A 115,343-nucleotide genomic window follows, 5' to 3' on the forward strand; every position below is an offset into this window, starting at 1 on the left:
CGCCGTGGACCGGGCCCGCTCGGCGGACGACGCGACGCGGGTGCTGCCGGGCGCCGAGGACCGTACACAACTGCTGCACCAGGTGTCACCGTCCGCGGCGGACCCGGCGCCCTCCGGGGCGCACGCCGGTGCGTACACCGGCGCGCATGGCCGGGCGCACTTCGACGGCTACTCCCAGGAATTCTCCCGGGGCACGACCCACGGCACGCGGCTGCGGGGCTGGAAGCGCCCGGCGCTGGCCGCCGGTGTCGTCTTCGCCCTCGCCATGGGCACGGTGACCGCCTTCGAGCTGGTCTCCGGCTCCAGCGCGGACGGCGGCGACGGCGTCACGGTCACCCGGCTCTTCCAGCCGGAGAAGAAGGAACGGCGGCAGGACCCGGACCCCGCGCGGACGCCGGAGCCCGGCTCCTCGCGCGACGGCGGCGGGTCCACGGAAGAAGGCGGCGGCACGCCGTCCCCGGGCGTGTCGCGGCCGGGCACGGACACGGGCACGAAGACGCCGGACCCGAAGACCTCCCCGTCCCCGGACGGCGGCACCACGCCGTCCCCAGCGCCCACGCCCCGGCCGAGCGGGTCGCCGGACGCGGGCAAGGGCACCGACGACAAGGGCGGCGCGGCCGGCGGCACCGGCGGCCAGTCCACGCCGCCCGCGCCGGGCCAGAACGCCGCGGCCGGCACGGGCACGGGCCCCACGGCCCCCGGCACGACCTCCTAGGCCCCGCCGCCCGGCGGCTCACTCTCCCAGGACGCGCCGCAGGTAGTCGTTGCCGAACACGCGGTGCGGGTCCAGCCGGTCCCGCACCGCGGCGAACTCGCCGAAGCGCGGGTAGACGCCCGCCAGGTACGCCGCGTCACGGCTGTGCAGCTTCCCCCAGTGCGGCCGCCCGCCGTGCGCGGTCATGATCTGTTCCGCCGCCGTGAAGTACGCCCGGTGCGGCGTCCCCCGGTACATGTGCACGGCGATGTAGGCGGTGTCCCGCCCCGAGGCCGTGGACAGCGGGATGTCGTCGGCGGGCGCGGTCCGCACCTCCACCGGGAAGCTCACCCGCAGCCGCCGCCGCTCGATCGCCGCCCTCAGCTCCCGCAGGGCCGTCATCGCCGCCTCGCGCGGCAGGGCGTACTCCATCTCCAGGAAGCGCACCCTGCGCGGGCTGGTGAAGACCTTGTACGGGATGTCGGTGTACGTACGGGCCGACAGGGCCCGGCCCGAGAGCCGGGCGATCCCCGGCACGGCGGAGGGCACGGCACGGCCCAGCGCGCAGGCGGCCCCGAAGACGCCGTTGGACAACAGTTCGTCGGTCATCCATGCGCTCACCCGTCCGGTGGGCGCCGCGGGGCCCGCGCTGCGGTTGTTGCGCTTGGTGACACAGCTGTCGGTGTGGGGGAACCAGAAGAACTCGAAGTGCTCGTTCTCCGCGACCAGGGCGTCGAAGTCCTCGGTCACCCGGCCGAAGGCCATCGGCTCCTCGCGCGCCGCGAGCAGGAACTCCGGCTCCACCGCGAACGTGACCGCCGCGATCACCCCCAGCGCGCCCAGCCCCACCCGGGCCGCCGCGAAGACCTCCGGGTTCCGCCCGGCCGAGCAGGTCAGCACCGAGCCGTCGGCCGTCACCAGCTCCAGGCCCCGGATCTGGGCCGCGATCGCCCCCGAGTCCCGGCCCGTGCCGTGGGTGCCGGTGCTGACCGCGCCGGAGACGGTCTGCTCCATGATGTCGCCCATGTTCGCCAGCGACAGGCCGTGGGCGGACAGCGTCCGGTTCAGCTCCCGGATCGTGGTGCCCGCGCCGACCGTCACGGTGCCGGCGGCGCGGTCGACCGCGCGCAGTCCGGTGAGCCGGTCCGGGCGTATCAGCACGCCGTCCGTCGCGGCGACGGTGGTGAAGGAGTGGCCGGAGCCGGTGGCCTTCACCGTCAGTCCCTCGCCGGCCGCCCGCGCGATCGCGGCGGACAGCTCCTGCGCCGTGGCCGGGGCCACGGTCCGTACCGGGTGGGCGGTGACGTTCCCCGCCCAGTTACGCCAGGGCCTGCTCGCTCTCGTCGTCGCCGTCATCAGCGCCAACCCCCACCTGCTCAGGCGCCGGCCGCAGCCGGCGGTACCCGAGGAACGCGCCGGCGGCCGCGAGCATCCCCGCCGTGCCGGGCACCAGGTACCCCGCGGCGGCTCCGGCGGCGTCCACCACCCAGCCGGCGGCCGACGAGCCGAACGCCACGCCGACCGCGAGTCCGGTGCTCGTCCAGGTCATGCCCTCGGTCAGCTGCGCGCGCGGTACGTACTGCTCGACGAGGGCCATCGTGGTGACCATCGTCGGCGCGATGGACAGGCCCGCGACAAAGAGAGCCACGGCCAGGAACGGCAGGTTCCCGACCAGTTGGAGGGGGATCATACTCACGGCCATCGCACAGACGCCCAGAACCCAGCGCCGGGCCGGGTCGCCCTTGAGGTGCAGCAGCCCGAAGACCGCCCCCGCCAGGCAGGACCCCAGCGCGTACACGGCCAGCACCACGCTCGCCGCCGCCTTGTGGCCCTGCTCCTCGGCGAAGGCCACGGTCACCACCTCGATCGCCCCGAACAGCGCACCGGTGGCCACGAAGGTCGCCACCAGCACCTGCAGCCCCGGGGAGCGCAGGGCGGAGCCGGTCGCGTGCGCCTCACGGGGGTGCGGCCTGGGCTCGGTGGCCCGCTGCGCGGTCAGCCAGAAGACCCCCGCCGCCAGGAAGCAGCCGGCCAGCAGCGGGCCCGCCTCCGGGAACCACGCGGTGGACAGGCCGATCGACAGGATCGGCCCGACGATGAACACCACCTCGTCGATGACCGATTCGGCGGCGTAGGCCGTGTGCAGTTCGCGCGGCGAGCCGCCGTAGATCGCCGCCCACCGGGCCCGCACCATCGACCCCACGCTCGGCACGCAGCCCGCGCCCGCCGCGAAGACGTACAGCGTCCAGTCCGGCCACCGCTGGTGCGCGCTCAGCAGCAGCCCCGCCAGCGACACGAGCGAGAGGGCCGTCGCCGGGCGCAGGACCGTGCGCTGGCCGTGCCGGTCGACCATCCGCGAGACCATGGGGCCGAGCACGGCCGCCGCGATCGCGTGGGTCGCGGTCAGCGCGCCCGCCAGTCCGTACCGGCCGGTGATCTGGGAGATCATCGTGACGATGCCGATGCCCAGCATCGACAGCGGCAGCCGGCCGAGGAAGCCCGCCGCCGAGAAGCCCTTGGTGCCGGGGGCGGCGAATATGGCGCTGTAGGGACTGGACAAAGACGGCTCCCTAAGGGGTTCGGGGGAGGGGGACGCGGACGAGGGTGCCGTAAGGGACGTAGGTGGCCGATACAGCTTACGTGCGCACGTTTGTGCGGCGCATCGTCATTTCCCGGCCGCCGGGGGCGGGTGGCAGGATCGGACGCATGTCGGATCAGCCAGCTCACGCCCCCTACGACGCCCTGCTGTTGCTCTCCTTCGGCGGGCCCGAGGGCCCCGAGGACGTCGTCCCGTTCCTGGAGAACGTCACCCGCGGCCGGGGCATCCCCCGGGAGCGGCTGAGGGAGGTCGGGCAGCACTACTTCCTGTTCGGCGGCGTCAGCCCGATCAACGACCAGAACCGCGAGCTGCTCGCCGCCCTGCGCGAGGACTTCGCCGCCCACGGCATGGACCTGCCGGTCTACTGGGGCAACCGCAACTGGGCGCCCTACCTCACCGACACCCTGCGCGAGATGACCGCCGCCGGGCACCGCCGCGTGCTGACCCTGACCACCAGCGCGTACGCCTCGTACTCGGGCTGCCGGCAGTACCGCGAGAACCTCGCCGACGCCCTGGCCGCGCTGACGGCCGAGGGCCTCGAGCCCCCGCGCGTGGACAAGCTGCGGCACTACTTCAACCACCCGGGCTTCATCCGGCCCATGGTCGACGCGACGATCGCCGCCCTCGGCCGGCTGCCGGACGACGTGCGGGCCGGCGCCCGGCTCGCCTTCACCACGCACTCCATCCCCACCTCCGCCGCGGACACCTCCGGCCCGGCCGAGGGCCACGGCGACGGCGGCGCGTACGTCGCCGAGCACCTCGACGTCGCCCGGACCGTCGCGGCCGCCGTCCGCGAGGAGACCGGCACCGACAGGCCCTGGGACCTCGTCTACCAGTCGCGCAGCGGCGCCCCGCACATCCCCTGGCTCGAGCCCGACATCTGCGACCACCTCGAGACCGTGCACGGAGAGGGCGCGCCGGCCGTCGTCATGGTGCCGATCGGCTTCGTCTCGGACCACATGGAGGTCAAGTACGACCTCGACACCGAAGCCACCGCCAAGGCCGCCGAACTGGGCCTGCCGGTGACCCGCGCCGCGACCGTCGGAGCCGACCCGCGCTTCGTGGCCGCCGTGCGCGAGCTGGTGCTCGAGCGCGCCGCGAGCGAGCGCGGCGAGCGCCCCGAGCGCTGCGCCCTGGGCGCGCTCGGCCCCAGCCACGACCTCTGCCCCGTCGGCTGCTGCCCGGCGCGGGCCCCCCGCCCGGCCGCCGCCGGGGCCGACAGCCCGTACGCCCAAGGAGCGAGCTCACTGTGACCGACACCCTCAAGGCCGAACTCCTGGCCGTGGCCCTCGAGGCCGCGGACCGGGCCGGCGCCCTGCTCAGGGACGGCCGTCCCGCCGACCTGGGCGTGGCCGCGACGAAGACCAGCCCCATCGACGTCGTCACCGAGATGGACATCGCCGCCGAGAAGCTGATCACGGGCTTCCTCGCCGAGCGGCGCCCGACGGACGGGATCCTGGGCGAGGAGGGCGCCAGCGTCGAGGGCACCAGCGGGGTGCGCTGGATCATCGACCCCGTCGACGGCACCGTGAACTACCTCTACGGCCTGCCGTCCTGGGCCGTGTCCGTGGCCGCCGAGATCGACGGCGAGGCGGTCGTGGGGGTCGTCGCGGCGCCGGTGCGCGGCGAGACGTACCGCGCGGTGCGGGGCGAGGGGGCGTTCCTGGGGGAGCGGCGGCTGAGCGTGCGCCCGGCACCGGGCCTCGACCAGGCGCTGATCGGCACCGGCTTCGGCTACCTCCAGACCCGGCGGGCGGCCCAGGCCGAGGTGCTGCGCTCGATGCTGCCGCAGGTGCGCGACATCCGGCGCGGGGGCTCGGCCGCGATCGACCTGTGCGACGTGGCCTGCGGCCGGCTGGACGGCTACTACGAGCGGGGGCTCAACCCCTGGGACTTCGCCGCGGGCGCGCTGATCGCGCGCGAGGCGGGGGCCCTGACGGGCGGCCGCCCGGGGGAGCGCGAGTCGGGCGAGCTGACGGTGGCGGCCCCGCCGGGGCTCTTCGAGCCCCTGCAGGAGCGCCTGGAGGCGCTGGGCGCCTGGCACGACTAGGAGGCGGCCCGCGAAGGCGGGAAACATCCCCCGGACGGCGCAGCGCCCCGGAGCCGGAGCCGGCACCGGGGCGCTGCGGTACGGGAATCAGGCCGCGCTGACGTGAACGCCGTGTTCGGCGGCCAGGCGGTGGAGGTCGTCCAGCTCGGCCTGCTCCACCTCGGCGAGGAAGTCGTCACCGGTGCGGCGGGCGTGGTCGAGGTCGGACCGGGCGGCTTCTATGCGCTGCAGAATGCCGGCGGTGAATGCGTCCATGGTGGTGCGCCCCCTCGTCGTGGGTCGGCGGCACGGGGGTGTGCCACGGCGAAACGATCACACGCAGAGAGTTCCGCGTACGCGAAGGCGTACGGAGAAGCGTGATCGCGGGTGTGCAGACGTCTTCCCCACCCTCGTCCCGGCGGAAACCTTCCATCGCGGAGTAATCCGGAATCCCTTCCCTGTCCGGCCTCCGGATACCCCTTACGGCCGGTTTATCGACATCCGAGGCAGGATGGAGTGACCCACCGGGGTCATCGAGGCTGCCCGTCAGGGCTCAAAGGGAAGGACCAACGCCGTGCGCGTACTCGTCGTCGAGGACGAGCAGCTGCTCGCAGACGCCGTCGCCACCGGACTGCGCCGGGAGGCCATGGCCGTCGACGTCGTGTACGACGGGGCGGCCGCCCTGGAGCGCATCGCCGTCAACGACTACGACGTCATCGTGCTCGACCGGGACCTCCCGCTGGTCCACGGCGACGACGTCTGCCGCAGGGTCGTCGAACTGGGCATTCCCACCCGCGTCCTGATGCTGACCGCCTCCGGCGACGTCAGCGACCGCGTGGAGGGCCTGGAGATCGGCGCCGACGACTACCTCCCCAAGCCGTTCGCCTTCAGCGAGCTGACCGCCCGCGTGCGGGCCCTGGGCCGGCGCACGACCGTCGCCCTGCCGCCCGTCCTGGAGCGGGCCGGCATCAAGCTCGACCCCAACCGGCGCGAGGTCTTCCGCGACGGACGCGAGGTGCAGCTGGCACCCAAGGAGTTCGCGGTGCTCGAGGTGCTCATGCGCAGCGAGGGGGCCGTGGTGTCGGCCGAGCAGCTGCTGGAGAAGGCCTGGGACGAGAACACCGACCCGTTCACCAACGTCGTCCGGGTCACCGTCATGACGCTGCGACGCAAGCTGGGGGAGCCTCCCGTGATCGTCACCGTGCCGGGCTCCGGATACCGGATCTGACCCCGCGATGTCCTCTCCCGCCACCCCCGCGCCCCCCGCCCCGCCGGCTCCGCCCAAGCCCACCTGGGACCCCCGCCAGCCGGTCGTGCGCCCCTTCCCGTGGCTGCGCCCCACCATCCGCATACGGCTCACCCTGCTCTACGGCGGGATGTTCCTGATGGCCGGCGTGCTGTTGCTGACGATCATCTACCTGCTGGCCGCCAACGCGCTGAGCGTGGGCAGCGAGCCGCTGATCAGGCTGATCGACGGCAGCAAGGTCACCGTGACCGGCAGCACCTGCCCCCAGCTGAAGTCGCCCGGCCTGACCGCCGACGAGGCGAACCGCATCCTCGAGACCTGCATGCAGCGCCAGCGCGCCGTCGCGCTGGAGTCCCTGCTGCGCCGCTCCCTGCTGGCCCTCCTCGGCCTCGCCGTCATCGCCTTCGCCTTCGGCTACGCCATGGCCGGCCGGGTCCTCTCGCCGCTGGGCAAGATCACCCGCACCGCCCGCCGCGTGGCCGGCACGGACCTGACCCGGCGGATCGAACTGGGCGGCCCGGACGACGAGTTGAAGGAGCTGTCGGACACCTTCGACGAGATGCTGGACCGGCTCGAGCGGGCGTTCACCGCGCAGCAGCGGTTCGTGGCCAACGCCTCGCACGAGCTGCGCACGCCGCTGGCGATCAACCGCACGCTGCTGGAGGTCAGCCTTTCCGACCCCGCGGCCTCCCCGGAGCTGCAGCAGCTGGGCAAGACGCTGCTGGCGACCAACGAGCGCAGCGAGCAGCTCGTGGAGGGCCTGCTGCTGCTCGCCCGCAGCGACAACGAGATCGTGGACCGCAAGCCCGTGGACCTCGCAGAGGTGGCCTCCCAGGCCCTGGACCAGGCCCGTACGGAGGCCCAGGCCAAGGGCGTGGAGCTGCGGGGCACCCGGCAGCCCGCCGTCGTGCAGGGCAACGGCGTGCTGCTGGAGCGGATCGCGCTGAACCTGGTGCAGAACGCGGTGCGCTACAACACCCCGGACGGCTGGGTGGAGGTCACGACCCTGGCCCAGCCCGGGCAGGCGGTGCTGGTGGTGGAGAACACCGGCCCGGTCGTCCCGGCCTACGAGGTGGACAACATCTTCGAGCCCTTCCGCAGGCTGCGCACGGAGCGCACGGGCAGCGACAAGGGCGTCGGACTGGGCCTGTCGATCGTGCGCTCGGTGGCCCGCGCGCACGGCGGACGGATCACCGCGGAACCCCGTGAGGGGGGCGGCCTGGTCATGCGGGTGGTGCTGCCCACCTGACCGACCTCGCGGAGTCTGCGAGAATGGGGCGGCCAACGGTTCGCTTTGGGCGGAATTTTCCCGTTCCGACCGTCACCGTGGCTGTGTGTGTTCAGTCACATGCGCAGACTTCAAGCCATCTACTCTCCGTAATCGGAATCCGTCGAGGAGCGCCTGAAAAATGGGGGTTTCCGGGGGTCCTGATCACGGGAAGTACACGAGATGGCATGGCCGCACACGGTTTTCGGACCGTGTACGGTCCCCATCGCCACCCATCCCGATCACCTCTTCAGGTGTGCGGTTGGGTGTCGATTGAGTAACAGACCTTGATGTGAGGCAAAATCTCCGCCTCGGGTCGGGCACAAGTCCGGCCTCTCACGCGTTACGTGCGCTGGAGACACCGCAGACACCCAGAGGGGGAGAGCGACATGGCAACGGACTACGACACCCCACGCAAGACCGATGATGATGTCAACGAGGACAGCATCGAGGAACTCAAGGCCCGGCGGAACGACAAGTCGACCTCGACGGTCGACGTCGACGACTTCGAGGCCGCCGAAGGCCTGGAGCTGCCCGGCGCGGACCTCTCGAACGAGGAGCTGTCCGTCCGGGTCCTGCCCCGGCAGGCCGACGAGTTCACGTGCATGAGCTGCTTCCTCGTGCACCACCGCAGCCAGCTGGCCGGTGAGAAGAACGGCCAGCCGATCTGCCGCGACTGCGAGTGAGGCGAGGGTCTGCCATGGCAGGCTCGACCCCGTTCCGGAAGCGGCGCTCCCGGCAGCCCGAGCTGACCGCCGGGCCGGCCGCGGACGCACCCGGCGACATGGTCGACGCGAACGTCGAGCGAGGCCGTACGGCCTCGCTCGCCGCCGCGGTCGTCGGCCGTGGCGTCGAGACGGTGAAGCAGGGTGGCCGGGGAGCGAGGGCGGGACTGACCGCCGTCGCCGACCGGATCATCATCAACGCCCCGCGCATCCCCGTGCGGGACCTCGATACCCTCCGCGCCCAGTTCCCCGGCCTCGGCCCGGAACAGATCGCGGACAAGCTGGTGGCCGGTGCCGCGTACGGCACCTCCACCGTGGGCGCGGGCGTCGGCGCGGCGGCCATGCTGCCCGTGCCGCCCGCGATGCCCGCCGAGCTCGCGGCGGAGATCGTCGGCGTCGCCGCCGTGGAGTTCAAGCTCATCGCCGAGCTCCACGAGATCTACGGCATCCGGGCGCCCGGGAACACCCGCCAGCGGGCCATGGCCTACCTCGCCGCCTGGGCCGACGAGCGGGGCATCGACGTCACGTCCCCCCTGAGCGTCAACGCCGCGCTCGGCATCCAGCTCAAACGAGAGCTGCGCCAGCAGATCCTCAAGCGCACGGTCCGCAACCTGCCGACCCTCACGCCCTTCATGATCGGCGCCACCGTCGGCGCCGTGATGAACCGCCGGGACACCAAGCGCCTCGCCGACAAGGTCCGCAAGGACCTGCGGACCCGCCAGGTGCCCTGGCACGAGCTGCCCGCCGCGCCGTCCGGCCCCTCCGAGCAGGGCCTGGGCCTGGCCTAGGCCCTAGGGCGTGTCCGATGGGTCAGCACGAGCCCTGCGGCGCCTGGCACGGCACCTCGCCGCGTTGTCGCATCACCCGAGTACGCCCAGTACGCGGGAGATGCTCCGCCTTGCGATGCACCGCACCAGACGCCGCAGGGCCCGCACCGACCCATCGGACACGCCCTACGCCCGTACGGCGGCCAGAGCGGCCGCCAGGCGCTCGGGGGAGCGGGTGGAGAGGTAGAGGTAGGGGGTGGGGTCCGCCGGGTCCGTGACCTCGATCCGCAGCGCCGTCGGCACGTAGCCCCGCAGCAGCATGAACGCCCGGGTGTCGGCCTTGTGCGTGCGCCAGGCGCGGGCCTCCTCCGCGTCCAGGACCTCCGGCACCCCCAGCGCCTCCACCGGAATCCGCGCGTCCCCGGCGACGAGCGTGCCGCCCACCACCCGGATCCGCACCGAGCCGTACGAACTGACCGCGACCGCGGTGAGCGCCCCGCCGCCGATCAGGCCGCCGAGCATCGGCAGCGTGCCCAGCGGCAGCAGGATCAGGCCCATGGCGATCCCGGCGAGAACCGCGATGAACCACCAGGAACGGGGCGCGGTCAGGCGTTCTTCGTAAGGCTGCATACGCACAAGCTTGGCACGGGCGGGACCGGGTGCCGCCGTCGCGGGTAAGGTCAGCCCCTGTGAGTGGACGAACGACAGCGACACCCCCGCCCGGCGCCGCGCCTCCGGTGCGGCACCCCGAAGCCCCGGCACCCGGCGAGACCATCGGGTCGCACTACGAGTACTGCTTCGGCTGCGGCGGCGGAGTGGCCCATGGGCTGCACCTTCAGACGCGGGCCGGCGAGGGCGTCAGCGTCACCGCCGAGTTCCGGGTCAAGGAGGCCCACCAGGGGGCGCCCGGGCTCGCGCACGGCGGAGTGCTGGCCACGGCCCTGGACGAGACGCTGGGCGGCCTGGGCTGGCTGCTGAGGGTCATCGCCGTCACCGGCCGGCTGGAGACGGACTACGTCCGCCCGGTGCCGGTGGGCGCGGTGCTCCACCTCGAGGCCGAGGTCGTCGCGGTGGCGGGCCGCAAGATCTTCTGCACCGCCACGGGCCGCATCGGCGCCCCCGACGGGCCGGTCGCCGTGCGCGCGGACGCGGTGTTCATCGAGGTCAAGATCGACCACTTCATCGAGAACGGCCGCAAGCAGGAGATCCAGGCCGTCCTCGCCGACCCCGACCAGGTGAAGGTCGCCCGAGCATTTGAGGTGAACCCCTGATGCGTCCGCCCGTCGACGTCCTCATCCGCCGGGTCGACCCCGAGGTGCCCCTTCCCTCGTACGGTCACCCCGGTGACGCCGGGTGCGACCTGGTCACCACGGAGGCCGCCGAGCTCGCCCCCGGCGAGCGGATGGTGCTGCCCACCGGCGTCTCGATCGCGCTGCCCGACGGGTACGCCGCGTTCGTCCATCCCCGCTCGGGCCTCGCCGCCCGCTGCGGGGTGTCCATGGTCAATGCCCCGGGCACCATCGATGCCGGGTACCGTGGAGAGATCAAGGTGATTGTGGTCAATCTGGACCCGCGCGAGAGCGTCCGGTTCGAGAGGTTCGACCGCATCGCCCAGTTGGTAGTCCAGCAGGTCGAGAAGGTCCGCTTCCACGAGGTGGCGGAGCTTCCCGGCTCGGCACGGGCCGAAGGGGGCTTCGGGTCCACCGGTGGCCACGCTGCCGTGGGGAATGGATTCGCTTCGGTCGCCCGCGACCGGGAAGGACAGTGACGTGTTCGGTCGTCGCCGCAAGCGCAGCGAGGACGTTGTCGAGAGTGCCGACCGCCTCGACGACGTGACCTCCGATGAGTCGGCCGGGGACGCCCTCGCCGACGAGGACGCACATGCCACCGCGGCCGAGAGCCGGATCCGGCTGGAGCCGGAGCCGCGCCCCGACGGGCCGTGGGACATCTCCGAGGTCAGGGAGCCCGGCGACGGGCGCGTGGACCTCGGTGGACTGTTCGTGCCCGGTGTCGAGGGCATGGAGCTGAGGGTCGAGGTCGCCGGGGACGCGATCGTCGCCGCGACCGTGGTGCTGCGCGACAGCGCCGTACAGCTCCAGGCGTTCGCCGCCCCCAAGCGCGAGGGCATCTGGCACGAGGTCCGGGAAGAGATCGCCGGCGGCATCACCCAGCAGGGCGGTGTCGTGGACGAGGTCGAGGGGCCGCTCGGCTGGGAGCTGCGGGCCCAGGTGCCCGTGGCGCTGCCGGACGGCACCCAGGGCGTACAGCTGGTGCGCTTCGTCGGCTGCGACGGACCGCGCTGGTTCCTGCGCGGTGTGATCTCGGGCCAGGGCGCGGTGCAGCCGCAGACCGCCGGGCTGCTGGAGCAGATCTTCCGCGACACCGTCGTGGTGCGCGGCGAGTCGCCGATGGCGCCCCGCGACCCGATCGTGCTGAAGCTGCCCGACGACGCCCAGATGGTGGCCGAGGGCCTGCAGCAGGAGGAGCAGGGCTCGCGCTTCGCGGGCGGCGTCGACCGCCTCCAGCGCGGCCCGGAGACCACCGAGGTGCGCTGACCTCCGTCTGATCATCAGTCCGGTCACCGGGCGGCCAACCAGCCGGCCGGGCGGCCGGAATGTGCCGTTTCGCTGGGCCGGAACCCCGTGCAGGGGTTCCGGCCCAGCGGCGTTTTCGCAGGTCGAGGCGGCGTGCGTATGGATCTCGTCAAGGGGGCGCTAATGGCCGTAAGGGAGGCGTCAACGAACCTCCTACGCGCCGGTGGCGGCTGTTTCCTCTAGAGGTCCGTTCATCCGAACCTCTCTAGGAGCACACGATGGCCGATGTGGCCTTCGTCGTCACCACGATCGCGGTCTTCGCGCTGGTGGCTCTCGTCGCCAAGGGGGTGACGAAGCTGTGACCGCCGAGAACATCGTCGGCCTCGTCGTGGCCGTCGCCCTGCTGGGCTACCTGATCCTCGCCCTCGTCTTCCCGGAGAGGTTCTGAGTACTGACATGAGCCCCGTTCTCTCCGGAGTCCTCCAGCTCACCGCCCTGATCGCCGCGCTGGCCCTGGTGTACCGCCCGCTCGGCGACTACATGGCCCGCGTCTACGGCTCGGACAAGCACCTGCGCCCCGAGAAGTGGATATACCGGCTCATCGGCGCCGACCCGAGTGCCGAGATGCGCTGGCCCGCCTATCTGCGCGGCGTCCTCGCCTTCTCGGTGGCCGGCGTCCTCTTCCTCTACCTGCTCCAGCGCGTCCAGGGCATCCTGCCGGACTCCCTGTCGCTCGGCTTCACCGCGATCAGCCCCGACCAGGCGTTCAACACCGCCGCGTCGTTCGTCGCCAACACCAACTGGCAGTCGTACTCCGGCGAGCAGGCCATGGGCCACGCCGTGCAGACGCTGGGCCTCGCGGTGCAGAACTTCGTCTCCGCCGCCGTCGGCATGGCCGTCGCCATCGCGCTCGTACGGGGCTTCGCCCGCTCCCGCACCGGCGACCTGGGCAACTTCTGGGCCGACCTGGTGCGCGGCACGGTGCGCATCCTCATCCCGCTCTCCGTCGTCGGCGCGCTGATCCTCGTCGCCTGCGGCGCGATCCAGAACTTCGCCGGCATCCACGGGATCGGGCAGCTCACCGGCGGCACCCAGCAGGTCAACGGCGGCGCCGTGGCCTCGCAGGAGGTCATCAAGGAGCTGGGCACCAACGGCGGCGGCTACTTCAACGCCAACTCCGCCCACCCCTTCGAGAACCCCAACGCCTTCACCAACCTCTTCGAGGCGTTCCTCATCCTCGTCATCCCCTTCTCGCTGACGCGGACCTTCGGCAGGCTCGTGGGCAACGTCAAGCAGGGCTACGCGATCCTGGCCACCATGGGCCTGATCTGGCTCGGCTTCACCGCGCTGATGATGTGGACCGAGTACGCCGGCCACGGCGCGGCGCTCCAGGCCGCCGGCGGCGCGATGGAGGGCAAGGAACAGCGCTTCGGCGTCGGCGCCTCCGCCATCTTCGCGACCACCACGACGCTGACCTCCACCGGAGCGGTGGACTCCTTCCACTCCTCCTTCACCGGCCTCGGCGGCGGCATCACGCTGCTCGGCATGATGCTGGGCGAGATCGCGCCCGGCGGCGTCGGCTCCGGCCTCTACGGCATGCTCGTCATGGCGATCATCGCGGTCTTCATCGCGGGCCTGATGGTCGGCCGGACGCCCGAGTACCTCGGCAAGAAGATCGGCACCCGCGAGATCAAGCTCGCCGCCTGCTACATCCTCATCACCCCGACCCTGGTGCTGGGCTTCACCGCCCTGTCCATGGCGCTGTCCTCGCCGCCGGAGTCGATCCTCAACACCGCCGGCAACTCGGTGGACGGCAGCGGCGCCCACGGCTTCTCCGAGGTGCTCTACGCGTTCACCTCCGGCGCCAACAACAACGGCTCGGCCTTCGCGGGCCTGAACGCCAACACGCCCTGGTACAACACCACGATCGGCCTCGCCATGCTGCTCGGCCGCTTCCTGCCGATGGTCTTCGTCCTGGCGCTGGCCGGCTCGCTCGCCGAGCAGAAGCCCGTCCCCGAGACGGCGGGAACCCTGCGCACGGAGAAGCCGCTCTTCGCGGGTCTGCTCGTCGGCGCGATCCTCATCATCACCGGCTTGACCTACTTCCCGGCCCTGGCCCTTGGCCCGATGGCGGAGGGACTTTCATGAGCACCACCACCCCTGTCCGTACCGAGCCCGAGGACCCCAAGGACACCCGGGAGCACGGACACCAGGAGACCGGCCGCGTCTCCGGCGGCCTCTTCGACCCGGCCCAGCTGATGACGTCGCTGCCGGACGCCTTCCGCAAGCTCGACCCCCGGGTGATGGTCAAGTCCCCGGTCATGTTCGTCGTCCTGATCGGCTCGGTGGTCACCACCGTGCTGGCGCTGAAGCACCCGGGCGACTGGTTCGGCTGGGCGATCACCGTCTGGCTGTGGCTGACCGTCCTCTTCGCCAACCTCGCCGAGGCCGTGGCCGAGGGCCGCGGCAAGGCCCAGGCCGACACCCTGCGCAAGGCCAAGACCGACACGGTGGCGCGCCGCCTGAACGGTGACACCGAGGAGTCGGTGCCCGGCACCGAGCTGCGCGTGGGCGACCTCGTCGTCTGCGAGGCCGGCGACGTCATCCCGGGCGACGGCGACGTCGTCGAGGGCGTGGCCTCCGTCGACGAGTCCGCGATCACGGGCGAATCGGCCCCGGTCATCCGCGAGTCGGGCGGCGACCGCTCGGCGGTCACCGGCGGCACCAAGGTCCTCTCCGACCGCATCGTCATCAAGATCACGACGAAGCCCGGCGAGACCTTCATCGACCGCATGATCAACCTGGTCGAGGGCGCCGCCCGGCAGAAGACGCCGAACGAGATAGCCCTCAACATCCTGCTGGCCTCGCTCACCATCGTCTTCCTGCTGGCCGTCCTCACCCTCCAGCCGTTCGCCATCTACGCCGGCGCCGAGCAGACGATGATCGTGCTGGCCGCCCTGCTGGTCTGCCTCATCCCGACCACCATCGGCGCGCTGCTCTCCGCGATCGGCATCGCGGGCATGGACCGGCTCGTGCAGCGCAACGTCCTGGCGATGTCCGGGCGCGCGGTGGAGGCCGCGGGCGACGTCTCGACGCTGCTGCTCGACAAGACCGGCACCATCACCTACGGCAACCGCCAGGCCGCCGAGTTCGTCCCCGTCAAGGGCACCACGGCCGCCGAGGTGGCGGACGCCGCCCAGCTGTCCTCGCTCGCCGACGAGACGCCCGAGGGCCGCTCGATCGTCGTCCTGGCCAAGGAGAAGTACGGCCTGCGCGAGCGCCACGAGGGCGAGCTGGTGGGCGCCGAGTGGGTGCCCTTCACGGCCCAGACCCGCATGTCGGGCGTCGACGTGGACGGCAGGAAAGTCCGCAAGGGCGCGACCGGTTCGGTCATCGCCTGGGTGGAGGAGCGCGGCGGCCGCGTCGCGGAGGACGCCCGGACGCTGACCGACGAGATCTCCCAGGCGGGCGGCACGCCGCTGCTGGTGGCCCGGGAGGACGAGAAGGGCGCGCGCGTCCTGGGTGTCATCCACCTCAAGGACGTCGTCAAGGAGGGCATGCGGGAGCGCTTCGAGGAGCTGCGCCGCATGGGCATCAAGACCGTCATGATCACGGGTGACAACCCGCTGACGGCCGCCGCCATCGCCGAGGAGGCCGGCGTCGACGACTTCCTCGCCGAGGCCACCCCCGAGGACAAGATGGCCCTCATCAAGCGCGAGCAGGCCGGCGGCAAGCTGGTCGCGATGACGGGCGACGGCACGAACGACGCGCCCGCGCTGGCCCAGGCGGACGTGGGCGTGGCCATGAACACCGGCACCTCGGCCGCCAAGGAGGCCGGGAACATGGTGGACCTGGACTCCGACCCCACCAAGCTCATCGAGATCGTCGAGATCGGCAAGCAGCTGCTCATCACGCGCGGCGCCCTGACGACCTTCTCCATCGCCAACGACGTCGCCAAGTACTTCGCCATCATCCCGGCGATGTTCGCGGTGGCCTACCCCGGCCTGGACAAGCTCAACATCATGGGCCTGACCTCGCCCGAGTCCGCGATCCTGTCGGCCGTCATCTTCAACGCGCTGATCATCGTGGCGCTGGTGCCGCTCGCCCTCAAGGGCGTGCGCTACCGCCCGATGAGCGCGGACGCCATGCTCCGGCGCAACCTCCTGATCTACGGACTGGGCGGCCTGGTATCCCCGTTCATCGGCATCAAGATCATCGACCTGCTCATCTCCCTCATCCCTGGCATCGGGTGACGTCATGAACAACTCCGTACGCGGCACCGCCCGCCTGCTGGGCGCCGGGCTCCGCGCCCTCCTCGTCCTCACCGTGGTCTGCGGGGTGATCTACCCGCTGGTCGTCACCGGCATCGCGCAGGCGGCCTTCCACGACAAGGCCAACGGCTCGGAGATCAAGGCCGGCGGCCGGTCCGTCGGCTCCGAGCGGCTCGGCCAGACCTACGACCTCGAGGAGAAGGACAAGGACGGCAACCCGCTGCCCGACCCGAAGTTCTTCCAGCCCCGCCCCTCGGCGGCCGGCCCCAACACCGAGAACACCCGCTACAAGCTGCTGGTCTCCGGCGCCTCCAACCTCGCCGCGGACAGCAAGGTGCTGCTGGACGGCGTCGAGCGACGGCGCACGGACGTCGCGGCCTTCAACGGCGTCTCCCCGTCCTCGGTCCCGGTGGACGCCCTCACCGCCTCCGCCTCCGGCGTCGACCCCGACATCTCGCCGGCGTACGCCCGCCTGCAGGCCAAGCGGGTCGCCACGGCGAACCACCTGCCGGCGGCGAAGGTCGAGAAGCTGGTCGAGGACCATGTCGACGGCCGCGTGCTGGGCTTCATGGGTGAGGAGCGGGTGAACGTGCTCAGGCTCAACGTGGCGCTGAAGGAGCTGGCGGCGGCGAAGGGCTGACCGCCCGCCTTGGGGGGAAACGTCGGCAGGCGGGGCTCATCGCCCTGCCTGCCGACGTTCGGGTAGAGGTCCTTCCGCTTGTTCAGCCTTGAGCTGATTGTCCGTCTATTACCGTGTGCGGCACGGTTCGAGCTGGCTACGATCGCCGACATGAAGATCACCATGAAGCTCGCCACCATCGCGGCCTCCGGTGCCGCCGTCGTCATGATGACCCCCGCCGCCGGCCACGCCGCCGAGACGCCGGGCGCCCGTACGCTCTTCGTCAACAACCACAGCAACCAGTGCCTGCAGATCGCGGACCCGAGCGCCGGCAACGGCGCTCCCGCCACGCAGGGCTACTGCGAGAACGGACAGAAGTCGCAGTGGCGCGCCGAGCGGGTCGGCACGACGCGGGACTTCAGAATCGTCAACGTCGTCACCGGCAAGTGCCTGGAGATAGCCGACTCCCGCAAGGACAACGGTGCCCCCGCCCAGCAGTGGACCTGCGTCGACAAGCTCGACACCCAGCTCTGGGCCTTCGAGTTCGCCAACGACAACGGGCTGATCTTCAACAAGAACAGCGCCAAGGTCCTCGAGGTCGAGAACTCCGCCATCAAGCCCGGTGCGCGCGTCCAGCAGTGGTCGTACGCCGGCGCCCCCGGCCAGTGGTGGCGCTCGGTCCAGGTCCCCGGCACCGCCACCCCCACCCCGCAGCCCTCGGCGCCGTCGACCACGGCGCCCACCCCGCGGCCCACCGTCCAGCCCTCGCAGCCGCCCACCGCGGCCCCGCAGCCCTCGAAGGCCCCCTCCACCCCGCAGCCGGCCGCGACCGTCGTCGTCGGCTAGTCGCCCCCGCCCCCGTCCCGGTGTCCCGGGGCGGGGGCGTCCGCGTGCCCGGGGGAGCTCACCACACGTCGCCCGGGCGCCAGTCGCACGTCAGCTCGCCGTCCAGGTCGAGCTTCGCCCCCAGCGGGAGGACGTAGATGCAGCCGTCCTCGTCCGGGGTGCGCTCGAGGCCCGTCGGGGCGAGCACCGACGACGGGCCGCGCCACAGCCGCCAGCCGCGGCCGGTGTACAGCGGTACGGCCTCGTCGGCCGCGCCGAGCGCCCCCAGTTCGTACGCGCCCCGGCGCAGCACGTGCTCCAGGGCCTCCATCACGGCCGAGCCGTGACCGCGCCGGCGCCGGTCGGCCCGTACCGCCACACCCTCGACGTACCCCGCGCGCAGGGCGCGGCCGCCGTGCAGCAGGCGCCGCTGCACCAGCGAGCCGTGGGCGACCGGCTCGCCGTCCTCGTACACCACGGCGTGCATGCCGCCGACGGTGTGGTCCCAGTCCTCGTCGGTGAAGTCGCCCTCGAAGGCGTCGTGCAGGAGGGAGCGGATCGCGGTGAGTTCGGCGTCGGTGAAGTGGGAGGTGTGAGCGGTGCGAAGGTCCGTCATGCGGATCAACCTCGCAACGTGGCGGCAGGGGTGTCAAGGAGTGCTCCCCGGGGCTGACGGCGTGCGTTACGCCCCCGGGCGTCAGAGCTGCGTCAATACCTGCCGTCCGGCCGCCTCCGGCCCGAAATGTCCAAATCCTTGGCCGTAAGGTCGACGGTGCGCGACGGTGTGGCACCTCAGGACGGACAACCGCCCCGAACACCGTCGCGATTCCTGAAAGACAATGGGGCCATGGGACGCGGCAACCTTCGGATCTACCTCGGCGCGGCACCGGGCGTCGGCAAGACCTACGCCATGCTCTCGGAGGCCCACCGCCGGGTGGAGCGCGGAACGGACGTCGTGGTCGGCTTCGTGGAGCACCACGGCCGACCGCGCACCGAGGTGATGCTGCACGGTCTCGAGGAGGTGCCCCGCCGCGAGATCGCCTACCGCGACTCCGTCTTCACCGAGATGGACGTGGACGCCGTCCTCGCCCGCCGCCCCGCCGTCGTCTGCGTGGACGAGCTCGCCCACACCAACGTCCCCGGCTCCCGCAACACCAAGCGCTGGCAGGACGTCGAGGAACTGCTGCAGGCCGGCATCGACGTCGTCTCGACCGTCAACATCCAGCACCTGGAGTCCCTCGGCGACGTCGTCGAGTCGATAACGGGCGTCCGGCAGCGCGAGACCGTGCCCGACGAGGTCGTCCGCCGCGCGGACCAGATCGAGCTGGTCGACATGTCGCCGCAGGCCCTGCGCCGCCGCATGGCGCACGGCAACATCTACAAGCCCGACAAGGTCGACGCCGCCCTCTCCAACTACTTCCGCCCCGGCAACCTCACCGCCCTGCGCGAGCTGGCCCTGCTGTGGACCGCCGACCGCGTCGACGAGTACCTGCGGCAGTACCGCACCGAGCACAGCGTCTCCACCATCTGGCACGCGCGCGAGCGCATCGTCGTCGGCCTCACCGGCGGCCCCGAGGGTCGTACGCTCATCCGCCGCGCCGCCCGCATGGCCGCCAAGGGCTCGGGCAGCGAGATCCTCGCCGTCTACATCGCCCGCAGCGACGGCCTGACCTCCGCCTCGCCCAAGGAGCTGGCGGTCCAGCGCACGCTCGTGGAGGACCTCGGCGGCACGTTCCACCACGTCATAGGCGACGACGTGCCGGCCTCGCTGCTGGAGTTCGCGCGCGGCGTCAACGCCACCCAGATCGTGCTGGGCTCCAGCCGCCGCAAGAACTGGCAGTACATCTTCGGGCCCGGCGTCGGCCAGACCGTGGCCCGCGACTCGGGCCCCGACCTCGACGTCCACATCGTCACGCACGAGGAGGCCGCCAAGGGCCGCGGGCTGCCCGTGGCGCGCGGCGCCCGGCTCGGCCGGGGCCGGATCGTGGCCGGCTGGCTGGTCGGCCTCGTCGGCCCCGCGCTGCTGAGCCTGCTGCTGACGCAGGTCGTCCCGGACCTCGGGCTCGCCAACGACATGCTGCTGTTCCTGTGCACCACGGTCGGGGCGGCCCTGCTCGGCGGCGCGCTGCCGTCCCTGGCCTCGGCGGCGTTCGGCTCGCTCCTGCTGAACTACTACTTCGTCGAGCCGGTCCACCGGTGGACCATCACCGACACCAAGAACATCGTCGCCATCACGATATTCGTCCTCGTCGCCATCTCCGTGGCGTCCGTCGTCGACGTCGCGGCCCGCCGCACCCACCAGGCCGCCCGGCTGCGCGCGGAATCGGAGATCCTCTCCTTCCTCGCCGGCAGCGTCCTGCGCGGCGAGACGAGCCTGGACGCCCTCCTGGAGCGGGTCCGCGAGACCTTCGGCATGGAGTCCGTGGCCCTGCTCGAGCGGGTCAGCGACGTCGACCCGTGGACCTGCGCCAGCAGCGTCGTGACCAGCGACGGCAAGCCCCTGCTGCGGCCCGAGGACGCGGACGTGGACATGCCGGTCGGCGACAACATGGCCCTCGCCCTCTCCGGCCGGGTGCTGCCCGCCGAGGACCGCCGCGTGCTGGCCGCCTTCGCCGCGCAGGCCGCCGTCGTCCTGGACCGCCAGCGGCTGGTCGACAGGGCCGAGGAGGCCCGCCGGCTCGCCGAGGGCAACCGCATCCGCACCGCCCTGCTGGCCGCCGTCAGCCACGACCTGCGCACCCCGCTGGCCGGGATCAAGGCCTCCGTGACCTCCCTGCGCTCCGACGACGTGGCCTGGTCGGCGGAGGACGAGGCCGAGCTGCTGGCCGGCATCGAGGACGGCGCGGACCGGCTCGACCACCTGGTCGGCAACCTGCTCGACATGTCCCGGCTGCAGACCGGCACCGTCACCCCGCTGATCAGGGAGATCGACCTCGACGAGGTGGTCCCGATGGCGCTGGGCGGCGTCCCGGAGGGCAGCGTCACCCTCGACATCCCCGAGACGCTGCCGATGGTCGCCGTCGACCCGGGGCTGCTCGAGCGCAGTGTGGCGAACATCGTCGAGAACGGCGTCAAGTACAACCCGGCCGGCGCCGCCCCCGTCCTCGTGGCCGCCAGCGCGCTGGGCGACCGCGTCGAGGTGCGGGTGGCCGACCGGGGGCCCGGCGTGCCCGACAGCGCCAAGGACCGCATCTTCGAGCCCTTCCAGCGGTACGGCGACGCGCCCCGCGGCGCAGGGGTGGGCCTCGGCCTCGCGGTCGCGCGGGGCTTCGCCGAGGCCATGGGCGGCACGCTGGCCGCCGAGGACACCCCGGGCGGCGGCATGACCATGGTCCTCACCCTCCGCGCCGCGCCCGGGCGGCCACCCGTACGACCGGACCTGCCGGCCCAGGCCACGACGTGAGGCCGGCCGCGGCCGCACGGACCGCAGAACGAACCGGACCAGGATTCCGGGCCCCAGGGCGGGGCCCGCTCGACAGTAGAGGTGGTTCAGCATGAACCGGGTGCTCGTGGTGGATGACGAGCCGCAGATCGTCCGCGCTCTCGTGATCAACCTCAAGGCGCGGAAGTACGAGGTCGACGCCGCGCCCGACGGCGCCACGGCACTCCAGCTCGCCGCCGCCCGCCACCCCGACGTGGTCATCCTCGACCTCGGCCTGCCGGACATGGACGGCGTCGAGGTGATCAAGGGCCTGCGGGGCTGGACCCGGGTGCCGATCCTGGTCCTCTCCGCACGCCAGACCTCCGACGAGAAGGTCGAGGCGCTCGACGCGGGTGCCGACGACTACGTGACCAAGCCCTTCGGCATGGACGAGCTGCTGGCCAGACTGCGGGCCGCCGTGCGGCGGGCGGAGCCCACGGGCTCCTCGGCCGCGGGCGACGACGCGATCGTCGAGACGGAGGTCTTCACCGTCGACCTCGCGGCGAAGAAGGTCAACCGGGGCGGCAAGGACGTACGCCTGACGCCCACGGAGTGGCACCTGCTCGAGGTGCTCGTCCGCAACACGGGCCGTCTCGTCAGCCAGAAGCAGCTGCTGCAGGAGGTCTGGGGCCCGTCGTACGGCACCGAGACGAACTACCTGCGCGTCTACATGGCCCAGCTGCGGCGCAAGCTGGAGCTGGACCCCTCGCACCCGAAGCACTTCATCACGGAGCCGGGGATGGGGTACCGGTTCGAGGGGTGAGGGCGGCACGGGGCCGCGGCCGGGGGCCCGGGGGCCGGGGGTGCCCGGGTTCACGGCGTGAGGGCTGATCCCAGCCGTTCTCCGTCCCGCTACGCTGGTGACATGAGTGCCGTACCCCGTCCCGATAAGCCGACCGGCCGTTTCCGCCGGATGCTGGACCGGCTGTCCACCTCCCAGGAGGAGCTCCATCACGCGGAGCTGCAGCAGGACGCGGCGGCCGTCGGCTGCACGCGAATATGCGACTGTGACGACCGGGACATCGTCAAGGTCACCGGCACGCTGCGGACCGTGACGCTGCGGCCGCGCGCCGGTGTGCCCGCGCTGGAGGCCGAGCTCTTCGACGGCTCGGCCGCGCTCGACGTGGTCTGGCTCGGGCGCCGTTCCATCGCCGGCATAGAGCCCGGCCGTAAGCTGATCGCCTCCGGCCGGATCTCCATGAGCCGCGGCCGGAGAGTGCTGTTCAACCCCCGATACGAACTCCGACCGCTCGGACAGGAGTAGCCGTTGTCGTCCATCGACAAGCCGACGGATCAGCAAGCCGCCCACGGCGCGCGGGACGCGGACTCCCGAGCGGCCACCGAGGCCGCCCTCTTCGAGGCCTTCGGCGGCGTGCGGGGCATGGTGGAGACCACCGTCCCCGGCCTGGTCTTCGTCGCGATCTACACGGTCAAGCGGGACATCCACGTCGCGGCGATCGCCGCGCTGGGGCTCTCCCTGCTGCTCGGCCTCGCCCGGCTCGTCCGCAAGGACACCCTCAAGCACGCCTTCAGCGGCGTCTTCGGGGTCGCCTTCGGTGCCGTCTTCGCGATGATGTCCGGCGACGCCAAGAACTTCTACCTGCCGGGCATGCTCTACAGCCTCGGCCTCGCCGTCGCCTACATCGTCTCGGCCGTCGCGGGCTATCCGCTGATGGGCCTGATCCTCGGCCCGGTGTTCAAGGAGAACCTCTCCTGGCGCACCCGCAACCCCGGCCGCAAGACCGCCTACACCAAGGCCAGCTGGGCCTGGGGCCTGATCCTGCTCGCCAAGTCGGCCGTCCTCTTCCCGCTCTACTGGTGGGGCGACGTCACCCAGCTGGGCTGGGTGAAGGTGGCGCTCGGCATTCCGCCGATGCTGCTCTCCGTCTACCTGACCTGGATCTTCCTGTCGAAGGCGCCCCCGCCGATCGACGTCTTCGCGGAGATGGAGGAGGCGGAGCGCGCCGAGCGCGAGGCCAAGGCCGCGACGCGCTGACCGCGCCCACCACCGCGTGGGTACGTACGAGGAGGGCCCCCGGGACGATTCCCGGGGGCCCTCCTCGTACGTACGAAGCCGTGCGGGCGGCGGTCAGCCGGCCGTGCCCTCGCGGCGCACCGACAGCAGGTCCTCCAGCTGCTCCTCGCGCGCCGGGGCCGCGACGAACAGCAGCTCGTCACCGGCCTCCAGCGAGTCCTCCCGGTTGGGGGTGAGCACGCGGTTGCCGCGGATGATGGTGACCAGCGAGGTGTCCTCGGGCCAGTCCACGTCGCCGACACGGGTGCCGGCCAGGGCGGACTCCGGCGGCAGGGTGAGCTCGACGAGGTTGGCGTCGCCCTGGCTGAAGCGCAGCAGGCGCACCAGGTCGCCGACGCTCACGGCCTCCTCGACCAGCGCCGACATCAGGCGCGGGGTGGAGACGGCCACGTCCACGCCCCAGGCCTCGTTGAACAGCCACTCGTTCTTGGGGTTGTTCACGCGGGCCACGACCCGCGGCACGCCGTACTCCGTCTTGGCGAGCAGCGAGACGACGAGGTTGACCTTGTCGTCACCGGTCGCCGCGATGACCACGTTGCAGCGCTGCAGCGCGGCCTCGTCGAGCGAGGTGATCTCGCACGCGTCGGCCAGCAGCCACTCCGCCAGCGGCACCCGCTCCACCGAGATGGCCGAGGGGGCCTTGTCGATGAGGAGCACCTCGTGCCCGTTCTCCAGCAGCTCGCCCGCGATGGACCGTCCGACGGCACCCGCTCCGGCAATAGCGACCCTCATCAGTGCGCCTCCTCCGGGCCGGCGGCGAACGCCGCTTCCACCTTCTCGACCTCGTCCGTGCGCATCATCACGTGCACCAGGTCGCCCTCCTGCAGCACCGTCGCGGACGTCGGCAGCATCGCCTCACCCAGTCGGGTGAGGAACGCCACGCGCACTCCGGTCTCGTCCTGCAGCAGGCTCACCTTCTGGCCCACCCAGCCCTCCGAGACGGGCACCTCGGCGAGCTGGACGCCGCCGCTGGGGTCGCGCCACAGCGGCTCCGCGCCCGACGGCAGCAGCCGTCGCAGCATCTGGTCGGCGGTCCACCGCACGGTGGCGACGGTCGGGATGCCCAGGCGCTGGTAGACCTCGGCACGGCGGGGGTCGTAGATGCGGGCCGCCACGTTCTCCACGCCGAACATCTCGCGCGCCACCCGGGCGGCGATGATGTTGGAGTTGTCGCCGCTGCTGACGGCGGCGAAGGCGCCCGCCTCCTCGATGCCGGCCTCGCGCAGGGTGTCCTGGTCGAAGCCGACGCCGGTCACCCGGCGGCCGCCGAACCCGGAGCCCAGGCGGCGGAAGGCCGTCGGGTCCTGGTCGATCACGGCGACCGTGTGGCCCTGCTGCTCAAGGGTTTGCGCGAGGGCGGAGCCCACTCGCCCGCACCCCATGATCACAATGTGCACAACGCCTACCCCATGCTCCGGATTACCGCGCTGACCTGCACCAACACCCTGCTCACATCTTCCTTCTCAAGCTCACGGCCCCACGAGGGATGGCTCGTGGGTCCGACGCGAGGCGCCCTCGACGGGCGCTGCCCGCGTCAGGCGCATGGCACCACCGTATCCGCAACCCCCCGGGGACCGGGCCCCCGGACCGCCGAGTGGCCGCCCGGGCCCGGACGGCCCTTTCTTGTTGCGAACGATTCGCAATAAGCTCGGCCGATGATCAAGACTTGCGAACCGTCTTCCATGCCGACGTCCGCCGGGACTCCGACGCCCGCCGGGATGCTGACGCCCGCCGAAGCCGTGCGGGCCTGGGTGGCCGGCTGGTCGGTCTCCCGGGACGCCCCGGCCCCCGTCGAGGTGCCCGGCGGCTTCCGCATCGACGTGGGGCTGCCGGGGCACGTACGCCGCTACGTCCTTCCGGAGGCCGACCCGGCCGTCCTGCGCGACCTGATGGCGGCCGTCACCGAGCCGGGCACCTGGATCAAGGTCTGCGCCCCCGCCGGGCGCGTCACGCCGTCGCTCACGCCCCGGTGGGAGGTGCGCGACCCCGAATTCATGATGTCCACCACGCTGCGCCCGGCGGACGTGACCGCTCCCGACGGGTATGCGGTCCGCACCGTGACCGAGGGCGGCGTCACCGGGGCCGAGGTGATCGCCCCGGACGGCTCGGTCGCCGCGAGCGGCCGCACCGGCCGCACCGGGGCCGTGGCCGTCTTCGACCGGATCGCCACCGACGCCGCCCACCGTCGCCGGGGCCTGGGCAGCCTCGTGATGCGCGCCCTCTCCGCGGCCGCGCTGGAGCGGGGCGCGGAGCACGGCGTGCTCGTCGCCACGCGCGACGGCCTCGCGCTGTACGGCGCGCTGGGCTGGGACCTGCGGGCGACGGTCACGCCCTGTGTCCTCGACCCCGAGGACGGCGCATCCACGGGCGTCTGACGCCCCGCCACATGGCCGGGAATCGATCGCGCATGTCTGTTCGAGTTTCGTAACGAAGATCGGACACACGGTCACAGGCGCGGTTAGGATGATCGGTGTATTCCGCTTCCGGACGGGACGTCAGGACGCCGACCTGTCCCTCGCTCAGCTGTCGCTGGGTGGTTCCGCACCACATGTCCCCGTCGTCCAAGAGGAATTGATGTCACATCACATACCGGAGGTGGTGATCTGGTGTCTGGCCATCGCGTTGACCGCCGTATCGGTCCTGCTCGCGCGCCAGCGGACGATCACCACCGGAGTGCGCAGACGCGTCGACCAGCTGGAGGACAGCCTCAAGGCGCGTGACGAGGAGCTGGCCCACCTGGTCGGCGTCCGGCTGCCGGCCGTATCCGACGCCGTCAGCCAGGACGTCCCGCTGCCCGGCCCGCTCGACGACCGGCTCGCCGGCACCGCCTTCGCGCAGAACCTCCAGTCGGTGATGGACCTGTTCACCCAGGCCGTGGACAAGGCGCAGAGCCGGGCCGACCAGTCCGCCAAGGCCGCGCTCAAGGCGTCCATGCGCGCCCTGCAGGGCCTGGCCCACGAACAGCAGCTGGCCATCTCCGAGATGCAGGACCGGCACGACAACCCCGATGTGCTGCGGGACCTGCTGGAGATCGACCACGCCAACTCCCAGTTCGGGCGCCGGGCCCAGGCCATCGCCGTGCTCTGCGGCTCCTGGCCCGGCCGGCAGCGCGTGGCGTCCCAGCTCACCGACGTCGTCCGGGGCGCCACCTCGCGCATCCGCGACTACCGCCGCGTCCGGGTGCACAGCCACGCGGACATCGCCGTCGTCAGCCGGGCCGTGGAGCCCGTGGTGCTCGCCGTCGCCGAGCTCCTGGACAACGCCGCCCGCCACTCCCAGCCCAACACCACCGTCGAGGTCAGCATCCAGCCCGTGCACAACGGTGCCTGCGTCGTCATCGACGACGCGGGCGTGGGCATGGACGAGCAGGAGATCCAGCAGGCCACGGCCATGCTGACGGGCCGGCGGGTGGTGGACGTCTCCCGGCTCGGCGACCCGCCGCAGTTCGGCCACCCCGTCATCGGGGTGCTCGCCGCGCGCTACGGCTTCAGCGTCTCGGTCGACACCCGCTCCCCGTTCGGGGGCGTGCGGGCCGTGCTGTTCCTGCCCAGCGCGCTGCTGACCCAGCTCGACATCGACGGCCCGGGCACCACGCCGCTCGCGGCGCGGGGCGGCCGCGGCCGCGACGCCTCCGACCGGCCGCGCAGGCCCTCGCGCCCGCGCGCCGCCGGCCGCCATGCCGAGCGTACGCACGCGCCCCAGGCTCCCCAAGCACCCCAGGCGCCCCACGTCCCCGAGCCGCCCGCCAGGCCGGCGGGCGCCCCCGCCCCCGCGGCGGCGGGGGACACGGGCCCGCGCTTCCCCGGCACCGGTGAAGCGCCCGGCACCCCTGGAGCACCCGGCTTCCCGGACGCTCCCGTGGTCCCCGACTTCCCGCGCGTCCCCGAAGTCCCTGACTTCCCGCGCGTCCCCGAGGTCCTCGGCTTCCCGGACACCCCCGCGGCCTCCAGTCCCCCCGAGGCCCCCGGCGGCACCGACGCCCCGGGTGGCCCGCACGTCATCGGCTCCACCGCCGGTGGCCTGCCCAAGCGCCGCCGCCGGCAGCCCGGCGGCGGGCAGCGCAGCAGGCCCCCGGCGCCCGCGCCCACCGAGATGCCCAAGGAACGCACGGCGGAGGAGACCGCCCGGCGCATGGGCGCGTTCGCGCGCGGCACCCGTACCGGCCGCACCGGCAGTCACCAACTGCCGCCGCTGCCCCCGCCCGGAGACGGCCCGCAGGGCCCGCCGCCGCCCGTGCCGCCCTCCGGCCACGGCCCCGGTCACGGCCCCGGCCCGCGGCAGGGTCCGCCCCCGCCGCCCGGCTCCGTCCCCCCGCCCGGCCGGCGCCCCGGCCATGCCCCCGTAGAAGACGAAGGGAACCCGTACGCGTGAACGACCACATGACCAAAGAGCTGGGCTGGATGCTCGACGAGGTCGTCAAGATGCCGGAGGCCCGGCACGCCATCCTGCTCTCGGCCGACGGCATGCTGCGGGCCCACTCGCAGGGCATCCACCGCGACGAGGCCGAGCGCCAGGCGGCCGCCCTGTCCGGACTGCAGTCCATCAGCCGCTCCACCTCCGACTTCTGCACCCACCCCCAGCACCAGGACACCCCCTGGCGGCAGACGCTCGTGGAGTTCGCGCACGGCTACGTCTTCCTCATCGCGGCCGGCCCCGGCGCCTACCTCGCCGTCTCCGCGGGCGAGAACGTCGACATGGAGGCCGTCACCTACCGCATGCAGAAGACGGTCGACCGGCTCGGCAAGGAACTGACCAGCCCGCCGAGGCAGGACGGCTGGCAGGGCACGGGCCCGGCATGACCCCGCCGGCGCCCGGACGCGACAGAGGGCTGGTGCGCCCGTACGTCGTCACCGACGGCCGCTCCCACCCCACGCGCAACACCTTCGACCTGGTCACCCTGGTCATGGCGCACGACGACCGGCCGCTGGGCGGCCTCAGCCCGGAAAAGCGCGCCCTCATGGAACTCTGCCTGGGCGGCGCCCTGTCCGTGGCCGAGATCGCCGGCCACCTGATGCTGCCCGTCAGCGTCACCAAGGTGCTGCTCGGCGACCTCGTCGACAGCGGCCACCTCTCCACCCGGGCCCCCATCCCCTCGGCACAGCTGCCCGAGGCCCAGATCCTGCAGGAGGTGCTGGATGGACTCCGCGCTCGCCTCTGACCACGGCGCGTACGGTGCCCACCCCGACGGCGGCGTCTACCTGCGGCGGACCGTACGGACCGCCGCCAAGATCCTCATCGTCGGGCACTTCGCCGTCGGCAAGACCACCTTCGTCGGCTCGCTCTCGGAGATCCGGCCGCTGCGCACGGAGGAGACGATGACGCAGGCCGGCGCGCTCGTCGACGACCTCGCCGGCATCGAGGGCAAGACCACCACCACGGTCGCCATGGACTTCGGCCGGCTCACCCTCAGCGACAGCCTCGTCCTCTACCTGTTCGGCGCCCCCGGCCAGCAGCGCTTCACCCGGCTGTGGCAGGACATGACCCAGGGGGCGCTCGGCGCGCTCGTCCTCGCCGACACCCGGCGCCTCGAGCAGTCCTTCGACGTCATGGGCCTGCTGGAGGAGCACGGCCTGCCGTACGCGGTGGCCGTCAACCACTTCGACGGCGCCCCCTCGCACCCCGAGGAGGAGATCCGCGAGGCCCTCGACCTGCTCCCCGAGACCCCGCTGGTCACCTGCGACGCCCGCGACCGGATCTCCTCCACCCGCGCGCTGATCAGCCTCGTGGAGTACCTGCAGACCCGCACCGCCGCACAGGAGCACGTGTGACCCACCGCCCCGACGCCGGCCCCCCGCCGTCCGCCATGCCCTCGGCGGTCTGCCCGGCCCACCAGGGCCCCGGCACCCCGCTGTACGGGCCGGACTTCGCCGCCGACCCGCACGCCGTCTACGAGCGGCTGCGGGAGTACGGGCCGGCCGCCCCCGTCGAACTGGCCCCCCGCGTGCGCGCCACGCTGGTCACCGACTACCGGGCCGCCCTCCACGTGCTCCGCACCCCGGAGGCGTTCGTCAAGGACGCCCGCCACTGGCGGGCCTTCACCGAGGGCCGCGTCGAGGCCGACAACCCCGTCGTACCGATGATGGCCTACCGGCCCAACTGCCTGTTCTCCGACGGCGACGACCACCGCCGCTACCGGCAGGCCGTCGACGACAGCCTCGCCCGCATCGACCCCAACGCCCTGCGCGGCTACGTCGAGCGCAGCGCCGACAGCCTCATCGACCGCTTCACCGCGCTCGGCGAGGCCGACCTGCTCGGCTCGTACGCCAAGACCCTCCCGCTGCTGGTCTTCCAGCAGCTCTTCGGCTGCCCCACCGAGCTCGGCGACCGCCTCGTCGAGGGCTTCTCCGGCATCTTCGACGGCGTCGACGCCGAGCGCGCCGACGCGCTCATCACCAGCAGCCTCCAGGAACTCATCGCCCTCAAGCGCGAACGCCCCGGCGCGGACATGACCTCCTGGCTGATGGCCCACCCGGTCCAGCTCAGCGACGAGGAGATGCTCCACCAGCTCGTCGTCCTCATCGGCGCCGGCACCGAGCCCCAGCAGAACCTCATCGCCAACGCGCTGCGGCTGCTGCTGTCCGACGACCGCTTCGCCGGCGACCTGGCCGGCGGCAGCATGCCCGTCGAGGACGCCCTCGACGAGGTCCTCTGGCTCGACCCGCCGATGGCCAACTACGCCGTCCACTACCCCACCGCCGACCTCGACCTCGGCGGGGTGCCGCTGCGCGCCGGCGAGCCCGTCGTGGTGAGCTTCGCCGCCGCCAACACCGACCCCGCCCTGCACTCCGACCGCCGCACCGGCAACCGCGCCCACCTCGCCTGGAGCGCGGGCCCCCACCACTGCCCCGCCAAGGACCCGGCCCGGCTCATCGCGGCCGTCGCCGTCGAGAAGCTCCTCGACCGGCTCCCCGACCTGGAGCTGGCGGTGCCCGCCGAGCGCCTGGTGTGGCGGCCGGGCCCCTTCCACCGCGCCCTGACCGCGCTTCCCGTGCGCTTCCCGCCCGTCCCCGTGCCCGTACCGGCGCCCCAGCCCCCGCACACCGGCGGGCCCCACCCCCGGCCGGCCGCACAGCCGCCGGCCACGACCCCTGGAGCCAGACGATGGAACGCCCCACCTGCCCCGTCGCCATCGACCCCGCCGGCGCCGACATCCACGGCGAGGCCGCCCGCATCAGCGCCCGCGGCCCGGCGGTCCCCGTGGAGCTCCCTGGTGGCGTGGTGGCATGGGCGGTGACCAGTCAGCCGCTGCTCAAGCGGCTGCTCACCGACCCCCGCGTCTCCAAGGACCCGCGCCGGCACTGGCCCGCCTGGATCAACGGCGAGATCTCCCCCGAGTGGCCGCTGTACACCTGGGTGTCGGTGACGAACATGTTCACCGCCTACGGAAGCGAGCACAAGCGGCTGCGCACCCTCGTCGCCAAGGCCTTCACCGCCCGCCGCACCGCCGCGCTGCGCCCCCGGATCGAGGAGATGGCCACCGCCCTCCTCGACGGGCTCGCCGCCACCGCGCCCGGTGAGGTCGTCGACCTGCGCGAGGGCTACGCCTACCCCATCCCGATCCAGGTGATCTGCGAGCTGTTCGGCGTGGAGGACGAGGCCACCCGGGAGGGGCTGCGCCGCTGCGTCGACTCGATCTTCCACACCTCCGCCGACCCGGAGGAGGTCACCGCCACCTACACCGAGCTCTACGGCCTCCTCGGCGGCATCGTCGCCGCCAAGCGCGAGAAGCCCGGCGACGACATGACCAGCGTCCTGATCTCCGCCCGCGACGACGACGCCGAGACGCCGCTGAGCGAGCAGGAGCTCGTCGACACCCTGCTGCTGATGATCGGCGCCGGCCACGAGACCACCGTCAACCTCCTCGACAACGCCATCCACGCCCTGCTCACCCACCCCGAGCAGCTCGCCCTCGTCCGCGCGGGCAAGGCCGGCTGGCACGATGTGATCGAGGAGACACTGCGCCACCAGGCGCCCGTCGCCAGCCTCCCGCTGCGCTACGCCGCCGAGGACATCGAGCTCGACGGCGGCGTGACCCTGCGCCGGGGCGACGCGATCCTCGCCGCCTACGCCGCGGCCGGCCGCGACCGGGAGCTGTACGGCGACGACGGGGCCCGCTTCGATGTGACACGTACCACCAAGGACCACCTCTCCTTCGGGCACGGCGTCCACTTCTGCCTGGGCGCCCCGCTGGCCCGGCTGGAGGCGGAGGTCGCCCTGCCCGCCCTCTTCGAGCGCTTCCCGGACATGGCCCTGGCCGTGGAACAGGAGGAGCTCGTCCAGGTGGACTCCTTCATCTCCAACGGCCACCGGGCGCTGCCGGTCCTGCTGCGGCCCTGACGCCGTCGGTCCTGCCGCGGTCCTGCCGCGGACCTGCCGTGGTCCTGACGCCGCCGCTGCCGGGGCTGCTGTCGCGGCCCTGATGCTGCCCCTGCCGGTCCTTCCACGGCGCTGACCTGCCGCTGTCGTCCGGCCCCTTTACCCCGTCCCGGCACCGGCCGGGGCGGGTAAGGGTTCGTCTTAACGCCCCTTTAACGGATTCCGGCGCCGTCGGGTAGCCGGGTGGGCGTCATCGATACGGAACCCTTACGATCCTCTGCGTGTCCAAATTGACCGACCTGCCGAAACGGATCCTCATCGGCCGGGCGTTGCACAGCAACAAGCTGGGGGAGACCCTTCTCTCCAAGCGCATCGCCCTTCCCGTCTTCGCGTCCGACCCCCTCTCCTCCGTCGCGTACGCGCCGGGCGAGGTGCTGCTCGTCCTGTCCGTGGCAGGCGTGTCCGCCTACAACTTCAGCCCGTGGATCGCGCTCGCGGTCGTCGTGCTGATGTTCACGGTCGTCGCCTCCTACCGCCAGAACGTCCACGCCTACCCCTCCGGCGGCGGTGACTACGAGGTCGCCAACGTCAATCTGGGCCCGAAGGCCGGCCTCACCGTCGCCAGCGCCCTGCTCGTCGACTACGTCCTGACCGTCGCCGTCTCGATCTCCTCCGGCATCGAGAACCTCGGCTCCGCCGTCCCCTTCGTCATCGAGCACAAGACAATCTCGGCCGTCGCCGTGATCGTGCTGCTGACGCTGATGAACCTGCGCGGCGTCAAGGAGTCCGGCAAGCTCTTCGCGATCCCGACGTACGTCTTCGTCGGCGGCGTGTTCGTGATGATCGCCTGGGGCGCCTACCGCTCCTTCACGGGCGACACCATGAAGGCCCCCACCGCCGACTTCACCATCCACGCCGAGCACCAGGGCCTGGCCGGCTTCGCGCTGGTCTTCCTGCTGCTGCGGGCCTTCTCCTCCGGCTGTGCCGCCCTGACGGGCGTCGAGGCGATCAGCAACGGCGTCCCCGCCTTCCGCAAGCCGAAGTCGAAGAACGCCGCCACGACCCTGGCCCTGATGGGCGGCCTGGCCGTCACCATGTTCTGCGGCATCATCGCGCTGGCCATGGCCACCGACGTGCGGATGGCCGAGAACCCCGCCACCGACCTGCTCAAGAACGGCACGCCGGTCGGCGAGGACTACACCCAGAACCCGGTCATCTCGCAGGTGGCCGAGGCGGTCTTCGGCAACGGCTCGTTCCTCTTCATCGTGCTCGCCGCCGCCACCGCCCTCGTGCTGTTCCTGGCGGCCAACACCGCCTACAACGGCTTCCCGCTGCTCGGCTCGATCCTGGCCCAGGACCGCTACCTGCCGCGCCAGCTGCACACCCGCGGCGACCGGCTCGCGTTCTCCAACGGCATCGTCCTGCTCGCCGCGGCCGCCGCGATACTGGTCTACATCTACGGCGCGGACTCCACGAAGCTGATCCAGCTCTACATCGTCGGCGTCTTCGTCTCCTTCACCCTCAGCCAGACCGGCATGGTGCGGCACTGGAACCGCCTGCTGGCCGGCGAGACCGACCCGGCCAAGCGCCGCCACATGATCCGCTCCCGGGCGATCAACGCCTTCGGCGCCTTCTTCACCGGGCTGGTGCTCGTGGTCGTGCTGATCACGAAGTTCACCCACGGCGCCTGGGTGGCCCTGCTCGGCATGGTGATCTTCTACGCCACCATGACCGCCATCCGGAAGCACTACGACCGGGTCGCCGAGGAGATCGCCGCCGGCGACGAGCCCAGCGACGAGACCGTCCGCCCCTCCCGGGTGCACGCCATCGTCCTGGTCTCCAAGATCCACAAGCCCACGCTGCGGGCCCTGGCCTACTCCAAGCTGATGCGCTCCGACACCCTCGAGGCCCTGACCATCAGCGTCGACGCGGACGAGACCAAGGCCCTGCGCGAGGAGTGGACGCGGCGCGGCATCGACGTACCGCTGAAGGTCCTCGACTCGCCCTACCGCGAGATCACCCGGCCGGTCATCGACTACGTCAAGCGCCTCCGCAAGGAGAGCCCGCGCGACGTGATCAGCGTCTACATCCCCGAGTACGTCGTCGGCCACTGGTACGAGCACCTGCTGCACAACCAGAGCGCGCTGCGGCTCAAGGGCCGCCTGCTCTTCACGCCCGGCGTGATGGTCACCTCAGTGCCCTGGCAGCTGGACTCCTCCGAGGCCGCCAAGCAGCGCGCCCGCAAGCGCGCCGAGTGGAACGCCCCGGGTTCGGTGCGGCGCGGCCCGGTGACCGAGCCGAAGAAGGAGAAGGCGGCGACGAAGAAGTAGCGCCGTCGCCGGTGGGTCATCGACGGGGTGAGGTGGGACGTAGACTGGACGGCTGTCCCGCCTCACCCCGTTTGACGTATCTGGAGCCGACCCGCATGCACAAGGAATCGCAGGACTCGCTGGTCGGTCACGAGTACGAGGTCGAGGTCGGCCCGGTCGCCCACGGCGGTCACTGCGTCGCCCGCACCGAGTCCGGCCGGGTCCTCTTCGTCCGCCACGCCCTCCCCGGCGAGCGGGTGATCGCCCGGATCACCGAGGGCGAGTCGACCTCCCGCTTCCTGCGAGCGGACGCCGTGGAGATCCTCTCGGCCTCCAAGGACCGCGTCGAGGCGCCCTGCCCCTTCTCCGGCCCCGGCAAGTGCGGCGGCTGCGACTGGCAGCACGCCAAGCCCGGCGCCCAGCGCCGCTTCAAGGGCGAGGTCATCGCCGAACAGCTCCAGCGCCTCGCGGGCCTCACGCCCGAGGACGCGGGCTGGGACGGCACCGTGATGCCGGCCGAGGGCGACAAGCTCCCGGCGGGCGAGGTCCCCGCATGGCGCACCCGCGTGCAGTACGCCGTGGACGCCGAGGGCCACGCGGGCCTGCGCAAGCACCGCTCGCACGACGTCCAGGTCATCGACCACTGCATGATCGCCGCGCCGGGCGTGAGCGAGCTCGGCATCGAGAAGCGCGAGTGGCCGCAGATCGCCACGGTCGAGGCCATCGCGGCGAGCGGCTCCGCCGACCGCCAGGTGATCCTCACCCCGAAGCCGGGCGGCCGCCTGCCGATCGTGGAGCTGGACAAGCCGGTGTCGGTCATGCGCATCGGCGAGAAGGACAACCGCGTCCACCGCGTCCACGGCCGCCCCTTCGTCCGCGAGCGCGCCGACGAGCGCACCTACCGCGTCGGCGAGGGCGGCTTCTGGCAGGTCCACCCCCAGGCCGCCGACACCCTCGTCAAGGCCGTCATGCAGGGCCTGATGCCGCGCAAGGGCGACATGGCCCTCGACCTCTACTGCGGCGTGGGCCTCTTCGCCGGCTCCCTCGGCGAGCGCATCGGCGAGAAGGGCGCGGTCCTGGGCATCGAGTCCGGCAAGCGCGCGGTCGAGGACGCCCGCCACAACCTCCAGGACCTCGACCGCGTGCGCATCGAGCACGGCAAGGTCGAGGACGTCCTCCCCCGCACCGGCATCAACAGCGCCGACATCATCGTCCTCGACCCCCCGCGCGCCGGCGCCGGCAAGAAGACCGTCCGCCACCTCGCCTCCCTCGGCGCCCGCCGCATCGCCTACGTCGCCTGCGACCCGGCAGCCCTGGCCCGCGACCTGGCCTACTTCGCCGAAGAGGGCTACAAGCCGGTGAAGCTCCGGGCGTTCGACTTGTTCCCGATGACGCACCATGTGGAGTGCGTGGCGATTCTTAAGCCGGTGGGCAAGGACGCCTGAATGGCGCTCATTTGACGCTGGTCCTGATGGGACGTCAGCGTCTTCGCCGGCGCCTCCACGGCGTCGACGAGGCACCGGCAGACGGTGGTGAACCTGGTCGCCAGGGGGTGCCCCCGCTCCCGGTGCCGGGCGGCCAGCCGTTCGGTGAGGATGCGAAGGATGGGGGCGGGACAGAATGCTGGATGAGTCCGTGGCCTGAGACCCTCCGCTCTCGGCCTCATTGGCTCAATCGGCGTTCTATCCAAGCCGACGGGTGCCGGGCCACCCTGTGAGAAGTGACTGCGAAGTCAACTGGCTGAGTGCGGCGGGCGCTTGGGGGAGCCGGTGGCCTACGTTCCGATTCTCAAGGGCAAGGCGGGAGAGTTCCTGGCGCTTGAGCACACGACTCCTGAGGTCCGGTCCGGCATCCGTCCGGTTATGGAGATCGTGCCGGACCTCAGCCTTCGGGATTTGCTGGAGACTTTCTGCAAGCATGCCATGGAACGTGTGCCGAAAGGCATGGTGCTTACGGTCGATTGCGGTGCTCTTCCAGTGGAACGGGTCCTCGAAGGCGATTCGGGCGGGCCCATGATGCGGCTGGGCGAGTCGTTGGGCCAGAGGGGCGTACTCATGTGCCCTGTCGTCCGGGCGACCGATTCTGATGATGTCCTGTCCGAAGTGGCGTACGTGGCCGAACAACATCGGCAGGGGGTATGCCTGCGCGTCTCTGTGGCATCCGGCTCGGACAAGCCTGACCCGGACGAAAGGCTGATACGGCGCCTGCTCTGCGCCCTTCAGGCGGAGCCGGAGGAAGTCGATCTCCTGATAGACGCCGGATCGGTGCAGTCCGACGCTGACACGGATGTTCTGGCTGGGAGGGTCATAGAGAGGTCGCACGATCTTTTGCGCTGGCCGTGGCGGCATCAGTGTGTGGCTTCCGGCGCGTTCCCATTCAACCTCACTGGATTCCCCCGAGGGCAGACGACGGCCGTAGCCAGGAAGGATGCCCAGCTGTGGAAACGGGTTGTCGGACGCTGGGACGGGGAGCGGCCTGACTTCGGGGACTTCGGTGTCACCCACCCACGTATGCCGGTTCAGAGCCGCGGGACGCCAGACCCCAATATGCGCTACACGACGACTGACAACTGGCAGGTCTTCGTCTATCCACGGATCCGCTCCGGGAATGATGATTTCTTCACCCTTAGCCACGATCTGGTCTCTTCGCCTTACTGGCCGCCAACTGGTCCGCACACATCATGGGGTGATGCGCGGATTCATGAATGTGCACACCGGCAGCGGCCGAAGGCAGGCGGCGGTAGGGAGTGGCGGGCATGGGCAACGTCGCATCATCTGGCCGTGGTGACATCCAACCTGAGCTCGCACGGTCATCCTTGAATCCCTTACGCTTGCGAGGGCTCGCGTGCAGCCTTTCCCGCGGCTCCGCCGTCCCTGTTCTGTCACGGCGAGGTCAGCGTTCGGCAGTGCATGCCGCGCTGGGGGTTCCACCACGTGACCGTGCGGTCGGTCAGGCGCTGCCGGACGTGCTCGGCCACCTCGGGGATGCCTTCTGCGAGGGGGATGATCTGGATGGCTCCCTCCATGTGGAGTGCGTGGCGATCCTGAAGCCGGTGGGCAAGGAGGGCTGAGTGGCGCTCGATTCGCTCACAGCCATCAGCTCTTCACTCCTCGCACAGGTATTCTTGGGGGCACCTCACCATTGCGGCCCGACGGGCTTCCGCTCCGTCCGAGAGTGACGTACGGACATGCCCCCAGCCGCACGAGTCTCTTTCGTGCTGCCTGGGGGGCATTTCCTTGTTGTTCCGCGCGTCCGCAGAGACCGTCGCCGTCATGGCGCTGGACGGCTCTCTCTTCCTCCACCTGAACGAGCAGTTCTACCACCTGCACGGTCACCGTGCGGGGGCCTCCGAGGCACGCTCCTGGGAGCGGAGCATCCCCGTACTGGTCGCCGCACTCAACGAGGCGGGCCTGGGAGGAGTCGAGGTCATCCTCGAGTACGCGCTGCCGCTGAACAGCAAGCGTGCCGACGCGGTCCTCGCCGGCACGGACCCGGTCACCGGTGAACCGTCCTATGTCGTGGTGGAGCTCAAGCAGTGGAGCCAGTGCACGCCGGACGAGGATGATCCGACGCTCTGCCAGGTCGGCGGGTACGGCCGTCCCGTGCTCAACCCCATCGAACAGGTACGCCGGTACTGCCAGTACATCGCCAACTTCAACGGAGCCGTCGCCGGGCACCCGGACCGGGTCAGCGGTGTGGCCTACCTCCACAACGCGACCGAGTTCGGTGTCGGCGGGCTGCGCGCCATCGAGCTCGACGACCAGGGCCAGCTGTTCACCGCAGAGCGGCGTGGCGCGTTTCTCGACTATCTGCGTGCCAAGCTCAGCGGAAATTCCGGAGCTCACGCTGCCGACGAGTTCCTCAGCGGTACTCCGGTGCCCTCCAGGCAGCTGATGTCCGTCGCGGCGGAGGAAGTACGGGACCGCGAGCGGTTCGTGCTCCTGGACGAGCAGCAGGTCGCCTACCGCATGGTGCTCAACGCCGTACGCGAGGCCAAGAGGTCCGATCACAAGGAGGTCGTGGTCGTCACGGGCGGCCCGGGAACCGGTAAGAGCGTCATCGCGCTCTCCATGCTCGGTGAGCTGTACCGCCAGGGCGTGCCCGCGCTCCATGCCACGGGTTCTCAGTCCTTCACCACGACCATGCGCAAGGTCGCAGGCTCCCGTAAGCGCGAAGTGCAGGACCTCTTCAAGTACTTCAACAGCTTCATGACCGCTGAGAAGAACACTCTCGACGTCCTGATCTGCGACGAGGCTCACCGAATCCGCCAGACATCCGCCAACCGCTACACCCCGGCCGCTCGCCGCACCGGCAAACGGCAGATCGACGAGCTCATCGACGTGGCCCGGGTTCCCGTCTTCCTTCTCGACGAACATCAAGTGGTGCGTCCCGGTGAGATGGGCACGGTCGCCGAGATCAGGGCGGCCGCGGCGGCGAAGGGGCTCGCCTGCAAGGTCGTCCCGCTGGACAGCCAGTTCCGGTGCGGCGGCAGCGACGCGTACCTGCGATGGGTCGTACGACTTCTCGGCCTTGAGCCGGGAGGACCGCTGGCATGGTCTCCGGACGGGCGCATGCGGCTTCAAGTGGCCGACAGCCCGGAGGAAATGGAGCGCTTCCTCGAGGAACGCCGGGCTCAGGGCTACGGAGCCCGGATCGCGGCCGGCTACTGCTGGCCCTGGTCGAAGGAACCGAAGCCCGGCGAGCCGCTCGCCGCGGACGTGGCTATCGGCGACTGGGCCCGGCCCTGGAACGTGCGGGGTGAGCGAGGCGTCGCCGGCGCCCCGCCCGCGGCACTCTGGGCCACTGATCCCGCCGGCTTCGGCCAGGTGGGGTGCGTCTACACCGCGCAAGGCTTCGAGTACGACTGGTCGGGCGTCATCATCGGCCCGGATCTCGTCTGGCGTGGCGACCGGTGGGTCACGGATCGTACGGCGTCCAAGGATCCCGTCTTCAGGAAGTCCACCCCGGACGAAGACGTCGACCGGCTCATTCGCAACACCTACAAGGTTCTGCTTACCCGGGGAATGGTGGGTACCGTGGTGCATTCCACCGATCCGGAGACGCGCGACAAGCTTCGGGAACTGGTGGGGTCGCGGGAGGCCGTCGCAGCGCTCTGAGACATGCCGGAGCCCACAGTTCCTCGATCCGCGACGACTCTCTAAGGTCGTCGGCATCGGTTGCGGCCCGACGGGCTTCCGGCTCAGGACACGCCCCCACCCGCACGAGTCACTCGTGCCCTGGGGGAAACCACCTCGTGTCCATGCTCCTGCTGAAACTGTCGGCGAACGACCTTCTGACGCTCAACTCCAGGCGTCGCATGGTTCCCCACCTGGCCGCACGGTGGCAGTACTTCCGCGGCAGCGAGGCGTCCCTCACGGAGCGGTCCGCGTGGGCCGAGAGCCTCGTCGCACTGGCCGAGGACATGGTGGCGGCGGGCAGGGGCAACGTCGAGGTGATCGTCGAATGCTCGGCGACCGTCGAGGAGCCGGACGATTCCAAGGACAGGCGCACCATCGATGTCGTCCTGGTCGGGCGACACCCGGAGAGTGGGAATCTCTCCGTGCAACTCGTCGAGTTGAAACGCTGGTCGAGTGTCACGAGGGTGGAGGCGGCAGCATCCAACATGATCCATGTCCCGGGCATGGGAGTCACGAAGCACCCTGCCTCGCAGCTGGCCGCGAGTTTCGCGGCGTTCGGCACGAGGCGGGCCCGCTCCACGGTGGCCGCTCATCGGTCCGGGTGCGCCCACCGGCGCCCACTCCCGCGTCTACACACAGGACAGGCGCGCCTGGCTGATGCGGGACCTGCGGGAGCACTTCACCGAGGACGAGGGGCATTCGCTCGCGGAGATACTGCTCGCCCGCATGAACCGGGTCGCCACCCCTGGGTCACTCGACCGCGAAGTGCGGAAGAGGAATCTGGACGACGACGACTTCGCACGCTGTGTGCGCCACGCCTATCACGTGCTACTGACGCGCGCGAGTCGTGCCACGGTTCTCTACTCCACGGACCCGGAGACACGGGATTACCTCAAGGAACTGGTCGGTGACGTGCAGATCCACGGTCTGCGCCCCACCTGGGAGAGTCTCCCGCCGGAGCTCCGCGTTCCTCATCAGGGGCGCCCAGGGCGCAGCAAGGGCCGGCGTACCCGGCGCAAGTCGGGGAGCAGGAAGGGGCAGCAGCAGACGCTGTTCTGAAGACGCGGGGCGAGGTGGTGTGGCGGGCTCTCCGGACCCGCCACTCGCCTGGCTCAGAAGAGCAGGCGCGCTGCCGACGCCAGCGCCGTCGCCAGAAGATTGGAGACAGTGCTGGTCGCGATGTCGATCAGGATCCTACGGATCCGGGTGCGACGCGCGGACTCGTACTCGACCGGGTTCATGTTTGGCCACTCCATGAGGTGAGTTCGGAATGGCAGGGACAGCCCTACCGGGCATCCGCACTCACGTCGTATGCGAACACACGACGGATGACCAAACTTCACTCACAGCAGAGTGAACCCACGTGCATGAACGTGGCTTTCGTACCCTCCGGGAAGGTGGGCAGCACAAGTGATCCTACCCGGTGGGGGGTTGGGCTGACAGCGAGATCGACATGTGCTCGCGGGCCCCATGAGCCGTCGGCGGGCCGTGGTGGTCCGGCATGCGGCGTGCTCCGTTGCGCCACGGGGGGGGCGTTCGTCCTCGGAAAAGTGTCGACACGCGGCGACGGCCGGGCAGCTGCCCATCGGGCGGTAGTCCGGCGGACGTTCGATCTTCCGGGCCGCCGGGGGCGCGACGGCCAGTGAAGGTGAGACCTGTCTGCTGGGCCGGTGCGCTGGCGCCCCGTGCCCCCGCCCCCACCCCCGATCGGAATTTGGGTTTCCGGATAAATCGATCAAGGTGGCCGGAAAACAGACCGGGAATTGATCTTTATTCGCGGCCCATTGGGGAATGTGGCTATCCATTTCTGAAACTTGACGCGACGTCACGCTACTCCCATGATGGTCAGGCGCAGAGGCGCCAGGAGTCCCAAGCGGATGCTTGAGTCCCTCGCGACACGGAGTTGCGAGGTGTATGGCGGGGAACGTCCTCTTTTGCATTCGCATGCGCGATGATGTGTGGCGCGCTGGGCGGCTCAAGAAGATCAATTTCCCTCCATATCTCTTGACCTCTGGAGGAAATGGAGGGTCAATGCCGGTGCAACCGACCTATCCCGGCGTCTACATCGAAGAACTTCCCAGCACCGTCCGTACCATCACGGCGGTCAGTACGTCCGTGGCCGCCTTTCTCGGGCACACCCGCCGGGGCCCGGTGAACCGGCCGGTGACCATCACCAGCTTCGCGGACTACGAGCGACGGTTCGGGGGGCTGGCCTCGGACAGTGCGGTGGGCTATGCCGTCCAGCAGTTCTTCCTCAATGGGGGATCGATCGCGGTCGTCGTCCGGGTGGGCGCGGCGGGGACGGGTACGTCTGCCGGCGTGGCGCTGGTGTCGAGCGAGAACGAGGCGGCCGCCGAGGCGCTGGGGCTGGCCGCCAAGGAGCCGGGGGAGTGGGGTTCGAAGCTGCGCGTCGTCGTCGACTACGACACGCCGAAGCCGAAAGAGACGTTCAACCTGCACGTCTTCGACAGTGCCAGTGGGGCGCGGGAATCCTTCACCGGTCTGTCCATGAATCCGGCCCACTCGCGTTACGTCAAAGCCCTGGTGGATTCGGCGTCCTCTCTCGTCCAGGTGACGTCGGTCGGGCGCGGCCGGCCTGATCCCGTGGGTACGGTTTCCAAGCCGTTCGGGGATCGGCTTCCGGATCTGAGTCCGGAGATCGAGGTCAGAATCGGCTCGGTCAAGCACAAATTCAAGATCTACGATTCGGCCGCCGGGGACGAGTCCCCGACGACCGTGCCGCAGCTCGCCCTGCTGCTGGAGCGGAAACTGCGGGCGCTTCCCGACGCCCCGGGCAAGCGGGCGTTCGCCGGAGTGCGGGTCACCGCGTTCGGGCAGCGGCTGCAGGTCGTGGCGGGGTCCACCGAAAAGGACGACGTCGTGCGCTTCAGTGGCGACGCGGCGGGGCCGCTCGGGCTGGAGGACTTCGCCCGGCCGCCGGCCTTCGGGTTCGGCGGTGGCGTCGACGCCGGTCCGCCCGGGCCGATGGATCTGATCGGCAGCGAGGCCGCGAAGACGGGCATCAACGCGCTGCGCGACGTGCAGGACGTCAACCTCCTGATCCTTCCGGAGGTCGCCGCCTACAACAACGCCGACGACATCGCCACCGTCCTGTCCGCCGCCGCGGCACTGTGCCAGGAGAAGCGGATGTTCCTGGTGGCCGACGCCCCCGCCGCGTGGCGGAGCGTCGATGCCGCGCGGGCCGGACTGTCGGCCTTCGAATCCGTGCCGGGCACCCACACCGCCCTGTACTTCCCGCATTTGGAGATGGTCGACCCGCTCACCGGGCGGCTGCGGGCCTTCCCGCCGTCGGGCGCCGTCGCGGGCGTGATGGCCCGCACCGACAGCGAGCGCGGGGTGTGGAAGGCGCCGGCCGGCACGGAGACCAAGCTCGCCGGGGTGCGGGGGCTCACCGTGCCCATGACCGACCGCGAGAACGGGCTGCTCAACCCCCTGGCGCTCAACTGCCTCCGGTCCTTCCCCGTCATCGGCCCCGTGAGCTGGGGCGCGCGGACGCTGGCCGGGGCCGACGTCCTGGCCTCGCAGTGGAAGTACGTACCGGTCAGGCGCCTGGCGCTGATGCTCGAGGAGAGCCTGTACCGCGGCACCAAGTGGGTCGTCTTCGAGCCCAACGACGAGCGTCTGTGGTCGCAGATCCGGCTCAACGTCGGCGCGTTCCTGCACACCCTCTTCCAACAGGGGGCGTTCCAGGGCACGTCCGCGCGCGAGGCGTACTTCGTCAAGTGCGACCGGGACACCACCACGCAGGACGACATCAACCGGGGCGTGGTCAACGTCGTGGTCGGATTCGCGCCGCTCAAGCCCGCCGAGTTCGTGATCGTCAAGATCGAGCAGATGGCCGGACAGATCGAGGTATAGGAGCTCCATGGCCGAGTTCACGGTCAACGCGCAGCGGTTCGACCCGTACAAGAACTTCAAGTTCCTGGTCGTCTGGGACGGGCGCGTCGTCGCAGGCGTCAGCAAGATCAGTCCACTCAAGCGCACCACCGAGGTGGTCAAGCACCGCAACGGCGGCGACGCCAGCTCCCCGCGCAAGTCCCCGGGCCGCACCGAGTTCGAGGCCGTCACGCTGGAGCGCGGCGTCACCCACGACGCCGAGTTCGACCGCTGGGCGAACAAGGTGTGGATGGTCGGCGCGGGCCGCGGGTCCGAGGTCTCGCTGGCCGACTTCCGCAAGGACATCGTCATCCAGGTGCTCAACGAGGCGGGGCAGGTGGCCGTCTCCCACAAGCTCTACCGCACCTGGATCAGCGAGTACCAGATCGTCGGCGAACTGGACGCCAACGCCAACGCGGTGGCGATCCAGAGCCTCAAGCTCGAATGCGAGGGCTGGGAACGGGACTACGAGGTCCCCGAGCCGGAAGAGCCCTCGTACCAGCAGCCGGCCTAGGCCGGCCGGGGATGGATCACCTGGGGGCCGGGGCGCTGCTCGCCGCGTGGGAGGCGGGCCTCGCGTCCGACGACGGTGGGCGCGCCCTCCTCCTGCACTCCCTCGCCCGCCCCGGAGCCGACGCCGGGGAACTGCTCTCGGTCCCGCTGGGACAGCGGGACGCCGAGCTGTTCGCCGTGCGGCGGGCACTGTTCGGGGCGCGGCTGGAGGTGCGCGCCGAGTGCGCCGCGTGCGGGGAGGAGATGGAGTTCGAGTTCGACGCCGACGGGCTGAGCACGACACCGACGGCGCCGGGCGAACCGCTGCGGGTCGAAGTGGACGAGTGGACGGTCGAGTTCAGGCTGCCCACCCCGGCCGACATCGCCGCCGTGGCCGCCGCCGGGGAGGATGCGGGCGGTGGGGATGGCGGGGCCGGTGCGGCGCTGCTCGCCCGCTGCACCCTGCGGGCCGAGCGCGGCGGCCGGCCCGTGGCGGACCGTCCGCTGCCCGGTCACGTGCAGCGGCGGATCGCCGCCGTCTCCGCGGAGTCCGACCCGCTGGCCGACGTGACGCTCAACGTCGCCTGCCCGGCGTGCGGGAAGGCGACCCGGGCCGAACTCGACATCACCTCCTACCTGTGGGCCGAGCTGGACGCCTGGGCCCGCGACACCCTCCTGGACGTCCACCTGCTCGCCACCGCGTACGGCTGGAGCGAACCGGAGATCCTGGCGCTCAGCCCGCTGCGGCGCCGTTACTACCTGGAGCTGTGTGCGGATGCCTGACTTCTTCGACCGCCTGCTGGCGCGCCACGCGCCGGGCCGCCGGGGCACGTCGCCCCTGGTGCGGCTGCGCCCGCGCCTGCCGGGGCCGTTCGAACGCGTCGATGCGGCCGGGGCCGAGGCGCCCGGCCCCCTCGACGGGCCGCCGTCCGCGCCCGGCCCCGTCCGCGGCACCACGCCGCCTCCGGCGCCGGCTCCGCTCCGGCCGGCGCAACCCGCCGCCCCCTTCGCACCCCGCGCGGCGACGGCACCGGGACCGGACCGGCCGGCCGTGCCGGCGGTACGGCTCGTTCCCGCGCGGCCCCTGCTCGTCGCCCCGCCGCTGCCGCCGGCCGCCGCCTCCTCCCCGGACGGGGAACGGGCGCGGCGACGGGCGACGGGCGGCACCGTACGACCGGACGCACCCGGCCGCTCCGTGGCCGACGCCCCCCGGCGTGCCGCCGCTGCGGGCCCCCGGAACACGCCGGCGAAACCTTTCGCCCCGACCGTTCCCGCCGCGCCGCCCGGGCCGGCCCGACGGCCCGCCGAGAACGCGAACGGCGGCGACCGGCGCAACCGGCGCCGACAGCCGCCCGAGCGGGTGGTCCACGTCAGCATCGGCCGCCTCGAGGTCACCGCCGGCCGGCGGCAGGGCCCGGCGCAACCGGCCGCACGCCCCGCGGCCGGGACCGGGGCCGGGGACGGCGGACGGCCGAAGCCCGCCATGTCGCTCGACCAGTACCTGGCGCGGGAGAAGGGACAGCAGGCATGAGCAACTCGCTCGCCATCGCCACCGTCACCGAGGCGCTGCGCCTGCTCGTCGCGAACTCCGTCGCCCTCGACGTCCCGTTCGCCGTCGACGTCGCGGCCATCAAGCCGCCCGCCCAGCCGCCGGCCCAGCCCACGATCACCGTCTTCCTCTACCAGGTCACGCCCAACGCGTCCCTGCGCAACAGCGACACCCCCACCCGCGCGAGCGACGGCACCCTCCGCACCAAGGCCACCGCCGCCCTCGACCTGCACTACCTCATCAGCTTCTACGGCGACGAACGCGAGCTCGTCGCCCAGCGGCTCCTCGGCTCGGTCGTGCGCACCCTGCACGAACTGCCCACCCTGCCCAAGGAGCTCATCGACGACGCCGCGGCCGCGCCGTTCCTGGTGGGCAGCGACCTGGCGGCCGCGCCCCAGAAGGTGCGGTTCACGCCCTCGCAGATGGACGTGGACGACGCCTCGAAGCTCTGGTCGATGCTCTTCCAGACCCCCTACGCGCTGTCCCTCACCTACCAGGGCACCGCCGTCCTCATCGAGGGCCGGGAGGAACCCGTCGCCGGCAAGCCGGTCCTGCGCCGCACCGTGCGCGCCATCCCGTCCCGGCAGCCCCTCATCCACCGCGTGCTCTCCCGCCCCGCCGGCTCGCCGCCCGGCACCGACCCGGTCGAGGGCCCGGTGCCGGCGGACCACGAGCTCGTACTGCAGGGCGCCGGGCTGCGCGCCGACCGGGTGACGGCCCGGCTGGGCGGCCGCGACCTGCCGCTCGACGCCGGCCGGGTGCGCGACGACCAGGCCGTCGTCCGCGTGCCGCAGGACCTGCCGCCCGGCGTCCACGGGGTGCAGCTGCTGCACGGCGTCGACCTGGGCATCCCCGCGACGCCGCACTGGGGACTGGAGTCCAACGCCGTGGCCTTCGCCCGCCGCCCCGGCATCACCGGCCCCATCCGCGTGGAGGACCGGACCGGGGACGGGAGGGTCTCGGCCGTGATCGTCCTCGACCTCGACATGCCGCTGCGCGACGACCAGCGGGTGCTGCTCCTGCTCGACGAGAAGCGGCCGCCGGCGGGCAGACCCGCGTACGGATACCAGTTCCGCGCCCCGTTCCCGCTGGGCCCGCGGCCCGACCCGAAGCGGGTGCGGATCGCGGTCAAGGGCGTGCGGCCGGCCGTCTACCTGGCGCGCGTCCAGGCCGACGGAGTGCAGAGCGCCCTGACCTTCTCGAACGAGGGGGCGTTCGAGGGCCCGGTGGTCGACCTGGGCGCGCCGCGCTGAGCGGGGGCGGGGGCGGGGGTGGGGCCGGGGCCGGGACTGAGGTCGGGGTCGGGGTCGGGGTCGGGGCCGGGGCCGGGATCGAGGTCGGGGTCGAGGTCGGAGCCGGGTTCGAGGTCGAGGTCGGGGTCAAGGTCGGGGACGAGGTCGAGGGCGCGGTCATGACGAAGCGGGGGACTGCCGGATGTCGGGGGAGGGCATGAGCGAGCGGTACGGAGCACACCAGCAGGCCCTCGCCGCCGCCGTCGAGGCGGTACTGGGGCGCCTCGACGCCCACGCGCACGCGTCGGCACGGCCGCACCCCGGGGCGGACGGCCTCGCGCGGACCGGCGACGCCCATGGACCCGGCGAGCACCCGGACCCCCGTGTCGCCCCCGACGGCGACGCGCCCCTGGACGCGCTGGCGGTCGTCGTCTCCTGCTTCGGCCTCACCCCCTTCGAACGCGACGTCCTCGTCCTCGCCGCCGCCGAGCAGACCGACCCGACAACCGGCCCCCGGTGCGCCGCCGCCTGCGGCGACCCCGCCCGCCCCCACCCGACGTTCGCCCTCGCCCTCGCGGCCCTCGACGACCCGCACTGGAGCGCCCTGACGCCCGTCGGCCCGCTGCGCCGCTGGCGGCTGATCGAGCTCGACGACGAGACGTCGCCGACGACGTCGCGGCTGCGCGTGGACGAGCGCATCCTGCACTTCCTGGTCGGCGTGCCCTACCTGGACGTACGCCTGCACGGACTGCTGCGGCGCCGGACGCCCCGGCAGGAGACGCCGCCCCCCGGCCACCGGCACGCCGCCGAGAGCATCGCCCGCGTGTGGACCGGCGCCGGGTTCGACGGGCCGCCGCACGCCGAACTCGTCGGCGCGGACCGTGCCACCCGCTGGGACATCGCCGCCGGCGCCGCCGAGCGCGCGGGCCTGGCGCTGTACACCGCCTCCGCGGACGACCTGCCCACCGAGCCCGCCGAACGGGACCGGCTCGGCCGGCTCTGGCAGCGCGAGGCCATCCTCATCCCCGCCGCCCTGCTGATCGAGGCCGGCGACCGGACGGGCGAACGCCGCGACGGCGCGGAGCCGTTCCTCGCCGAGCTGCCCGTACCCGTGATCGTCTCCAGCGACGAGCCCCGGCCGGGCGGCACGGCCCAGCGCGAACGCGTCACCGTCCCGCCGCTGACCTCCGAAGAGCAACTCCGGCTGTGGACGGGGGCGCTCGACGGCATCGACGGCATCCGCGAACAGGACGTACGCGACCTCGTCGCGCAGTTCTCGCTGCCCGCGCACGTCATCCGCTCGGCAGGAGAGGCGGTGCGCCGGGCCCCCGGGGGAGACGCCAGGCGGCTGGCGTGGCGGGCGGGCCTGGCCGAGGCCCGGATGTCCCTCGACGAGCTCGGCCGCCGGATCGAACCCCGCGCCGGCTGGGAGGACCTCGTCCTCGCCGACCGCCAGCACGAGATCCTGCGGGAAGCGGTCGCCCACGTGCGGCGGCGCGCCACCGTCTACCAGGAATGGGGCTTCGAGTCGGTGCTGCGGCGCGGCCTCGGGGTGACCGCCCTGTTCGCCGGCGGCTCGGGAACGGGCAAGACGCTCGCCGCCGAGGTCGTCGCGGGCGAGCTGGGCGTCGACCTGTTCGTCATCGACCTCTCCCAGATCGTCAGCAAGTACATCGGCGAGACCGAGAAGAACCTGCGGAGGGTCTTCGACGCCGCCGAACGCGGCGGAGCGCTGCTGCTGTTCGACGAGGCCGACGCGCTGTTCGGCAAGCGCAGCGAGGTCAAGGACAGCCACGACCGCTACGCCAACCTCGAGGTCAGCTACCTGCTGATGCGGATGGAGGCGTACCGGGGGCTCGCCATCCTGACCACGAACATGAAACAGGCCCTCGACCAGGCGTTCATGCGCCGGATCCGCTTCATCGTCGACTTCCCCTTCCCCGGCGTGCCGGAGCGGGCCGAGATCTGGCGCCGCGTCATCCCCCGCCGGACCCCGAGCGAGGGCCTGGACCCCGACCGGCTGGCCCAGCTCACGGTGGCCGGCGGCTCCATCAGGAACATCGCGCTGGCGGCGGCGTTCCTCGCCGCCGACGAGGGCGGCCCGCTGCGGATGCGGCACATGCTGGCCGCCGCCCGTACCGAGTACGTGAAGCTCGAGCGTTCGCTGACCCCGTCGGAGGTGCGCGGATGGGTGTGACGGATCCCCGGCGCGTCGACATCGAGATCGGCGAGCTGGTATTGCGCGGCTTCGAGCACGTCGACCACGACCTCGTCGTCGACGCCTTCCGGCGGGAACTCCACCGGCTCGTCCGGGACCGCGGCGTCCCCCTCGCCGCGAACACCGACGTGTCCGTCGACCTCCTCCGCGGCCTCCCGCCGCTGCCCGCCACCACCACCCCGCACCGGCTCGGCGCGGCGCTGGCCCGGGCGGTGCACGCGGGCCTGGCGGGGGGCGGTCGTACGGACGGTGGACCCAGAGACGGTGGGCGTACGGACGGTGGGCTTGTGGGGGCCGTCGGTACGGGTGACGGGCCTACGGGCTACGGGCGTACGGGCGTCTGGGGGCGGGGCGCATGAGCCGGGTCCAGGTGTCCGCCGACCGGCAACAGGCGGCCGAGACCGAGCAGCGCCGACGCAAGGCCCGGGCGCCCAAGGCCCGTACCCCGGAGCCCAAGGAGATCATTACAGCGGCCGGTCAGCCGCTCGACCTCGGCCTGCGGCGCGAGCTGGAGGAACGATTAGGCCATGACTTCAGCCGGGTCCGCGTACACACGGACCGCGACGCGGCGCTCCTGACCGACCTGCTGGGCGCGGACGCGGTCACCGTCGGCGAGGACATCTTCTTCGCCGAGGGCAGGTTCAGCCCGGGCACGGAGGACGGGCGGCGGCTGGTCGCCCACGAACTGCTGCACACCGTCCAGGCGCCGCACCCGCTGGGGGCGTTGACGGCCGGACGGGATCTGGGCGCGGTGAGCCTGCCGCAGGACGCGGTGGAGCGGCAGGCCGAGGCCGGCGCCCGCTCGGACCAGCCGCGTCCCGAGGTGACGCGGAGCGCCACACCGGGCTGGCTGCGGTACGCGCGCGTGCGCGCCGACCAGTTCCGCACCGAGCTGCTGGACCCGGCGACGCTCGTGGACCGGCTCACGGCGGGCATCCTCCGCTCCCTGCGCGGCGACCCCGCCGACGCTGCCGGACGCGTACGGCAGCAGCTGACGCGCTTCGCCCCGGAGCTGAAGGCGTCGGTGCTGGAGCGGCTCTCCCTCCGCCTGCCGTCGCCGGACCACGAGCGGCTGCTGGAACTGGTCGAGCTCAGCGAACACGGCCCGGCGGAGACGGACGCCGGCCTGACGCCCGGCCCCGTGACGGAACCGGCGCGCGAGGTGCCGGCCGAACGGGCCGAGGAGCCGGAAGCCCCGCCCAAGGGCCCAGCGGGTGAAAGGGACGAGAAGGAGCCGGAGGCGGGGGAGAAGGAAGAGCCGCCGGCCAAGGACAAGCCGCAAGACGGGCAACAGGACGACGAGCAGCAGGACAAGGACAAGGACAAGGAGAAGGACGAAGGGAAGGACAAAGGCGAAGACAAGGGCAAGGAGAAGAGCAAGGGCAAGGACAAGGAGCGGGACGGGCAGCGCGGCGACGAGGCCGGGCAGCAGGCCCCGGACGGGGCCGGGCGCCCGCAGGCGGGCGGTGGGGCGGCGGCCGGAGCCGCCGACGCTGCCGCCGGACCCGGAGCCGGTGGCGAACCGCCCCTGATGGCCGCCGCCACGCAGGCTCCCGGCGCGCCCGAGCAGCAGCAGAAGGCCATGCGTCGCGGGCCCGCCGAAGGTTCGCGACCCGTCGCAGTCGACCGGCGGGCGGAGCGGCAGCCCGGCCCCGTACGGCCCGAGCGGGTGGACAGACTCGCCGAGGCCGAGGACAGCCCCCTGACCCGGCACGGACTCCTCGACGACGACAAGGGCGCAGCCGAGGACGAGCCGCTGGGCGTGGCCGCGGGAGCCGACAAGGAGCCCGAGACCCCGAAGGACGCGGAACCCGAGGCCGCCAAGCCGGCCGGGCCCGAGCTGCATCCGGAGGACTTCGTCCCCGCTACGGACCTCGACGTCTCGTCCGTGCCGACCGCCGACCGGCTCAACCCCTCGGACGGGGGCGCGGCGGCGCAGGAGGCACCGTCGTTCCCCGAGCCGCCGAAGACCAAGGCGGACGAGATCCAGGAGGACCGGCAGAACGAGGCCGGGGAGGACGCGGAGGAGGCACCCGAACCGGCCACCCCCCAGCAGCCCGCCGACGCCGCCCAGCCCGCGCCGGCGCCCGAGGCCGAGGCGTCGGCCCGGCGTGAGGCCGACCGGGAGTCGGAGGACCGTACGGCCCGGGATCTCACGCCGGACAAGCCGGTCGAGCAGGAGGTCGGCCCCGAACCGGACGCGGCGGGTCCAGGCACCGGGCAGGCGGAGGCGCGGCCCGAGGATTCGTACGGGGAAGGGGCCGCCCGACAGCACGAGGAGCCGTCAGCCGCCGGTGGCCGGTCCGCCGGTCCTGACGCGGCGCCGCTCGCCGGGGCGGGCCCCGTCTCCGACGGCCCCGGCGCCATGGCGGATGCCGGGGAGCGCGGGCCGGCGCTCGGTGCCATGGGGCCCGCCGCCGAACAGGCCGACGCGCCCGGCGGGCTGGGCGCCCCCGGCGCCGGACCCGGGCCGGACGCGTCGATGGAGGAGGGCGGCGGCGCCTGCGCCGGGGCCCCGCAGCCCACCACGGAGGAGGCGGGGGGCGGCGAGGGCGGTTGCGAGGGCGGCGGCGCGGCCGCGGGCGGCAAGGAGAAGGAAGCCGAGAAGCCCGCGCCGCCCGACGTCTCCGGCCAGGACCCGCAGAGCGCCCTCGCCACGGCCGGCGCCCTGCCGCCCGACCAGATGGCGGCCACGCTCGACGGCGTGGACGGTGCGGTGGACCGCTCGGTCGGTGAGCAGCACGCCGCCCTGGAGGCCAACGCGCCCACCGCGCAACGCCCTTCGGGCGCGCCGCGTACGCTCTCCGGCGCTCCGGAGGAGGCCGCCCCCGCCCAGCAGGTCACCGAGCACGTCGAGCGGGAGGGTGCCGAGGGCGGCAAGGAGCAGAAGAAGGCGGAGGGCGAGAAGGTCGAGGGGCGGGCCCCGGGGTCCGACGTCGCCCGGCCCCACGTCGCGGACGACGGGGCGAACCAGGTGAGCGCCCAGGACGTCCAGAACGTACAGACCGCGGTCGGTGAAGTGCCCACCACCGACCCGTCCCTGAACACCACCGTGGGCACGGCCCCCAAGGTGCAGCTCACCGGGGAGAGCGACCCCAAGCGCACCGACAAGCAGGCCGAGAACCTCAAGAAGTCCTCGGAGAAGATCCTCGGCGTCGGCCGCGAGGACGCGGCCAAGCCGATGGGCGAGGACCAGATCTACCCGGACGTGCCCGGCGAGACCCTCCGGGGCGAGGTGCCCGGGAGCGGTGGCGGGGGCGGTGGCGGTACGGGCAGGCGTCGCCGGGGCGGCGCGGCCGCGGGCGCGGCGAAGCCCGGCGTGGCCGTCGTCGCCCAGCAGGAGCGCGGGCCGCAGATCCAGACGTCGGTGGGCCAGGCGCAGGGCCGCATGGGCGAGGAGCGGTCCCGGCAGCAGCAGGCCGAGGCCGAGGAGCGGCGCAAGAGCCAGGAGGCCCAGGATCAGGCCGTCGCCTCGAACGCCGAGGCGCAGGCGGGCGAGCGCGGCCAGGCCGCCGAGCAGGTGCGGGCCGAACGCACGCAGTGGCAGGCCGAGCAGGACGAGAAGATCGGCAAGGCCGACGCGGATGCCCTGAAGGAACACGGCGAGAAGAACAAGGAGATCGACACCAAGCGCACCGACACCGACAAGGAGGTCGGCAAGCGCCAGGAGGACGACAACAAGAAGATCCAGGACAACCGGAAGGAGGCGGAGGAGAAGGCCCGTAAGGAGAAGGAGCGCAAGAAGGAGGAGTCCTCCGGCTGGTGGGGCTGGGTCAAGTCGAAGGTGAAGGCGGCGTTCGACGCGCTGCTGAGCGCGATCACCGGGATCTTCGAATTCTTCCGCAAGGTCGTCAACGGGATCATCGAGAAGTTCCGGGAGTTCGCCAACTGGGCGATCGAGCAGGCCCGGAAGCTCGCCGTCGAGCTCATCAAGAAGCTCGCGGACGCGCTGATCGCCATCGGCGACGTGCTGCTGGCGGCGTTCCCGGAGCTGCGGGAGAAGTTCCGGAACAAGATCCGGGCATGGCGTGACAAGGCGATCGCCAAGGTCAACGAGTGGGCGGACAAGCTCAAGGCCGCCGTCAACAAGCTCCTCGACCTGCTGGCCGCCGGCCTGAACAAGCTCCTCAACCTGCTCGAGAAGGGCCTCAAGGCCGCGGTCGAGATGGCGCGCGGCGCGGTGCTCGCCGCGATCGACTTCGCGCAGAAGGCGATCGCGATGCTAGGCCAGTTCGCGGCTCTGGTCGCGGACATCGCCCCCGACCCCGGCGGCTGGCTGGCGAAGCTGGGCGGCGCGGCCAAGGAGGGCATCCAGAACCACCTGTGGGGCGCCGTGAAGACGGCGGTGAAGTCGTGGTTCAACGAGAAGGTCGAGTCGGTGCTCGGCCTCGGCAAGACCATCATCAACATCCTGGTCAAGGGCTGCGTCTCCACGGCCCAGATCGGCCGGATGGCCTGGCAGGCGCTCGTCCAGTCGCTGCCCGCCATCATCATCTCGATCGTCATCGAGAAGCTTGTCTCGCTGATCGTCCCGGCCGCCGGCGCGATCATGACGATCATTCAGGGCCTGATGGCGGCCTGGGGCACGATCAGCAAGATCATCGCTGCGTTCGGCAAGTTCATGACCTTCCTCAAGGCGGTCAAGTCGGGCGTCGGAGCGGCATGCCTGTTCGCCCAGGCGGTGGCGTCGGGTGTCGTGGCGCTCCTCGACTTCATCACCAACTTCCTGCTCAGCCGCCTGAAGATGGCGGCGAAGGGGGTCGGCGGCCGGCTCAAGGCCATGGCCCAGAAGATCATGCAGGGCTTGGCGAAGGCGACGAAGGGCCCGCGGAAGGCCGCGGGAGCGGCCGTGAACCGGGCGAAGACCGCGTTGGCCCGTGCGGGCCAGGCCCTCAGGGGCCCGCGGCGGCCGGGGCAGCGGCCAGGGCTTCTGCATCGGCCGCCCGCCCTCAAACCGGCGAGCCGCAGCGCTCCCGATCGATTGGGTGTGGAACGGACACCGGCCCAGTCTGCGTCGCGCGCGCGTCGCACCGTCTCTGAGCAGCGAGTTTCCGAACGCGTGCCATCCCGGCCCCGTCGAGAGGTGGAACGGCCGAAGCCCTCCGGTCCAGGCTTGTCCGGGCTGTCGCCCGCAGGGCGTGTCATGAACCAGGCCAGGACCGCCGTCAGGGGAGCCATCAGCCAGGCCAGAGCCGCTGTGCGTCTGCTGGGCGGCAAATTGACGAAGAGCAAGCTGGGACGGGCATTGAGCGGCAACGCTCGCAAGGTCCGGGAAGCCTTCGCGCGCCGCCGCGATCAGCTGAGAGAGCGTTCGAGGCGACTTCGGCAAGAGCAGCGTGTGCAGCGCAGACAGCAGCGTGAGCGACGTGACAGTCGAGAGAATTCCCCAGAGTCAAAGGTCAGTCGACTGCATACGATCGCTGGCCGCATTCGTCCCCGAGTGACGCCGCTGCTGCGCAGGGGGATCCGTGGTTTGGTTCTCAGGTCGGTGCTTGCCGCGATGCGTGCCTGGTACAGGCTGACGAGTCTTGATGTTCGCGGTTCAAGTCCTTCGAGGATGATGGCGAGACTCAACCCCGATGAGGAAATCACTCCTGTTGTCTGGACTGGTGACGCAGGTGACCCGGTTGCTCGGCTGACGCCGGGCTCTGCCGCAGATAAGGGCCCGGGCAAGGATGAACAGAAGCCTCAACAGGAAGACAAGGCCGACAAGGGTGACGACAGGACGGCTCCGAGTTCTCGTAAACAGAACAAGAAGGAAAAGGGGTCCGAGCGGGACGGTCGGATCCCCGGGTTGTCTGAGAAGGAACTCAATACCTACTCGGCGGATGACCTACGAGGTGTGCTCGAACACGGTCGAAAGCTGGGTTTGACCCCGGAGCAGATTGCCGACTTCGTGAAGGCGGGAGCCATTGAGAAACTGCATAAGATCCCGCCCAAGAAACACCTGACTCCGCAGCAGCTGACCGAACAGATGAATAATTGGGTAAATGAAGTCAGGCCTCGCCGGTACCCGTACCACTTTGAGAGCCGTGAGAAGTTCGAAGCGTTCACGGGGCAAGTGGAGCAATTGCGGTCCAAGCATAATCTGCCTCAGGGGCGGGTGCTGGTCCAAGGATCGTCTCTGCGTAACCCGCAAGCCAAGGACATCGATATCGCTATCATCGTTTCCGACAAGGAGTTCGACGCTTACCTGGCCCGGTGCAAGGCGGGTCTTGACCAGCGCATAGGAAGGCCTCAGACGAGGTCCAAGATGACCAAACAGTTGGAGGGCAACGCGGCCAAGGGGTTCGTGCCGCAGTTCATGTTCGACCGGCCGGCGGCATCGTCTGCGGGTGCCCCCACGTTCTCTCAGGAATCGAGAACGCTGGCCGAGAAGTTTTCCATACCAGGTATTGACATTTCGGTAATGAGGGAGTCGAGCGTCATGGCCATGTATCCGCACCTTGAGCTGGGTCGGTGACGTGATGAGCGAGTATCGGACGCGCTATTACCGGGGCTGGGGAGTTGACGCCTCCGGTGAGGTCTCACCGGAGGAGTTCGTCGAACTGGCGGAGTCATCGCTTGCCTATTTCGACAGTGCGGGACGTCTCGAGCGTCTCGAATTTTTCCGGGATGGTGCTGTCGAAGAAGTGGAGTACTGCGAGGGGGATCCCGGCGAGATTGCGGAATCTCATCGCCGCAAGCATGTCGGCGTACCGTTTTCGGTAAAGCGGACGCTGGCTGCAGATCCATTCCGCTGGGAAGTCCGTCGGCGCTCCTCCGCAGAGGGCGGGTTTTCCGATTATCGAGTGAGTCTCGTTGATGTGAGGGGCTGCGAGCTCATGGAGTGCGCTTTCGGCGTGCAGGGTCAAATCCTGTCGGTAACAAAGTATGAATACGATCGGGCGGGCGAGATGCGTTTCACTTTTGAATACGATGGAATGGGGCAAATGGTCGATGCGTTCGATGTCATCTCGGGGGAGAATGCGGCGTTCGATGTGGTAAAAAACTTGACCGACCCAGAGTTCTTTGAGAGGGGGGGAGCTCTCCCTCGGGAGTGTGTGGCCACGTCGATTCCCTCCCCCGTAGAGGTATTTCGAGAGGGAGCGTGATTTCTCTGATGCTGAGCAAAGATGCTGGGGAGGGCTAGCGGATGGCTTATCAGGACATCCCCAAGCCCATCCGTTCCGGCATCGTCATCATCGACCCCCGGCGCGGCACGCCCCGCGGCATCATCGTGCTGCAGTTCAACCCCGATTCCCTGGAGCGCTCCCTCGCTCCCCAGGCCGCCGGGGCGGAGGGGGCCGGGGATCGGACCGAGGCGTTGCGGTTGAAGGGGCCGGCGGCCGAGACGTGGAAGTTCACGGCGGAGATCGATGCGACCGATCAGCTGGAGGCGCCGGCTCCGGACGGGATACAGCCGCAGTTGGCCGCGCTGGAGATGTTGTTGCATCCGCCGAGTGCGGCGTTGCGGCGCAATCAGGCGCTCGCCGGGCTGGGGACGTTGGAGATCACGCCGGTCGAGGCGCCGTTGACGTTGTTCACGTGGGGGCGCAAGCGGGTGCTTCCGGTGCGGCTGACCGAACTGACCGTCACCGAGGAGGCGTTCGATGTGGAGCTCAATCCGATACGGGCCGCGGTGGGGATCGGGTTACGGGTGCTGACGGTCAACGATCTGCCGACCGGGCACCGGGGGGCCGAGTTGTATCTCGCGCACCTGTCGCAGAAGGAGCAGTCGATCGGGCGGGCGGCGGCCGGTAGTCGCGGCGCGCTCGGACTCGGGAACGCGGGGGGTTTCTGATGACCAGCGGGATCAACGGGACGGGCGACAACGCCGGTGCTCTGGACGCCATTCCCGCGCCCTCGGCCTATCCCCGGTCCAGCCGTTACTACGGCATTCCCGTCGCTGTGCACACCGAGGCCGACGGGCGGCAGACGCCGTATCTCCGGAGGCGCCTGCTGCCGGATCCGGCGCGGCTGAGCGTTCTGGCCGAGCACACCGTCAGTGCCGGCGACCGGGCCGATCTGCTGGCGCACCGCTACCTCGGCAGTGCCGAGCAGTGGTGGCAGATCGCTGATGCCAATCCGGTGCTCGATCCCAGGGAGCTGACCCGGACGCCGGGTCGCAAGGTCAGGATCGCGCTCCCGGCGGGGATACCCGGAGCCGCGAATGGCTGACGCCCCGGTCACCACCGGACCGATCCACCTGACGCTGATGATGGGTCCCCGGATCCCCGTGCCCGTGCCGCAGCCCGTGGCCGACGCGTTGCTGTCCGCGCAGGTCACCGTGGCCAGCGGCCAGCGCAGCGGGTTTCAGCTGGCGTTCGACCTGTCGAAGAACGGGCTGATCAACACGGCGCTGCTGCCCGGCGGGTTCTTCGACCCCCAGGTCCGGGTCGTGCTGGTGGTCACCGTCCAGGGCACCCCGACCGTCCTGATGGACGGCGTGCTCATCCGCCAGGAGGTCGGGATCAGCAACCAGCCCGGCCAGTCCACCCTCACCGTCACCGGCGAGGACCTGACGGTGCTGATGGACCTGGAGGACAGGACCGGTACGGGCTTCCCGTCGATGTCGCCCTCCGCGCGGGTCAACGTGCTGCTCGCCCGGTACGCCCAGTACGGCATCACCCCGCTCGTGGTCCCCGAGCTGATTCCCCAGATGTCGTTGCCGACGCAGCGGGTCGAGGCCCAGAACGGGACCGACCTCGCCTACATCAGTGAGCTGGCGAAGGCCAACGGCTATGTGTTCTACCTCGATCCGGGGCCCTTGCCCGGCATGAGCCGGGCCTACTGGGGGCCGGAGGTGCGGCTCGGCCTGCCGCAGCACGCGCTCAACGTGAACATGGACGCCCTGTCCAACGTCGACCAGCTCACCTTCGCCTTCGACGGCACCGCCCGTGAGGAGCCGAGGGCGCGGGTGCAGATCCCGGCCACGAAGATCGCGACGCTGCTGCCGATTCCCGAGGTGAGCATCCTGCGGCCGCCGCTGGCCCTCAAGCCGGCGCCCGCGCTGAAGAAGACCTCGGTCAACGACGCGGCGAAGAAGGAGACGGGCAAGGCCCTGGCCGAGACGCTCGCCAAGGCCATGGAGTCCGCCGACGCGGTCTCCGGCTCCGGCCAGCTCGACGTCGCCCGCTACGGGCACGTGCTGCGGCCCCGTGAGCTGGTGGGCGTACGCGGGGCGGGGATCACCTACGACGGCCTGTACTTCGTCAAGAGCGTCACCCACAACCTCCAACGAGGCGCCTACAGCCAGAACTTCACCCTCGCCCGCGAGGGCCTGATCTCCCGCACGCCCGTCGTACGCCCGTAGCCACGGGCGCGCACGGCGGCCGGCGCCGCACGAGCCGCAAGAGCCCGACAGAGCAAGGAGCACAGGAGCAGACGCATGGCCACTGAACCGACCCGCTACCTCGGCAAGTACCGGGGCACCGTGGTGAACAACATCGATCCGGAGCGGAAGGGCCGCATCACGGCGACGGTGACCGACGTGCTCGGCGACCAGCCGTCCAACTGGGCCATGCCCTGCTTCCCGGTGGCCGGCCCGAGGATGGGGCACTACGCGGTGCCGCCGGTCGGGGCCGGGGTGTGGATGGAGTTCGAGCAGGGCAACCCCAGCGACCCCATCTGGTCCGGCTGCTGGTACGGGCACGAGCGGGAACTGCCGCCGCAGGCGCTCGCCGGCCTGCCCGGGGTGCCCAACCAGGTCCTGCAGACGCAGCTGGGCCGGCAGACGGTGGTGCTCTCCGACGACCCGGTCACCGGGCTCACCCTCAAGGCGGCGTCCGGCGCCTCCATCGTCATCAACGACGCCGGGATCCACATCGACAACGGCCAGGGAGCGAAGATCACGCTCATCGGCCCGACCGTGACCATCAACCAGGACGCCCTGAGCGTGACCTGAGAGGGGAGGGTTTCCGTGTCCGGGAATCTCCTGCACGTCAACGCGACGGTGACCTGCCCGCACGGAGCACGGGCCACGGTCCTGCCCGCGCAGGCCAGGGTCGTCGTGAGCGGCAACTACGCCGCGTCGGTGGCCGACCAGTACACCATCAGCGGCTGCCCGTTCACGGTGGCCAACAAGCCGCAGCCGTGCGTGACGATCCGCTGGGTGGCGCCGTCCACCCGGATCAGGATCAACGGCTCGCCGGCCGTCCTGCGCTCCTCGACGGGCCTGTGCCAGAGCCCCGAGCAGGTGCCGCAGGGGCCGCCGAACGTCTCCGTGGTCCAGCCGCGGGCGGTGGGCCGATGACGGGGCGAGGCGGCATCACGGGACCGAGGGCGCCCGGCGCCGGCCCGCGCCGGACCGACATCGCCTTCCCGTTCCGGATCGGCAGCCGGGGCCGCACCGCGGAGGCCGGCTACGACGACCATGTGCGGGACATGATCGAGCAGTTGCTGTTCACCAGCCCCGGCGAGCGCGTGATGCGCCCCGACTTCGGCTGCGGACTGCTCGACCTGGTCTTCGCGCCCAACAGTCCCGAGCTGGCCTCCGCCCTCCAGCTGACGGTGCAGGCGGCGCTGCAGCGCTGGCTCGGCGACGTCATCGAGGTGGAGTCCCTCGACGTGGAGAGCGAGGAGAACGTGGTGCGGGTGCACCTGGTCTATGTGGTGCGCCGGACCGGATCGCGCCGCGTCGAGGAGTTCGAAGGGCGGGGAGCGGCGTGAGCGGCGGGGCAACGACCGGGAACTGCGCCACCGAGCGCAGACGCGCCGACGTCCGGCGCGCGCATCTCAACGGCGTCGACGGGATCGAGGTCTCGGACGACGGACGCACGCTCACCGTCACCTTCCTCGGCAAGGCGCCCTCGCCGTGCCACATCGGCCCGCACAACATCCGCATCGACGGCGGCCGCCGCATCACCGGCATCCGCGCCGTCGAGGTCACCGTCGAGGCGGAGGAGGACCCCGAGCTCGACGACCGCATGCTCGTCACCCTCGACCGGGCCGGGGACACCTCCCGCTACCGGCTGGGCGTGGTCGAGGCCGACCCGTACGGGCGGCCGGGCGAGGAGCCGTACCGGGGCTTCGACCCGCGCTACCACCAGGCCGAGTTCGGCTTCGACAGCTCGTGCCCCACGACGTTCGACTGCCGCGCCGCCGAGCCGTGCCCGCCGGAGCCCGCGTCCCGCCCGGTCATCGACTACACCGCGCGCGACTACGAGAGCCTGCGCCGCCTGGCCCTGGACCGGATGACGCTCACCGCCCCCGACTGGGCCGAGCGGCACGTCCCGGACCTGGGGGTGACCCTGGTCGAACTGCTCGCCCACACCGCCGACAACATCGCCTACCAGCAGGACGCGGTCGCCACGGAGGCCTACCTCGACACCGCCCGGCGCAGGGTCTCCGTACGACGGCACGTCCGGCTGATCGACTACCCGATGCACGACGGGTGCAACGCCCGCGCGTTCGTGGCCCTGGAGGTGGACAGCGCCCTGACGCTGGAGGCCGGCACCTTCCGGTTCGCCGCCGTGGACGTCAGCGGACTCGGGTCGCAGGAACGGCCGGACCTGGGCGCGGTGATACCCGACGGGGAACTCGACGCGCTCACCGAGAACGCCCTGGTGGAGGTGTTCGAACCGCTCGGCGGGTGCGACCTCGAGCTGCGCCCGGAGCACAACGCCGTGCGCCTGTGGACCTGGGGCGACGAGGAGTGCTCCCTGCCCAGGGGCGCGACCTCGGCCACCCTGCGCGACGAGTGGTGCGACGGGGACGGCAAGAGCGGAGAGGAGGGCGAGGAGCGGGAGCGCGCCCTCGCGCTGCGCCCCGGCGACGTGCTGATCGTCGAGGAGGTGCTCGGCCCGCGCACCGGCGCCCCCGCCGACGCCGACCCGGCCCACCGGCAGGCCGTCCGGCTCACCTCGGTCACCCCGCTCGTGGACGAGCTGTACGACCAGCCCGTCGTCGAGGTGACCTGGTCGGAGGCCGACGCGCTCACGTTCCCGGTGTGCCTCTCCAGCCGCGGCGGCACCGACTGCGCGCCGCTGGGCGACGTCAGCCTCGCCCGCGCCAACGTCGTCCTGGTCGACCACGGCCGCTCGCTCACCCACTGCGACGGCGCTCCCGAGGTCGTCCCCGTGCCGCCGGGGCCCGTCGTCGTGCCCGGGTGCGAGCCGCCGTCCGGCTGCGGCGACCGCGCGGAGCCCACCGGGCCCGCCGCGGCCGTTCACCACCTGCTGGACCGCACCCGGGCGGGGCACCAGCTGGAGCCCGACGACGTCCGCGAGCTGCAGCACGTCGTGGGCGAGCCGGCCGTGGCCCGGGCCGGCCTCGGCCTCCACCTGGCCCCCGGCCTCGACGGCGACGAGCGGGTCGCGCCGCCCGGCGCCGACGCGCAGGCCGCCGCCCTGGAGACCCTGCTCGCCCAGACCGGCTACCCGCTCGTGCCGGGCAGGTTCCGCCCCGTCCTGCACTACGCGCCGGTCACCCAGGCCACCCCGTACCCCGCCCCCGGGCACGTCGCCGAGGGCCAGGCCGATCTGCTCGCCGGCGTGCCCGAGCGGCTGCGGCTGCGCCTGGAGGAGCTGTGGCGGCAGGTGTGCGACGGCGAGGAGCTGACCCGGGAGCAGACCGACGAGCTGACGGTCGTCTTCGGCGCCCGTACCCTCGACCGGCTGCACCTGGGCCAACGGCCCGCCCACGCCCTGCGCGAGCTGTCGGCCCGCCGCGAGCGGCTGCTGGCGGGCAAGCTGCGCCGCCTGTCCGTGCTCGTCGCCCGGGCCCGCGCCGGAGGCGTCCTCGACCGCCGCGTCGCCTGGGAGGTGCGGCACAGCTGGGGCGAGGCGTACGCCGACGGGATCGACCCCGCCGACCCCCGCCTCGCCGGGCCCGCCACGGCGATCGTCCAGGACCCCCGCTCCGCCCTGCCCGCCGTCACCGCCCGGACCGGGCGGAAGACCTGGCGGCCCCGCCGCGACCTGCTCTCCAGCGGGCGCCGGGACCGGCACTTCGTCGGCGAACTGGAAGACGACGGGACGCTCGCGCTGCGGTTCGGCGACGGCACCCACGGCGCCGCGCCGCCGTCCGGCTCCCGCATGGAGATCGCGTACCGGATCGGCGACGGCACGGCGGGCAACGTCGGCGCCGAGGCCATCAACCACCTCCTGCTGTGCCGCTCCGGCTCGCCGGACGTCATCCGGGTGCGCAACCCGCTGCCCGCCGCCGGCGGCACCGGCCCCGAGTCGCTGGAGGACGTACGCCAGTTGGCGCCCCTGGCGCCGAGGCGGACCCGGCTGCGGGCCGTGACCGCCGAGGACTACGCCGAGCTGGCCGCCGGCGTCCCCGGGGTCCAGCGCGCCGCCGCCGACATCCGCTGGACCGGCGCCGCCCAGGAGGTCCACGTGGCCGTCGACCCGCTCGGCGCCGCCAGGCCCGGCCCCCTCCTGCTGGAGAGGGTCGGCCACGTCCTCGACGCCTACCGGCGCATCGGCCACGACGTGGTGGTCCTGCCCGCCCTCCTGGTCCCGCTCGACATCGCCCTCACCGTGTGCGCCGCCCCCGGGTACCAGCGCGGGCACGTCCTCGCCGAGCTGCGCAGGGTGCTGGGCACCGGCACCCTCCCCGACGGCCGGGCCGGCTTCTTCCACCCGGACGCCCTCACCTTCGGCGAGCCCGTACGCGTCAGCCGGCTGGTCGCCGCGGCCGCCGGCGTCCCCGGAGTGGTGAGCGTCCAGGCGACCCGGCTGCGCCGCCTGCACCACCAGGAGGACGGCGAACTCGACGCCGGAATCCTGCGACTGGGCCCGCTGGAGATCGCCCAGTGCGACAACGACCCGGACCGGCCCGAGAACGGCCGGCTCGCCATCGAGATCGGAGGCGGCCGATGAGCGGCCGATGCGACTGCGGCTGCCGGGGCACCGGGACGGCCACCCCCGCCGAGGTCACCAATCCTCCCGGGCTCGGCGCCATCCGCTACCGGGTCGGCACCCACGGGGAGTTCCTGTCCTCCATGCTGGCCCGGCTGTCCGGGCCCGCCTACCCGGCGCTGCGCGACCTGACCGTACGCACCCCCGACGACCCGGCCGTCGCCCTGCTCGACACCTGGGCCGTCCTGGGCGACCTGCTCACCTTCTACTCCGAGCGGATCGCCAACGAGGGCTACCTGCGCACCGCCACCGAGGACGCCTCCCTCACCCTGCTCGGCAGGCTCGTCGGACACCGGCCCCGCCCCGGCGTGGCCGCCGGCACCTTCCTCGCCTACACCCTCGACCAGGACCCGCGTCCCGGCCAGGAGACGCCCGTGGTGATCCCCCGGGGCGCCCGCAGCCAGAGCGTGCCAGGGCCGGGGGAGGACCCGCAGTCCTTCGAGACCTCGGAGGAGCTGACGGCCCGCTGGTCGTGGAACGAGCTCGCCGTGCGGCGCCGCCGCCCCTACCAGGTGACGCCGCGGCTGCTGGCGGAGCGCACCGAGCTGTTCGTCGCGGGCACCGCGAACAACGTCAAGCCCGGCGACCAGCTGCTGTTCGTGTTCAGCGCCGAGGAGTCCGCCCGCGACAAAAGGTTCCTGCGCACCGTTCCCCACGTCCGGCTCGACCGCGAGAACGACGTGACCGTGATCGGCCTGCCGGTCTCCGGCCAGCCGTCGCTCAAGGGCCTGCGCGAGGAACTGGCGAAGTGGATCACGCCGTCCGAGAAGGAACCGCCCAACCCACGGCCCAAGGCGAGCCGCCTCGTCGACCGGTTCGACGAGGACGTCCTCGCCCCCCTGCGCCGGGACCTCGAGACGCTCAAGACCGCGAGCGCGTTCGCCGACCGGCTGACCGCCGACGTGCAGCGGGCGCACGAGGCCGCCGAACTCGCCCGCCCCTACCGGGAGATCGCCCGCTGGTTCGAGACCCTGGCCGCGACGTTCACCGCGCTGACCGGACGGGCCCGCGCGCTGGAGCCGCCCCAGCCGGCGGACGCCACGCCCGAACCGCCGCGGCCGCCCGGCGGGATCCGGACGCCGCTGTACGACGGGCTGCGCCTGGGGAACGACCCGGCACGCGAGGACGGCGCGCGGGAGGACGGCGGGCAGGAGAGCACGCCGGCTGCCGGTCCGCTCCACGCGGCGGTCAAGGGCCTGGGCGCCCTGCTGCCCGCGCTGCGCACCACGCCCGTACGCCCCCCGGTCAACGCCCGCCACCTCGCCCGCGATCCCGAGCGCCTCTACGCCCCCGGCTCGGACATCGGCGCCCAGCTGCTGGCCGCGCTCGACCCCAGGCTCCGCGAGGGCCTGAACGACGCCTGGCGGCGGGTGGACCTCACCGCCCCGTCGGCGCTGTCCACGGTGCAGGTCATGAGGGTCACCGCGACCCCCTTCGGGGCGACGGCCCCGCTGATCCCCCGCTACAAGGACAACCAGATCGCCTACTACGAGGACTGGCCCCTCAAGGGGAACATGTCGCTCGACACGACGGTCACCTACGACAAGGACGGCAGCGTCCCGGCGGCCATCAGGTTCACCTACTCGGTGGCCGAGGGCGCGTCGCCGCCCAGGGACCTCACGCTGCGCACCGACCGGGAGATGAACGAGAAGGTCCCCGACGTCGGGCCGGGTGACGTGCGGGTGCGCACCAAGCTGCCGCCCCGCCAGCCGGTGCCCGACGAGCCGGACCCCGGCGCCGCCCCGCCCCCGGACCCGCACGAGCTCGGCGTCTCCGCGGAGATGCTGCCCCGGCTGCCCCGGGCCACGGTGTTCGTCTCCCGGCCCGACGACCACAACAAGGTGCTGGTGACGGTCACCGACGGCGCCGGCACCGTGCGGATCCTCCTCGGCCCCGAGGAGCTCGGCGCCGTGCAGACGCTCGGCACGCTCAAGATCACCGCCGAACGCCGCAAGCCCGCCGATCTGCCCGCCGCCGTCAGCGTGACCATCGCCACCCAGCTGGAGGTCACCGACCGCAACAAGCTCGCCCTCGACGCCGTGTACGAGGGCATCGCCCCGGGCAGCTGGATCGCCATCGAGCGGCCGCGCAAGGGCAGCCCGGGACAGATCCCCGGCGGCAAGGAGTTCGCCCAGGTCGTCACCCGGGTCACCGATGTGCGGGTGCTCTCCCGCGCCGCCTTCGGCATCTCCGGCAAGGTCACCGAACTCACGCTCAAGGACGACTGGCTCGACGCCTTCGACGTCAATCTGTCGCACATCAGGGACGCCACGGTGCACGCCCGCGGCGACGTCCTGCGCCTCGCCGAGGAGACGGTGACCGAGGACGTCCACGGCAATGAGATCGAGCTGGCCGGGCTGTACGACGGGCTGGCACCCGGCCGCTGGGTGGTGTTCAGCGGCGAGCGCACCGACATCCCCGGCACCGCCGGCGTGCGCGGCACGGAGCTCGCCATGATCGCCGGCGTCGAGCAGCGCGTCGACCCCGCACGTCCTGGCGACGCCGTGCACACCCTGCTCGTCCTCACCGCGGACCTCGCCCACCGCTACCGGCGCGAGAGCCTGCGCGTCTTCGGCAACGTGGTCGCGGCCACCCACGGCGCCACCCGCGACGAGCCGATCGGCAGCGGCGACGCGGGCAGGGCCAACCAGTCGTTCGTGCTGTGGCAGTCCCCGCTGACCTGGCTCGCCGACGAGAACCCGCTGGGCGCCCGGAGCACCCTGGAGATCAGGGTGGACGGCGTGCTCTGGCACGAGGTGGACAGCCTCGCGGGCCGCGGCCCGCGGGAACGCGTCTACGTCACCGGCACCACCGACACCACCGGCACCGCGGACCCCGCCACCGCCGGCCGCGTCACCGTCACCTTCGGCGACGGCACCCACGGCGCGCGCCTGCCCACCGGTCACGAGAACGTCCGCGCCCGCTACCGCATCGGCGTCGGCAGGTCCGCCAACGTCAAGGCGGGGCGCGTCACCCAGCCCACCACCCGGCCGCTGGGGGTCAGCGCGGTGGTCAACCCGCTGCCCGCCACCGGCGGCGCCGACCCGGACGGTCCCGGGCTCGCCCGCCGCAACATCCCGCTGGCCGTCACCGCGCTCGACCGCCTCGTCTCCGTCAGGGACTACGAGGACTTCGCCCGCTCCCGGGCGGGGATCGGCCGGGCGAGCGCCCGGGAGGTCTTCGACGGCACCCGGCGCCGCGTGCACGTCACCGTCGCGGGCGTCGACGACATCGCCCTCGGCGACGACTCCGACATCGTGCGCACCCTGCGGGCCTCCCTCGCCGCCCACGGCGACCCCCGGGTGCCGGTCACCGTGGCCGTACGGGAGCTGGTGCTGCTCGTCGTCGCGGCCAACGTCAAGGTGCGTCCCGACCACACGTGGGACCTGGTGGAACCGGCGGTGCGCCGGGCGCTGACCGTCCGGCTCGGCTACCCGGCGCGCGAACTCGGGCGGCCCGCCTACCTGTCGGAGGTCCTGGCCACGGCCCAGTCCGTGCCGGGCGTGGAGTACGTGGACGTGGACGCGTTCACCGGCATCCCCGGCAGCCTCACCCCCCAGGGGCTCGAGAAACTGCCGGAGCGGCTCGGGCGCCCCCAGCCGGTGGTGGACGCCCGGCTCGCCGCGTACCACGAGGACCGCTACACGGTCTCGCCGCCGGCCCCGCAGACCACCGAGACCCTCACCGAGGTGGCCGCGAAGAACGGCATCACCGTCGCCGAACTGCTGCGGCTCAACCCCGGCATCACCGACACCCGGCCGCTGCCGAAGGGCCGCACGGTGTTCGTCTTCCGCGGCATCCGCCCGGCGCAGTTCGCGCTGCTCTCCCCGGACGTGCCGGACACACTGATCCTTAAGGAGGCACGGGCGTGAACCGTGAGCCCGACGGCCTGCTGGAGCTGCTGCCGCAGTGGCACCAGCTGCGTGATGCCGAGGCGGGGGAGCCGCTGCGCGCCCTGCTCGCCGTGATCGCCGAGCAGGTCGACCTGGTGCGCTCGGGCGTGGAACAGGGCTACGAGGACTGGTTCATCGAGACCTGCGCCGACTGGGTTGTGCCCTACCTCGGCGACCTCGTCGGCTACCGGATCCTGCCCGGGTACGAGGAGGTGCTGACCACCGGCCTGTCCCCGGGCGGCCCCGGCGGCACCGCGGCCGCCTCCCGCCGGCGCCTGGCGGCCCGGCTCGCCCCCCGCCGCGACGTCGCGGAAACCGTCGCCAACCGGCGGCGCAAGGGCACCCTGGCGCTGCTGGAGCAGCTGTCGGCGTCGGTGGCGGAATGGCCGGCCCGGGCGGTGGAGTTCTCCCGGCTGCTGTCCGCCCACCAGCCGGTGCGCCTGTTCGGCGCGGACCAGGAGGCGGCGGGCGCGGCCCGCCTGGCCCGGGGGCGGCTGCTCGACGTCCGCGACGGCGCGGCCCTGGACCTGCTCGGCGGGGCCTTCGACCCGGCCGCCCACAGCGCCGACGTGCGGCGGGCCGGCTCCGCGCGCCGCAGGGGCGGCTACACCCCGGCCGGCGTCGGCCTGTTCGTCTGGCGGCTGGGGGCCTACCCGGTCACCCGTGCCCCCGCCTACTGCATCGACCGGGCCCGCAACCTCTACACCTTCTCCATCCTCGGCAACGACAGCCCGCTGGTGGTGAAGCCGGAGCCGGAGCCCTCGGCGTCGCACCTGGCGACCATGGACAACGTCCCCGCCTTCATCCGCCGCCGGCAGCTCGCCGACCGGCTCACCGACCACTACGGCCCCGGCCGGTCGTTCACCATCTGGCGGGACGGCGGCGACGAGCCGGTGCCGCCCGCCGACATCGTCGTGGCCGACCTGTCCGGCTGGCACTACCGGCCCCGGCGCGGCCAGGTCGTCGTCGACCCGGAGCTCGGCCGGATCGCCTTCGGCGCCCGCACCGCCCCCCGGCACGGGGCGTGGGTCAGCTACCACTACGCGTTCAGCGACGACACCGGCGGCGGGGAGTACCCCCGCGACCGCGACACCCCGCCGCGGGCGACGGTCTACCGGGTCGGGCCCGACGGCCCCCACGAGCGCATCATGGACGCCTACGAGCAGTGGCGCTCCGACGGCGGCGCCGAGGCCGTCATCGAGATCACCCACAGCGGCGCCCACCAGGAGCAGCTGGACTTCGACCTGTCCCCCGGGGAACGGCTGGAGGTGCGGGCGGCCGAGGGCGCCCGGCCGGTGATCCGCCTGCTCGACTGGTACAGCAACCGGCCCGACGCGCTCAACATCCACGGCAACCCCGGCGACGGGCCGGGGCCGCGCGTCGTCCTGGACGGGCTGCTCGTCACCGGACGCGGCATCAACGTCACCGGCCCCGTCGGGTCCGTCGTCCTGCGGCACTGCACGCTGGTGCCGGGCTGGTCGCTGGAGCCGCGCTGCGAGCCGCACTCGCCGCAGGAGCCCAGCCTGGTCCTGGAGTGCACCACGGCCTGCGTGGAGATCGAGCGCAGCGTGCTGGGCACCATCGAGGTCGTCGGCGACGAGGCCGGCACCGATCCGCTGCGGATCCACATCTCCGACAGCGTCCTGGACGCCACCGGGGACGACATCGAGGCCCTGTCCGGGCCCGAGTGCCGGCACGCCCACGCCGTGCTGCACGCCCACCGCACCACCGTGATCGGCGAGGTCCACGTCCACGCCGTCGACATCGCCGAGGACAGCGTCTTCACCGGACGCGTCAGCGCCGCCCGGCGCGGCATCGGCTGCGTGCGCTTCAGCTACGTACCGCCGGGCTCGCGCACGCCCCGCCGCTACCACTGCCAGCCGGACGGCGTGCGCGCCGCCGTGCGGGAGAGGGCCGGGAAGGGCGAGGTGGACCCGAAGGACGTCCCCGAGCTGCAGGACGCCGAGGCGGCCCGGGTGCGGCCGGTGTTCACCAGCGTCCGCTACGGCACCCCGGCCTACGCCCAGCTGGCCGACGGCTGCGCGCCGGAGATCGGCCGGGGCGCCGAGGACGGGTCCGAACTCGGCGCGTTCCACGAGCTCTTCCAGCCGCAGCGCGAGGACAGCCTGCGCGCCCGGCTGGAGGAGTTCGCCCCGGCCGGCACCGACGCCGGGATCATCCACGTCACCTGACCCTGCCCGACGGGCACCTTCCCAGAGGAACCCACACATGCACGCAGACCTCTCCCGTCTCACCTTCCGGCCCGCCAAGCACTACTCCGGCGTGCTCGCCCAGCAGGGCCGGGTCCAGCTCGACGCCGACGCCAACGAGCAGGCCGCGATCCAGCAGCACCAGGCGCGCACCCTGGCCGCCGACCTGATCGGGCAGCACGGCGGCCCCCACGGCGCGGCCGGCTTCCGCATCGCCTACTGCCGGGGCGACAACAAGCTCGACGACCTCGCCGTCCACGGCGGGCGCTACTACGTGGACGGCATCCTGTGCGACGCCGGCCGGCCGCCGGCGGGGACGCCCGCCGGAACACCCGCAGGGCAGGGCTCCGAGCCGAAGTCCGCCGACCGTCCCGCGCCCGAGGGCGAGGCGGGCGGCGAGGCGGAGGGCGGCCAGGGCCCCTGCGACGACCCCGCCGTCTGGACGTACTGGAACCAGCCCGACGCCTACCGCGACCCCGAGAAGCCCGCCGACCGGCTGCCGGCGCAGTTCCCGTACCTGGTCTACCTCAAGGTGTGGGAGCGGACGGTCACCGCGGCCGAGGACCCCGAGATCCGGGAGGTGGCCCTCGGCGCCGCCCTCCCGGACACGGCGGCCAGGATCAAGACGGTCTGGCAGGTGCTGCCGCTGGCCGCCGCCGACCTGACCGTGCCCCAGAACCCGACGGCCGCGCAGGTCCGCGAGGCGTTCCGCAGCTGGGCCGGCGCACGCCGCGCCCCGGCCGCGTCCGCCGCGTTCCGCGCCGAGCGCCCGGAGCGCTCCGACGAGGAGCCGTGCCTGACCCGGCCCGAGTACCGCTACCGGGGCCCGGAGAACCAGCTGTACCGCGTGGAGATCCACACCGGGGGGACGGCCGAGACCGCCACCTTCAAGTGGTCCCGGGAGAACGGCTCCGTCGTCTTCCCCATCGCCGCGCTCGACGGCACCTGGGTGGAGCTCGACACGCTCGGTCCGGACGACAAGCTGGACCTGAACGCCGGCGACCGGGTGGAGCTCGCCGACTCCGCCTACACCAGCCGCGGCGAGCCCGCCGACCTGCTGCGGGTGGAGGAAGTGGACGTCCCCGGGCGCCGGGTGAGGCTGAACGCCGAACCGGGGCCGGGCACCGGCAGGCTGCCGGGCCTGCACCCCTTCCTGCGCCGCTGGGACCACCGCGCCCCCGGCGCGCGCGGCACCGCCCGGCAGCACCGCGACGGCACCCTCAAGGTCGTCGAGGGCACGTGGCTGGACCTGGAGGACGGTCTGCAGGTCTGGTTCGAGCCCGGCGGCCGCTACCGCTCCGGCGACCACTGGAGCGCGCCCGCCCGCACCGCCACCGGCACGGTGGAGTGGCCGGCGGCGGCCGACCGCCGGCCGCTGCTGCAGCCCCCGGCGGGCATCGACGTCCACTACGCCCCGCTGGCCTGGGTGGGGGCCGAGGGAGCGGTGACCGACCTGCGGCACACGTTCCGCCCGCTGGCCGTGCCCGTCGAGGCCGCCTCGGCGGAGTGAGGGCCCGGACGGGCCCTCACTCGTTCAGCCCGCTTCATCAAGGAGGAAAGCAATGGCACAGCCCTTATCAGCCGACCGACTCGTCGCGGCGCTCCGCGAGGAGGGCCTGAGGGTCGTGGAGCACCGCAGCTGGCGCACCCACAACCGCAACGGCAAGGGCCCGTGGGGCCCCATGCACGGCGTGGTCGTCCACCACACCGTCTCCTCGGGCACCATGAGCTCGGTCGACCTCTGCTACGACGGCTACGACGAGCTGCCCGGCCCGCTCTGTCACGGCGTCATCGTCAAGGACGGCACCGTCTACCTCGTGGGCAACGGCAGATCCAACCACGCCGGGCTCGGGGACGGCGACGTCCTCGACGCGGTCATCGCCGAGCGGCCGCTGCCCGAGCCCAACGAGAACGACACCGACGGCAACGCCCGCTTCTACGGCTTCGAGTGCGTCAACCTCGGCGACGGCAAGGACCCCTGGCCCGCCGCCCAGCTCGAGGCCATCGAGAAGGCGTCGGCCGCCCTCTGCCGGGCCCACGGCTGGACCGAGCGCTCGGTGATCGGCCACAAGGAGTGGACCAACACCAAGAACGACCCGCTGGGCTTCACGATGGCCTCGATGCGCTCCCGGATCGGCGCCCGCCTCAAGAGGAAGCCGGACGGTCCCCTGCCGAACCCGCCGCAGGGCCAGTACGAGCCCTTCCCCGGCAGCGACTTCTTCCGCGCGGGCCGGCGCAGCGCCCTGATCACCGCCATGGGCAAGCGGCTCGTGGAGGAGGGATGCGGCCGCTACGAGGAGGGCCCCGGCCCGGAGTGGACGGAGGCCGACCGCACGTCGTACGCGGCCTGGCAGCGCAAGCTCGGCTACTCCGGCTCGGACGCCGACGGCATACCGGGCGAGACGAGCTGGACGAAGCTGAAGGTGCCCAGGTCCTGAAGGCCGCCCCCTGCGCGGAACGGTGAGACGGCACCGTCTGAGCGGCACCTGAACACCGCCCCGGGCACCCGGGCCGACCCCGGCCCGGGCCGCCTGGTGTTCTAAGGTCGCCGTAGCGGCTTGTCGATCACTTCCATGGGAGCGCACGGATCATGAGCACACACTTCGACGTCGTCGTCCTGGGCGCGGGCCCGGGGGGTTACACCGCGGCGGTCCGCTCCGCCCAACTCGGCCTGCGGGTCGCGGTGATCGAGGAGAAGTACTGGGGCGGGGTGTGCCTCAACGTCGGATGCATCCCCTCCAAGGCGCTGCTGCGCAACGCGGAACTCGCGCACACCGTCACCCGCGAGGCCAAGACCTACGGGATCAAGGTCGAGGGCAGCATCAGCTTCGACTACGGCGAGGCGTTCAAGCGCAGCCGCAAGGTGGCGGACGGCCGCGTGAGCGGCGTGCACTACCTGATGAAGAAGAACGGCATCACCGAGTACGACGGCCGGGGCACCTTCACCGACGACCGCACCCTCCAGGTGGCGCTGTCGGCCGGCGGCACCGAGACCGTGACGTTCGACCACTGCGTCATCGCCGCCGGTGCGACGACGCGCCTGCTGCCCGGCACCTCGCTCAGCGACCGCGTGGTCACCTACGAGGAGCAGATCCTCACGGACCGGCTGCCGGAGAGCATCATCATCGCGGGCGCCGGCGCGATCGGCGTCGAGTTCGCGTACGTCCTGCACAACTACGGCGTCCAGGTCACCATCGTCGAGTTCCTCGACCGGCTCGTGCCGCTGGAGGACGCCGACGTCTCGGCGGAACTCGCCAAGCAGTACCGCAAGCTGGGCATCAAGGTCCTCACGTCGACCCGGGTGGAGTCGATCGACGACACCGACCCGGCGGCCAAGGTCCGCGTCACCGTCACCCGCGACGGCGCTCAGGAGGTCCTCGAGGCCGACAAGGTCCTCCAGGCCATCGGCTTCGCCCCGCGCGTGACCGGCTACGGCCTCGAGAGCACCGGCGTGCGGCTGACCGAGCGCGGCGCGATCGACGTGGACGCGCGCGGCCGCACCAGCGTGCCGCACATCTTCGCCATCGGCGACGTCACCGCCAAGCTGATGCTGGCCCACGCCGCCGAGGCGATGGCCATGGTGGCCGCCGAGACGATCGCGGACGCGGAGACCATGGAGCTCGACTTCACCATGATCCCGCGCGCCACCTACTGCCAGCCGCAGATCGCCAGCTTCGGCTGGACCGAGGCCCAGGCGCGGGAACAGGGCTTCGACGTACAGGTGGCCAAGTTCCCCTTCTCGGCGAACGGCAAGGCCCACGGCCTCGGTCACCCCACCGGCTTCGTGAAGGTCATCAGCGACGGCCGCCACGGCGAGCTGCTCGGCGCCCACCTGATCGGCCCCGAGGTCACCGAACTGCTCCCCGAGCTGACCCTGGCCCAGCAGTGGGACCTGACGGTCCACGAGGTCGCCCGCAACATCCACGCACACCCCACGCTGGGCGAAGCGGTGAAGGAGGCCGTGCACGGCCTCGCCGGCCACATGATCAACATGTAGCGCGCCGTGCCCGCCGGGCCTCGCGCGCGAGAGCCCGGCCCGGCGCGCGAGCGAAGTGCGCACTCTGCGATATGTCGTCCCGGCCGCCCCGGCCGGGACGATCGGGCCCCGCGCGGTCGAGCGGTCGACGTTTTCGGAGTGGTTGTGGTCAAGACGATCGTCAGTGAGGCCCTGCCGGGTCTCCGTGGTGTCCTCAGTACCCGGGAAGCCGATCTCGACGCCGCCGCGCGGGACTTCGGCAACCGGGTGCGGCGGCGGCCGCTCGCCGTGCTGCGTCCCGCCGACGCGGGCGACGTGGCGGCGGTCGTACGGTTCGGCCGCGAGCACGGGATCACGGTGGTGCCCCGGGGCGCCGGGCACGCGGTCGACGGGCAGGCCCAGGCGCGGGACGGGATCGTCGTCGACCTCGGCTCGCTGGACCGGGTGCGCCCGGCGGGGCCGGACGCGGTCGCGGTGGGCGCCGGGGCCCGGTGGGACGCGGTCGCCGACGCCGTCCTGCCCGGCGGGCGCACGCCCCCCGTGGTGCCGGACCACCTCGGGCTGACCGTCGGCGGGACGCTGTCCGCCGGCGGGTTCGGCGGCACCAGCCACCGCCACGGCAGCGTGGCCGACACCGTCCACGACCTCGAGGTCGTCACTCCGGACGGGGAACGGGTCACCTGCTCGCCGACGAAGGACCCCGCGCTCTTCGACGCGGTGCGGGGCACCCAGGGCGAGCACGGGATCATCACCCGCGCCACCCTCGCGCTGACGCGGGCCCGCGGCGCCGCCCGCCGCTACCTGCTCCCGTACCACGACCTCGGCACGTTCCTCGCCGACCAGCGGCGGCTGATCGAGGACGGGCGCTTCGACCACGTCGAGGGCCAGGCCCGTCCCGCCGGGGACGGGGAAGGGGCGGGCTGGGTCTACGTCCTGGAGGCCATGGCCGCCTTCGACCCGCCGCACGAGCCCGACGACCGGGCGCTGCTCGCCGGCCTCGCGCACCGCCGCGGCGCCGAGGAGACCGGGACCAGCGGCTACGGCGACTTCCTGCGACGGGCAGCCCCGCTGGAGGCACGGATGCGCGAGGCCGGGTCGTGGCAGGACGACCCGCATCCCCGCTGCAACGTCCTGCTGCCGGGCCGGCACGCCGAGGACGTCATCGCCGCCACGCTCGCCGGCCTCACCGCCGCCGACATCGGACCCGGCGGCGGCGTCCTGATCTATCCGGTGCCCACCGAACGGATCCTCGCCCCCAACGTGCCGAAGGCGAGCGGCGACGCCGTCACCGTCCTCTTCGGGCTGCAGCGCACCGCGCCGCGCGGGGAACCCGGCACCCTCGAGCGGATGGAACGCGGCAACGCGGCCCTGCGCGAGACGGCCGCGGGAGTCGGCGGCGTCGGCTACACCGCAACCACCGCCTTCCACGAGGAGCGGGCGAGGCGGGCGTAGGCCTTTCGGCCACGACGTAAGCCTGTCGGCCCGACGTGCGTCCTCCCGCTACGACGTGAGTCCGCCCGTTACGACTTGAGCTCGTCGACGATGGTGTCGACGACGTGCACGGCCAGCCGGTCGACCATGGCGCGGTCCTGCCCCTTGAGCGGGCCGCGGGTCGCCAGGTCGGCGAAGCCGTGGACCATCGACCAGCACACCCATTCGGCGTTGACCCGCCGCTCGGGGGTGAGCGCGCCGGCGGCGACCATCTCGTCGAGGGCGTCGAGCAGCAGCTGGTAGGGCGGCGCGACGCGGTCGTCGACGGTGACGGGCGGACCGTCGCCCTCGCCGTCGGCCTCGTCCCGGGTCAGGATGGCGACCTCGAACCAGCCGGGTTCGCGGAGCGCGAAGTGGATGTAGCCCAGGCCGACTCCGCGCAGGTTCCGCACGGCGCGGGCGGCGCGGTCGGCGCCCGGGGCGTCGTCCCCGGCGACGTCCATCCGGTCGCGCATGGCGTGGGCGAGCCGGTCCTGGGCCTCGGCGGCGACGGCGAGGACGAGGGCCCGCCGGTCGGCGAAGTGGCGGTAGGCGGCGTTCGGGGTGACCCCCACCGAGCGGGTGACCACCCTCAGCCCCAGCGCGCCGGCCCCGCCCTCGCGTGCGAGTCTCACCCCGGCCTCCACCAGCGCGGCGCGCAGGTCGCCGTGGTGGTACGAGCGCGAGCGCGTGTCTTGGCTCATGGTCCGCAATTCCTCCCCGGCTCAGTGTACAGGGTGAACATCGCTGGTCAGCGGCCCGACAACGGCCACGGGCGGTGTCCGGGGAGCCGTCCTGGCGCGATGCGGAGGGCGTTTGAGCACGTCAGGAGAAGACGGCGCCGATGTCGGCATGGAAGCGTTTGAGGGGAGCGGAATCACCGCTTTTCGAATGTTCGAACACCGATGGAGGGAGCCGGGTTTGGAGTCGCGCGAGCCGTTCGAGCCGCTCGAGTCAGCGAAGCGGCGGGACCCGCCGGGGTCGCCGACATGAGCGGCGGCGCGTCGCCCAGGGCGCTGACGCTGCGCGTGACGGCCAAGGACGCCGTCGCCGACGGCGTGGTCGTCCTCGAGCTCGCCCACCCCGACGGCGACCGGCTGCCGGACTGGACGCCCGGCGCGCACATCGACCTCGTCCTGCCGTGCGGGGTCACCCGCCAGTACTCCCTGTGCGGGGACCGGTGGGACGCGTACCGCTACCGGATCGCCGTGCTGCGCGAGCCGGACGGCCGGGGTGGCTCGGCGTACGTGCACGACCGGCTCCGGACCGGTGACCGCGTCGGCGTGGGTGGCCCGCGCAACAACTTCCCGCTGGTGCCGGCGAAGCGCTACCTGTTCGTCGCGGGAGGCATCGGCATCACCCCGCTGCTGCCGATGCTCCACCAGGCACGGCTGGTCGGGGCCGAATGGGACCTCCTCTACGGCGGTCCGCGCCGCCGGTCGATGGCGTTCCTCGACGAACTGGCCGGCTACGGCGACCGCGTCCACGTCCTGCCCGAGGAGGAGCGGGGCAGGCCCGACCTCGGGGCCTGGCTGGGGGAGGTGTGCGAGGGCCTGCGGGTGTACTGCTGCGGCCCGGCCGGGCTGCTCGCCGCGGCCGAGGCCGCGTGCGCCCACTGGCCCGCCGCGACGCTGCGGACCGAGCGGTTCACCGCCCGCGAGCAGCAGGCGCCGGTGCGGGACGCGCCGTTCGAGGTCGTCCTGGCCCGCACCGGGGCGCGGGTGACCGTCGCCCCCGGCACGACCGTGCTGGACGCCGTGCGTTCGGCCGGCGCGGACGTGCTGTCCTCATGCCGGGAGGGCACCTGCGGCACCTGCGAGGCCGCCGTGGTCGCCGGTGTGGTGGACCACCGGGACGCCCTGCTCACCGACGACGAACGCGCCGCGGGGGACCGCATGTACCCCTGCGTCTCCCGCTCCTGCGGCGACCGGCTCGTACTGGACCTGTGACGCGTACCGGACCCGAGACGACGGAGGTCGCGAACCATGACCGAGACCCTCGACACCGGGGCGACCGCCACCGGATCGTCCCTGCCCGTCATCGACACCGACCCCTTCGGCCCCGAGGTGCTGACGGACCCGCTGCCGCTGGACGCCGCGCTGCGCGAGGCCGGGCCGCTGGTGTACCTGAGCGCGCGCGACATCTACGCGGTGGCCCGCCACGAGCACGTGTACGCGGCGCTGCGCGACTGGCAGGGCTTCCAGTCGGGTGCCGGAGTGGGCCTGTACAACTTCCGTACGCAGAAGCCCTGGCGGCCGCTGAGCGCGCTGGTGGAGGCCGACCCGCCGCACCACGACGCCCCGCGCCGGGTGCTGTCCGCCCTGCTCGGGCCCCGCACGCAACGCCGGCTGCGCGAGGAGTGGACGGTGGCCGCCCATGAGCTCGTCGACAGACTGCTGGGCACGGGCGGCGGGGACGGACGGGCCGGCTCCGTCGTCGAGTTCGACGCCGTGACCTCGCTCGCGGAGGCGTACCCGCTGCGGGTGTTCCCGGACGCGCTCGGCATTCCCGACGAAGGCCGCGAGAAGCTGCTGCCCTTCAGTGACTTCCTGCTCAACGCCTTCGGCCCGCGCAACGAGCTCGTCGCCAGGGACGCGCCGCGGGCGAGGGAGCTCTCGGACTGGGTCGTCGCCCACTGCGAGCGCGAAGCGCTCGCCGAGGGCGGGTTCGGGGCGGCGATCTGGGCCGCGGCCGACCGGGGCGAGATCACTCCCGAACAGGCGCCCCAGGTGGTGCGCTCGCTGTTCGCGGCCGGCGTCAACACCACCGTGCACGCGCTCGCCGCCGTGCTGTACGCGCTCACCACCCATCCCGCGCAGTGGCGGCGGCTGCGCGCCGAACCGGCCCTGGTGCGGGTGGCGTTCGACGAGGCGGTGCGCTGGGGGTCGCCGGTGCAGACGTTCTTCCGCACGGCGACCGCGACCGCCCGGGTCGACGGCCTGGTGGTGCCGGACGGTGCGAAGGTCCTGCTGTTCCTCGGCGCCGCCAACCGCGATCCCCGGCGCTGGGCCGACCCCGACGCGTACGACCTGTCCCGCGACCCGTCCGGGCACGTGGGCTTCGGCTTCGGCATCCATCAGTGCGTGGGCCAGAACCTCGCGCGCCTGGAAGCCGAATGCCTGCTCACCGCCCTCGTCGAACGGGTGGCCGAGCTGGAGCCCGCCGCGCCCGCCCGACGTCGCCTCAACAACACGCTGAGGGCCTGGGATTCGATTCCGGTTCGGGCCCGCATCGCACCGTAGTGCGGGGGCCACGACGTTCCCGTCTGTGTGTTTGCCTCGCTCATCGATGCGATATACGGTGTGAACACAGCTGATGTGGACAGTGTGAACTCCCGTCCTCATCGCGCGGCCGGCCGAGCGTCATCTCGCAGGCGCACAACGCTGATCAAGGGAGAAATCGCGTGACCACGGTCAATTCGAGTGCGGCGGCGGATGATGCCGAGGTCCCCCGGTCGGAGGCGGACCCTCGACGGTGGCTGGTGCTGGCCCTCTTATCGGGCCTGCAGTTCATGATCCTTCTTGATATGACCGCGGTGAACGTGGCGTTACCGCAGATCCAGACCGGACTCGGCTTCTCCGCGGCCGGCCTGGCCTGGGTCGTCAACGGCTATGTGCTGGCGGCGGGCGGCCTGTTGATGCTCGGCGGCCGGCTGGCCGACGTCTTCGGCCGGCGGCGGCTGCTGGTGACCGGCGTGGTCGTCTTCGCGGTCTCCTCGGCGGTGTCCGGAGCGGCCGTCGACCCCTGGATGATGATCGTGGGCCGGGTCGGCCAGGGCACCGCCGAGGCGCTCGCCGCCCCCGCCTCCCTCGGCCTGATCGCCCTGCTCTTCAGCGACCCGAAGGAGCGCACCAAGGCGCTCGGCATCTGGGGCGGCATCATCGGACTGGGCAGCACCGTGGGCTCCGTCGTCTCCGGCCTCCTGACCGACCTGGCGTCCTGGCGCTGGATCTTCTTCATCAACCTGCCCGTCGCCGTGCTCGTCCTCGTGCTGGTTCCCCGGCTCGTGACCGAGAGCCGCATGGTGCGGGAGAAGGACCAGGCGCCCGACATCCTCGGCGGTCTCACGCTCACCCTGGGCCTGACCGGCGTCGTCTACGGCCTGCTGCACGCGGCCGACCACTCCTGGGGCTCCACGACGGTGGTGGTCCCGCTCGTCGCCGGCGTCGCGCTGCTCGTGGCGATGCTCCTCATCGAGCGCCGCGCCAGGAACCCCCTCATCCCGCTGGGCTTCTTCGCCAACCGCACCAGGTCGGTCGTCAACGTCGCCACGCTCTTCTTCATGGCCGCGTTCATCTCCTACAGCTTCATGCTGACCCTCTTCGAACAGCAGGTGCTGGACTACTCCCCGCTGGTCAGCGGGCTGGCCTGGCTGCCGCTGAGCGTCGCCATCGGAGCCGGCATGGGCCTGGGCACGGCGCTGATCCCGCGCCTGGGCATCCGCACGGTGGCCGCGATCGGATACATCGGCGCCGGCGTCGGCCTCTTCATCACCAGCATGATCGACGTGGACAGCACCTACCTCGGCGGGATCCTGCCGGGCATGGCGGTGTTCGGGCTGTTCGCGGGCGCCAGCATGCCGGCCGCGACCAACGCCGCGCTGCACGGGGTCACCGTCCAGGACTCCAGCCTGGCCTCGGGCGTACAGAGCACCATGCAGCAGATCGGCAGCGCGCTCGGCGTGGCCATCCTGGTGGCCCTCGCGATCCGGCACGCCGGCGACGCCATCGGGAGCGGCACGCGCCCCGACGTCGCGACGACGGACGGCTACGGACTGGCCATCCGCATCGGCGGGGCGCTGATCGTGGTCGGCGGAATCCTCCTCGCGGCGCTGCTGGAGAAGGTCGACACCAAGCTGCGGGACCCGATGGCCGAGCGCCTCGCGGACGCCCGCTGATGAGGGCCGCCGGGAGGTCCGCGACCGCTCGGCGGCCTGCCCAGCCGAGCCGGAAGGGGCGAGCGGCATGAATGCCGTACCGGCCGACCCGGCCGCCGACAGCCGGGCCGCGCTGCTCGCCGTCGACGCCGACCACCTGTGGCACCCCTGGTCGCCGAGCCGCGTCAGCCCGGACACCGTCGTCGCGGTGTCCGGGCAGGGCTGCGAAGTGCGCGACGCGGACGGCCGCCGCTACCTCGACGCCAAGTCCTCGGGCCTCAACGCGACGCTCGGCTACGGCTGCCGCCCCGTCATCGACGCGGTCGGCGCCCAGCTGTCCCGCCTGATGACCTACGACATGGGCGAGGGCGCCAACGTGCCGGCCATCAGGCTGGCGCGGCGCATCGCGGAGCTGACGGGGCCGCCCCTGACCCGTACCTTCTTCTGCAACAGCGGCTCCGAGGCGATGGAGACGTGCATCCGGATCGCCCGCTTCTACCACGCGGTCCTCGGAGCGCCGGAACGCCACCTCGTCGTCTCGTTCGAGAACGCCTACCACGGCGCGACCATGGCCGCCGCCGCGTGCTCGGCGGGCTCGTCGCCCGTGGCGAAGGAACTGACGCCCGCCGGCTTCGTCACCCTGCCTCGGCCCGGCCGGGACGCCGACGGGGCCGGGGCCCTGGAGGACTTCCTCGCCCGGCACGGCGACCGCACCGCGGCGGTGCTCGTCGAGCCGGTCCAGTCACGCGGCGGCCACGTCCTGTCCGACGCGTCCCTGCGCGCCGTACGGGAGCTCTGCGACCGGCACGGAGCGCTGCTGGTCCTCGACGAGGTGACGACCGGATTCGGCAGGACGGGCCGGATGTTCGGCTACCAGCACGCCGGGATCTGCCCCGACCTGCTGGCCACCAGCAAGGGACTGGCGGCCGGGTACGTGTCGCTCGCCGCGGTCACCACGACGGAGCAGGTCTTCGACGTCTTCGACGCGAACAGGACGAAGGCCGGCTTCGTCCACGGCCACACCCACTCCGGCCACGCCGCCGCCTGCGCGGCGGGACTCGCGGTGCTCGACGTCCTCGAGTCCGAGGGCCTGCTCGCCAACGCCGAGGCACGCGGCGCCCAGTTGCTGGCCGCCCTGGAGGAGACGCGCCCGCTGCCGTACGTCCGGGACGTACGCGGCCGCGGGCTGCTGGTCTCCCTGGAGCTGGACGGCTCGCGGCGCGCCGCGCGGGTGCGCGCGCACATGAAGGACGGCGGCGTCCTCGTCCGGCGCACCGGACCGAACGTCCTCGTCGCCCCGCCGCTGATCGTCACCCGTGACGAGACCGACCGGATAGCGGCCGCCCTGCTGGCCGCCGTGCGGGCGGCGGCGACCCCCGCACCCTGAACCACCGACCCGCCACCAAGACCGCCGGAACGCCACCAAGACCGCCGGAACGTCCCGGAGAACGACGGAACAAGGAGAACGCACCATGCCCGAGGCACCGAAGAACGCCCAGACCATCGACACGAAGTTCACGGCGACCGTCACCCAGGACAACAACAGCGGCTGGACCTGTGTGCTCATGCCCGGATCCAGCGAGTTCTTCGGCACGGGCAGGGCCGTCAAGGTCGCCGGAACCGTCGACGGGCACGCCTTCCAGGCCACCATGCTGCCGGTCGGCAACGGAGTCCACATGCTCCCGCTCAAGGCGGCGCTGCGGAAGGTCCTCGCCAAGGACCAGGGCGACGAGGTCACGGTGCACCTCGAGCAGCGCTTCAGCTGACCGGGCCCGGGCACCCTCCGCCCCCGACGGCGTGGCCCCGCCTTCGCGCGGGGCCGCACCGTCGGGGGCGGTGCTACGCCACCGGGCTGCCCAGCACCTTCCGCAGCACGTCGGCGAACTCCTCGGGCCGCTCGAGGAAGCCGACGTGCTCGCCGGGGAACTCCACCGGCAGCGAACCGAGCAGCTCGCACAGCGCCATGGACGTCCGGTACGTCTCCAGGCCCCCGGAGTCGGCGCCGATGCCGACGACGACGCGCGCCGGACCGGCCGTGAGCGCACCGGTCGTGGGCACGTAGCGCGTGGTGTGCCGCAGTTCGTGGGCGAAGAAGCGGGCGCCGTCCACGAGATCCGCGGGCGAGGGCTCGTCCGGCACGGCCGCCGGGGCGTCGCCGCCGTCACCGGCGTCGAGTCCGGATCCGGCCATGAACTTCCGCCAGGCCGCCTCCGGCCCGTCCCGGTGGAACGTCTCCACGATGTCGTCGACCATGGCGCGCCGGGCGGCGGCGTCGGGCAGCAGCTCCAGCAGCGGAGGCTCGTGCGCGACGAGGGTGCGCACCCGCCCGGGGTGCCGCTCCACCAGCGCGAGCCCGGTCACCGCGCCGCCGCTGCTGCCGAACACGTCGGCCGTGTCGGCGCCCACCACGTCCAGGAGGGCGGCGACGTCGTCCGCCCGCAGCTCGGGGGTGGAGTCCTGCTCGGGGTCGTCGAGGGCGCTGCCCGCGATGCCGCGCGGGTCGTGGGTGACGACGGTGTAGTCGGCCGCGAGCGCGCCGGCCAGCGGCGCGAAGGCGGCGAGGCCCATCGGGGAGCCCAGGAGCAGCAGCACCGGCCCCGCCCCGCGCACCTCGTAGCGCAGGCGCGCTCCCGGGACGCCGAGGGTCCGCGTCATCGTCATGGCCGGTGGTCCTTCCGTGAGCGGTCGTGGGCGACGACGCGGAGCGGGCCGCCGGCGGGGATCCGCCGCGCGCCCGTCCACCTTCCGTTCGTCACACCAGCTCAACGTTTCTGCAGCCCCTCAGGTCACTGCCGAGGAGCCGCGAAGGACACACCGGCCCGGGCGCCTAGCGGAAGACGCGCTCCATCACCCTGCGGCCGACGGGCCGCGGAGCGAGGTCGAGCGCCGCCGTCATCAGGCGCGTGATCCTGCCCGGGACGGTCACCGCGCGGCCGGCGTCCCACGCCCGCAGCGCCCCGGCCACCACCTCCCCGGCCGTGGTGTGCCCCGGGGTCTTCTCCACCCGGTCGCCCAGCCCGGCGACGTCGCCGAACTCCGTGACCGTCGGCCCCGGGCACAGCGCCATGGCCCGTACGCCGGTGCCCCGCAGCTCGCACGACAGCGCCTCGGCGAACGACAGCAGGAACGCCTTGCTGGCTCCGTACGCGGCCAGGTGGGGCGTGGCGACGAAGCCGAGCGTCGACGCCACGACGATGACGCCGCCCGAGCCGCGCGCGACCATCCGCGGCACCACCCGGGAGGTCAGGTCCACGCTCGCCATCACGTTCAGCCGCAGCATGCCGAGCGTGTCCGAGGGGTCCGTCTCGACGAACCTCCCGCGGATGCCCCGGCCGGCGTTGCAGACGAGCAGTTCGGCACCGCCGAGCTCCTCGGCGCGGGCGGCCACCGCCTCGGTGGCGCCGTCCGCGGTCAGGTCGCGGACCTCGGCGAACGCCCGCCCGTCCGAGCCGGCCTCGAGGGCCGCGAGGCGGTCGGCCCGCCGGGCCACGGCCAGGACCCGGTGGCCGCGCGCGAGCAGGACGCGGGTGAACTCCGCGCCGATACCGGAGGACGCCCCGGTGACGACGGCCAGTGGTGCATCAGACATGGTTGCTCCCAGGGGAGAGACGCCGGCGCACGATCGGTGTCTCGAAACTACGTCCCCCGGCCTACCGGCCGCTTCTCGCTGTGTGCCGTATGTGCAAGGGTGGCCGCGTGACCGGCGCCACGTCCCGGCGGCCGTGCGCCGATGTGGAAAGCCGATGCAGAAAACCGATGTAGAAATCCGCCCCGCCGCTCCGACTCCTTGGTGAGGCGCCGCGACCGGCGCCCGCCGCCCGAGGGAGAGTGACATGAAGTACCTGATCCTGCTGCACAACAACCCCAAGAGCTGGAAGCACCCGATGTTCCTCCACCAGGGCAAGGAGCTGTCCCCGGCGGAGCAGGACGCGCGCATGGCCGAGTTCGGGAAGTTGATGGAGGAGATCTCCACGTCCGGCGAACTGGTCGACGCCCAGCCGCTGGCCGACCCGGTCCTCGGCCGGACCGTGCGCATGCGCGACGGGGAACTGGCGGTCACGGACGGGCCCTTCGCCGACTCCAAGGAGCAGATGGCGGGCTACTTCGTCGTCGACTGCGACAGCATGGACCGCGCGGTCGAGATCGCCTCCCGCTTCCCCGACACCCGGGACGGCGTCGCCGAAGTCCGGCCGATCATGGACCAGTCCGGTTCGGAGATGTGACGGCCTCCCACGCCGTCGAGGACCTGCTGCGCGAGCTGGCGCAGCAGGTCCTCGGCCTGCTCGTGCGGCGCCACAGGGAGTTCGACGCCTGCGAGGACGCCGTTCAGGAGGCGCTGCTCGCCGCCTTCGTGCAGTGGCCCGAGAGCGGCGTCCCGGACAACCCCAAGGGCTGGCTGGTGACCGTCGCCACCCGGCGGCTCACCGACGCCCGGCGCAGCGACTCGGCGCGCCAGAACCGGGAGAGCACGGTCTTCGCGCTGACGCCCGCCGACGCGCTGCACGCGCCCGCCCCCGGCGAGGAGGCCACGGCCCGGGGCGACGACACGCTGACCCTGCTGTCGCTGTGCTGCCACCCGGCGCTGTCGCCCGCGTCCCGGATGGCGCTCACCCTGCGCGCCGTCGGCGGGCTCACCACCTCGCAGGTGGCGCGCGCGTTCTTCGTGCCCGACGCCACGATGGGCCAGCGCATCAGCCGGGCCAAACAGCGGATCAGGGAGGCCGGCCTCGACTTCCCGCTGCCGGCGGAGGAGGAGCGCGAGCGCCTCCCGGTCGTCATGCACGTGCTGTACCTGATCTTCAACGAGGGCTACACCGCCTCCTCGGGCGCCGACATCGCCCGGCCCGACCTCACCCGCGAGGCCATCCGGCTCACCCGCGAACTGCACGGCCGGCTGCCCGACGACGCCGAAGTGGCCGGGCTGCTGGCCCTGATGCTGCTGACCGAGGCCCGCCGCCCCGCCCGCACGGGCCCCGGCGGCATCCTGGTGCCCCTCGCGGAGCAGGACCGCGGCCGGTGGCAGCAGAAGCTGATCGACGAGGGCACCGCCCTGCTGGACCGGACGTTCGCCCGCGGCCCGGTCGGCCCGTACCAGCTGCAGGCCGCGATCGCGGCGCTGCACGACGAGGCGAAGTCGTCCGACGACACCGACTGGAAGCAGATCCTGGCGCTCTACCACCTGCTGGAGACGGTCTGGCCCAGCCCCGTCGTCAAGCTCAACCGGGCCGTGGCGCTGGCCATGGTGCGCGGGCCGCACGCCGCGCTCGGGCTGCTCGAGACCCTCGAGGGCGACGCCCGGATGGCGCGCCACCACCGGCTGCACGCCGTCCGGGCCCACCTGCTGACGATGGCCGGCGACGACGCCGGCGCCAGGGCCTCCTTCGAGACGGCGGCCCGGCGCACGACGAGCCTTCCGGAGCGGCGCTACCTCGAGGCCAGGATCGAGGAGCTGTCGCCCGGCGTCACGCCCCGGCCGGCGCCGGCTCGCCCAGACGCACCGGAAGGGCCTTGTGACCGTTCATGATGAACGTCCCCTGGGGCTCCAGCTCCTCGGGCGCCACCGCAAGGGAGAGGTCGGGGAAGCGCTCGAACAGGGCGGGCAGGGCGATCTTCAGCTCCAGGCGGGCCAGCGGCGCGCCGAGGCAGAAGTGCACCCCGTGACCGAACGAGAGGTGCGTCTTGTCCGCGCGCGTGGCGTCGAACTCCCCGGCGCCCGCCCCGTGCACCTCCGGATCGCGGCCCACCGCCGCGAAGCCCATGAGCACCGGGTCGCCCTTGCGGACCACGACGTCCCCGAGCTCGACGTCCTCGGTCGCGAAGCGCAGCGGGAGCTGGGCCACGGGCGCCTGCACCCGTAGCGTCTCCTCGATCACGTCGTCCCACGAGACCTTCCCCCGGTTGAGCAGCTCGCGCTGGTCGGGCTGGGTCAGCAGGGCGAGCACGGCGTGGCTGAGGGCGTTCATCAGCGTCTCGGAGCCGGCGCCGAGCATGAGGTGCAGGGTGCCGACCATCTCCTCGTCGCTGAGCCGGGTGCCGTCGTCCTCCCGGGCCGCGAGCAGGAGGCTGGTCAGGTCCTCGCCGGGCGTGCGCCGCTTGAGCTCGGCGAGCTCGTACAGCTCGCGGTGCCACTGCTCGACGTTGGCCTCGGCCTCGTCGCCGGTGATGGAGGTGCTGACGTTCACCCCGGCGCCGCGCAGGGCGGCGGCCCGGGCGGACTCCGGTACGCCGAACATGTCGCAGATCACCCGGGCGGGCAGCGGGGTGGCGAACCGGCCCTTGAGGTCCACGACTTCACCGGGCGGGGTGTCGGCCAGGCGGTCGAGCAGGTCGCGGACGATGTTCTCGATGAGCGGCCGGGTCGCCTCCACCTGCCGGGCGGTGAAGCCGCGCTGGATCAGCTTGCGCAGCCGCATGTGGTCGTCGCCGTCGTTGGTGGTCATGTTGTCCATCAGGAGCCAGCCGATCAGCGGCCAGTTCGAGGGGATCTCGCCCGCCGCGAACGCGGGCCACTTCTGCGGGTCCTTGACGAAGCGGGGGTCGGACAGCACCTGCTTGGCCATCTCGTAGCCGGTCACCGACCAGGCCTCGACGCCGCCGGGCAGCTCGACCCGGGCGACCGGTCCCCGCTCGCGGATGCGGGCGCCTTCCGCGTGGATGTCCCGGCCGGTGGTGTCCAGGACGACGGGGCAGCGATTCTCCATCGGGTGTCTCCTCCAGGGGTCAGACGGAAGTGAAGAACTCCGCGAGCAGGGGCGCGCCCAGCTTCTGGTTGAACAGATGGCCCTCGCTCGGCATGCTCACGAACCGGCCCCGGGGGATCCCCGCGGCCAGGGCCCGGCACGGCTCGAGCATCCACTCGGCGCTGTCGTCGCCGCCGATCACGAGGGTGGGAACGCCGATCTTCGGCAGGAGGTCGAGGGGGACCGTGGTGCTGTCGTCGCTGATGACCGAGTCGTAGATCACGGTGGGCGCGACCGCCTCGAAGGACGGCCAGACCGGGTGATCACGGAACTTCTCGATCGACTCCGCGCTGAACCCGATGTCCACCTTCAGGAACAGGGCCACCGCGTCGCCCCTGCGGTCGGCCGCGATCAGCCGCCGCAGCTCGTCGTGATAGCCCTCGGGAACCTTGGGACCGCCGTACGGGGGCTCGTACATCGCCAGCTTCGCCATGGGCAGCCCGTCCGCCGCACCGCGGATGCCTATCATCCCGCCGGTGCAGTTGGCGAAGACCGAGGCCGACCCGCCCGCGGCCTCGAGCACCGCCGCCAGGTCCTCGACCTCCCGCTCGACGGACCACCGTTCCGGCTGCGCGTCCCCGCTGCCGCCCCGGCCGCGGCGGTCGTAGTTGAACACGGTGAACCGCTCCGAGAGCGCCTCGGCGAGCCGGGCGAACATCGCCTTCTCGTTGAGGCCGCCACCGAGGATCACGACGGACGGCCCGCTGCCGGACCGCTCGAACGCGATCGGCGTGCCGTCGGCCGAGGTCACCCTCTCCAGCTCGATGCCGCGTAACCCGAAGCCGACGTTGTCGAGGTTGGCCGCGGTCTCTGGTGTGTCCATCGGGATTCTCCTCGCGGTCGCGGTCGTGCGGTCCCGGTCGGTCGTCTTCGGACGGGTGGTCGCGGTCGTACGGTCGCGGTCGTACGGTCCTGCGGCTGTCCTGTGGCGACCGCTCACCACGCTAGATCCCGGACCGGCCCGTGACTTCCTCCAGATTGCCGACTTGACGGCCCTCGGCCCCCCGGCCCCCGGCCGCCCGCTCGCCGCCGGTTACCGGGCGCGGAGCACGCGCAGGAACGCCCGCAGGTCGTCGGCGAACAGCCCGGGCTGCTCGAGGGCGGCGAAGTGCCCGCCCCGGCCGAGCTCGTTCCAGTGGGCGACGTCCGGGAACGCGGCCTCGGCGAGATGCCGGACGGGCCGCGCGATGTCGTGCGGGTACACCGCCACGCCGAGCGGCCCGGGGACCGGCGGCAGCGGGTGCGGCGGGGCGGCCGACGTCGGCAGGAACGCGGCGTTGTCGTAGTAGAAGTGGGCCGACGAGCCGGCGGTCCCGGTCAGCCAGTACAGCGTGACGCCGGCGAGCAGCGCGTCGCGGTCCACGGCCTCCTCGGGCACCTTGTCCGCGCCGGTCCACTCCAGGAACTTCTCGGTGATCCAGGCGAGTTGACCGACGGGCGAGTCGGTCAGGCCGTAGCCGAGGGTCTGCGGCCGGGTCGCCTGGACGGCCATGTAGCCCAGGCCCTCGGCCGCCTCCGGGCCGTCCTCCTCCGAGGGCGTCACCAGGAAGTTCACGTGTGTGCCCAGGACGTGCTCGCTGTCGGTCGCGCCGAGCACGAGGGAGACGAAGGCGCCGAGGTCGCCGCCCTGCGGGATGTAGCGGTCGTACCCGAGCGAGGCCATCAGCGCGGCCCACACGCCCGCCACCCGGTCGACGGACCAGCCGTGCCGCGTCAGAGGGGCGGAGTAGCCGAAGCCGGGCAGCGAGGGGACGACCACGTGGAAGGCGTCCGCGGGGTCGCCGCCGTGGGAGCGCGGGTCGGTCAGCGGGCCGAGGACGTCCAGGAACTCGAGGAACGATCCGGGCCAGCCGTGCGTGAGCAGCAGCGGCACCGCGCCGGGCTCGGGGGAGCGGACGTGCAGGAAGTGGATGTCGGCGCCGTCGAGGGTGGCGATGAACTGCGGGAAGGCGTTGACGCGCGCCTCGGTGGCGCGCCAGTCGAACTCCTCGCGCCAGTAGTCGGCGAGCTCCCGGAGGTAGGGCTGCGGCACTCCCCGGCTCCAGCCGGTGTCGGGCACCGGCACGGGCCAGCGCGTCGACGCCAGCCGCGCGCGGAGATCGTCCAGGGCTGCCTGCGGGGTGGCGAGGCGGAACGGGCGTATCACCTGGTCCTCATTTCTGACGGCTCTCACGACTCTCACGGCTCCGACGGTTGTACAAGCTCCGCCGCCGGACGCCTACGGTCCGGGGCGGATCGAGCAGTCCGGGAGAAATCGGCCGCCGCCCGGCCCGTACGCCGCAACGTGGGAGAAGAGGAGTCCGCGGCCGTCGCACTAGCGTTTCCCCCACCGCTTGCTCATTCGGATCACGGGGAGGCGTACCTCATGGCAGCCAAGATCGGCGATCACGCCGTCGTGCTCGGTGGCAGCATCGGCGGCCTGCTCGCCGCCCGCGTGCTCTCCGACGCCTACGGCCGGGTCACCGTCATCGACCGCGACGACCTCACGGGCGCGGGCGCCGACGTGCGCCGCTCGGTCCCCTGGGCCGTCCACATCCACGCCCTGCTCGAGCGCGGCCGGCAGATCATCGAGGAGCTGTTCCCCGGCTTCGTCGACGACATGCTCGCCCTCGACGTACCGGTGGGCGACTACGGAACCACCTGCCACTACTACTTCAACGGCCGGATGCTCGCGGAGACCGAGACCGGGATGGCCTGCGTGGCCGCCAACCGCCCCGTGCTCGAACACTTCCTCCGCACCCGCGTCGCGGCCCTCCCCGGCGTCGTCCTGCGCGAGGGCACCGACATCACCGGACTGCGGGCCTCGGCCGGCAACGGCCGGATCACCGGCGTCACGGTCCGGCCGCACGGCGACGGCGAAGGCGACGGCGCGGGCGCGGCGGAGACCATCGAGGCCGACCTGGTCGTCGACGCCACGGGACGGGCGTCGCGCACGCCGCGCTGGCTCGAGGAACTCGGCTACGCCCCGCCGCCCGAGGAGAAGGTCCACATGGACCTGACGTACACGACCATGGACTTCACCGGCCCGCTGCCCGACGACCCGCTCGGCGAGGACATCGCGCTGGTGCCGACCGCCACCCCGGCCTTCCCGCGCGGGGCGATCTTCGCGCGGCTGGCCGACCGGTACGCCCTCACGCTCACCGGCATCAACGGCGACCGCGCGCCCACCGACCGCGAGGGCTTCCTCGCCTACGCGAAGACGCTGCCCATACCCCAGGTCCACGCGGCGGTCCGGGACGCCGAACAGCGGGCCCCCGCAGGCAGCTTCCGCTTCCCCGCCAGCGTCCGGCGCCGCTACGAGCGCCTGCGGCGCTTCCCGGCGGGGTACCTGGTCATCGGGGACGCGGCGTGCGTCTTCAACCCCGTCTACGCCCAGGGCATGACGGTGGCCGCCCTCGGGGCGTCCGTGCTGGCCCGCCACCTGGACGCGGCCGGCGGACCGCGGGCCGACGCCTACTTCCGCGACCTCGCGCGCGCCACCGACGCGCCCTGGAGCATGTCGGCCGCCGCCGACCTCGGCTACCCCCAGGTGCGCGGCAGGCGGACGGTGGCGACGCGGATGGCCAACGTCTTCATGCCCCGCGTGCAGGCGGCCGCCGCCCACGACCCCGTCGTGGCACGGAAGTTCATCCGCACGATCTCGCTGATCGACCCGCCGCAGGGGCTCATGAAGCCGTCCGTGATCGGCCGCGTGCTGTTCGGGCCGGGCGCGCGGTCCCGCTCCGAGGTCCCGGCGAACGCCCCGGCAGCCTTCCGGTGACCGGCCTCCGGCCGACCGGCCGGCGGACCGGCGCGAAGGGAGCCGAGGGGAGGGGGAGCGCCGGCGGTGTGCCCGCCGCGCCGTTCCGCTGGGGCGTGCTGGTCCTGCTGTGCGTCGCCAACTTCGCCGTTCTCCTCGACTCGCAGAGCGTCATCCTGGCGCTGCCCCAGCTGACCGCCGACCTCGGCCTGTCCGCCGGCGACGCGCAGTGGGTGCTCAGCGCCAAGCTGCTGACCTTCGGCGGTCTGCTCCTGCTGGGCGGCCGGACCGCCGACCGCCTCGGGCGCCGCCGGGTCTTCATGACCGGCACGGCGCTCTTCCTCGTCAGCTCGACGGCCTGCGGCCTCGCCCGGCACGGCGCGGTCCTCATCGGCGCCCGGGCGCTGGGCGGGGTGGCGGCCGCGCTGATGGTGCCCACCGCCCTGTCGATCCTGGTGAACACCTTCCCGGAGGGGCGGAGCCGCAACACCGCGCTCGCGGGCTGGGCGGGCATCGGCGGCATCGGCGCCACGGCCGGCCTGCTCGTGGGCGGCCTGCTCACCCAGGCGCTGGGCTGGACCTGGGTGTTCTTCATCAACGTGCCCGTCAGCCTGCTCGTGCTGGCGCTCACCCCCGCCCTGCTGACGGAGAGCCGCGCCGCCGAGCGGCAGGGCACGTACGACGTCGCCGGCGCCCTGACCGGCACCGCCGCGCTCTTCGCGGTCGTCCTCGCCGTCATCCGGGCGTCCGTCACCGGCTGGACGAGCCCGCGCACCCTCGGCCTGTTCGCCGCCGCCGGGGCGCTCGTCGCCGTGTTCGCGGCCGTCGAGCGGCGGTCGGCGTCCCCGCTGTTGCCGCCGGCCATGCTGCGGCGCGGTGCCCTCGCCGGCGGCGACCTCGTCACGGTGACGATGGGCATGGCGGCCTTCGGGCTGTCGGTCGCGAGCTCGCAGTACGGGCAGGTCGTGCTCGGCTACGGGCCGCTGGAGTTCGGCCTGCTGCAGTCCGTCATGCCGACCCTGGCCTTCGTGGGCGCCTACGCCGGGCAGAGCGTGGTGACCCGGGCGGGCGTCCGCCCGGTGGTCGTGGCCTGCCTGCTCCTGCTGGGCGCGGGCTCGCTGCTGCTGTCCCGGGTGCCGGCGGACGGCAGCTACGTGCCCGACATCCTGTGGGGCCTGGTCGTGTTCGGCCCCGGCCTGGGCGCCGGCACGGCCGCCGCGTCGGTGGCCGCGCTGGCGCGCGTACCCGAGCACGCCAGCGGCGTGGCCTCCGGGCTCAACGTCGCCTCGCTGCAGATCGGCGGGGCGCTGGGCGTCGCGGTGGTCACCTCGATGGCCACCACCTTCACCACCGCGCCGGGCGGCCCGGCCGGGCTGACGGCGGGCCTGCGCGCCGGCTTCCTCGCCTGCGCCGCCTGCGCCGCCCTCGGCCTGGTGCCGGCGCTCACGCTGCTGCCCCGCTCCCGGGCCGCGGCCCGGGGGACGGAGCGGCCCTGAGCGTCATTCCCGGACGCCGCGGACGATCAGTCGCCGGGCGCGGGGGTCGTAGGCGCGGCCGTCGAAGTCGCCGAAGCACTCGACGCCGGTGAAGCCGGCCCGCTCGAACATCGCCCGCAGCTCGGCCGCACTGTAGACGTACGAGGTCAGCGACGCGGAACGGGACTCGCCGTCGCGGATCAGCGTCCAGTCGGTCCGCAGCCGCGTGTAGTCGTCGAGGACGGTGTCGCGCAGCAGGACGGTCGCCCCGGGCAGGTCGACGACCTGCGGCCGGCCCACGCGCCGGGCCAGGACCTCCTTGCCGAGGACGTCGATCAGCAGCCGGCCGCCCGGGGCGAGGCTCGCGTGCGCGTTGCGCAGTACCTGGAGGTTGGCCTCGGGGTCGGCGAAGTACCCGAACGACGTGTACATGTTGATCACCACGTCGAACGCGGCGGGCCGCGTGAACCCGGCCATGTCGGCCTGGACGAGCCCGGCGGACGCCCCGGCGGCGGCCAGGGCCTCCTTGGCCCGCTCCAGCATGGCGGCGTTGAGGTCGACGCCGGTCACCCGGTGCCCCCGCAGGGCGAGCGGCACCAGGTACAGGCCGGGCCCGCAGCACAGGTCGAGCACCCGGGAGCCGGCCGGGAACGCCAGCAGCGGCGAGGCGGCCACGTTGTCCGCCGCCTCGGCCGCCCGCCGCGGGGAGAACATGAACTCGGCGAAGCCCGACCACAGCCCGTCGTTCTCGTACCAGTGCACAGGTGCCCCGTCCCCGGCGCTCACGCGCCGGTCCCGTGGGCGCCGTGGACGGCCCTGAGGTACTCCATGTGGCCGGGCAGGCCGGCCGAGTGGATGTCGCGCTCCTTGTCGATGTGCTCGAACATCTCCCACGCGGCGTCGTCGTTCATCAGCTCCACCGACGGCGGGGCCTTGGTGAACTCGAACTCCATCCCGGACAGGATCGCCCACAGGCTGCGGGTCTCGAACAGGCGCAGCTGGCTGCCGTCGGGGATGATCACGCTCTGCGCGTACTCGGTGAGCTTCTCCGCCAGGCTGTCGGGAACGGGCGCCTCGCGGACCGCCCGCCAGAACTCGGTGTCGTCGCGGTCGGTCAGGCAGTAGTGCATGACGATGAAGTCGCGCAGGTCCTCGAACGCGCTCGTCATCAGCTCGTTGTAGCGGGTGACCCGGCGCTCGTCCAGGTCGCTGTCCGGGAAGTGCAGGACGAGCAGCGCCAGCTGGTACTCGATCAACGCGATGGTCGTGGACTCGAGCGGTTCGACGAAGCAGCTGGACAGGCCCACCGCGACGCAGTTGTTCACCCAGGACCGGCGGTTGTGCCCCACCCGCATCCGGATGTGGTTGGCCGGCACGTCGTGGGCCCGGGGGCCCAGGAAGTCGCGGAGGTCCTGCTCGGCCTTCTCCGGGGTCGTGGTCCGGCTGGAGTAGACGTAGCCGGTGCCCTCGCGGTGGTAGAGCGGGATCTCCCAGATCCAGCCGTCGCCGCGGGCGTTGGCCGTCGTGTAGGGCCGCAGCCCGTCGGGGTGGTGATCGGCCGGCAGGGCGATCGCCGAGTCGCACAGCAGCGCGTCCCGCTCGCTGACGAACGGCTCGTGCAGGGCCTGGTTGATCAGCAGGCCCCGGAATCCCGAGCAGTCGAGGAAGAGGTCGGCGTGGAGTTCGGCGCCGGTGTCGGTCACGACCTTCTCGATGTGCCCCCGGGGGTCGACCGCGACGCCCTTCACGTCGGCCACCACGTGGCGCACCCCCCGGCCCGTCGCCAGGTCCCTGAGGTACTCGGCGATGAGCGCGGCGTCGAAGTGGTACGCGTAGCGGTAGCCGGGGTCGGGCGCGTCGGTGCCCGGCAGGGGCTTGGGGGCCTTGTTGAGCTCGCACAGCCGCTGCAGGGCCATGCCCGCGTCGCCGAACGTGGCACGGACGCGGGGATCCCCCGCCAGCCGCTGCTTCAGCCAGAAATGGGCCAGGGACACGCCCCGGCCGAAACGCTTGTGAAAGGGCTGCTCATAGCTCGGGACCGGCGGCTCGGGAACGGTGAAGAAGGGGTGGAAATAGGTGTGCCGGCTGCCGTCCGGACGCGGTTTCCGCCAGTCGTTGAAGCGGACCGCCGACTTGAACGCCGCATTGCACCGCGGCATCCAGTCCTCTTCCTTCATGCCGAGAAAGGCGAATGTCGTCCGCAGGGTGGGGACCGTGGCCTCGCCCACCCCGATCCGCCCGATGCGGGCCGATTCGACGAGCGTTATCTCGACTTTCCTTCCGAACGCGCGGTTCAGATATGCGGCGGACAACCAGCCGGCTGTTCCGCCGCCGACGATCACGATCTTCTGGATGGGGCGTGCCACGGACGGATCTCCTTTACGAGCGGCGGTCGGCCGGCGGGGACGCGGCCGGGCGGCCGCGTCCCCTCCTTCTCGGCGTTGCGGTGCCCTCTCACCGGCCCCCGGGGGCCCCGGCGAGACCGGGGTAGCCCACCTTGACCAGCTGCTGCGCGGCCCCGGCGTACCACTCGGGGGCGTCGGGGGCCTCGGTGCCCAGTCCGTCGACGTAGCGGGTGAACAGGGAGAACACCGCCGCGATCAGCACGGTGTCGTGGATCTCGGTCTCGGTGGCGCCGGCGGACTTCGCGGCCGCGATCTGCTCCGGCGTCACGGACCGTCCGCTGTCGCGGGTGGTCAGGGCGATCCGGAGCAGGGCCCGCAGCTTTTCGGGGACCGGGGCGTTCTCCGGGTCCTTCTGGACCTGCGCCACCAGGTCGGGGCCGCCCTCGAGCTGGGCGGCGGCGAACGCGCCGTGCGCCTGGGCACAGAAGGAGCAGTCATTGCTCCGCGACACCACCGCGCCGATCAGTTCCCGCTCACCGCGGCTCAGCGAATTCGGGCCGCGCAGCAGTACCTCCACCAGTTCGCCGAGCGGTTTCGCGGTCTCCGGGCGGAAGTCGAACAGGCCGATGATGCCGGGCTTTTCGGGGTCCACTGCGATGTGTGCCATTGCGTGCGCCCTCCACGGATTGACGTCGGTCAGGCCGATAATCCGTGTGCGGATCCGCGGAATCCATACTCCAGGTTGCTCATGCCGACAGGCACGGGCACAGGCACGGGCAGGGGCGGAGAAGGGCGAGGATTCAGGCGGTGTCGCCGGAGGGGTGGGTGGCGGGCCGGTCCGCGCCGTCGGACGCCTGCCACGACCGGTGGTCGAGCAGGCGCAGGTCCTCCTCCTCGGTCCGGGCCACGCGCCCCATCGTCAGCCGCAGCAGCGGCGGGGCCATCAGCGAGGTGAAGACGGCGACCAGGACGACCATCGTGTACTCGGCGGTGCCCAGCACCCCCAGCCGCAGCCCGGCCATCGCGATGATCACCTCGACCACCCCGCGCGAGTTCATGCCTGCGCCCAGGGCCAGACCCTCCCAGCGGGTCAGTCCGCTCAGCCGCGCGCCCAGATAGGCCCCCGCGAACTTGCCCAGCACCGCGACGGCGAGCAGGGAGAGCGCCGCGAGCGCCGTCGTGGGGTGCGCGAGCGCGGTGAGGTCCATCCGCAGGCCCGCCGTGGCCAGGAACAGCGGGGCGAGCACCGACAGGACGACCGTGCGCAGCGGGGCGAGCTTCGGCTGGGCCGCCGGGGCCCCGGTGATGAGGATGCCGACCGCGAAGGCGCCCAGGACCGGCTCCATGCCCAGCAGATGGGTGAGCGTGCCGCCGGCGAGCACCAGCACGACGGCGGTGGCCACGGCGGTGCCCGGCTCGGGGTGCCGCGCGGCGCGCTCCATCGCCCCGCGCACCAGCACCCGGCCGGCGGTGGCGGCGAACAGCGCGAAGCCGGCGAGGAGCGCCACCGACAGCCCCACGCCGCGCCCGGTGATGCCGGAGGTCGCCGCGGCCGAGACCACCGACAGCAGCAGCCAGCCCACCGCGTCGTCGACCATGCCGGCGCCCAGCGTGAGCTGCCCGATGGTGCGGTGCAGCAGGCGCATGTCGGAGAGCGTCTTGGCGATCACCGGGATGGCCGTGACGCACATCGCCACCCCGATGAACAGCGCGAACACCCCCCGGTCCGGCCCCGCCATCGAGTCGGGCAGCAGCAGGCCCAGGCCCACCCCCATGCCCAGCGGGATCAGCAGCCCGAACAGGCTCACCAGCACCGCCGTCCTGGCCCGCGCGCGCAGCATCCGTACGTCCAGGTGGGTGCCGGTGACGCCGACCAGCAGCAGCACCGCGATCTGGCCGACGGCGTCGAGGAGGTGCATCTGCTCGGCCGGCCCGGGTAACACGGTGTCGGCCAGGTCCGGCGCCAGGTGTCCGAGCAGGCTGGGGCCCAGCAGCACTCCGGTGGCCAGCTCGCCGCTGAGGGCCGGCAGCCCCGCCCTCCGCGCCAAGGAGCCCAGCAGCCGGGCCAGGGCCAGGAGCAGCAGCACGGCGCCGAGGAAGACCAGCACCGCGTGCGAGGACAGCGGGGCCACCGGCGCCGAGAGGTCCCTCCAGTACGCCGAGTCGCCCATTCCGTGGCCCCTCTCCCCGAGTCCGACGATGATGCGCCGTGGAAACCGCCCGTCACATCTTTACGGTTGCTCACCGTCCGCGTGGCCGTTCACGCGTTCTGTCTCGATCCGTCGCACAGCATCCGCCCGCAGCGCCTTCTTGTCGACCTTGCCGATCGGCGTCATCGGCAGGGACGGGAGGGTGAAGAGCCGCTCCGGCAGCTTGAACGAGGCCACCCCGGCCGCCAGCATCACCGCCCGTACGTCCGCCAGGTCCACCCTCCCCGTGCCGTCCGGCACGACGAAGAGGCAGACCCGCTCGCCGAGTTCGGCGTCCGGCATCGCCACCGCCGCCGCGTGCGCGACGCCGCGGGCCCGGAGGGCGAAGGCCTCGACCTCCTCGGCGTTGATCTTCTCGCCGCCCCGGTTGACGACGTCCTTCTCCCGCCCGGTGACGACGAGATTGCCGCCCGGCCCCCGGCGCACGATGTCGCCCGTGCGGTACCAGCCGTCCTCGGTGAACGAGCGCGCGTCCGTCGCGGGGGAGTCGTAGTAGCTCCGGGCGGTGTACGGGCCCCGGGCGAGCAGCACGCCCGGCTCACCCGGCGCCACCGGCTCGCCGTCCTCGCCGACGATCCGGATCTCGTCGTCCGGCGAGATCGGCCGGCCCTGGGTGTGGTGGACGACCTCGTCCGGGTCGTCGAGGCGCGTCAGGCACAACAGCCCCTCCGCCATCCCGAACACCTGCTGCAGCGTGCAGCCCAGCACCGGTTTCACCCGCCTCGCCGCCTCCGGCGTCAGCCGCGCGGCGCCGACCTGGACCAGCCGCAGCGAGGCGAGATCGGCGTCCGGGTTCTCCTCGCGGTGCGCCAGCCAGCGCATGACGACCGCCGGGACCACGGACGTCGCGGTGACGCGCTCCCGCTCGATCGCCGCGAACGCCACCTCCGGCGCCGGGGAGTCGGCGATCACCACCCGCCCCCCGGACAGCAGCGTGCCGAGCACACCGGGGCCGGCGTTGGTGAAGCCGTGGCCGAGCGGCAGCACGGCGAGGTAGACGGTGTCCGGCCCGAACCGGCACAGTGCGGCCGCGCGTTTGATCATGTAGGCGAAGTCGTCGTGGGTCCGGGCGACGAGCTTGGGCAGCCCCGTCGTCCCCCCGGAGAGCAGGAACGTCGCGACCGCGGCGGCGTCCGGCGCGGCCTCCTCGAGCAGGGCCGCCGTCGCCCCGGGGTCCTCCGCCGGCGCGCACAGCTCCCGCAGCCCGAGGCCGCCCGGCGCGACGTCGTCGCCCGCCACGAAGACGTGCTCCGCGCCCGGCACCGCCGCGACGATCTCGTGGGCCATCGCCTGGTGGTCGAAGTCCTTGAGCGTGCCGGGCACCACCAGCGCCTTCGCCCGCGCGTGCGCCACCACGCCGGACAGCTCGTGGTGACGGTGCTGCGTCAGCGCCCACACCGGCACGGCACCCAGCCGGAAGCAGGCCACCGTGACGACCACGTGCTCCCAGCAGTTCGGCAGCTGCACCACGACCCGGTCGCCGGCGCCGATCCCCAGCGCGGCCATCCGCGCCGCCGCCCCGTCCGCGCGCGCCATCAGCTCGCGACGGCTCAGGCGCGTGGGGCCGTCGACGAGCCAGACCGAATCCGGGGACCGGCGCGCGGCCTCGGCGAGGTGGGATCCCATCGAACGCCCCTCCCAGTAGCCGCTGGCCACGTAGCGGGCCGCCGCGTCGGCCGGCCACGCGACGACGTCCGGAGGGGAGGGAGTGACCGCTTGCTCGGGCATGACTGCTCCTGACGTTGGCGGACGCGGCGTGCACGGCGCGATGTTCACGACCCGGCGTTCACGATTCGGCGTGCCGGCGCCGTTTCTCCCGGCAGCCTAAGGACGCCACCCGCCTCCGGTCGTCTCGGTGATTGCTGAATCGGGGCGCCCTCCTGAAGCCGCACGTCGGAAGTTGTCATACGGTCCCCGCCGGGCCGAACCTGTCGCTCAGTGGGGCGGCCCGCCCTCGCGTGAGCCCTTCCTGACGTACAGGCAAAGGGCCGGACGCCGCCGCAGACACGGCTGCCGGAGAAGGCGATCACCGGCCCCCCTTTGCGTCGTGTCCGCTCGGTGAACCGAACAGGAGCGAGGACTTGACGGAGAAAGCAGCACCCGAGGAAGCAATCGCCATCATCGGCATGAGTTGCAGGTTCGCCCCGGACCTGAACTCGCCGGAGAAGTTCTGGGAGTTCCTCGCGAGCGGCCGCAGCACGGTCGGCGACATGCCGGACAAACGCTGGAAGCCCTACGCGGCGAGCAGCCCGCAGGCCACCGCCGTCATGCGGACCACCATTCGGCGCGGCTCCTTCCTCGACGACATCGAAGGCTTCGACGCGGAATTCTTCGGGATCTCCCCCCGGGAGGCCGACTTCCTCGACCCGCAACAGCGGTTCATGCTCGAACTCTCCTGGGAGGCACTGGCCGACGCGGGCATTCCCCCGCTCTCCCTGCGCGGCACCGACGCGGGCGTGTACGTCGCCGCGAATTCCAACGACTACGGCCGGCGGCTCCTCGAGGACATCCCCCTCACCGGCGCATACGCAGTGAATGGCACCACCTTCTACGGAATCGCCAACCGCGTCTCCTACTTCCTCGACCTGCGCGGCCCCAGCATGGCCGTCGACACCGCCTGCGCCGGCTCGCTGACCGCCCTGCACATCGCGGCCGGCGCCCTGCTGGCCGGGGAGACGCCCCTGGCGATCGTCGGCGGCGTCAACATCATGTCCACTCCCGCGCTCAACGTCGCCCTCCACGGCGCCGGGGCGATGTCCCCCGACGGCCGGAGCAAGGCATTCGACAAGAATGCCGACGGGTACGGCCGCGGCGAGGGCGCCGGGGTGGTCGTCCTCAAGCGCCTGTCCGACGCCCTCCGCGCCGGCGACCCCGTACAGGCGGTCATCCGCGGCAGCGGCCTGTTCCAGGACGGGCGCTCCGAGGGCATGATGGCGCCGAACGGCGACGCGCAGGAACACATGCTGCGGCAGGCCTACGACCGGGCGGGCGTCGACCCCGCCGGCGTCGACTACGTCGAGGCGCACGGCACGGGCACGCCGGCCGGCGACGGCGAGGAGGTCACCGCGCTCGCCAGGGTCTTCGGCGCCGGCCGGCCACCGGAGCGCCCCTGCCTGATCGGATCGGTGAAGCCCAACATCGGCCACGTCGAGGGCGGTTCCGGGATCGCCGGCGTCATCAAGACCGTCCTCGCGCTGCGGCACGAACAGCTGCCGCCCAGCCTCCACGACGAGCCCCACCCCGACGTCGACTGGGCCTCCTCCGGGCTGCGCCTCGTCGGCGAGCCGCTGCCCTGGCCCGCGGCCGCCGGCCGGACGCGCCGGGCCGGCGTCTCCAGCTACGGCGTCGGCGGCACGATCGCCCACCTCATCCTGGAGGAGAGCCCACCGAGCCCACCCGACCGTACGCGCCGTACGCCCGCGGAGGCCGGCGCGCCGGCCCGTACGCCCGCGGTGTTCCCCCTGTCCGCCGCGTCGGAGGCCGGGCTGCACGCGCTGGCGGACTCCGTCGCCGACTGGCTGGACGACAACCCCGGCGTCGCCCTGGGCCCGGTCGGGCACACCCTCGCCCTGCGCCGCTCGCACCTGGCGCAGCGGGCCGCTGTCGTCGCGGACCGTGCCGGGCAGCTGGCCGAGCGGCTGCGCGACCTCGCCGCGGGCCGCACCGGCCCCGGCATCGCCTCGGCGCGGACCGCGCCCGGCCACGAGGGCGAGGTCGTGTGGGTGTTCTCCGGGCACGGCGCCCAGTGGTCCGGCATGGGACGGCAACTGCTCGAGAAGGAACCGGCGTTCGCGGCGGAGATCGACGCGCTCGCGGACGTCTTCCGCGACGAGCTCGGCTGGACGCCCCGCGAGGCGCTCACGGCCGGCGGCCCCTGGACGGCGGCCCACGTCCAGGCGCTCACCTTCGCCGTCCAGCTCGGCCTCGCCGAGGTGTGGCGCGGCCACGGCCTCGAGCCGGGCGCGGTCATCGGGCACTCCGTCGGCGAGATCGCCGCCGCCGTGGTCGCCGGCGTGCTCGACCGCCGGGAGGCCGCCCGGTTCGCCTGCCGCCGGGCGGCCGCGCTGCAACGCCTGGAGGGGCGGGGGGCCATGGCGATGGCGGGCCTGCCGTTCGAGGAGGCCCGGCGGCGGCTCGCCGGGCGGCCCGGCGCGGAGGCCGCGATAGCGGCGGACCCCGGGGCGACGGTCATCTCCGGCGACAGGGCGGCGGTCGCCCGGATCGCGGAGGAATGGCGGGAGTCGGGGATCTGGATCCGGGACGTCGACTCGGACGTGGCGTTCCACAGCGCCCACGTGGAGGAGGTGGCCGGCGAGGTCGGGGCCGCCGCGCGCCGGCTCACTCCCCGCCCGCCCTCCGTGCCCCTCTACGGCACCGCCCTGGACGACCCCCGGTCGACGGCCGCCCGCGACGGCGACTACTGGGTGGCGAACCTGCGCCGGCCCGTCCGGTTCGCCCAGGCGGTCCAGGCGGCCGTCGAGGACGGCCACCGGCTCTTCCTCGAGATCTCCTCGCACCCGGTCGTCGCCCACTCGGTCGGCGAGACGCTGCTGCACCTCGGCGTCGAGGACGCGGCCGTCACCGGCAGCCTGCGGCGGAACACCGACGAAATGGCGACGCTGCTGGGCGCCCTGGCCCACCTGCACTGCCACGGCGCGGCGATCGACTGGACCCGGGACCACGGCACCGGCGCCCCCCTGCCCCTGCCCGCGACGGCGTGGCAGCACCGCCCGTACTGGATCTTCCCCGAGGACACCGGCGGCGCGGGCCTGGGCAGCGGCCACGACCCGGACAGCCACAGTCTGCTCGGCGGCCGGATGACGGTCAGCGGCTCGCCGTCCCGGCAGGTCTGGCAGACCCGGCTGGACATGTCCAGCCGCCCCTACCCGCAGAGCCACGGGCTCGTCGGCGTGGAGGTCACCCCGGCCGCCGCCATCATCAACACCTTCGTCGCGGCCGCGGGCCAGGACGGGCCGCCGGCGCTGACCGACATCGTGCTGCGCACGCCGCTCGCCGTCGAACCGCCCCGCGTGGTGCAGGTCGTGCGCGAAGGCCGGTCGCTGTCGCTGGCGACCCGCATCGCCGACGACGGCGCCGCGGACGACGGGGACGAATGGATCACCCACACCACGGCCACCCTCGACCCGGGTGCCCGCCCGCCCTCCGGCCGCGTCGACCACGCGGCGCTCCGCGCGCGCCTGGCCGAGGGCTCGCTGACCAAGGCCGACGAGATGTTCGAGCGGATGGGCGTCGAGGGCTACGCCTTCCCGTGGGACCTGGAGGAGCTGCGGCACGACGAGGACGAGCAGCTCGCCGTCCTGACGATCGAGCCCGCCCCCGCCCGGCGCGCGAGCAGCTGGGCGCACGTCATCGACGGCGCGCTGACGATCAGCGCCATGGTGGTGGCGCCCGGCGACGCCTCCGTCCTGTGGATGTCGCGCTCGGTCGAGAAGGTGACGTGGCGCGGGGAGCCGCCCGCCCGCATCGTCGTGCACAGCACGCGCTCGCCCCGCTCGCCGCTCGACACGGTCGACGTGCGGGTCGCCGACGAGAGCGGGGACGTCGTCTGCGAGGTCCTCGGGCTGCGCTTCGCGGCCGTCGAGCACCTCGGCGCGGCGGTGCTGCCCAGGGACCTGGTGCACGAGGTCGTGTGGCGGCCGCTGACCCTCGCCGAGCGCGGCGGGGCGGGCGCGGCCGCCGTGGAGCAGGTGCTCCTCGTCGGCGAGGCGGACACGACCGTTCCGCTGGCGGAGCAGCTGGAGGCCGCCGGGGTGCGGTGCGTACGGATGGGCGAGGGACCGGAGGCGGACCTGCGGCCGGAGCTGTTCGCCCGGCCCGGCGCGATCCTCGTCGCGCCCTCGCTGCCCCGCGAGGACGAACCGCTGGACGAGGCGACCGAGCGGATCACCTGGACGCTGATCCGCGTCGTGCAACGCCTCGCCGAGATCCAGGCGAACGCCACCGGACACCTCGCCCCCCAGCGCGTGTGGTGCCTGACCAGCGGTGTCCGTGAAGCGCGTGACGAACGGTCGGTCGCGCACGGCCCCTTGTGGGGCGTCTCCCGGATCATCGCCGGCGACCACCCCGAGCTGTGGGGCGGCGCCGTCGACGTCCCCGCGCCCGACGCCGGCACCGGCGCGCGGCTGCTGCCGGTGCTGCGCGGCGCCGCCGGCCAGGAGGACGTCGTCTCGCTGGCCCCGGGCGGCCCCGAAGCCGCCCGGCTGAGCCGGATCGAGCGCAGCGCCGACGGAACGCCCCTGCGCTGCTCGCCGTCGGGCACCGTGCTGATCACCGGCGGGCTGGGGGCGCTCGGGCTGGAGGCCGCCCGGTGGCTGGTCGACCGGGGTGCCCGCAGGCTCCTGCTCGTCGGCCGGCGCGCTCTGCCCGACCGTACGGAATGGCAGACCGTCACCGACCCGGAGACCCGGCGCCGGATCGACGGCGTCCTCGCGCTGGAGGCGCTGGGAGTGACGGTGAAGGTGCTCGCGCTCGACATCACCGACGCCCGTCAGGTGGCGGCCGCGCTGGCCCCGGACGCGCTCGGGCTGCCGCCGGTGAGCGGGGTCGTGCACGCCGCCGGCGTGGTCAACAACGCCCTCGTCGACAAGGTCGAGCCGGACGGGCTGCGCGAGGTGCTCGCCCCCAAGGCCGGCGGCGCGCTGGTGCTGCACCGCCTCTTCCCGCCCGGCCGGCTCGACTTCTTCGTCATGTTCTCCTCGTGCGGCCAGTTCGCCCGGCTCTCCGGCCAGGCCGGCTACGCGGCCGCGAACTCCTTCCTCGACGCGCTGGCCGCGCACCGCAACGCCGGCGGCCACACCGAGACGATCAGCATCGGCTGGACGGCATGGCGCGGCCTGGGCCTGTCGGCGGACATCGCCACCACGATGTTCGAGGCCAACTCGCGGGGGCTCGAGGCCGTCTCGGCGGCCGAGGCGCTGCGGGCGTGGGCGTTCGGCGACCGCTTCCAGGCCGACTACCAGGCCGTCCTGCGCGTCGTCCCGACCCCCGCGCACACCCCGCGGCTGCCGATGTTCCGGGAGCTGACCGTCTCCGACGAGACCCCGGCCGGCGCGGGCGGCCTCCTCGCGGCCGACCTCGCGGACCTTGCCGAGGACGAGGCCCGCGACCTCGTCACCGCCGACGTGCGCGAGCAGGTGGCCGCCGAGCTCAACCTCGACGCCCCGGCCGTCGAACTCAAGCGCCCGCTGGTCGAACTCGGCGTCGACTCCGTGATGACCGTCGCCCTGCGGGTGCGCCTGCAACGCCGGTACGCGCTCGACCTGCCGCCGACGATCCTGTGGGCCAAGCCGACCGTGGCCGCCCTGGCCGGCCACGTCTACGACAGCCTGCGCCCGCCGTCCGAGGAGCCGTCCGAGGAGCCGTCCGGGGACCCGTCCGGGGCGACGGGCGAGACGGGGCCCGAGGCGGCACCCGAGGACCCGGCGGTGCCGGCCACGGCGGGGCGCTGAGCGTCGTCGCCGGACCGGACGCGCACCGCCGTGGCGGGCGCGCTCCTGTCCGGCGGCCGGGCCGGAGCGCTCCGGAAGGAGGGCCGGGCCCGGGCGTTGAGGCCGAGGTGGTCAGGGGGCCGGTCAGGCCGCGGTCATCTCGATGAGCGAGACGTAGCCGACGGGACGCACCGCGCGGACCGCCAGGCCGGCCCGCCCGGCGAGCGCGCGCATCTCGGCGAGCCCGCGTTCCCGGCCGCCGTTGTAGGCGAGCATGCGCAGGTCCATCGCGGTGCTCGGCGACTCGCCGTCGCTGCCGACCGCCTCGACGACCAGGACGACGCCCTTCTCGCCGGCCGCCTCCGCGCACCGGCGCAGGATCGCGGCGGCCGGCTCGTCGGCCCAGTCGTGGATGACGGCGGACAGCACATAGCCGCCCGCCCCGGGCGGCAGCGGGTCGAAGAAGCTGCCGGCGACGGCCCGCGCCCGCCCGTCCAGCCCGCGCTCTTGGAACGACCGGCGCGCGGCCGACGCCGGGCCGGGCAGGTCGACGACGGTGCCGCGCAGGCCCGGGTGCGCCGTCAGCAGCGCGCCGATGAGCGCGCCGCTGCCGCCGCCGACGTCGACGACGTGCCCGAGGGCCGCCCAGTCGTAGGCGTCCGCGAGGCCGGCGTTGTCCAGCTCGATGTGGTGGCCCATCAGCGCGTCGAAGGACGCCGAGAGGGCGGGGTCGGCGCCGAGGTCCTCCCAGAACGACGTGCCGTAGCGCACCGGGTAGGCCGCCTCGCCGGTCAGCACGGTGTGGGCCAGCTCGACGAAGCTGAGATCGCCCCTGCCCACCGCGCCGCCGAGGTCCAGCCACTTGCGCTTGCCCGCCGGGTGGTCGTCGCGCAGCTGCTGCCCGTACTCCGTCACGGCGTAGCCGCCCGCCTCGTCCCTGGTGAACAGGCCGACGGTGACCAGGTGCCGCAACAGGCGGTCCAGCGCGTCCGCGTGCGCCCCGGTCGCTTCGGCGACCTCCGCGGCGGTACGCCGCCCGGCGGCTATGTGGTCGGCCACCCGCAGGGTGGCCGCCACCCGCACCGCCATCGGTGTCGCCAGGTCGGCCAGCGTCGTCAGTCCGACGCGCGTGGCCCGCTCCTCCGCCATCCGCGCTCTCCCTTCGTCTGTGGCGAGCGTAGGGGGAAAGGGAGCACCGGATTTATTCGTAAGTGCTGAAGAGGCCGAAGGGGACGGGCCGGCCCGGCCGGAAGGCCCCGCGGCCGCCGGCGGCTGGGCCGGACGGGGCGTGTCACTCGGCCTAACGGGGGGTGTTTGTCCCTAGAATCGTGGGATGTACATAGCCAGCACGTTCCCCGGAAGGGTGATCCGGTGAACAGGTCCGAAGCCACCGACGAGCAGTGGGAGGGGCTGGCCGAGGTCGTCCCGCTGCGCGGTCACCAGACATGGCCGTCCTGGCCCGATCACCGGGCCCTGCCCGAGGAGGAGCCCAAGGAGAGCCGGCGGCGGATGGTCGTGCTGCGCGTGCAGGTCTTCGCGGACGCGCGCGAGGTCGCCGAGCATCTGATCGCACGGATTCCGGTGCTGCTCGACCTGACGAGCGCCGACTCCGACGTCGCCAAGCGCATCCTGGACTTCTCCAGCGGTGTCGTGTTCGGCCTGGGCAGCGGTATGCACCGGGTCGACACCAATGTCTTCCTGCTCGCGCCCGAAGGGACGGAGGTGGCCGCGGGGTACCCCGATCGTAGGAAGAATGATCAGCTGAAACGGTACGGCTGACCGGCGGGCGCCTACGGTCCGGGGCATGGACGCCGCCCCCAGCCTTCAGCGCCCCGCCGTGACCGAACTGCGGCTCTCCGCCTTCAAATCGCACCGCAACGCCGTCTTCCCGCTCGGGCCCATGACCCTCTTCCGGGGTGCGAGCGGGAGCGGCAAGTCCAGCGCCCTGCACGCGTACGAGGCGCTCGCCCGGCTCGCCGGCGGCGACAGCCTCGAGGAGGCCCTCGCCCCCGTGCCCGGCGGCGCCAGGGCGTGCGTACCGCACACCGCCAGGCCCGACGCCCAGGGGCGGCGCGGATTCCGGATCGGCTGCACCGTGGACGGCCCGGCCGGCCCGGTCCGGCTGGACGTCGCCGTGCAGGCCGAGCCGGAGCTGCGGGTCGTCGGCGAGCGGCTGACCGGCTCGGGGCGCACCCTGCTCTCCACGGCGCTGCGCGACCCGGGCCTGCCCCGGGTCGAGGCGGCGTGGCACACCGCCGGCTCCGTTCCCGTCACCCGCGCCCCGCTGCCCGACGACCGGCTGGGCACCGCGCTGCTGCCGCTGCGGGTCGCGGGCAAGACGGCCGGGCAGCGCATGGTCCTCGACGCCGCCGAACAACTCGTGGTCGCGCTGCGCTCGGTCTTCCCCTGCGACCCGCGCCCGGAGCTGATGCGCGCCCCGGTCGCCGCGCGGGACGGCCGGCTGCGCAGCGCGTGTGACAACGTTGCCGCGGTGCTGGGGCGCACCCGCGACGAGTGCGGCACCCGGCACGCGCTGCTGGTCGCGGCGGCGCGGGCGGGCTGCCGCGGTCCGGTCGAGGGCCTCGCGGCGCAGGGGCTGGAGGGCGGCCTGGTCCGGGCCGTGCTGGCGGGCGGCCCGGGTGCGCAGACGCCGCTGGAGCGGCTGGGGGACGGGGAGCTGCGCTATCTGGCGCTGTGTCTGGTGCTGCTGACGGGGCCCGGGGTGCTCGCGGTGGACCCGGCGGCCGAGGTGCTGCCGGCCCGGCAGGCGCTGACGGTCCTGGCGGACGGCCTCGACCGGTGCCTCGACGCCCGCCAGACTCGGGAACTGCTGGGGCTGGCGGCGCGGATGTGCGAGCGGGGCCACATCAGGCTGGTGGGGACGGTGCGGGGTGAGGTGGGTGAGGCGGCGGAAGAGGTCAAGGGGGCATCGATGGTAGATCTTGAGGGGTGAGTGATGACCTGAGGGACCTGCAGCGCAGGCTGGCCGTGTTCGCGGCGGCGCGCGACTGGCAGCCGTTCCACACACCCAAGAACCTGGCCAGCGCGCTCAGCGTGGAGGCGTCCGAACTGGTCGAGATCTTCCAGTGGATGACGCCCGAGCAGTCGGCCCGGGTGATGGACGAACCGGGGACGGCGGGGCGCGTCGAGGACGAGGTCGCGGACGTGCTGGCGTACCTGCTGCAGTTCTGCGACGTCCTGGGGATCGACGTTCTGGCGGCGCTGTCGGCGAAGATCGACCGAAATGAGCGGAGATTTCCGGTGCCGGGGGAGCGAGCCGGCCACGCCGGGGGCCGGGGCGGTGAACAGGGTGCCGCGCAGGACGGTGAAGGAAAAGATCGTCACTCTCCGGAGTGATTGAGTTATCCACACCGCATCTGGTATCCACAGATTTCTGAATTCCCCTGGCTTTTCCGGCGGTTAGTCATCACTCTGGGTAGTGAGAGTGGGCGGAGCGGGAAACATGGGGGACGGTCATGGACGCAGCGCGGCTGATCGAGGCCACGAGGCAGGCCCTGGCGCGGGCCAGGGGGGTGACGGACATCGTCGCCGAGGTATGTCAGGCGCAGGCCCTCGCGGAGGCCGTCGGCAGCCGGCTCGCGGTGCAGGGGCCGTACGAGGCCCGCGCGGCGGCCCGGGGTCTGAGCGAGGCCGGCGGGAGTGCCTCCGGCGCGCTGCGCCAGGCCGCGCTGTACGCCGGAGGCTTACGGGCGACGCAGCTCACCGAACTGCGCGATCCCTGGGTGGTGTTGACGGGCCTCGGCGAGCTCCTCGGCGAGGTGGGCATAGCCCTGGTGGGCGTCGCCTGCGTCTGCGAGGACGACGCCGTCTACTGGATGTGCATAGAAGCGATCGACGCCGCCGACGAGACCAGCGACCGGGTCGGCGGGCTCCTCAGACGGCTGGCCCTGCGGGAGCGGGGAGGTGCGGCGTGAGGGTTCTTCAGAGGTCAGTCCGTGCCGGCGCCGCCCTGGGCCGGAGGCCGCTCGGCGGGCTGCTGGCCCGACGACTGAAGGTCGGCGTCGAGCTGTGTCAGATCGGCGTTGAGCGCCGCCATCAGCTCCTCCATCTGCTGCAGCAGGCCCTTGGGTGCGCCCTGCTGCGGGGAAGCGGCCTGGCCGGGCACTGCCTCTTCGGGCGCGGCTTCCTGAGTCATGGTGGCCTCCTCGGCCCTCGCCCTCCCGGTGCGGGCGGGCGGCTATGCGATCGTCGCCTCCGGCCTCGAACACCGGTGCGCGGGCCGGGCGGTCCGGCTCCGCCCGAGCCAACGATCACCGGGCGCGCCGGACACTGGCATCTACTCCGCCGCCCCGGCCGGGCGGGGGAATTTCACCCGGCCGGAGTGAGTCGGCAGGCCCGGACCACAGCGGGTTGACGCGTGTTCGACAGTGCAGGATGGAGGCGGTCAGCAGGCCGGAGACCGAAAGAGGAGCCCCGCGATGTCCGCCCCCACCGTTCCCCTCGCCACCGCGCTCGCCCGCGGCCCGCTCGTCCTGGACGGCGGGCTGTCCAACCAACTCGCCGCTCAGGGCTGTGACCTGTCCGACGACCTGTGGTCGGCCCGCCTGCTCGCCGACGCCCCCGAGCAGATCGAGGCCGCCCACGCCGCCTACGTCCGCGCCGGCGCCCAGGTCCTCATCACCGGCAGCTACCAGGCCACGTTCGAGGGCTTCGCCCGCCGCGGCCTGAGCCCGGAGGAGACCGCCGCGCTGCTTCGCCGCAGCGTGGAACTGGCGCGCGGCGCCGCGGCGCGGGGGGAGCACGAGGTGTGGGTCGCCGCATCCGTCGGGCCGTACGGCGCGATGCTCGCGGACGGCAGCGAGTACCGCGGCCGCTACGGCCTGAGCGTGGCCGAGCTGGAGCGCTTCCACCGCCCCCGCATCGAGGCGCTGGCCGCGGCGGCCCCCGACGTGCTCGCCCTGGAGACGGTGCCCGACATCGACGAGGCCCGCGCCCTGCTCGCGGCGGTGCGCGACTGCGGGCTGCCGGTGTGGCTCTCCTACAGCGCCGCCGCCGGCCGCACCCGGGCGGGTCAGCCCCTGACCGACGCCTTCGCTCTGGCGGCCGGCGACGACCAGGTCGTCGCCGTCGGCGTCAACTGCTGCGAACCGGACGACGCCGACCACGCCGTGCGCCTGGCGGCGCGCGTCAGCGGCAAACCGGTCGTGGTCTACCCCAACAGCGGAGAGACCTGGCACGCCCCCACCCGCACCTGGCAGGGCGCGCCCACCTTCACCCCCTCCCGCGCCGCCACCTGGCAGACCGAGGGCGCCCGCCTCATCGGCGGCTGCTGCCGCGTCGGCCCGGAGCGGATCGCGGAGCTGGTGGAGGTGGTGCGTTAGCCCGCCCGCCAGCGGTTCCGCCCGTCGGACCCCGGACCGCAGACCATGGAGGTGCCCTTCGCGGTGACGCCGGTGGCGCCCTGGGGCGCGCAGAACGAGCCGGGGCGGACGACCCCGGCGCCACCTCCTCCGGAGGACGCGGCTCCGTCGCCCGAGTCGCTGTCGCGCGTCGAGCCGTCGCCGCTCGACCCGTTGTCCGGGTCCGGGCCGGGGCTGGACTCGTGAGCGGGGCTGGGCTCGCGGGTGGGCTCGTGGGTGGGCTCGGGATGGAGCGAGGTGTTCATGCGCGTGGGGCACGTCGTTCCCGGCGCGGTCAGGTGAAGTCTCGGTGCGGCGTGCGCCGGCGCGAGCGGGACCCCTGCGGCCGGGCCCTGGAAGCAGACGGTCCAGCTGCTGGGGTCTCGCGGCAGCTCGACGTCCGTGTAAGCGCTGTAGGCCTCGACGTTTCCCTGGATCAGCTTCCGGATGCTCGTCGACGCCTCGCCGTAGGTCCTGCGCACCACGTCCGGCATCTTCGGATCGGTGGTCGGCGAGGGGGAGGAGGAGGGAGACGCCTGGGTGCTGGACGGCGTCGGAGACGCCGGTTGCGCCGCCGGCTTCGGTTGCGCCTTGTTGTCGTTTTTCGCGTCCGGCGGACCGGACGTAAGGATCAACAGGAACCAGAGAGCGGCGATGACACTGACAATGATCTTTTTGCGAGTCGTCCAACGTCCCAGCCAGGCGAGCGGAATGCCGGCCGGTGGAAAGAGCACTAACAGGGCGATGGCCAGAGCCGGGTGCTGCCACCAGCGCCTGGGCCGTGCGGGCACGGGCGCGTAGGGATGCGGAGGGTTGTACGGCGCGGCGGGCATGCGGGGCTCCGGCAGGGAGGGGAGGGGCTGGGGCGCAGCACTGTAGCCCGGCGGAGGGGAGCCGATCCGCCGATTGCGGAATTGTTTTCCGCAGGGCCGGCCGGCCAATTCCCCGAAGGCGGCCCGACCCTGGAAATCCGGTCGTCCCGCCGGGCCGACCAGGACATAATCGGGCATGTGTTCCTGACGATCAGTACCTCCGGCGCCGCCGGGCGCCCCGCGACCGACCTCGGCTTTCTGCTGCACAAACACCCCGACAAGGCGCAGCGGTTCTCCACCTCTCACGGCACCGCCCACGTGCTCTACCCGGAGGCGGGCGAGGAGCGGTGCACGGCGGCGTTGCTGCTCGAGGTCGATCCCGTGGCGCTGGTGCGGAAGGGGAAGGAAAGGGGGCGGGGCGGTGCGCCGGACTCGGCGTTGGCGCAGTACGTCAACGACCGGCCGTACGCAGCATCCTCGCTGCTGGCCGTGGCGATCGGCAGCGTCTTCTCCAGTGCCGTCAAGGGGCAGTGCACGGCCCGCCCGGAGCTGCCAGGGCAGGTGTGGCCGCTGCGGATCGAGGTGCCGGTGCTGCCGGCGCGTGGCGGGGCCGGGCTGGTGGAGCGGCTGTTCGCGCCGCTGGGCTGGAAGGTGACGGCGCGGCCGGTGGCGCTGGACGAGCGGTTCCCCGAGTGGGGCGACTCGCGGTACGTGTCGCTGGTGCTGGAGGGCGAGCTGCGGCTCGCGGACGCGCTGCGGCATCTGTACGTCCTGCTGCCGGTGCTCGACGACGCCAAGCACTACTGGATCTCGTCCGACGAGGTCGACAAGCTGCTGCGCGCCGGCGAGGGCTGGCTCGAGGGCCACCCCGAGCAGCGCCTGATCACCAACCGCTACCTGGGCCGCCGCTGGAGCCTGACCCGCGACGCGCTCGACCGGCTCGCCCTCGCCCGTCTCGCCGAGTCCGACGACACCGAGCCCGAGGAGCTCGACAACGCCGTCGACGAGGCGGAGGACACCGCGGAGCGGCCCGTGCCGCTGGCCGTGCAGCGGCGCCAGGCAATCCTCGGCGTGCTGCGCCGGTCCGGGGCGGCGCGCGTGCTCGACCTGGGCTGCGGCCAGGGGCAGCTCGTGGGCGAGCTGCTCAAGGACGCGCGCTTCACCGAGGTCGTCGGCGTCGATGTGTCCGTACGCGCCCTCAAGGAGGCCTCCCGGCGGCTGCGCCTGGAGCGGATGACCGAGCGGCAGGCCGCCCGCGTGGCCCTGCTGCAGGGCTCCCTCGCCTACACCGACCGCCGGCTCACCGGGTACGACGCGGCCGTGCTCAGCGAGGTCATCGAGCATCTGGACCTGCCGCGGCTGCCCGCCCTGGAGTACGCGGTGTTCGGCGCCGCGCGCCCCGGGACGGTCGTGGTGACCACCCCCAACGTCGAGTACAACGTGCGCTGGGAGACCCTGCCCGCCGGGCACGTCCGCCACGGCGACCACCGCTTCGAGTGGACCCGCGAGGAGTTCCGCGCCTGGGCGGTGGAGGTCGCCGAACGGCACGCCTACGACGTGGACTTCGCGCCGGTGGGCCCCGAGGACCCCGAGGTGGGCCCGCCGACCCAGATGGCCGTCTTCCGCAAGCACGACACCACAACCAAGCACGACACGACCGGCAAGCACGACACCACCCGCACCACCGAGACCACGAAGGAGGCGAAGGCCGCATGACCGGCACCGGCACCACCCCCGGCACCCGTACGCCCCTCGCCGTGCCCGACCTGTCCCTCGTGGTCCTCGTCGGCGCCACCGGCTCCGGCAAGTCCACGTTCGCCGCCCGGCACTTCAAGCCCACCGAGACCATCTCGTCCGACTTCTGCCGGGGCCTGGTCAGCGACGACGAGAACGACCAGAGCGCCAGCAAGGACGCCTTCGAGCTCCTGCACTACATCGCCGGCAAGCGCCTGGCCGCCGGCCGGCTGACGGTCGTCGACGCCACCAACGTCCAGCCCGAGGCCCGCAAGCAGCTCGTGGCGCTGGCGCGCGAGCACGACGTGCTGCCCGTCGCCATCGTCCTGGACATGCCCGAGGAGGTCTGCGCCGAGCGCAACGCCGCCCGCCCCGACCGGGCCGGCCTCGCCCTCCGCGTCATCCAGCGCCACCGCCGCGAGCTGCGTCGTTCCCTCAAGCACCTGGAGCGGGAGGGCTTCCGCACGGTGCACGTCCTGCGGGGCGCCGCCGAGGCGGACGCGGCGGAGATCGTGCGCGAGCGCCGGTACAACGACCTGCGCCACCTCACGGGCCCCTTCGACATCATCGGTGACATCCACGGCTGCCGCTCGGAGCTGGAGAGCCTGCTCACCGCGCTCGGCTACGCCCTCGTCCGTGACGAGGCCGGCCGGCCCGTCGACGCCGCGCACCCCGAGGGCCGCACGGTCGTCTTCGTCGGCGACCTCGTCGACCGCGGCCCCGACAGCCCCGGCGTGCTGCGCCTGGCCATGGGCATGGTCGCCGCCGGGCACGCCCTGTGCGTCCCCGGCAACCACGAGAACAAGCTCGGCCGCCACCTGAGCGGCCGCCAGGTCAACGTCGCGCACGGCCTCGCGGAGACGCTCGAACAGCTGGAGCGGGAGGAACCGGAGTTCCGGGAGAAGGCGCGGACGTTCATCGACTCGCTCGTCAGCCACTACGTCCTCGACGGCGGCCGGCTCGTCGTCTGCCACGCCGGCCTGCCCGAGAAGTACCACGGCCGCACCTCCGGCCGCGTCCGCGCGCACGCCCTCTACGGCGACACCACGGGGGAGACCGACGAGTTCGGCCTGCCCGTGCGCTACCCGTGGGCTGAGGACTACCGCGGCCGTGCCGCCGTCGTCTACGGCCACACCCCGGCCCCGGCTGCGACGTGGCTGAACAACACCATCTGCCTGGACACCGGCGCCGTCTTCGGCGGCAAGCTGACCGCGCTGCGCTGGCCCGAGCGCGAGCTGGTGGACGTACCGGCCGAGGAGGTCTGGTACGAGCCCGTCCGCCCGCTGGCCTCCGAGGCGCCCGGCGGCGCCGACGGCCGTCCGCTCGACCTGGGCGACGTCACCGGCCGCCGGGTCGTGGAGACCCGGCACCTGGGCCGGGTGGCGGTCAAGGAGGAGAACGCCGCCGCGGCCCTGGAAGTCATGAGCCGCTTCGCCGTCGACCCCCAGCAGCTCCTCTACCTCCCGCCGACCATGGCCCCGTGCGCCACCTCCAAGGAGGAGGGCTATCTGGAGCACCCGGCCGAGGCCTTCGCGGGCTACCGGGCGGACGGCGTGCGCCGGGTGATCTGCGAGGAGAAGCACATGGGCTCCCGCGCGGCGGTCCTCGTCTGCCGGGACGCGGACGTCGCCCGCGAGCGTTTCGCGGTGGCCGGCGGCGTGCCCGGCGCGGTGTACACCCGCACGGGACGGCCGTTCTTCGACGACGCCGCCCTGGCCGCGCGGATACTCGAGCGGCTGGGCCGTGCCGTGGGGGAGGCCGGGCTGTGGGAGGAGCTCGGCACGGACTGGCTGCTGCTGGACGCCGAGCTGATGCCCTGGTCGCTGAAGGCGGCCGGCCTGCTGCGCCACCAGTACGCGGCCGTGGGCGCCGCCTCCCGTACGGTCTTCCCGGCCGCCCTCGCGGCGCTGGAGTCGGCGGCGGAGCGCGGCGTGGACGTGGCCGGCCTGCTGGGCCGCCAGCGCGAGCGCGCCGAGGACGCCGAGGCCTTCACCGAGGCGTACGGGCGGTACTGCTGGCCGGTCGGGGGAGAGGGCGCCGACGCGGCGGCCGGCATCCGGATGGCTCCGTTCCAGCTCCTGGCCGTCCAGGGCCGCAGCCTCGCCGCGCTCCCGCACGACGAGCAGCTGGCCCTGATCGACCGCCTCGTCGCCGCGGACGGCGGCGGCGAGGAAGGCGGGGAAGGCGCAGAAGGCGAGGTAGACGGGGTAGGCGGCACGCGGGGCCTGCTCGCTCCCACCCGCCGTCTGGTCGTCGACACCGAGGACGAGGCCTCCGTCGCCGAGGGCACCCGGTGGTGGCTGGAGCTGACCGCCGCCGGCGGCGAGGGCATGGTCGTCAAGCCGCTCCAGGCCTACGCCCGCCGCCCCGACGGGCGGCTCGTCCAGCCGGGCGTCAAGTGCCGCGGCCGGGAGTACCTGCGCATCATCTACGGCCCGGAGTACACCCGCCCGGACAACCTCGCCCGGCTGCGCGTACGCCACCTCGGCCACAAGCGCTCGCTCGCCCTGCGGGAGTACGCCCTCGGCCTGGAGGCGCTGGACCGGCTGGCGGAGGGCGAGCCGCTGTGGCGCGTCCACGAGGCCGTCTTCGCGGTGCTCGCGCTGGAGTCCGAGCCGGTCGACCCGCGCCTGTAGCGCGGGCCCCGGCAGGGCCGGGCGGCTCCGGCCGCCCGGCCCGGTCGGGGCACTCCGTGCCCCGCGTGCCGAGTGATCACGGCCGGTTCAGGTGAGGATGGGGGGATGGGATTCCATGTCGATTCCGAGGCCGGGCGGCTCCGCCGCGTCATCCTGCACCGCCCCGACCTGGAGCTGAAGCGGCTCACGCCGTCGAACAAGAACGCTCTGCTCTTCGACGACGTCCTGTGGGTGCGCCGCGCCCGGGCCGAGCACGACGGCTTCGCCGACGTGCTGCGCGAGCGCGGCGTGGAGGTGCACCTCTTCCAGGACCTGCTGGAGGAGAGCCTGCGGGTGCCGGCCGCGCGGGCGATGGTGCTGGACCGGGTCTTCGACGAGAAGGAGTACGGTCCGCTGGCCACCGACCACCTGCGGGCGGCGTTCGAGGCGATGCCGGTGCCGGAGGTGGCGTCGCTGCTGGTCGGGGGGATGACCAAGCGCGAGTTCCTGGCCGGCCACCCGGAGCCGGTCTCCGTGCGCTTCCACGTGATGGACCTCGACGACTTCCTGATCAATCCGCTGCCGAACCACCTCTTCACCCGGGACACCTCCGCCTGGATCTACGACGGGGTGAGCATCAACGCGATGCGCTGGCCCGCCCGTTGGCACGAGACGGTGCACTACGAGGCGCTCTACCGCCACCACCCCATGTTCGCGGGGGGCGGCTTCCACATCTGGTGCGACGGGCAGGCGGCCTACCCCTCGACGATCGAGGGCGGCGACGTGCTCGTCATCGGCCAGGGCGCCGTGCTGATCGGGATGAGCGAGCGCACCACCCCGCAGGCCGTGGAGATGCTGGCCCGGGGGCTGTTCGCGGCCGGCTCGGCCCGCACGATCGTGGCGCTGGACATGCCCAAGGGGCGGGCGTTCATGCACCTGGACACCGTGATGACGATGGTGGACGGCGACACGTTCACCCAGTACGCGGGCCTGGGCACGCTCCGCTCGTACACCATCGAGCCCGGCGTCGGCGAGCGCGACCTGAAGGTCACCGACCACCCGCCGGAGCACATGCACCGCGCCATCGCCGCCGCGCTGGGCCTGGACTCCATCCGGGTGCTGACCGCCCGGCAGGACGTGCACGCGGCCGAGCGCGAGCAGTGGGACGACGGCTGCAACGTCCTGGCCATAGAGCCGGGCGTGGTGGTCGCCTACGAGCGGAACGCGACGACGAATACTTTCCTCCGTAAGCACGGAATCGAGGTCATCACCATTCCGGGCAGTGAGCTGGGGCGCGGCAGGGGTGGGCCGCGCTGCATGAGCTGCCCGGTCGAGCGGGATCCGGTACCGGGTGCTTAGCCGGAAGAACGCATCTGCATAATGATGCTGACTGATGTATACAGTTCCATTTACCGTGCAGTGCTGACGACGTAGGAGCCACCCATGGCGACGGACCTCAAGGGCCGCCACTTCCTCAAGGAGACGGATCTCACCGCCGAGGAGTTCCGCGGTCTGGTCGAACTGGCCGCGGAGCTGAAGGCCGCCAAGCGCGCGGGCGCCGAGGAGCCTCGCCTGAAGGGGCGCAACATCGCCCTCGTCTTCGAGAAGACCTCCACCCGCACCCGCTGCGCCTTCGAGGTCGCCGCCGCCGACCAGGGCGCCCGTACGACCTATCTCGACCCCGCCGGTTCGCAGATCGGCCACAAGGAGTCGGTCCGGGACACCGCCCGGGTGCTCGGCCGGATGTTCGACGCGATTCAGTACCGGGGCCATGGCCAGCACATCGTCGAGGACCTCGCCGCCTACGCCGACGTCCCCGTCTACAACGGCCTGACCGACGAATGGCACCCCACCCAGATGCTCGCCGACGTGCTCACCATGACCGAGCACACGGCCAAGCCGCTGGAGCACGTGGCGTACGCCTACCTCGGCGACGCCCGTTACAACATGGGCAACTCCTACCTCGTGACCGGCGCCCTGCTCGGCATGGACGTCCGCATCGTCGCCCCGGAGGCGCTCTGGCCGGCCCCCGAGGTCATCGCCCGCGCGCGGCAGCTCGCCGAGACCAGCGGCGCCCGGATCACCCTCACGCACGACGTCGCCGAGGGCGTGCGCGGCGCCGACTTCATCGCCACCGACGTCTGGGTGTCGATGGGGGAGCCCAAGGAGGTCTGGGACGCCCGCATCGCCCTGCTCGCCCCCTACGCCGTGACCATGGACGTGCTGCGCGCGACCGGCAACCCGGCCGTGAAGTTCCTGCACTGCCTGCCGGCCTTCCACGACCTCGACACCACGATCGGCCGGGAGATCTACGAGCGCCACGGCCTGACCTCGCTGGAGGTCACCGACGAGGTCTTCGAGTCGGTGCACTCCGTGGTCTTCGACGAGGCGGAGAACAGGCTGCACACCA

General features: G+C 72.7%; 95 protein-coding genes (2 of these 95 only partly in view). 72 read left to right on the forward strand and 23 right to left on the reverse strand.

From position 1 onward, the window contains the following. Window positions 1-715, forward strand: the 3' portion of a protein-coding gene (locus IE295_RS00465) for a hypothetical protein (RefSeq protein ID WP_190061376.1). 287 nt of this gene lie to the left of the window's left edge; the window shows 715 of its 1,002 coding nt (coding positions 288-1,002); its start codon lies off the left edge, out of view; the stop codon is at window positions 713-715. Between the two features lie 18 nt (window positions 716-733). On the opposite strand, the gene IE295_RS00470 is transcribed toward IE295_RS00465, so the two are convergent. Next, on the reverse strand, window positions 734-2,050 hold the full coding sequence (locus tag IE295_RS00470; protein ID WP_190061377.1) for a D-arabinono-1,4-lactone oxidase: 1,317 nt from the start codon (window positions 2,048-2,050) through the stop codon (window positions 734-736). After that, window positions 2,013-3,254 (reverse strand): MFS transporter, encoded by a 1,242-nt coding sequence (locus tag IE295_RS00475; RefSeq protein ID WP_190061378.1) that lies wholly within the window; start codon window positions 3,252-3,254, stop codon window positions 2,013-2,015. The genes IE295_RS00470 and IE295_RS00475 overlap by 38 nt, the downstream gene beginning before the upstream one ends. 146 nt (window positions 3,255-3,400) lie before the next feature. On the opposite strand from IE295_RS00475, the gene IE295_RS00480 reads away from it, so the two are divergent. Further along, a complete protein-coding gene (locus tag IE295_RS00480; RefSeq protein ID WP_190061379.1) occupies window positions 3,401-4,546 on the forward strand; it encodes a ferrochelatase in 1,146 nt (381 codons plus the stop codon). Then, entirely contained in the window at window positions 4,543-5,343 is an 801-nt protein-coding gene (locus tag IE295_RS00485; protein ID WP_190061380.1) for an inositol monophosphatase family protein, read from the forward strand. Before IE295_RS00480 ends, IE295_RS00485 begins: the two co-directional genes overlap by 4 nt. 87 nt (window positions 5,344-5,430) lie before the next feature. Here the strand turns inward: IE295_RS00485 and IE295_RS00490 are convergent, their stop codons facing one another. Continuing rightward, window positions 5,431-5,598 carry a hypothetical protein gene (locus IE295_RS00490; RefSeq protein WP_190061381.1) on the reverse strand — a complete coding sequence of 56 codons (168 nt, stop codon included), beginning with the start codon at window positions 5,596-5,598 and terminating at the stop codon, window positions 5,431-5,433. 298 nt (window positions 5,599-5,896) lie between these two features. Between IE295_RS00490 and IE295_RS00495 the strand changes: the two genes are divergently transcribed. The 4 genes from IE295_RS00495 to IE295_RS00510 all read left to right on the forward strand — a co-directional run bounded on the left by IE295_RS00495 (window position 5,897) and on the right by IE295_RS00510 (window position 9,348). Next, window positions 5,897-6,550 carry a response regulator transcription factor gene (locus IE295_RS00495; RefSeq protein ID WP_190061382.1) on the forward strand — a complete coding sequence of 218 codons (654 nt, stop codon included), beginning with the start codon at window positions 5,897-5,899 and terminating at the stop codon, window positions 6,548-6,550. A gap of 7 nt (window positions 6,551-6,557) precedes the next feature. Next, a complete protein-coding gene (locus tag IE295_RS00500) occupies window positions 6,558-7,817 on the forward strand; it encodes a sensor histidine kinase (RefSeq protein ID WP_190061383.1) in 1,260 nt (419 codons plus the stop codon). A gap of 407 nt (window positions 7,818-8,224) precedes the next feature. Continuing rightward, window positions 8,225-8,521: a DUF4193 domain-containing protein gene (locus tag IE295_RS00505; protein ID WP_190061384.1), complete on the forward strand. Its 297-nt coding sequence runs from the start codon at window positions 8,225-8,227 to the stop codon at window positions 8,519-8,521. A gap of 14 nt (window positions 8,522-8,535) precedes the next feature. Continuing rightward, on the forward strand, window positions 8,536-9,348 hold the full coding sequence (locus IE295_RS00510) for a hypothetical protein (RefSeq protein WP_190061385.1): 813 nt from the start codon (window positions 8,536-8,538) through the stop codon (window positions 9,346-9,348). A gap of 165 nt (window positions 9,349-9,513) precedes the next feature. On the opposite strand, the gene IE295_RS00515 is transcribed toward IE295_RS00510, so the two are convergent. Continuing rightward, window positions 9,514-9,957: a DUF3093 domain-containing protein gene (locus IE295_RS00515; RefSeq protein ID WP_190061386.1), complete on the reverse strand. Its 444-nt coding sequence runs from the start codon at window positions 9,955-9,957 to the stop codon at window positions 9,514-9,516. Window positions 9,958-10,016: 59 nt separating this feature from the next. Here IE295_RS00515 and IE295_RS00520 point away from each other — a divergent pair, with 59 nt between their 5' ends. From IE295_RS00520 to IE295_RS00555, 8 genes are all read left to right on the forward strand, one after another. Next, window positions 10,017-10,598, forward strand: coding sequence for a PaaI family thioesterase (locus tag IE295_RS00520; protein WP_190061387.1), 582 nt, complete (start codon window positions 10,017-10,019; stop codon window positions 10,596-10,598). Continuing rightward, a complete protein-coding gene (dut, locus tag IE295_RS00525; protein WP_190061388.1) occupies window positions 10,598-11,095 on the forward strand; it encodes a dUTP diphosphatase in 498 nt (165 codons plus the stop codon). The genes IE295_RS00520 and dut overlap by 1 nt, the downstream gene beginning before the upstream one ends. Before the next feature lies 1 nt (window position 11,096). Next, window positions 11,097-11,882, forward strand: a complete 786-nt coding sequence (locus IE295_RS00530) for a DUF3710 domain-containing protein (RefSeq protein WP_190061389.1) — start codon at window positions 11,097-11,099, stop codon at window positions 11,880-11,882. 337 nt (window positions 11,883-12,219) lie between these two features. Continuing rightward, window positions 12,220-12,309, forward strand: coding sequence for a K(+)-transporting ATPase subunit F (gene kdpF / locus IE295_RS00535; RefSeq protein WP_043188605.1), 90 nt, complete (start codon window positions 12,220-12,222; stop codon window positions 12,307-12,309). Between the two features lie 8 nt (window positions 12,310-12,317). Next, entirely contained in the window at window positions 12,318-14,009 is a 1,692-nt protein-coding gene (kdpA, locus tag IE295_RS00540; protein ID WP_190061390.1) for a potassium-transporting ATPase subunit KdpA, read from the forward strand. Next, window positions 14,006-16,114 carry a potassium-transporting ATPase subunit KdpB gene (gene kdpB, locus IE295_RS00545; protein WP_190061391.1) on the forward strand — a complete coding sequence of 703 codons (2,109 nt, stop codon included), beginning with the start codon at window positions 14,006-14,008 and terminating at the stop codon, window positions 16,112-16,114. Before kdpA ends, kdpB begins: the two co-directional genes overlap by 4 nt. 4 nt (window positions 16,115-16,118) lie before the next feature. Then, window positions 16,119-16,772 (forward strand): potassium-transporting ATPase subunit KdpC, encoded by a 654-nt coding sequence (gene kdpC / locus IE295_RS00550; RefSeq protein WP_190061392.1) that lies wholly within the window; start codon window positions 16,119-16,121, stop codon window positions 16,770-16,772. A 150-nt stretch (window positions 16,773-16,922) separates the two neighbouring features. Beyond that, window positions 16,923-17,597: an RICIN domain-containing protein gene (locus tag IE295_RS00555; RefSeq protein WP_190061393.1), complete on the forward strand. Its 675-nt coding sequence runs from the start codon at window positions 16,923-16,925 to the stop codon at window positions 17,595-17,597. 58 nt (window positions 17,598-17,655) lie between these two features. Here IE295_RS00555 and IE295_RS00560 read toward each other — a convergent pair whose 3' ends face one another. Next, window positions 17,656-18,192, reverse strand: coding sequence for a GNAT family N-acetyltransferase (locus IE295_RS00560; RefSeq protein ID WP_190061394.1), 537 nt, complete (start codon window positions 18,190-18,192; stop codon window positions 17,656-17,658). 231 nt (window positions 18,193-18,423) lie between these two features. Between IE295_RS00560 and IE295_RS00565 the strand changes: the two genes are divergently transcribed. The 4 genes from IE295_RS00565 (at window position 18,424) to IE295_RS00580 (ending at window position 22,993) form a co-directional block, all read left to right on the forward strand. Continuing rightward, window positions 18,424-20,979 carry a DUF4118 domain-containing protein gene (locus tag IE295_RS00565; protein ID WP_190061395.1) on the forward strand — a complete coding sequence of 852 codons (2,556 nt, stop codon included), beginning with the start codon at window positions 18,424-18,426 and terminating at the stop codon, window positions 20,977-20,979. A 91-nt stretch (window positions 20,980-21,070) separates the two neighbouring features. Then, the gene (locus tag IE295_RS00570) at window positions 21,071-21,760 is read left to right on the forward strand and encodes a response regulator (RefSeq protein ID WP_190061396.1); all 690 of its coding nucleotides are present in this window, start codon (window positions 21,071-21,073) and stop codon (window positions 21,758-21,760) included. A gap of 102 nt (window positions 21,761-21,862) precedes the next feature. Next, window positions 21,863-22,261, forward strand: coding sequence for an OB-fold nucleic acid binding domain-containing protein (locus tag IE295_RS00575; protein WP_190061397.1), 399 nt, complete (start codon window positions 21,863-21,865; stop codon window positions 22,259-22,261). Window positions 22,262-22,264: 3 nt separating this feature from the next. Beyond that, a complete protein-coding gene (locus tag IE295_RS00580; protein WP_190061398.1) occupies window positions 22,265-22,993 on the forward strand; it encodes a DUF3159 domain-containing protein in 729 nt (242 codons plus the stop codon). A gap of 93 nt (window positions 22,994-23,086) precedes the next feature. Here IE295_RS00580 and IE295_RS00585 read toward each other — a convergent pair whose 3' ends face one another. Beyond that, window positions 23,087-23,764, reverse strand: a complete 678-nt coding sequence (locus tag IE295_RS00585) for a potassium channel family protein (protein ID WP_190061399.1) — start codon at window positions 23,762-23,764, stop codon at window positions 23,087-23,089. After that, window positions 23,764-24,429, reverse strand: a complete 666-nt coding sequence (locus tag IE295_RS00590) for a potassium channel family protein (RefSeq protein ID WP_190061400.1) — start codon at window positions 24,427-24,429, stop codon at window positions 23,764-23,766. Before IE295_RS00590 ends, IE295_RS00585 begins: the two co-directional genes overlap by 1 nt. A 258-nt stretch (window positions 24,430-24,687) precedes the next feature. Here IE295_RS00590 and IE295_RS00595 point away from each other — a divergent pair, with 258 nt between their 5' ends. From IE295_RS00595 to IE295_RS00640, 10 genes are all read left to right on the forward strand, one after another. Further along, entirely contained in the window at window positions 24,688-25,407 is a 720-nt protein-coding gene (locus IE295_RS00595) for a GNAT family N-acetyltransferase (protein ID WP_224322927.1), read from the forward strand. 199 nt (window positions 25,408-25,606) lie between these two features. Further along, entirely contained in the window at window positions 25,607-27,403 is a 1,797-nt protein-coding gene (locus IE295_RS34235; RefSeq protein WP_308013097.1) for an ATP-binding protein, read from the forward strand. A gap of 8 nt (window positions 27,404-27,411) precedes the next feature. After that, entirely contained in the window at window positions 27,412-27,831 is a 420-nt protein-coding gene (locus IE295_RS00605; RefSeq protein WP_190062337.1) for a roadblock/LC7 domain-containing protein, read from the forward strand. Beyond that, a complete protein-coding gene (locus IE295_RS00610) occupies window positions 27,828-28,190 on the forward strand; it encodes a DUF742 domain-containing protein (RefSeq protein ID WP_179199089.1) in 363 nt (120 codons plus the stop codon). Before IE295_RS00605 ends, IE295_RS00610 begins: the two co-directional genes overlap by 4 nt. Further along, window positions 28,168-28,800, forward strand: coding sequence for a GTP-binding protein (locus IE295_RS00615; RefSeq protein WP_190061401.1), 633 nt, complete (start codon window positions 28,168-28,170; stop codon window positions 28,798-28,800). Before IE295_RS00610 ends, IE295_RS00615 begins: the two co-directional genes overlap by 23 nt. Window positions 28,801-28,835: 35 nt before the next feature. Continuing rightward, window positions 28,836-30,266 carry a cytochrome P450 gene (locus IE295_RS00620; RefSeq protein ID WP_224322971.1) on the forward strand — a complete coding sequence of 477 codons (1,431 nt, stop codon included), beginning with the start codon at window positions 28,836-28,838 and terminating at the stop codon, window positions 30,264-30,266. Continuing rightward, the gene (locus IE295_RS00625) at window positions 30,248-31,369 is read left to right on the forward strand and encodes a cytochrome P450 family protein (RefSeq protein WP_224322972.1); all 1,122 of its coding nucleotides are present in this window, start codon (window positions 30,248-30,250) and stop codon (window positions 31,367-31,369) included. The genes IE295_RS00620 and IE295_RS00625 overlap by 19 nt, the downstream gene beginning before the upstream one ends. A 260-nt stretch (window positions 31,370-31,629) precedes the next feature. Continuing rightward, window positions 31,630-33,678, forward strand: a complete 2,049-nt coding sequence (locus IE295_RS00630; protein ID WP_190061403.1) for an APC family permease — start codon at window positions 31,630-31,632, stop codon at window positions 33,676-33,678. Between the two features lie 95 nt (window positions 33,679-33,773). Further along, entirely contained in the window at window positions 33,774-35,102 is a 1,329-nt protein-coding gene (locus IE295_RS00635; protein WP_190061404.1) for a class I SAM-dependent RNA methyltransferase, read from the forward strand. Window positions 35,103-35,426: 324 nt separating this feature from the next. Continuing rightward, window positions 35,427-36,476 carry a beta family protein gene (locus tag IE295_RS00640; protein ID WP_190061405.1) on the forward strand — a complete coding sequence of 350 codons (1,050 nt, stop codon included), beginning with the start codon at window positions 35,427-35,429 and terminating at the stop codon, window positions 36,474-36,476. Window positions 36,477-36,538: 62 nt separating this feature from the next. On the opposite strand, the gene IE295_RS00645 is transcribed toward IE295_RS00640, so the two are convergent. Continuing rightward, entirely contained in the window at window positions 36,539-36,682 is a 144-nt protein-coding gene (locus IE295_RS00645; RefSeq protein ID WP_190061406.1) for a hypothetical protein, read from the reverse strand. 211 nt (window positions 36,683-36,893) lie between these two features. Here IE295_RS00645 and IE295_RS00650 point away from each other — a divergent pair, with 211 nt between their 5' ends. Both IE295_RS00650 and IE295_RS00655 read left to right on the forward strand, forming a co-directional pair. Beyond that, a complete protein-coding gene (locus tag IE295_RS00650) occupies window positions 36,894-38,774 on the forward strand; it encodes a DUF2075 domain-containing protein (protein WP_190061407.1) in 1,881 nt (626 codons plus the stop codon). A 678-nt stretch (window positions 38,775-39,452) separates the two neighbouring features. Further along, entirely contained in the window at window positions 39,453-39,854 is a 402-nt protein-coding gene (locus IE295_RS00655; RefSeq protein WP_190061408.1) for a DNA/RNA helicase domain-containing protein, read from the forward strand. 53 nt (window positions 39,855-39,907) lie between these two features. On the opposite strand, the gene IE295_RS33195 is transcribed toward IE295_RS00655, so the two are convergent. Beyond that, complete coding sequence (locus IE295_RS33195) at window positions 39,908-40,036, reverse strand: DUF6408 family protein (protein ID WP_224322928.1); 129 nt, start codon at window positions 40,034-40,036, stop codon at window positions 39,908-39,910. Window positions 40,037-40,826: 790 nt separating this feature from the next. On the opposite strand from IE295_RS33195, the gene IE295_RS00660 reads away from it, so the two are divergent. The 22 genes from IE295_RS00660 to IE295_RS00770 all read left to right on the forward strand — a co-directional run bounded on the left by IE295_RS00660 (window position 40,827) and on the right by IE295_RS00770 (window position 73,561). Next, window positions 40,827-42,674, forward strand: coding sequence for a phage tail sheath C-terminal domain-containing protein (locus IE295_RS00660; RefSeq protein WP_190061409.1), 1,848 nt, complete (start codon window positions 40,827-40,829; stop codon window positions 42,672-42,674). 7 nt (window positions 42,675-42,681) lie between these two features. Beyond that, window positions 42,682-43,206, forward strand: coding sequence for a phage tail protein (locus tag IE295_RS00665; RefSeq protein ID WP_190061410.1), 525 nt, complete (start codon window positions 42,682-42,684; stop codon window positions 43,204-43,206). A gap of 11 nt (window positions 43,207-43,217) precedes the next feature. Then, window positions 43,218-43,967 carry a hypothetical protein gene (locus IE295_RS00670; RefSeq protein WP_190061411.1) on the forward strand — a complete coding sequence of 250 codons (750 nt, stop codon included), beginning with the start codon at window positions 43,218-43,220 and terminating at the stop codon, window positions 43,965-43,967. Continuing rightward, window positions 43,960-44,715 carry a hypothetical protein gene (locus tag IE295_RS00675; protein WP_190061412.1) on the forward strand — a complete coding sequence of 252 codons (756 nt, stop codon included), beginning with the start codon at window positions 43,960-43,962 and terminating at the stop codon, window positions 44,713-44,715. Before IE295_RS00670 ends, IE295_RS00675 begins: the two co-directional genes overlap by 8 nt. Next, window positions 44,712-45,986 (forward strand): Pvc16 family protein, encoded by a 1,275-nt coding sequence (locus IE295_RS33200; protein ID WP_224322929.1) that lies wholly within the window; start codon window positions 44,712-44,714, stop codon window positions 45,984-45,986. Before IE295_RS00675 ends, IE295_RS33200 begins: the two co-directional genes overlap by 4 nt. Window positions 45,987-46,182: 196 nt before the next feature. Then, a complete protein-coding gene (locus tag IE295_RS00690) occupies window positions 46,183-48,162 on the forward strand; it encodes an ATP-binding protein (protein WP_224322930.1) in 1,980 nt (659 codons plus the stop codon). Beyond that, window positions 48,159-48,542, forward strand: coding sequence for a hypothetical protein (locus IE295_RS00695; protein WP_190061415.1), 384 nt, complete (start codon window positions 48,159-48,161; stop codon window positions 48,540-48,542). Before IE295_RS00690 ends, IE295_RS00695 begins: the two co-directional genes overlap by 4 nt. Then, window positions 48,539-54,646 (forward strand): eCIS core domain-containing protein, encoded by a 6,108-nt coding sequence (locus IE295_RS00700; RefSeq protein WP_190061416.1) that lies wholly within the window; start codon window positions 48,539-48,541, stop codon window positions 54,644-54,646. Before IE295_RS00695 ends, IE295_RS00700 begins: the two co-directional genes overlap by 4 nt. 4 nt (window positions 54,647-54,650) lie before the next feature. Further along, window positions 54,651-55,277, forward strand: coding sequence for a hypothetical protein (locus IE295_RS00705; protein ID WP_190061417.1), 627 nt, complete (start codon window positions 54,651-54,653; stop codon window positions 55,275-55,277). 41 nt (window positions 55,278-55,318) lie between these two features. Further along, window positions 55,319-55,966 (forward strand): hypothetical protein, encoded by a 648-nt coding sequence (locus IE295_RS00710; protein WP_190061418.1) that lies wholly within the window; start codon window positions 55,319-55,321, stop codon window positions 55,964-55,966. Beyond that, entirely contained in the window at window positions 55,966-56,343 is a 378-nt protein-coding gene (locus IE295_RS00715) for a LysM peptidoglycan-binding domain-containing protein (protein ID WP_190061419.1), read from the forward strand. Before IE295_RS00710 ends, IE295_RS00715 begins: the two co-directional genes overlap by 1 nt. Next, entirely contained in the window at window positions 56,336-57,478 is a 1,143-nt protein-coding gene (locus tag IE295_RS00720; protein ID WP_190061420.1) for a hypothetical protein, read from the forward strand. The genes IE295_RS00715 and IE295_RS00720 overlap by 8 nt, the downstream gene beginning before the upstream one ends. Before the next feature lie 75 nt (window positions 57,479-57,553). Then, complete coding sequence (locus IE295_RS00725) at window positions 57,554-58,069, forward strand: phage baseplate assembly protein V (protein ID WP_190061421.1); 516 nt, start codon at window positions 57,554-57,556, stop codon at window positions 58,067-58,069. A gap of 15 nt (window positions 58,070-58,084) precedes the next feature. Further along, window positions 58,085-58,417 (forward strand): hypothetical protein, encoded by a 333-nt coding sequence (locus tag IE295_RS00730; RefSeq protein WP_190061422.1) that lies wholly within the window; start codon window positions 58,085-58,087, stop codon window positions 58,415-58,417. Next, the gene (locus IE295_RS00735; RefSeq protein WP_190061423.1) at window positions 58,414-58,833 is read left to right on the forward strand and encodes a GPW/gp25 family protein; all 420 of its coding nucleotides are present in this window, start codon (window positions 58,414-58,416) and stop codon (window positions 58,831-58,833) included. The genes IE295_RS00730 and IE295_RS00735 overlap by 4 nt, the downstream gene beginning before the upstream one ends. Beyond that, window positions 58,830-61,991 carry a putative baseplate assembly protein gene (locus tag IE295_RS00740; RefSeq protein ID WP_224322931.1) on the forward strand — a complete coding sequence of 1,054 codons (3,162 nt, stop codon included), beginning with the start codon at window positions 58,830-58,832 and terminating at the stop codon, window positions 61,989-61,991. Before IE295_RS00735 ends, IE295_RS00740 begins: the two co-directional genes overlap by 4 nt. After that, window positions 61,988-65,902, forward strand: a complete 3,915-nt coding sequence (locus IE295_RS00745) for a putative baseplate assembly protein (RefSeq protein ID WP_190061424.1) — start codon at window positions 61,988-61,990, stop codon at window positions 65,900-65,902. The genes IE295_RS00740 and IE295_RS00745 overlap by 4 nt, the downstream gene beginning before the upstream one ends. Continuing rightward, a complete protein-coding gene (locus IE295_RS00750; RefSeq protein ID WP_190061425.1) occupies window positions 65,899-68,115 on the forward strand; it encodes a hypothetical protein in 2,217 nt (738 codons plus the stop codon). The genes IE295_RS00745 and IE295_RS00750 overlap by 4 nt, the downstream gene beginning before the upstream one ends. 37 nt (window positions 68,116-68,152) lie before the next feature. Next, complete coding sequence (locus IE295_RS00755; RefSeq protein WP_190061426.1) at window positions 68,153-69,643, forward strand: DUF6519 domain-containing protein; 1,491 nt, start codon at window positions 68,153-68,155, stop codon at window positions 69,641-69,643. 52 nt (window positions 69,644-69,695) lie between these two features. Continuing rightward, entirely contained in the window at window positions 69,696-70,571 is an 876-nt protein-coding gene (locus tag IE295_RS00760) for a peptidoglycan-binding protein (RefSeq protein WP_190061427.1), read from the forward strand. 152 nt (window positions 70,572-70,723) lie between these two features. Then, window positions 70,724-72,130 carry a dihydrolipoyl dehydrogenase gene (lpdA, locus tag IE295_RS00765; protein ID WP_190061428.1) on the forward strand — a complete coding sequence of 469 codons (1,407 nt, stop codon included), beginning with the start codon at window positions 70,724-70,726 and terminating at the stop codon, window positions 72,128-72,130. Window positions 72,131-72,274: 144 nt separating this feature from the next. Beyond that, a complete protein-coding gene (locus tag IE295_RS00770; RefSeq protein ID WP_224322932.1) occupies window positions 72,275-73,561 on the forward strand; it encodes an FAD-binding protein in 1,287 nt (428 codons plus the stop codon). Window positions 73,562-73,629: 68 nt separating this feature from the next. Here the strand turns inward: IE295_RS00770 and IE295_RS00775 are convergent, their stop codons facing one another. Further along, window positions 73,630-74,283 (reverse strand): TetR/AcrR family transcriptional regulator, encoded by a 654-nt coding sequence (locus tag IE295_RS00775; protein ID WP_190061430.1) that lies wholly within the window; start codon window positions 74,281-74,283, stop codon window positions 73,630-73,632. Between the two features lie 285 nt (window positions 74,284-74,568). Between IE295_RS00775 and IE295_RS00780 the strand changes: the two genes are divergently transcribed. The 5 genes from IE295_RS00780 to IE295_RS00800 all read left to right on the forward strand — a co-directional run bounded on the left by IE295_RS00780 (window position 74,569) and on the right by IE295_RS00800 (window position 80,221). Then, window positions 74,569-75,528, forward strand: coding sequence for a PDR/VanB family oxidoreductase (locus IE295_RS00780; RefSeq protein WP_190061431.1), 960 nt, complete (start codon window positions 74,569-74,571; stop codon window positions 75,526-75,528). A gap of 36 nt (window positions 75,529-75,564) precedes the next feature. Next, window positions 75,565-76,821: a cytochrome P450 gene (locus IE295_RS00785; protein ID WP_190061432.1), complete on the forward strand. Its 1,257-nt coding sequence runs from the start codon at window positions 75,565-75,567 to the stop codon at window positions 76,819-76,821. A gap of 161 nt (window positions 76,822-76,982) precedes the next feature. Further along, entirely contained in the window at window positions 76,983-78,476 is a 1,494-nt protein-coding gene (locus IE295_RS00790; protein ID WP_224322933.1) for an MFS transporter, read from the forward strand. 67 nt (window positions 78,477-78,543) lie between these two features. Continuing rightward, window positions 78,544-79,842 carry an aminotransferase family protein gene (locus IE295_RS00795; protein WP_190061433.1) on the forward strand — a complete coding sequence of 433 codons (1,299 nt, stop codon included), beginning with the start codon at window positions 78,544-78,546 and terminating at the stop codon, window positions 79,840-79,842. An 85-nt stretch (window positions 79,843-79,927) separates the two neighbouring features. After that, window positions 79,928-80,221, forward strand: a complete 294-nt coding sequence (locus IE295_RS00800) for a DUF1905 domain-containing protein (RefSeq protein WP_190061434.1) — start codon at window positions 79,928-79,930, stop codon at window positions 80,219-80,221. Window positions 80,222-80,294: 73 nt separating this feature from the next. Here IE295_RS00800 and IE295_RS00805 read toward each other — a convergent pair whose 3' ends face one another. Together IE295_RS00805 and IE295_RS00810 are read right to left on the reverse strand one after the other, a co-directional pair. After that, window positions 80,295-81,116, reverse strand: coding sequence for an alpha/beta fold hydrolase (locus IE295_RS00805; RefSeq protein WP_190061435.1), 822 nt, complete (start codon window positions 81,114-81,116; stop codon window positions 80,295-80,297). A gap of 166 nt (window positions 81,117-81,282) precedes the next feature. Continuing rightward, window positions 81,283-82,044: an SDR family NAD(P)-dependent oxidoreductase gene (locus IE295_RS00810; RefSeq protein ID WP_190061436.1), complete on the reverse strand. Its 762-nt coding sequence runs from the start codon at window positions 82,042-82,044 to the stop codon at window positions 81,283-81,285. A 244-nt stretch (window positions 82,045-82,288) separates the two neighbouring features. On the opposite strand from IE295_RS00810, the gene IE295_RS00815 reads away from it, so the two are divergent. Both IE295_RS00815 and IE295_RS00820 read left to right on the forward strand, forming a co-directional pair. Then, window positions 82,289-82,678 (forward strand): YciI family protein, encoded by a 390-nt coding sequence (locus IE295_RS00815; RefSeq protein WP_190061437.1) that lies wholly within the window; start codon window positions 82,289-82,291, stop codon window positions 82,676-82,678. Continuing rightward, window positions 82,675-83,979 carry an RNA polymerase sigma factor gene (locus IE295_RS00820; RefSeq protein WP_190061438.1) on the forward strand — a complete coding sequence of 435 codons (1,305 nt, stop codon included), beginning with the start codon at window positions 82,675-82,677 and terminating at the stop codon, window positions 83,977-83,979. Before IE295_RS00815 ends, IE295_RS00820 begins: the two co-directional genes overlap by 4 nt. Here IE295_RS00820 and IE295_RS00825 read toward each other — a convergent pair. The 3 genes from IE295_RS00825 to IE295_RS00835 all read right to left on the reverse strand — a co-directional run bounded on the left by IE295_RS00825 (window position 83,918) and on the right by IE295_RS00835 (window position 87,338). Beyond that, entirely contained in the window at window positions 83,918-85,156 is a 1,239-nt protein-coding gene (locus IE295_RS00825; RefSeq protein WP_190061439.1) for a cytochrome P450 family protein, read from the reverse strand. The two genes, IE295_RS00820 and IE295_RS00825, sit on opposite strands and share 62 nt — an antisense overlap. A 19-nt stretch (window positions 85,157-85,175) precedes the next feature. Beyond that, window positions 85,176-86,018, reverse strand: a complete 843-nt coding sequence (locus IE295_RS00830) for an alpha/beta fold hydrolase (protein WP_190061440.1) — start codon at window positions 86,016-86,018, stop codon at window positions 85,176-85,178. A 210-nt stretch (window positions 86,019-86,228) separates the two neighbouring features. After that, a complete protein-coding gene (locus IE295_RS00835) occupies window positions 86,229-87,338 on the reverse strand; it encodes an epoxide hydrolase family protein (protein WP_190062340.1) in 1,110 nt (369 codons plus the stop codon). Between the two features lie 222 nt (window positions 87,339-87,560). Between IE295_RS00835 and IE295_RS00840 the strand changes: the two genes are divergently transcribed. Then, entirely contained in the window at window positions 87,561-88,955 is a 1,395-nt protein-coding gene (locus IE295_RS00840; RefSeq protein ID WP_190061441.1) for an FAD-dependent oxidoreductase, read from the forward strand. 68 nt (window positions 88,956-89,023) lie between these two features. Then, window positions 89,024-90,430 (forward strand): MFS transporter, encoded by a 1,407-nt coding sequence (locus IE295_RS00845; RefSeq protein WP_190061442.1) that lies wholly within the window; start codon window positions 89,024-89,026, stop codon window positions 90,428-90,430. A 3-nt stretch (window positions 90,431-90,433) separates the two neighbouring features. Here IE295_RS00845 and IE295_RS00850 read toward each other — a convergent pair whose 3' ends face one another. From IE295_RS00850 to IE295_RS00870, 5 genes are all read right to left on the reverse strand, one after another. After that, window positions 90,434-91,171 (reverse strand): class I SAM-dependent methyltransferase, encoded by a 738-nt coding sequence (locus tag IE295_RS00850; protein WP_190062341.1) that lies wholly within the window; start codon window positions 91,169-91,171, stop codon window positions 90,434-90,436. A 20-nt stretch (window positions 91,172-91,191) separates the two neighbouring features. Continuing rightward, window positions 91,192-92,775, reverse strand: a complete 1,584-nt coding sequence (locus IE295_RS00855) for a tryptophan halogenase family protein (protein WP_190061443.1) — start codon at window positions 92,773-92,775, stop codon at window positions 91,192-91,194. Window positions 92,776-92,863: 88 nt separating this feature from the next. Beyond that, on the reverse strand, window positions 92,864-93,421 hold the full coding sequence (locus IE295_RS00860; RefSeq protein ID WP_190061444.1) for a carboxymuconolactone decarboxylase family protein: 558 nt from the start codon (window positions 93,419-93,421) through the stop codon (window positions 92,864-92,866). Between the two features lie 133 nt (window positions 93,422-93,554). Further along, a complete protein-coding gene (locus tag IE295_RS00865) occupies window positions 93,555-94,925 on the reverse strand; it encodes a cation:proton antiporter (RefSeq protein WP_190061445.1) in 1,371 nt (456 codons plus the stop codon). A gap of 60 nt (window positions 94,926-94,985) precedes the next feature. Beyond that, window positions 94,986-96,692, reverse strand: a complete 1,707-nt coding sequence (locus IE295_RS00870) for a (2,3-dihydroxybenzoyl)adenylate synthase (protein ID WP_190061446.1) — start codon at window positions 96,690-96,692, stop codon at window positions 94,986-94,988. A 353-nt stretch (window positions 96,693-97,045) separates the two neighbouring features. Between IE295_RS00870 and IE295_RS34065 the strand changes: the two genes are divergently transcribed. After that, on the forward strand, window positions 97,046-102,433 hold the full coding sequence (locus IE295_RS34065) for a type I polyketide synthase (RefSeq protein ID WP_263453214.1): 5,388 nt from the start codon (window positions 97,046-97,048) through the stop codon (window positions 102,431-102,433). A 123-nt stretch (window positions 102,434-102,556) separates the two neighbouring features. Here IE295_RS34065 and IE295_RS00880 read toward each other — a convergent pair whose 3' ends face one another. Beyond that, window positions 102,557-103,561, reverse strand: a complete 1,005-nt coding sequence (locus IE295_RS00880) for a methyltransferase (RefSeq protein ID WP_190061447.1) — start codon at window positions 103,559-103,561, stop codon at window positions 102,557-102,559. 222 nt (window positions 103,562-103,783) lie between these two features. On the opposite strand from IE295_RS00880, the gene IE295_RS00885 reads away from it, so the two are divergent. From IE295_RS00885 to IE295_RS00900, 4 genes are all read left to right on the forward strand, one after another. Beyond that, on the forward strand, window positions 103,784-104,191 hold the full coding sequence (locus IE295_RS00885; RefSeq protein ID WP_190061448.1) for a cell division protein SepF: 408 nt from the start codon (window positions 103,784-103,786) through the stop codon (window positions 104,189-104,191). Between the two features lie 25 nt (window positions 104,192-104,216). Continuing rightward, window positions 104,217-105,365 (forward strand): AAA family ATPase, encoded by a 1,149-nt coding sequence (locus tag IE295_RS00890; RefSeq protein WP_190061449.1) that lies wholly within the window; start codon window positions 104,217-104,219, stop codon window positions 105,363-105,365. Further along, window positions 105,362-105,769 carry a nucleotide pyrophosphohydrolase gene (locus IE295_RS00895; protein WP_190061450.1) on the forward strand — a complete coding sequence of 136 codons (408 nt, stop codon included), beginning with the start codon at window positions 105,362-105,364 and terminating at the stop codon, window positions 105,767-105,769. The genes IE295_RS00890 and IE295_RS00895 overlap by 4 nt, the downstream gene beginning before the upstream one ends. Before the next feature lie 119 nt (window positions 105,770-105,888). After that, window positions 105,889-106,347 (forward strand): DUF6099 family protein, encoded by a 459-nt coding sequence (locus tag IE295_RS00900; protein WP_190061451.1) that lies wholly within the window; start codon window positions 105,889-105,891, stop codon window positions 106,345-106,347. Window positions 106,348-106,361: 14 nt separating this feature from the next. On the opposite strand, the gene IE295_RS00905 is transcribed toward IE295_RS00900, so the two are convergent. Further along, window positions 106,362-106,568 carry a hypothetical protein gene (locus tag IE295_RS00905; RefSeq protein ID WP_190061452.1) on the reverse strand — a complete coding sequence of 69 codons (207 nt, stop codon included), beginning with the start codon at window positions 106,566-106,568 and terminating at the stop codon, window positions 106,362-106,364. Window positions 106,569-106,851: 283 nt separating this feature from the next. Between IE295_RS00905 and mmuM the strand changes: the two genes are divergently transcribed. Next, window positions 106,852-107,754, forward strand: coding sequence for a homocysteine S-methyltransferase (gene mmuM / locus IE295_RS00910; protein ID WP_190061453.1), 903 nt, complete (start codon window positions 106,852-106,854; stop codon window positions 107,752-107,754). On the opposite strand, the gene IE295_RS00915 is transcribed toward mmuM, so the two are convergent. Beyond that, complete coding sequence (locus IE295_RS00915; RefSeq protein ID WP_190062435.1) at window positions 107,751-108,257, reverse strand: hypothetical protein; 507 nt, start codon at window positions 108,255-108,257, stop codon at window positions 107,751-107,753. The genes mmuM and IE295_RS00915 overlap by 4 nt on opposite strands. Window positions 108,258-108,782: 525 nt before the next feature. Between IE295_RS00915 and IE295_RS00920 the strand changes: the two genes are divergently transcribed. The 4 genes from IE295_RS00920 to argF form a co-directional block, all read left to right on the forward strand. Further along, window positions 108,783-110,300: a 3' terminal RNA ribose 2'-O-methyltransferase Hen1 gene (locus IE295_RS00920; RefSeq protein ID WP_190061454.1), complete on the forward strand. Its 1,518-nt coding sequence runs from the start codon at window positions 108,783-108,785 to the stop codon at window positions 110,298-110,300. After that, on the forward strand, window positions 110,297-112,954 hold the full coding sequence (locus IE295_RS00925) for a polynucleotide kinase-phosphatase (protein ID WP_190061455.1): 2,658 nt from the start codon (window positions 110,297-110,299) through the stop codon (window positions 112,952-112,954). The genes IE295_RS00920 and IE295_RS00925 overlap by 4 nt, the downstream gene beginning before the upstream one ends. A gap of 105 nt (window positions 112,955-113,059) precedes the next feature. Further along, complete coding sequence (locus IE295_RS00930) at window positions 113,060-114,292, forward strand: arginine deiminase (RefSeq protein ID WP_190061456.1); 1,233 nt, start codon at window positions 113,060-113,062, stop codon at window positions 114,290-114,292. A gap of 84 nt (window positions 114,293-114,376) precedes the next feature. Next, window positions 114,377-115,343, forward strand: partial view of an ornithine carbamoyltransferase gene (argF, locus tag IE295_RS00935; protein ID WP_190061457.1) — the 5' portion only. It continues 47 nt past the right edge of the window; the window shows 967 of its 1,014 coding nt (coding positions 1-967); it begins with the start codon at window positions 114,377-114,379; its stop codon lies off the right edge, out of view.

Source organism: Streptomyces griseocarneus (genome assembly GCF_014655595.1).
In the GTDB taxonomy this organism is placed as follows: domain Bacteria; phylum Actinomycetota; class Actinomycetes; order Streptomycetales; family Streptomycetaceae; genus Streptomyces; species Streptomyces griseocarneus.

Coding starts and splice junctions, on each gene's coding strand:
- IE295_RS00905 (WP_190061452.1), bottom strand. CDS start 106,568: ATGACTCAGGAAGCCGCGCCCGAAGAGGCAGTGCCCGGCCAGGCCGCT.
- kdpC (WP_190061392.1), top strand. CDS start 16,119: ATGAACAACTCCGTACGCGGCACCGCCCGCCTGCTGGGCGCCGGGCTC.
- IE295_RS00860 (WP_190061444.1), bottom strand. CDS start 93,421: ATGGCACACATCGCAGTGGACCCCGAAAAGCCCGGCATCATCGGCCTG.
- IE295_RS00585 (WP_190061399.1), bottom strand. CDS start 23,764: ATGAGGGTCGCTATTGCCGGAGCGGGTGCCGTCGGACGGTCCATCGCG.
- IE295_RS00560 (WP_190061394.1), bottom strand. CDS start 18,192: ATGACGGACCTTCGCACCGCTCACACCTCCCACTTCACCGACGCCGAA.
- IE295_RS00655 (WP_190061408.1), top strand. CDS start 39,453: ATGCGGGACCTGCGGGAGCACTTCACCGAGGACGAGGGGCATTCGCTC.
- IE295_RS00925 (WP_190061455.1), top strand. CDS start 110,297: ATGACCGGCACCGGCACCACCCCCGGCACCCGTACGCCCCTCGCCGTG.
- IE295_RS00700 (WP_190061416.1), top strand. CDS start 48,539: ATGAGCCGGGTCCAGGTGTCCGCCGACCGGCAACAGGCGGCCGAGACC.
- IE295_RS00675 (WP_190061412.1), top strand. CDS start 43,960: ATGCCTGACTTCTTCGACCGCCTGCTGGCGCGCCACGCGCCGGGCCGC.
- IE295_RS00760 (WP_190061427.1), top strand. CDS start 69,696: ATGGCACAGCCCTTATCAGCCGACCGACTCGTCGCGGCGCTCCGCGAG.
- IE295_RS00805 (WP_190061435.1), bottom strand. CDS start 81,116: ATGACGATGACGCGGACCCTCGGCGTCCCGGGAGCGCGCCTGCGCTAC.
- IE295_RS00745 (WP_190061424.1), top strand. CDS start 61,988: ATGAGCGGCCGATGCGACTGCGGCTGCCGGGGCACCGGGACGGCCACC.
- IE295_RS00715 (WP_190061419.1), top strand. CDS start 55,966: ATGACCAGCGGGATCAACGGGACGGGCGACAACGCCGGTGCTCTGGAC.
- IE295_RS00510 (WP_190061385.1), top strand. CDS start 8,536: ATGGCAGGCTCGACCCCGTTCCGGAAGCGGCGCTCCCGGCAGCCCGAG.
- mmuM (WP_190061453.1), top strand. CDS start 106,852: ATGTCCGCCCCCACCGTTCCCCTCGCCACCGCGCTCGCCCGCGGCCCG.
- IE295_RS00890 (WP_190061449.1), top strand. CDS start 104,217: ATGGACGCCGCCCCCAGCCTTCAGCGCCCCGCCGTGACCGAACTGCGG.
- IE295_RS00480 (WP_190061379.1), top strand. CDS start 3,401: ATGTCGGATCAGCCAGCTCACGCCCCCTACGACGCCCTGCTGTTGCTC.
- IE295_RS00800 (WP_190061434.1), top strand. CDS start 79,928: ATGCCCGAGGCACCGAAGAACGCCCAGACCATCGACACGAAGTTCACG.
- IE295_RS00785 (WP_190061432.1), top strand. CDS start 75,565: ATGACCGAGACCCTCGACACCGGGGCGACCGCCACCGGATCGTCCCTG.
- IE295_RS00565 (WP_190061395.1), top strand. CDS start 18,424: ATGGGACGCGGCAACCTTCGGATCTACCTCGGCGCGGCACCGGGCGTC.
- IE295_RS00705 (WP_190061417.1), top strand. CDS start 54,651: ATGAGCGAGTATCGGACGCGCTATTACCGGGGCTGGGGAGTTGACGCC.
- IE295_RS00880 (WP_190061447.1), bottom strand. CDS start 103,561: ATGGCGGAGGAGCGGGCCACGCGCGTCGGACTGACGACGCTGGCCGAC.
- IE295_RS00725 (WP_190061421.1), top strand. CDS start 57,554: ATGGCCACTGAACCGACCCGCTACCTCGGCAAGTACCGGGGCACCGTG.
- IE295_RS00865 (WP_190061445.1), bottom strand. CDS start 94,925: ATGGGCGACTCGGCGTACTGGAGGGACCTCTCGGCGCCGGTGGCCCCG.
- kdpA (WP_190061390.1), top strand. CDS start 12,318: ATGAGCCCCGTTCTCTCCGGAGTCCTCCAGCTCACCGCCCTGATCGCC.
- IE295_RS00735 (WP_190061423.1), top strand. CDS start 58,414: ATGACGGGGCGAGGCGGCATCACGGGACCGAGGGCGCCCGGCGCCGGC.
- IE295_RS00720 (WP_190061420.1), top strand. CDS start 56,336: ATGGCTGACGCCCCGGTCACCACCGGACCGATCCACCTGACGCTGATG.
- IE295_RS00870 (WP_190061446.1), bottom strand. CDS start 96,692: ATGCCCGAGCAAGCGGTCACTCCCTCCCCTCCGGACGTCGTCGCGTGG.
- IE295_RS00595 (WP_224322927.1), top strand. CDS start 24,688: ATGATCAAGACTTGCGAACCGTCTTCCATGCCGACGTCCGCCGGGACT.
- IE295_RS00505 (WP_190061384.1), top strand. CDS start 8,225: ATGGCAACGGACTACGACACCCCACGCAAGACCGATGATGATGTCAAC.
- IE295_RS00840 (WP_190061441.1), top strand. CDS start 87,561: ATGGCAGCCAAGATCGGCGATCACGCCGTCGTGCTCGGTGGCAGCATC.
- IE295_RS00620 (WP_224322971.1), top strand. CDS start 28,836: ATGCCCTCGGCGGTCTGCCCGGCCCACCAGGGCCCCGGCACCCCGCTG.
- IE295_RS00515 (WP_190061386.1), bottom strand. CDS start 9,957: ATGCAGCCTTACGAAGAACGCCTGACCGCGCCCCGTTCCTGGTGGTTC.
- IE295_RS00825 (WP_190061439.1), bottom strand. CDS start 85,156: ATGGAGAATCGCTGCCCCGTCGTCCTGGACACCACCGGCCGGGACATC.
- IE295_RS00660 (WP_190061409.1), top strand. CDS start 40,827: ATGCCGGTGCAACCGACCTATCCCGGCGTCTACATCGAAGAACTTCCC.
- IE295_RS00605 (WP_190062337.1), top strand. CDS start 27,412: ATGACCAAAGAGCTGGGCTGGATGCTCGACGAGGTCGTCAAGATGCCG.
- IE295_RS34235 (WP_308013097.1), top strand. CDS start 25,607: ATGTCACATCACATACCGGAGGTGGTGATCTGGTGTCTGGCCATCGCG.
- IE295_RS33200 (WP_224322929.1), top strand. CDS start 44,712: ATGAGCAACTCGCTCGCCATCGCCACCGTCACCGAGGCGCTGCGCCTG.
- dut (WP_190061388.1), top strand. CDS start 10,598: ATGCGTCCGCCCGTCGACGTCCTCATCCGCCGGGTCGACCCCGAGGTG.
- IE295_RS00500 (WP_190061383.1), top strand. CDS start 6,558: ATGTCCTCTCCCGCCACCCCCGCGCCCCCCGCCCCGCCGGCTCCGCCC.
- lpdA (WP_190061428.1), top strand. CDS start 70,724: ATGAGCACACACTTCGACGTCGTCGTCCTGGGCGCGGGCCCGGGGGGT.
- IE295_RS00780 (WP_190061431.1), top strand. CDS start 74,569: ATGAGCGGCGGCGCGTCGCCCAGGGCGCTGACGCTGCGCGTGACGGCC.
- IE295_RS00795 (WP_190061433.1), top strand. CDS start 78,544: ATGAATGCCGTACCGGCCGACCCGGCCGCCGACAGCCGGGCCGCGCTG.
- IE295_RS00815 (WP_190061437.1), top strand. CDS start 82,289: ATGAAGTACCTGATCCTGCTGCACAACAACCCCAAGAGCTGGAAGCAC.
- IE295_RS00615 (WP_190061401.1), top strand. CDS start 28,168: ATGGACTCCGCGCTCGCCTCTGACCACGGCGCGTACGGTGCCCACCCC.
- IE295_RS00810 (WP_190061436.1), bottom strand. CDS start 82,044: ATGTCTGATGCACCACTGGCCGTCGTCACCGGGGCGTCCTCCGGTATC.
- IE295_RS33195 (WP_224322928.1), bottom strand. CDS start 40,036: ATGAACCCGGTCGAGTACGAGTCCGCGCGTCGCACCCGGATCCGTAGG.
- IE295_RS00555 (WP_190061393.1), top strand. CDS start 16,923: ATGAAGATCACCATGAAGCTCGCCACCATCGCGGCCTCCGGTGCCGCC.
- IE295_RS00665 (WP_190061410.1), top strand. CDS start 42,682: ATGGCCGAGTTCACGGTCAACGCGCAGCGGTTCGACCCGTACAAGAAC.
- IE295_RS00930 (WP_190061456.1), top strand. CDS start 113,060: ATGGGATTCCATGTCGATTCCGAGGCCGGGCGGCTCCGCCGCGTCATC.
- IE295_RS00490 (WP_190061381.1), bottom strand. CDS start 5,598: ATGGACGCATTCACCGCCGGCATTCTGCAGCGCATAGAAGCCGCCCGG.
- IE295_RS00775 (WP_190061430.1), bottom strand. CDS start 74,283: ATGAGCCAAGACACGCGCTCGCGCTCGTACCACCACGGCGACCTGCGC.
- IE295_RS00690 (WP_224322930.1), top strand. CDS start 46,183: ATGAGCGAGCGGTACGGAGCACACCAGCAGGCCCTCGCCGCCGCCGTC.
- IE295_RS00670 (WP_190061411.1), top strand. CDS start 43,218: ATGGATCACCTGGGGGCCGGGGCGCTGCTCGCCGCGTGGGAGGCGGGC.
- IE295_RS00610 (WP_179199089.1), top strand. CDS start 27,828: ATGACCCCGCCGGCGCCCGGACGCGACAGAGGGCTGGTGCGCCCGTAC.
- IE295_RS00755 (WP_190061426.1), top strand. CDS start 68,153: ATGCACGCAGACCTCTCCCGTCTCACCTTCCGGCCCGCCAAGCACTAC.
- IE295_RS00575 (WP_190061397.1), top strand. CDS start 21,863: ATGAGTGCCGTACCCCGTCCCGATAAGCCGACCGGCCGTTTCCGCCGG.
- kdpB (WP_190061391.1), top strand. CDS start 14,006: ATGAGCACCACCACCCCTGTCCGTACCGAGCCCGAGGACCCCAAGGAC.
- IE295_RS00570 (WP_190061396.1), top strand. CDS start 21,071: ATGAACCGGGTGCTCGTGGTGGATGACGAGCCGCAGATCGTCCGCGCT.
- IE295_RS00470 (WP_190061377.1), bottom strand. CDS start 2,050: ATGACGGCGACGACGAGAGCGAGCAGGCCCTGGCGTAACTGGGCGGGG.
- IE295_RS00635 (WP_190061404.1), top strand. CDS start 33,774: ATGCACAAGGAATCGCAGGACTCGCTGGTCGGTCACGAGTACGAGGTC.
- IE295_RS00645 (WP_190061406.1), bottom strand. CDS start 36,682: ATGGAGGGAGCCATCCAGATCATCCCCCTCGCAGAAGGCATCCCCGAG.
- IE295_RS00710 (WP_190061418.1), top strand. CDS start 55,319: ATGGCTTATCAGGACATCCCCAAGCCCATCCGTTCCGGCATCGTCATC.
- IE295_RS00900 (WP_190061451.1), top strand. CDS start 105,889: ATGGACGCAGCGCGGCTGATCGAGGCCACGAGGCAGGCCCTGGCGCGG.
- IE295_RS00830 (WP_190061440.1), bottom strand. CDS start 86,018: ATGGACACACCAGAGACCGCGGCCAACCTCGACAACGTCGGCTTCGGG.